This is a genomic window from Paraburkholderia sp. RCC_158 (genome assembly GCF_041355255.1).
GTDB lineage: Bacteria > Pseudomonadota > Gammaproteobacteria > Burkholderiales > Burkholderiaceae > Paraburkholderia > Paraburkholderia graminis.
Genome location: NZ_JBFUPM010000012.1, coordinates 1 through 115,343 on the forward strand (window position 1 = coordinate 1; position 115,343 = coordinate 115,343).

General features: G+C 60.5%; 88 protein-coding genes and 6 pseudogenes (1 of these 94 running past the window's edge). 73 read left to right on the plus strand and 21 right to left on the minus strand.

Going from position 1 to position 115,343, the window contains the following annotated elements:
- Positions 1-192: 192 nt before the first annotated feature.
- Together istA and istB are read left to right on the plus strand one after the other, a co-directional pair.
- The gene (gene istA, locus AB6809_RS22130; RefSeq protein ID WP_310035151.1) at positions 193-1,716 is read left to right on the plus strand and encodes an IS21 family transposase; all 1,524 of its coding nucleotides are present in this window, start codon (positions 193-195) and stop codon (positions 1,714-1,716) included.
- The gene (gene istB, locus AB6809_RS22135; RefSeq protein ID WP_035971031.1) at positions 1,709-2,509 is read left to right on the plus strand and encodes an IS21-like element helper ATPase IstB; all 801 of its coding nucleotides are present in this window, start codon (positions 1,709-1,711) and stop codon (positions 2,507-2,509) included. The genes istA and istB overlap by 8 nt, the downstream gene beginning before the upstream one ends.
- A gap of 652 nt (positions 2,510-3,161) precedes the next feature.
- Here istB and AB6809_RS22140 read toward each other — a convergent pair.
- Positions 3,162-3,464 (minus strand): annotated as a pseudogene (locus AB6809_RS22140) (nuclear transport factor 2 family protein); the annotation flags it as partial.
- Positions 3,465-3,716: 252 nt separating this feature from the next.
- Positions 3,717-4,532: a class I SAM-dependent methyltransferase gene (locus AB6809_RS22145; protein ID WP_307252046.1), complete on the minus strand. Its 816-nt coding sequence runs from the start codon at positions 4,530-4,532 to the stop codon at positions 3,717-3,719.
- 498 nt (positions 4,533-5,030) lie between these two features.
- Here AB6809_RS22145 and AB6809_RS22150 point away from each other — a divergent pair, with 498 nt between their 5' ends.
- Positions 5,031-5,462: a PleD family two-component system response regulator gene (locus tag AB6809_RS22150; RefSeq protein ID WP_307252048.1), complete on the plus strand. Its 432-nt coding sequence runs from the start codon at positions 5,031-5,033 to the stop codon at positions 5,460-5,462.
- 168 nt (positions 5,463-5,630) lie between these two features.
- Here the strand turns inward: AB6809_RS22150 and AB6809_RS22155 are convergent, their stop codons facing one another.
- The 4 genes from AB6809_RS22155 to AB6809_RS22170 all read right to left on the minus strand — a co-directional run bounded on the left by AB6809_RS22155 (position 5,631) and on the right by AB6809_RS22170 (position 7,916).
- The gene (locus AB6809_RS22155) at positions 5,631-5,948 is read right to left on the minus strand and encodes an H-NS histone family protein (protein WP_307252050.1); all 318 of its coding nucleotides are present in this window, start codon (positions 5,946-5,948) and stop codon (positions 5,631-5,633) included.
- 378 nt (positions 5,949-6,326) lie between these two features.
- Positions 6,327-6,902, minus strand: coding sequence for a hypothetical protein (locus AB6809_RS22160; protein WP_307252055.1), 576 nt, complete (start codon positions 6,900-6,902; stop codon positions 6,327-6,329).
- 381 nt (positions 6,903-7,283) lie between these two features.
- Positions 7,284-7,514: a hypothetical protein gene (locus AB6809_RS22165; RefSeq protein WP_307252057.1), complete on the minus strand. Its 231-nt coding sequence runs from the start codon at positions 7,512-7,514 to the stop codon at positions 7,284-7,286.
- A gap of 198 nt (positions 7,515-7,712) precedes the next feature.
- Positions 7,713-7,916 (minus strand): cold-shock protein, encoded by a 204-nt coding sequence (locus tag AB6809_RS22170; RefSeq protein ID WP_025527573.1) that lies wholly within the window; start codon positions 7,914-7,916, stop codon positions 7,713-7,715.
- 561 nt (positions 7,917-8,477) lie between these two features.
- Here AB6809_RS22170 and AB6809_RS22175 point away from each other — a divergent pair.
- The 8 genes and pseudogenes from AB6809_RS22175 to AB6809_RS22210 form a co-directional block, all read left to right on the plus strand.
- Positions 8,478-8,844 (plus strand): annotated as a pseudogene (locus AB6809_RS22175) (integrase); the annotation flags it as partial.
- A gap of 184 nt (positions 8,845-9,028) precedes the next feature.
- On the plus strand, positions 9,029-9,520 hold the full coding sequence (locus tag AB6809_RS22180; protein ID WP_371027175.1) for a hypothetical protein: 492 nt from the start codon (positions 9,029-9,031) through the stop codon (positions 9,518-9,520).
- A gap of 22 nt (positions 9,521-9,542) precedes the next feature.
- Positions 9,543-9,947, plus strand: coding sequence for an SET domain-containing protein (locus AB6809_RS22185; protein WP_371027177.1), 405 nt, complete (start codon positions 9,543-9,545; stop codon positions 9,945-9,947).
- Positions 9,948-10,681: 734 nt separating this feature from the next.
- A complete protein-coding gene (locus AB6809_RS22190; protein WP_371027178.1) occupies positions 10,682-13,192 on the plus strand; it encodes a type VI secretion system Vgr family protein in 2,511 nt (836 codons plus the stop codon).
- Positions 13,193-13,243: 51 nt separating this feature from the next.
- Positions 13,244-16,201, plus strand: a complete 2,958-nt coding sequence (locus AB6809_RS22195; RefSeq protein ID WP_371027179.1) for a lytic transglycosylase domain-containing protein — start codon at positions 13,244-13,246, stop codon at positions 16,199-16,201.
- Positions 16,202-16,661: 460 nt separating this feature from the next.
- Positions 16,662-16,913 (plus strand): PAAR domain-containing protein, encoded by a 252-nt coding sequence (locus AB6809_RS22200; RefSeq protein ID WP_035570526.1) that lies wholly within the window; start codon positions 16,662-16,664, stop codon positions 16,911-16,913.
- Positions 16,914-17,050: 137 nt separating this feature from the next.
- Positions 17,051-17,500 (plus strand): glutathione S-transferase N-terminal domain-containing protein, encoded by a 450-nt coding sequence (locus AB6809_RS22205; RefSeq protein WP_371027180.1) that lies wholly within the window; start codon positions 17,051-17,053, stop codon positions 17,498-17,500.
- Complete coding sequence (locus tag AB6809_RS22210; protein WP_371027181.1) at positions 17,497-17,691, plus strand: glutathione binding-like protein; 195 nt, start codon at positions 17,497-17,499, stop codon at positions 17,689-17,691. Before AB6809_RS22205 ends, AB6809_RS22210 begins: the two co-directional genes overlap by 4 nt.
- Positions 17,692-17,847: 156 nt before the next feature.
- Here AB6809_RS22210 and AB6809_RS22215 read toward each other — a convergent pair whose 3' ends face one another.
- Positions 17,848-18,159: an H-NS histone family protein gene (locus tag AB6809_RS22215; protein WP_029971016.1), complete on the minus strand. Its 312-nt coding sequence runs from the start codon at positions 18,157-18,159 to the stop codon at positions 17,848-17,850.
- 212 nt (positions 18,160-18,371) lie between these two features.
- Here AB6809_RS22215 and AB6809_RS22220 point away from each other — a divergent pair, with 212 nt between their 5' ends.
- Together AB6809_RS22220 and AB6809_RS22225 are read left to right on the plus strand one after the other, a co-directional pair.
- On the plus strand, positions 18,372-18,998 hold the full coding sequence (locus tag AB6809_RS22220) for a TetR/AcrR family transcriptional regulator (protein WP_371027182.1): 627 nt from the start codon (positions 18,372-18,374) through the stop codon (positions 18,996-18,998).
- A gap of 177 nt (positions 18,999-19,175) precedes the next feature.
- Positions 19,176-19,469: a response regulator gene (locus AB6809_RS22225; protein WP_370882120.1), complete on the plus strand. Its 294-nt coding sequence runs from the start codon at positions 19,176-19,178 to the stop codon at positions 19,467-19,469.
- A 228-nt stretch (positions 19,470-19,697) separates the two neighbouring features.
- Here AB6809_RS22225 and AB6809_RS22230 read toward each other — a convergent pair whose 3' ends face one another.
- On the minus strand, positions 19,698-22,730 hold the full coding sequence (locus AB6809_RS22230) for an autotransporter outer membrane beta-barrel domain-containing protein (RefSeq protein WP_371027183.1): 3,033 nt from the start codon (positions 22,728-22,730) through the stop codon (positions 19,698-19,700).
- A gap of 167 nt (positions 22,731-22,897) precedes the next feature.
- On the opposite strand from AB6809_RS22230, the pseudogene AB6809_RS22235 reads away from it, so the two are divergent.
- From AB6809_RS22235 to AB6809_RS22245, 3 genes and pseudogenes are all read left to right on the plus strand, one after another.
- Positions 22,898-23,134: pseudogene (locus AB6809_RS22235) on the plus strand (transposase); the annotation flags it as partial.
- A gap of 203 nt (positions 23,135-23,337) precedes the next feature.
- Positions 23,338-24,168 (plus strand): annotated as a pseudogene (locus AB6809_RS22240) (IS5 family transposase).
- A gap of 636 nt (positions 24,169-24,804) precedes the next feature.
- Entirely contained in the window at positions 24,805-27,732 is a 2,928-nt protein-coding gene (locus tag AB6809_RS22245; protein WP_371027184.1) for an EAL domain-containing protein, read from the plus strand.
- A 195-nt stretch (positions 27,733-27,927) separates the two neighbouring features.
- Here the strand turns inward: AB6809_RS22245 and AB6809_RS22250 are convergent, their stop codons facing one another.
- A complete protein-coding gene (locus AB6809_RS22250) occupies positions 27,928-28,347 on the minus strand; it encodes a helix-turn-helix domain-containing protein (protein WP_310034862.1) in 420 nt (139 codons plus the stop codon).
- Positions 28,348-28,513: 166 nt separating this feature from the next.
- Between AB6809_RS22250 and AB6809_RS22255 the strand changes: the two genes are divergently transcribed.
- From AB6809_RS22255 to glmS, 13 genes are all read left to right on the plus strand, one after another.
- A complete protein-coding gene (locus AB6809_RS22255; protein WP_371027185.1) occupies positions 28,514-29,386 on the plus strand; it encodes an NmrA family NAD(P)-binding protein in 873 nt (290 codons plus the stop codon).
- A gap of 78 nt (positions 29,387-29,464) precedes the next feature.
- Entirely contained in the window at positions 29,465-29,839 is a 375-nt protein-coding gene (locus tag AB6809_RS22260; protein WP_371027186.1) for a DoxX family protein, read from the plus strand.
- A gap of 179 nt (positions 29,840-30,018) precedes the next feature.
- Positions 30,019-31,122 (plus strand): IS5 family transposase, encoded by a 1,104-nt coding sequence (locus AB6809_RS22265; RefSeq protein WP_371027286.1) that lies wholly within the window; start codon positions 30,019-30,021, stop codon positions 31,120-31,122.
- 1,000 nt (positions 31,123-32,122) lie between these two features.
- A complete protein-coding gene (locus tag AB6809_RS22270; protein WP_371027187.1) occupies positions 32,123-35,026 on the plus strand; it encodes a sugar ABC transporter in 2,904 nt (967 codons plus the stop codon).
- Positions 35,016-39,017: a tetratricopeptide repeat protein gene (locus AB6809_RS22275; RefSeq protein ID WP_371027188.1), complete on the plus strand. Its 4,002-nt coding sequence runs from the start codon at positions 35,016-35,018 to the stop codon at positions 39,015-39,017. Before AB6809_RS22270 ends, AB6809_RS22275 begins: the two co-directional genes overlap by 11 nt.
- Before the next feature lie 73 nt (positions 39,018-39,090).
- Entirely contained in the window at positions 39,091-39,642 is a 552-nt protein-coding gene (locus tag AB6809_RS22280; protein WP_371027189.1) for a penicillin-binding protein activator LpoB, read from the plus strand.
- 64 nt (positions 39,643-39,706) lie between these two features.
- Positions 39,707-41,122: a PelD GGDEF domain-containing protein gene (locus AB6809_RS22285; RefSeq protein ID WP_371027190.1), complete on the plus strand. Its 1,416-nt coding sequence runs from the start codon at positions 39,707-39,709 to the stop codon at positions 41,120-41,122.
- Between the two features lie 4 nt (positions 41,123-41,126).
- A complete protein-coding gene (locus AB6809_RS22290) occupies positions 41,127-42,173 on the plus strand; it encodes a hypothetical protein (protein WP_371027191.1) in 1,047 nt (348 codons plus the stop codon).
- Entirely contained in the window at positions 42,170-43,801 is a 1,632-nt protein-coding gene (gene pelF, locus AB6809_RS22295) for a GT4 family glycosyltransferase PelF (protein ID WP_371027192.1), read from the plus strand. The genes AB6809_RS22290 and pelF overlap by 4 nt, the downstream gene beginning before the upstream one ends.
- Complete coding sequence (pelG, locus tag AB6809_RS22300; protein ID WP_371027193.1) at positions 43,801-45,168, plus strand: exopolysaccharide Pel transporter PelG; 1,368 nt, start codon at positions 43,801-43,803, stop codon at positions 45,166-45,168. Before pelF ends, pelG begins: the two co-directional genes overlap by 1 nt.
- A gap of 13 nt (positions 45,169-45,181) precedes the next feature.
- Complete coding sequence (locus AB6809_RS22305) at positions 45,182-46,114, plus strand: endo alpha-1,4 polygalactosaminidase (RefSeq protein WP_371027194.1); 933 nt, start codon at positions 45,182-45,184, stop codon at positions 46,112-46,114.
- A gap of 47 nt (positions 46,115-46,161) precedes the next feature.
- Complete coding sequence (gene galE, locus AB6809_RS22310) at positions 46,162-47,184, plus strand: UDP-glucose 4-epimerase GalE (RefSeq protein ID WP_371027195.1); 1,023 nt, start codon at positions 46,162-46,164, stop codon at positions 47,182-47,184.
- A 66-nt stretch (positions 47,185-47,250) separates the two neighbouring features.
- Positions 47,251-49,068, plus strand: coding sequence for a glutamine--fructose-6-phosphate transaminase (isomerizing) (gene glmS / locus AB6809_RS22315; protein ID WP_371027196.1), 1,818 nt, complete (start codon positions 47,251-47,253; stop codon positions 49,066-49,068).
- An 881-nt stretch (positions 49,069-49,949) separates the two neighbouring features.
- Here glmS and AB6809_RS22320 read toward each other — a convergent pair.
- A complete protein-coding gene (locus AB6809_RS22320) occupies positions 49,950-50,468 on the minus strand; it encodes an EAL domain-containing protein (protein WP_371027287.1) in 519 nt (172 codons plus the stop codon).
- A gap of 771 nt (positions 50,469-51,239) precedes the next feature.
- On the opposite strand from AB6809_RS22320, the gene AB6809_RS22325 reads away from it, so the two are divergent.
- The 14 genes from AB6809_RS22325 to AB6809_RS22390 all read left to right on the plus strand — a co-directional run bounded on the left by AB6809_RS22325 (position 51,240) and on the right by AB6809_RS22390 (position 64,502).
- Positions 51,240-51,701, plus strand: a complete 462-nt coding sequence (locus AB6809_RS22325; RefSeq protein ID WP_371027197.1) for a helix-turn-helix domain-containing protein — start codon at positions 51,240-51,242, stop codon at positions 51,699-51,701.
- Between the two features lie 651 nt (positions 51,702-52,352).
- Positions 52,353-52,529: a Flp family type IVb pilin gene (locus tag AB6809_RS22330; protein WP_371027198.1), complete on the plus strand. Its 177-nt coding sequence runs from the start codon at positions 52,353-52,355 to the stop codon at positions 52,527-52,529.
- Between the two features lie 75 nt (positions 52,530-52,604).
- The gene (locus AB6809_RS22335) at positions 52,605-53,114 is read left to right on the plus strand and encodes a prepilin peptidase (RefSeq protein ID WP_371027199.1); all 510 of its coding nucleotides are present in this window, start codon (positions 52,605-52,607) and stop codon (positions 53,112-53,114) included.
- 13 nt (positions 53,115-53,127) lie between these two features.
- On the plus strand, positions 53,128-54,075 hold the full coding sequence (cpaB, locus tag AB6809_RS22340; RefSeq protein ID WP_371027201.1) for a Flp pilus assembly protein CpaB: 948 nt from the start codon (positions 53,128-53,130) through the stop codon (positions 54,073-54,075).
- 71 nt (positions 54,076-54,146) lie between these two features.
- Positions 54,147-55,631 carry a type II and III secretion system protein family protein gene (locus tag AB6809_RS22345; RefSeq protein WP_371027202.1) on the plus strand — a complete coding sequence of 495 codons (1,485 nt, stop codon included), beginning with the start codon at positions 54,147-54,149 and terminating at the stop codon, positions 55,629-55,631.
- 10 nt (positions 55,632-55,641) lie between these two features.
- A complete protein-coding gene (locus AB6809_RS22350; RefSeq protein ID WP_371027203.1) occupies positions 55,642-56,016 on the plus strand; it encodes a CpaD family pilus assembly lipoprotein in 375 nt (124 codons plus the stop codon).
- 27 nt (positions 56,017-56,043) lie between these two features.
- Positions 56,044-57,264, plus strand: coding sequence for a CpaE family protein (locus tag AB6809_RS22355; RefSeq protein ID WP_371027204.1), 1,221 nt, complete (start codon positions 56,044-56,046; stop codon positions 57,262-57,264).
- Positions 57,264-58,655 carry a CpaF family protein gene (locus AB6809_RS22360; protein WP_371027205.1) on the plus strand — a complete coding sequence of 464 codons (1,392 nt, stop codon included), beginning with the start codon at positions 57,264-57,266 and terminating at the stop codon, positions 58,653-58,655. The genes AB6809_RS22355 and AB6809_RS22360 overlap by 1 nt, the downstream gene beginning before the upstream one ends.
- Positions 58,652-59,626: a type II secretion system F family protein gene (locus AB6809_RS22365; protein ID WP_371027206.1), complete on the plus strand. Its 975-nt coding sequence runs from the start codon at positions 58,652-58,654 to the stop codon at positions 59,624-59,626. Before AB6809_RS22360 ends, AB6809_RS22365 begins: the two co-directional genes overlap by 4 nt.
- Positions 59,623-60,585: a type II secretion system F family protein gene (locus AB6809_RS22370; protein WP_371027207.1), complete on the plus strand. Its 963-nt coding sequence runs from the start codon at positions 59,623-59,625 to the stop codon at positions 60,583-60,585. The genes AB6809_RS22365 and AB6809_RS22370 overlap by 4 nt, the downstream gene beginning before the upstream one ends.
- On the plus strand, positions 60,582-61,502 hold the full coding sequence (locus AB6809_RS22375) for a tetratricopeptide repeat protein (protein WP_371027208.1): 921 nt from the start codon (positions 60,582-60,584) through the stop codon (positions 61,500-61,502). The genes AB6809_RS22370 and AB6809_RS22375 overlap by 4 nt, the downstream gene beginning before the upstream one ends.
- Entirely contained in the window at positions 61,499-61,993 is a 495-nt protein-coding gene (locus AB6809_RS22380) for a TadE/TadG family type IV pilus assembly protein (protein ID WP_371027209.1), read from the plus strand. Before AB6809_RS22375 ends, AB6809_RS22380 begins: the two co-directional genes overlap by 4 nt.
- 65 nt (positions 61,994-62,058) lie before the next feature.
- Positions 62,059-62,700 (plus strand): TadE/TadG family type IV pilus assembly protein, encoded by a 642-nt coding sequence (locus AB6809_RS22385; protein WP_371027210.1) that lies wholly within the window; start codon positions 62,059-62,061, stop codon positions 62,698-62,700.
- Between the two features lie 26 nt (positions 62,701-62,726).
- The gene (locus tag AB6809_RS22390) at positions 62,727-64,502 is read left to right on the plus strand and encodes a VWA domain-containing protein (protein WP_371027211.1); all 1,776 of its coding nucleotides are present in this window, start codon (positions 62,727-62,729) and stop codon (positions 64,500-64,502) included.
- Between the two features lie 398 nt (positions 64,503-64,900).
- Here the strand turns inward: AB6809_RS22390 and AB6809_RS22395 are convergent.
- Positions 64,901-65,853 (minus strand): annotated as a pseudogene (locus AB6809_RS22395) (IS110 family transposase); the annotation flags it as partial.
- A 790-nt stretch (positions 65,854-66,643) separates the two neighbouring features.
- Here AB6809_RS22395 and groES point away from each other — a divergent pair.
- Positions 66,644-66,934, plus strand: coding sequence for a co-chaperone GroES (groES, locus tag AB6809_RS22400; protein ID WP_006047749.1), 291 nt, complete (start codon positions 66,644-66,646; stop codon positions 66,932-66,934).
- A gap of 52 nt (positions 66,935-66,986) precedes the next feature.
- Positions 66,987-68,627: a chaperonin GroEL gene (gene groL, locus AB6809_RS22405; protein WP_029971032.1), complete on the plus strand. Its 1,641-nt coding sequence runs from the start codon at positions 66,987-66,989 to the stop codon at positions 68,625-68,627.
- A gap of 1,242 nt (positions 68,628-69,869) precedes the next feature.
- Here the strand turns inward: groL and cysC are convergent.
- Complete coding sequence (cysC, locus tag AB6809_RS22410; protein WP_371027212.1) at positions 69,870-70,481, minus strand: adenylyl-sulfate kinase; 612 nt, start codon at positions 70,479-70,481, stop codon at positions 69,870-69,872.
- 210 nt (positions 70,482-70,691) lie between these two features.
- Positions 70,692-71,552, minus strand: coding sequence for a hydroxymethylpyrimidine/phosphomethylpyrimidine kinase (locus AB6809_RS22415; protein ID WP_371027213.1), 861 nt, complete (start codon positions 71,550-71,552; stop codon positions 70,692-70,694).
- A gap of 291 nt (positions 71,553-71,843) precedes the next feature.
- Here AB6809_RS22415 and AB6809_RS22420 point away from each other — a divergent pair, with 291 nt between their 5' ends.
- The 8 genes from AB6809_RS22420 to AB6809_RS22455 all read left to right on the plus strand — a co-directional run bounded on the left by AB6809_RS22420 (position 71,844) and on the right by AB6809_RS22455 (position 79,030).
- A complete protein-coding gene (locus AB6809_RS22420; RefSeq protein ID WP_006047743.1) occupies positions 71,844-72,014 on the plus strand; it encodes a rubredoxin in 171 nt (56 codons plus the stop codon).
- A gap of 270 nt (positions 72,015-72,284) precedes the next feature.
- On the plus strand, positions 72,285-73,694 hold the full coding sequence (locus AB6809_RS22425) for a hypothetical protein (RefSeq protein ID WP_371027214.1): 1,410 nt from the start codon (positions 72,285-72,287) through the stop codon (positions 73,692-73,694).
- Positions 73,695-74,039: 345 nt separating this feature from the next.
- Positions 74,040-74,618, plus strand: a complete 579-nt coding sequence (locus tag AB6809_RS22430; RefSeq protein ID WP_029971036.1) for a YqgE/AlgH family protein — start codon at positions 74,040-74,042, stop codon at positions 74,616-74,618.
- A 10-nt stretch (positions 74,619-74,628) separates the two neighbouring features.
- Complete coding sequence (gene ruvX, locus AB6809_RS22435; RefSeq protein WP_006048660.1) at positions 74,629-75,069, plus strand: Holliday junction resolvase RuvX; 441 nt, start codon at positions 74,629-74,631, stop codon at positions 75,067-75,069.
- Entirely contained in the window at positions 75,056-75,595 is a 540-nt protein-coding gene (pyrR, locus tag AB6809_RS22440) for a bifunctional pyr operon transcriptional regulator/uracil phosphoribosyltransferase PyrR (RefSeq protein ID WP_307252185.1), read from the plus strand. Before ruvX ends, pyrR begins: the two co-directional genes overlap by 14 nt.
- Before the next feature lie 74 nt (positions 75,596-75,669).
- On the plus strand, positions 75,670-76,695 hold the full coding sequence (locus AB6809_RS22445) for an aspartate carbamoyltransferase catalytic subunit (protein ID WP_371027216.1): 1,026 nt from the start codon (positions 75,670-75,672) through the stop codon (positions 76,693-76,695).
- A 97-nt stretch (positions 76,696-76,792) separates the two neighbouring features.
- Entirely contained in the window at positions 76,793-78,073 is a 1,281-nt protein-coding gene (locus AB6809_RS22450) for a dihydroorotase (RefSeq protein WP_371027217.1), read from the plus strand.
- 117 nt (positions 78,074-78,190) lie between these two features.
- Positions 78,191-79,030, plus strand: coding sequence for a lysophospholipid acyltransferase family protein (locus AB6809_RS22455; protein ID WP_371027218.1), 840 nt, complete (start codon positions 78,191-78,193; stop codon positions 79,028-79,030).
- 32 nt (positions 79,031-79,062) lie between these two features.
- Here the strand turns inward: AB6809_RS22455 and AB6809_RS22460 are convergent, their stop codons facing one another.
- A complete protein-coding gene (locus AB6809_RS22460; RefSeq protein WP_371027219.1) occupies positions 79,063-79,947 on the minus strand; it encodes a symmetrical bis(5'-nucleosyl)-tetraphosphatase in 885 nt (294 codons plus the stop codon).
- Between the two features lie 337 nt (positions 79,948-80,284).
- Between AB6809_RS22460 and AB6809_RS22465 the strand changes: the two genes are divergently transcribed.
- From AB6809_RS22465 to AB6809_RS22490, 6 genes are all read left to right on the plus strand, one after another.
- Positions 80,285-81,196 (plus strand): GDP-mannose 4,6-dehydratase, encoded by a 912-nt coding sequence (locus AB6809_RS22465; RefSeq protein WP_371027220.1) that lies wholly within the window; start codon positions 80,285-80,287, stop codon positions 81,194-81,196.
- Between the two features lie 430 nt (positions 81,197-81,626).
- The gene (rfbB, locus tag AB6809_RS22470; protein WP_371027221.1) at positions 81,627-82,688 is read left to right on the plus strand and encodes a dTDP-glucose 4,6-dehydratase; all 1,062 of its coding nucleotides are present in this window, start codon (positions 81,627-81,629) and stop codon (positions 82,686-82,688) included.
- Positions 82,689-82,698: 10 nt separating this feature from the next.
- Positions 82,699-83,592 carry a glucose-1-phosphate thymidylyltransferase RfbA gene (rfbA, locus tag AB6809_RS22475; protein WP_006048652.1) on the plus strand — a complete coding sequence of 298 codons (894 nt, stop codon included), beginning with the start codon at positions 82,699-82,701 and terminating at the stop codon, positions 83,590-83,592.
- On the plus strand, positions 83,577-84,128 hold the full coding sequence (gene rfbC, locus AB6809_RS22480; protein WP_371027222.1) for a dTDP-4-dehydrorhamnose 3,5-epimerase: 552 nt from the start codon (positions 83,577-83,579) through the stop codon (positions 84,126-84,128). Before rfbA ends, rfbC begins: the two co-directional genes overlap by 16 nt.
- Positions 84,129-84,142: 14 nt before the next feature.
- On the plus strand, positions 84,143-85,045 hold the full coding sequence (gene rfbD / locus AB6809_RS22485) for a dTDP-4-dehydrorhamnose reductase (protein ID WP_371027288.1): 903 nt from the start codon (positions 84,143-84,145) through the stop codon (positions 85,043-85,045).
- Positions 85,046-85,095: 50 nt separating this feature from the next.
- On the plus strand, positions 85,096-85,968 hold the full coding sequence (locus AB6809_RS22490) for a glycosyltransferase family 2 protein (protein WP_371027223.1): 873 nt from the start codon (positions 85,096-85,098) through the stop codon (positions 85,966-85,968).
- A 29-nt stretch (positions 85,969-85,997) separates the two neighbouring features.
- On the opposite strand, the gene AB6809_RS22495 is transcribed toward AB6809_RS22490, so the two are convergent.
- Positions 85,998-88,163: a glycosyltransferase gene (locus AB6809_RS22495; RefSeq protein WP_371027225.1), complete on the minus strand. Its 2,166-nt coding sequence runs from the start codon at positions 88,161-88,163 to the stop codon at positions 85,998-86,000.
- Between the two features lie 396 nt (positions 88,164-88,559).
- Here AB6809_RS22495 and AB6809_RS22500 point away from each other — a divergent pair, with 396 nt between their 5' ends.
- From AB6809_RS22500 to AB6809_RS22520, 5 genes are all read left to right on the plus strand, one after another.
- On the plus strand, positions 88,560-89,378 hold the full coding sequence (locus AB6809_RS22500) for an ABC transporter permease (protein ID WP_371027226.1): 819 nt from the start codon (positions 88,560-88,562) through the stop codon (positions 89,376-89,378).
- Between the two features lie 3 nt (positions 89,379-89,381).
- The gene (locus AB6809_RS22505; RefSeq protein WP_371027227.1) at positions 89,382-90,095 is read left to right on the plus strand and encodes an ABC transporter ATP-binding protein; all 714 of its coding nucleotides are present in this window, start codon (positions 89,382-89,384) and stop codon (positions 90,093-90,095) included.
- A gap of 147 nt (positions 90,096-90,242) precedes the next feature.
- Positions 90,243-92,438 carry a glycosyltransferase gene (locus tag AB6809_RS22510; RefSeq protein ID WP_371027228.1) on the plus strand — a complete coding sequence of 732 codons (2,196 nt, stop codon included), beginning with the start codon at positions 90,243-90,245 and terminating at the stop codon, positions 92,436-92,438.
- A gap of 2 nt (positions 92,439-92,440) precedes the next feature.
- The gene (locus AB6809_RS22515; protein ID WP_371027229.1) at positions 92,441-94,489 is read left to right on the plus strand and encodes a class I SAM-dependent methyltransferase; all 2,049 of its coding nucleotides are present in this window, start codon (positions 92,441-92,443) and stop codon (positions 94,487-94,489) included.
- Between the two features lie 13 nt (positions 94,490-94,502).
- Entirely contained in the window at positions 94,503-96,698 is a 2,196-nt protein-coding gene (locus AB6809_RS22520) for a glycosyltransferase (protein ID WP_371027230.1), read from the plus strand.
- Between the two features lie 155 nt (positions 96,699-96,853).
- On the opposite strand, the gene AB6809_RS22525 is transcribed toward AB6809_RS22520, so the two are convergent.
- Entirely contained in the window at positions 96,854-97,648 is a 795-nt protein-coding gene (locus tag AB6809_RS22525) for an acyltransferase family protein (RefSeq protein WP_371027231.1), read from the minus strand.
- Positions 97,629-98,069: an acyltransferase family protein gene (locus tag AB6809_RS22530; protein WP_371027232.1), complete on the minus strand. Its 441-nt coding sequence runs from the start codon at positions 98,067-98,069 to the stop codon at positions 97,629-97,631. Before AB6809_RS22530 ends, AB6809_RS22525 begins: the two co-directional genes overlap by 20 nt.
- Before the next feature lie 658 nt (positions 98,070-98,727).
- On the opposite strand from AB6809_RS22530, the pseudogene AB6809_RS22535 reads away from it, so the two are divergent.
- From AB6809_RS22535 to AB6809_RS22555, 5 genes and pseudogenes are all read left to right on the plus strand, one after another.
- A pseudogene (locus tag AB6809_RS22535) lies at positions 98,728-99,005 on the plus strand (glutamine--fructose-6-phosphate aminotransferase); the annotation flags it as partial.
- Between the two features lie 170 nt (positions 99,006-99,175).
- A complete protein-coding gene (locus tag AB6809_RS22540) occupies positions 99,176-100,024 on the plus strand; it encodes a glycosyltransferase family 2 protein (RefSeq protein WP_371027233.1) in 849 nt (282 codons plus the stop codon).
- The gene (locus AB6809_RS22545; protein WP_371027234.1) at positions 100,021-100,992 is read left to right on the plus strand and encodes a UDP-glucose 4-epimerase family protein; all 972 of its coding nucleotides are present in this window, start codon (positions 100,021-100,023) and stop codon (positions 100,990-100,992) included. Before AB6809_RS22540 ends, AB6809_RS22545 begins: the two co-directional genes overlap by 4 nt.
- On the plus strand, positions 100,986-102,008 hold the full coding sequence (locus AB6809_RS22550) for a glycosyltransferase family 4 protein (protein ID WP_371027235.1): 1,023 nt from the start codon (positions 100,986-100,988) through the stop codon (positions 102,006-102,008). Before AB6809_RS22545 ends, AB6809_RS22550 begins: the two co-directional genes overlap by 7 nt.
- Before the next feature lie 12 nt (positions 102,009-102,020).
- Positions 102,021-103,904, plus strand: coding sequence for a polysaccharide biosynthesis protein (locus tag AB6809_RS22555; protein ID WP_371027236.1), 1,884 nt, complete (start codon positions 102,021-102,023; stop codon positions 103,902-103,904).
- Positions 103,905-103,991: 87 nt separating this feature from the next.
- On the opposite strand, the gene AB6809_RS22560 is transcribed toward AB6809_RS22555, so the two are convergent.
- A complete protein-coding gene (locus AB6809_RS22560) occupies positions 103,992-104,462 on the minus strand; it encodes a hypothetical protein (RefSeq protein WP_371027237.1) in 471 nt (156 codons plus the stop codon).
- Between the two features lie 503 nt (positions 104,463-104,965).
- On the opposite strand from AB6809_RS22560, the gene AB6809_RS22565 reads away from it, so the two are divergent.
- Entirely contained in the window at positions 104,966-105,319 is a 354-nt protein-coding gene (locus AB6809_RS22565) for a hypothetical protein (protein ID WP_371027238.1), read from the plus strand.
- A gap of 615 nt (positions 105,320-105,934) precedes the next feature.
- Here the strand turns inward: AB6809_RS22565 and AB6809_RS22570 are convergent.
- Complete coding sequence (locus AB6809_RS22570) at positions 105,935-106,951, minus strand: PRTRC system protein D (protein WP_307252314.1); 1,017 nt, start codon at positions 106,949-106,951, stop codon at positions 105,935-105,937.
- Between the two features lie 1,150 nt (positions 106,952-108,101).
- Here AB6809_RS22570 and AB6809_RS22575 point away from each other — a divergent pair.
- Both AB6809_RS22575 and AB6809_RS22580 read left to right on the plus strand, forming a co-directional pair.
- On the plus strand, positions 108,102-109,070 hold the full coding sequence (locus AB6809_RS22575; RefSeq protein WP_307252317.1) for a hypothetical protein: 969 nt from the start codon (positions 108,102-108,104) through the stop codon (positions 109,068-109,070).
- A 1,258-nt stretch (positions 109,071-110,328) separates the two neighbouring features.
- A complete protein-coding gene (locus AB6809_RS22580) occupies positions 110,329-110,991 on the plus strand; it encodes a nuclease-related domain-containing protein (RefSeq protein WP_371027240.1) in 663 nt (220 codons plus the stop codon).
- Positions 110,992-111,654: 663 nt separating this feature from the next.
- On the opposite strand, the gene AB6809_RS22585 is transcribed toward AB6809_RS22580, so the two are convergent.
- Both AB6809_RS22585 and AB6809_RS22590 read right to left on the minus strand, forming a co-directional pair.
- Positions 111,655-112,023: a hypothetical protein gene (locus AB6809_RS22585; protein WP_371027242.1), complete on the minus strand. Its 369-nt coding sequence runs from the start codon at positions 112,021-112,023 to the stop codon at positions 111,655-111,657.
- 9 nt (positions 112,024-112,032) lie between these two features.
- Positions 112,033-113,130: an integrase domain-containing protein gene (locus tag AB6809_RS22590; protein WP_371027243.1), complete on the minus strand. Its 1,098-nt coding sequence runs from the start codon at positions 113,128-113,130 to the stop codon at positions 112,033-112,035.
- A 2,013-nt stretch (positions 113,131-115,143) separates the two neighbouring features.
- Here AB6809_RS22590 and AB6809_RS22595 point away from each other — a divergent pair.
- Positions 115,144-115,343 carry the start of a hypothetical protein gene (locus tag AB6809_RS22595; RefSeq protein WP_371027245.1) on the plus strand. The gene runs 424 nt beyond the window's last position, so the window shows 200 of its 624 coding nt (coding positions 1-200); its start codon is at positions 115,144-115,146; its stop codon lies off the right edge, out of view.

Here is a 115,343-nt window from a genome sequence, read left to right on the forward strand (position 1 = left end):
GTCGCCGTAGTAACCGTTGCTGATCGAGATGGCGCCCATCGCTTCGCAGAAGCCGTTGTTCGGCAGTGCGTTGAATTTGTTTACGCCGACCGAAAATTCAGCCACATGTAGGGATCGCGCCGACTGAAAACTGAGCCGGGCAATCAACCTATCCTGCTAGTTTTTCTGGCAGGGTGTTTGGGGATGATCCCGATGACGATGATTGGCAAGGTGCGGCGGATGTTCCACCGCCAGAACAAGTCGGTACGCGAGATAGCGCGTCTCACAAGCCTGTCGCGCAACACGATTAGTAAATATCTGAACATGGATGTTCAGGAGGAGCCGAAGTATCAGCGGCGCTCGCAGCCGACCCGGTTGACGCCGTTTCACGAGGTGCTGGTGCAGGCGCTCAGTGTCGACGCGCGGCGACCGAAGAAGGAACGCCGCACCGCCTGGATGCTGTTCCAGGAGATCAAGGCTGGCGGCTACGACGGTTGTTACTCGCGGGTGACCGATTTCATCCGGGCCTGGCGGCAAGGCGAAGGTAAGGCGGTTTCGAAGTCGGCGTTTGTGCCGTTGCGATTCGAACTGGGCGAGGCATTCCAGTTTGACTGGTCTGAAGAAGGACTGGTTGTCGGCGGCATTTACCGCAAGCTCCAGGTGTCGCACATGAAGCTATGTGCGTCGCGGGCGTTCTGGCTGGTTGCCTATCCGAGTCAGGGGCACGAGATGCTGTTCGATGCCCATACGCGCTCGTTCGCGGCTTTCGGCGGGGTGGCCCGCCGGGGCATTTATGACAATATGAAAACGGCCGTAGACAAGGTGCACAAAGGTAAGGGTCGCACGGTCAATCCGCGTTTCGCAGTGATGTGTTCGCACTATCTGTTCGATCCGGACTTCTGCAACGTCGCCAGTGGCTGGGAGAAAGGCGTCGTCGAGAAGAACGTGCAGGACAGCCGCCTGCGTATCTGGATTGAGGCGCGTGGGCAACGCTTCGGCAGTTTCGCCGAGCTGAATGCATGGCTGGCGACGCGGTGCCGGTCATTGTGGGATCAGGTGAAGCATCCTGACTATCGTGAGCTGAGTGTGGCCGACGTGTTCGAGCAGGAACGCGCCCATCTGATGCCGATGCCAACACCGTTTGACGGTTATGTTGAGCGTGCGGCACGAGTCTCGTCGACCTGCCTGGTGGTGATTGGCCGCAATCGCTACTCCGTGCCATGCGAATTCGCAGGCCAGATGCTCAGCACGCGACTCTATCCTGGCCGTGTTGTGGTGGTCGGCGACGATGCCGTGGTGGCCGAACACGATCGACTGGCCGACGAAGGACAGGTGCGATACCTGTGGCAGCACTACATCCCGCTGATCCAGCGCAAGCCAGGAGCCCTGCGCAACGGTGCGCCGTTCCAGGATATGCCCGAGCCGCTGCAACGGCTGCGTCGGGCGTTACTACGCGAGCCAGGTGGCGACCGGGTAATGGCTAAGGTTCTGGCGCTGGTCCCGGAAAGCGGTCTGGACGCCGTAGTGGTTGCCGTCGAACTTGCATTGGAGCAGGCGCCGCCCTCCGGGCGCGTGAGCGTCGAGCATGTGGTGAACGTGCTGTCGCGCATGCGCAGCGTGCAGATGCCGCCGAAGATCGATACTGCGCTACAACTGACGACACCGCCGCTGGCCGACACATCGCGCTACGACGGGCTGCGCCCGGCACTGCAACAGCCGGAGGCCGGTCATGCGTGATCTGATTGTCGAACTCAAACACTTGCGGCTGCACGGCATGGCTGCCGGCTGGACCGAACTGCTCGAACAGGTCAATGTCGAGGCGGCGTCTTCGCAATGGCTGCTCGAACGGCTGTTGCAGGCCGAGGTCGCGGATCGGGCCGTGCGTTCGGTCAGCCACCAGATGAACGCGGCGAAGTTCCCGGTGCATCGCGACATCGCGGGCTTCGACTTCGATGGCTCGCCGGTCGACCGCCAGCTCGTCACGCAACTGGCCGGCATGACGTTCACCGAGGGCGCGCACAACCTGGTTCTGGTCGGCGGCCCGGGCTCGGGCAAGACGCATCTGGCGACCGCCATCGGCGTGTCCGGCATCATGCACCACGGCAAGCGGGTGCGCTTCTACTCGACCGTGGATCTGGCCAACGCACTGGAGCAGGAGAAGGCGCAGGGACGCGCGGGGAGGATAGCGGCGAGCCTGCTTCGCCTCGACCTGGTCATTCTGGACGAACTCGGATATCTGCCCTTCAGCCAGGCCGGCGGGGCGTTGCTGTTCCACCTGCTGAGCCGCCTGTACGAGCACACGAGCGTTGCGGTGACGACGAATCTGGACTTCGCCGAATGGTCCAGTGTGTTCGGCGACGCGAAGATGACCACGGCATTGCTGGACAGGCTGACGCATCACTGCCACATCGTGGAAACCGGCAACGAAAGCTACCGTTTCCGCCATAGCAGCGCCAGTGCAAAGAAGCGTATCCGCTCGCGCGAAGCAGCGCGCAGAGCCGACGATGCGAGCGCGAACGAATCGGCCTGATCGTCGCTTGCCGCGCAGTGGAAGCCGCTACGGGCTACGCCCTTCGCAGCTTCCACTGCGCAATGCATCCTCATACGAAGGAGGACAACCACTCCGGAAACCCATACACTTATCCACAACCGGTCCTTCTTCAGGCCGGTCTCCACCCCGGCTCAAAGCTCGATCGGCGCGGTGGCTCAAAATTCATTCGGCGCGGACAGTTGAATTGACACGGGCAACCGTATGAGCAATTGCAGTTTATCAGTTCCGTGCCTTGGATTTCCCAGGGAGTCATGGTTGTGCTCCTTGTGTTCCGCGACGATTAGCGTGCTTCGAATCTAGTGTATGGCAGGGGGGAGGGAAGTCAAAGTTTGTGTTCACTGGGCGCACGGGCGATTATGATCGGCGTTACATATGATGCTTGGGCGCAGGAGCCAGCGGTCAGAACGGCCGCTACCTGATCCCAAATCTGCCATCGACCTTGAGTATGTCATCAGGCAACTACGGTCGCGTGCTGCCGACCGCCGAAGTTCCCAAGGCCCAGCGGTGTCTGCCGCGTGCATGAGGCAGTGCCCCGGCAGAACGAGTCGTCGTTAGTCGGCGAGTGGCGCGGCGACATCGGCGCGAGCCGCGCGTCTCGCGCACAGGCTTAGCGCGCGTGCAGGCGCCCTCACTATCGATGCGCCGCCGCTTCCGCCGCGGTATCGTGGTACTCAGTAAACTTCGTGATCTTTCCGTTTTCGATCGTGAATACGTGCGCCCACTGGTCCTCGTACGTGCTCCTGATCGAAAGGACATGCCAGCGCTGCGTGCCGAGTACCACGACCCTATCGCCGCTGGCGATGAACACGAGCGGCTCAAACCGTTCCGCGGTCTGCGTCGACGCAAGGGTCCCAAAGAACGCCGCTACCTCCTGCGGCCCATGTCTGCTGCCGACGAACGGAATGATGTCCGTCGGCCCCGGTATGAACCAGTCGACGTTTTCGGAGAGCGTCTACAGGACGCCGTCGATATCGGGCCTGCCGAACGCCGCGTACGCCTGCTGCACGAGTTGCACGTTGCTTTGCTCGCTCATCGCCCCGTCCCGTCATCGCCGGTTCGCGGCCTTGCGCTGCGGAGTTCGGGCCGCAGACAATTCATCATAGTCGAACCGCCGTGCCACACACGTTAGACTCGCGGGCAATCGAGCGATCTATCAACGTTGATTCGATATGAGCAATCCGAGACTCTACGATCTTGCCGCCACGATCACATGCGCCTGAATTTTGCCAGCCACCGGCCCTTCGCCATAGCGGTTGGCAATCGCCTCCGTCGCTCTGTCCGTAGCGAGCTGAAGCAAGCCGGCGTCGCGCGCCTCGATTTCGTTGCGCAGCGGCGTTCCCAGGCAATAAGCGGTGGCGGCGTCGCGTGCCGAGGCCGCGCAACTCACCTTCTCGCGTGTCTCGATCTCGATGTCGGCGAACCCTGCACGGTTCAACTCCTCTCGGATCAGTGCGATATCGTGATAGCCATGCGGCGTGCGGGCGAGGAATCTCGGCGGGTCGAGCGGAAACACCGTGGCGACGGCGTTGGTGACCTCGTCGGCAAAGGCGTTCTCTTCCATGCGGTCCCAGACATTGAATACAAAGCGGCCGCCCGGCCTCAGCATGCGATGCGCCTCGACGTAGCCGACGACCCGGTTGGGGAAAAACATCGCGCCGAACTGGCAGCAAACGACGTCGAACGAGGCATCTTCGAACGGCAGATCCAGCGCGTCTGCCTGCTTCCATTCGATACGGTTGTCGGCCCCCTGCCTGGTGGCGGCATAGTCGAGCATGAGCTGATTGAGGTCGGTCACCACGTAGCGCGCGCCAGCGCAGAGCTTTGGAGCAAGGGCCCGCGTGACTACGCCGCTGCCGGCCGCCGTTTCAAGCACCGAACGGGGCGAGGAGGCCGCGATAAGCTCCGCCAGATCGGCGGCATAGGCCTCGAAGATGAGCGGGACCATCAGCGTGTCATAGAACTTCGGGATTGAGCCCGCAAACGCCTTGTCGCACTCAGTCATGATATCCCCCTGAAAGCTCATAATGGCGCCCGTGACGATCCATTCCAGAGCGCACCAAGCCCCAGCCTGATCGCGCATTGGTGACCATCTGCCATGGTGGCCGCGCATGCCTGCCTCGTCAACGTCGTCCGGCGATCTTTTCCAACATGCTTGCCTTTTCTTGGCATCGCTCTCGCGGTGATGCTGCGAATGGCGGCTAGTGGGCGAGAAATCTCAGACGCCGTACGGCCGATATGGGTCAGCTACGGTCCGCTGCACGGTGCATTGCTTGGAACTAGGCCGTCGGCGGCATCGGGCACCGTTCGGCCATCTGCTGTCCTTCCACGGGCCGCGCAAGCGAACGCTCAGACGTCAAATCTTCACTGAACTTCGGACGGTTACAGATTGGACACTTTGAGGCACGCGACATCGCATTGGACCCCCGACGCACCCCCAGACTAGCCTGTTATGCTCCAGGTATGCTGCATGCGGCGCGTGCCTGTCCATGCGAGAGCAGTCATGCAAAACATTCCATTTTCTGAACCGCCTGTACTTTTCAGAAAGCGACAACTTACGCTGAACGGAAATTCTGCGCGCGTCCTTGCGGTTGACGATAGCCGGGCGAACGCTGAGGCATTGGCAGCATCCCTGGCGATTGACGGACTGGAGACGCGCTTTGCATTGAGTGGGGTTGACGCGATCCAGATGCTAAATTTCTGGCAACCGCACGTGTTCGTTCTAGACATCAGCATGCCGGAACATAATGGCTTCGCGGTAGCAAGAGTGCTGCGGAACATGCCTGCCAGCCGCGATGCAGGCATCATTGCGTTTACCGCGTTGGGGAAAGCTGAGTTTGTCGCGACCGGTCCCATCGTTGACTTCGACGGCTACTGCCGGAAAGGAGGATCGCACGCGCCGCTTTTGAAGATGATCAATGGGATGCTTATATAGCCGCCTCGCCGAAGCTGAGGCCTCAGGATTAAGCGGTCGCATTCGGAATGCGTAACCGACAGTGCGGTAAGCAAACCAGCGCGTACCGAGTCAATCTGCGAAGCGGGAGCGATAGCAAGAGCTAAGAAAATGCACGGCTCAGGTAACCGACAGGCAGGCAGGGTCTGACTAACGGGGGCTCGGCCGCGCGAGTGGACTGCCTGCGAATGGGTCGTTCGTCCAGTCTGCGCCTGTCTGCGAGGGCGGCTTGATCACTGACCCCGACGATAGCTCGAAGTGCCCGATGGATTGCCCGGCACTAATCGCCTGCTTCAGCCATTGAGGCGTAGCCCCTTCGCCGCTCCAGCTATCGCCATTCGCGCTGCGGTAGCGGTCAGCTTCCGGTACGGCCGCGAGTGCGGTGGCGAGATCGTCCGGGCTGATGCCGAAGTCCTCCATGCGGTGCCGGAGATAGGCAATCATGCTGTCTCGCTTGCGTTCGTCCATGAACCTATTTCCCTTTCAATCGTGTCCGATGCTTGTCTTGACGACAAAAACGGCAAAGCTCGCCAAGTAAGTACGCTCTTCGCATTTTTTGCGGCGCCAACTAGTCGTCGGGACCAAGGATGACGTCGATTGACGCCTGACCAGCGACCTCCGCGACGAAGTAAGCCCAACGGCGCGAAAACGGTCCGCCGGGAACCTTGATACGCAGGCCTAGCGCCGCTACTCCCGGGATGGGCGTCGGTCCCTGTATGCGAAACCACGCGTCAAACATGTCTTCGGAAGTCGGCACGAGGTCAACATCAATCTCAAACCCGCGATACTTCACCGTTCTCGGCATACTGCTCCTTCACATTCCACAATACAGCTCAGTCTGCTGCTTCACAGGCTCTGCACCGCACCCACGTAGCTCTTCGTCGCGTCTTTCAGTTGCTGTGCCGCGGCCTGCACAGGCGTTGGCAACTCGCTCAGCGCAAGTTGGGTGACAACACCATCCAGCCTCCTGCGAAGCTCTATCACGAGATCCATGACACTGGCGTCGCCGACACGGCGACGGTTGCTCTGCCGGGAGCCCACCAGCGAGCAATCGACAAGACGGTCGACCTTGCGAAAGTAGGCTTGGGCTGCCAGACGGTGCCTTGCATGGAGCGATGCGATGTTCGACTTTGAGAGGCAATCTCTCACGACATCGACATTCATGCCGAAATGAATCTGCAAAGCGTCCGATGCATCCGCCCGGTGAAAACATGCCACCTGGTCGAACAGCGTCTCGCCATCTCCGTCGATCAGATCAATCCAGACCTCACCGTCTTCGAGAGCGTGTCCCGAGGGATGAATCACCCGTTCGTCCTCATTGGCGGCAGCGAGCATCCGGTGGCCGTCGACATCATCAACCGGCATTTCGAAAATCTCGACCAGTTCCCCGCTTACCGCGACCTGCATGATCAATAACGCCATATCTGCTCCTAGTGATGCGATTGACGGGAATAGCGTTGTGTCGATCAGGCGACCGGATCCCGTGATCCGATTGAGTGACGTTCTGGCGGGCGCAAGCTTAAGCAGCTTTGAGGCGCTTCATTGCGACGTTGTGTGAGCAGTATGATCGGCGCTGATGTGACAGGCGTGATGGGCTTTCTCGCATCATGCGGTGGGGATCCTGCGCGCCCATCTCCATCGGCCTACTGGCGAGGGGCCAAGCGGTGTCGCCGCAATGCAATCAGTTCATGCAGGCAGAGGTGCTCTTGCTGTGTATCGTTGTGATCTGACGGGGTCCGCACCCGTGGCTCGTCGATTCTGGACGCCGTCCATCTTGCCGCTACTATGCAAGTGTATTGCCGACTATCCGCGACTGTCGACCCAGTCGCGTGCCCAACTGGTAGCGTGTCCCAGAGCCTGCGTCTCGTTATCGAAATAGTCGAGCGCGTGGAACTTGTAGCAAACCGGATCAGCCTCAAGGGCATCACCCCTGGCGAGCAGAAGGTTGGCGGCAAACCAGCCGTCCGGCAACCGATGTGCAGAAGGGGAGACTGAATAACCGTTGTAGTGGTGAAGATGTTTATTATTTTGCATAAGCAATAACCGCGCGACGCCCGTACGACATCTATATCGTACAAGGGGCTTAAATTGAAAATGAAGCGAGACGGATCGTGTCGAAAGACAAATGACGCGCACGGACGAACGCGGCGATCAGATCGGGAGCGCACGGCTCCGCGAGGATACTAGTCAGGCAGACATGCAAAGGGCCGGTAGACCGGCCCTTGAAATACGTTACTGCGGCGAGATGTTCGCGGCCTGCATACCCTTCGGGCCGCGCTTTGTCTCGTAGCTCACCTTCTGGTTTTCTGCGAGCGTCTTGAAACCGTCGCCGCGAACTTCCGAGAAGTGAGCGAAGAGATCGTCGCCGCCTGCGTCAGGGGTGATGAAGCCAAAGCCTTTGCTATCGTTGAACCACTTAACAGTACCGGTATCCATGAGAATTCCTTGAGATAAAAACAACAGCTCCATTGCGGAACGACATAAACTTCAAGGAAGAGGAGAGGATAGCGAGTACCGCGCAGAAGGGGCGGAAAATGATGATCAGCAATCGAACTTCTTGAATATTTCGAGGGTCACAATACCTCGGCGAGCAGAGGCTGTCAACGCATATCGTGAAGCGAGCTCGCGATCAAGCATCGCGTCGGTGACTTGATCATTACCGGAAATTTTATTGGCCCAAGGAATGCTCCGTGGGCGCTCGTTTGTTAAGCAGAAACGACTGCCGCCTAGGACCTCTGGCTGCGGATAACTATAGCTGCGCAGATTGTGCGTCCGTGCAAGCCTTCGAACACTTGTCGCAAGGTCGGTTCGGTAAGGTTGTGATTACGATCGGTAACGTGTGCGTGCTGCGTCCAGCGTTGGCGTAAATTCATCGGCCGGACCTTACCAGTTAGCGGCCATCCATAGTGAAATGCAATGAATGACCGTAACGGGTCGGGCTCCGTCTGTTGCTGGTCGGTGCAGAGCGATTCTCCTTCCGTCGAAAGGAGAATTGTCATGGAAGCCATTGATGTAGGCAGCGCGCGGCGAGTGCCATGGAACAAGGGAAAGCTGACAGGCCAAAAGCCACCACTCAAGCTTATGGAGATTTGGGCGATCCGTATTCGCTTACAGCTCGCCACACGGACGCGAGACCTGGCACTGTTCAACCTTGCGATCGACAGCAAGCTACGCGCGTGCGATCTCACGCGATTTCGAATATCGGACATACGCCTCAGCTCGCGCGGCGCGGGCGACGATCATGCAGCAGAAGACGAGACGGCCGGTGCAGTTCGAGATCACCGAGCAGACACATACGAGTGTAGAGGCGTGGATGCGAGCCGCAGCGCTTTCGGGCAGCGAGTATCTGTTTCGGAGTCGCATCCGCCGAATCTTGGCCAATATGCTCACGGTTATCACTCCGTTCTCCTGCTTGGCGTCCAAGCAGGCAGTTGAACATGTGGGTCAATTTTCGATGCAAATTTCTAGCGGAAGTGAGGCAGTTTTATACGCGTGTCAACAGGCGGATCGCTTCCCGGACATCGTTGCAGTTTCGTAAATGGATTACGATGGCGGATTCAAACGGCGTCAAGCTGATCTTGCCCCGCTCTATGCCTCAAAATCGCCGTAAACGGCTCTCTGCAAACGGGGCACCCCGGAAGCCGCTGAGCAAAACCATGCTGTTGCCACATACAGCAGCCTACGTCCGGGAAGTCGTCCTGCGCAACCATCTCGCTCTCGCTGCTTTCCGATGTGGTCAGGGTAATGGCGAACTGCTGGCAGAACTAGTCAAGGCGCTCTATGTTACCTGGTACCTTCAGGAGACCGGGTACGGAGCACTCGACCATGCGCTTTACCTCGAGGCAGAGCGCATCCTGGACCTCGCCGCCAGAAGCGCGAGCAGGCGCATATGGCTCATCGAGGAGAAGGACTGCGCGCCGATTACCCGGCTTCTCGATCTGCGCGAACAGCAGTTGCTCTCTGCCCCGGTGCACGCGGTCAACGAAGCTCGGGCGCGCATGGTTCATTTCGGCAGGAGCGACAGGCGATCACCCTGGTAGCGAAGGCAACGGCTTTGCGGAGGTGACCGTCGCCCAGGCAGTGCCAGGCCGGCTCAATGCACAGGTGCGTATGCTCGAGTACACCGGCACCGTAATGAGCTGGAAGCGCGCGAAAAGTCGCCATCGGCGATTCGGAGAGGAGGGGCATACGTTCCTCTTCGGCCTTTCGAACGGGGGCGTCATCGACGGTTCGCTTGGCGGCAACAGCGCGCGCTGGCTGAACCACGCCTGTGTCGCCAACTGCGAGGCCGTCGAGGATGATGGACGGGTCTACATTCAGGCTGTATCGGATATTGAGCCGGGTGAGGAACTGTTCATCGCCTACGGTTTGACGACAGACGGTCGCTCCTCAGCTGCGGTGCGGGCGCAGTATGCCTGCCGCTGCGGTCACCGCCGGTGCCGCGGAACGATGCTCGCAGGTGCTTAGACAGCGTATGGCAACGTCCCCGCGTCAGGTTGAGAAGCGCTGGTAACGCTACGGGATCGGCTGGCGGGAACGCGACCGCTGGGGCGCACGTGATCTGCATCGCAGACCATCTCTACTGTAAGCGTTGCCTCATCATCGTCTGTTCATAGGTGCGCGGAGTCGGCAATCCAGTTCCACCAGTTCAAGTCGGAATCGGGACGGCGGAAACGAAGGCTCCAGGTCGGCGAGCCGGGCCTAGGAGTAAGCGCGCATTGGACGGCGAGGCGGGAGAGGATTTGTGTCTGGGGCGTCGCAGTTCTCATTCCGACAGATTGCTAGCGTCGGGCGAGGGGAGGGCCGGCCATCAACCGGTGGCAAGTTACAGCATGCGTTCTATGTGACCGAATCTATCCGAAAAAATGACGTTTATGTATGCGTCGTTATGGAGTTGATCGCATTCATCGATTTGACAGGATTTGACGCAACGTCAATATGGCGCCGGCTATTGATTCGGGTAAAATCGCGCGCATGGTTAATCTGGTAATAATGGCAGCATATTTTCAGGTTTATGCGACGTGGGTAATCGGAGCGATGCTGACATGAGGATTCAGGCTTGCCTTTTTCTGTTTCGGTCGGTTTTGTCGGCATTTCCTATACCAACAGGCTCCATTTTCTATAGACAGGCACTCTCGAAGTAAACAGGCTGCCCCGGTTTGAGCGGCGGCCGTAAGCGTTTTCCATACACGGGGTTCAGCATGGCTTACGAACAGCTGCAGGGGGCGCTGCGCGCCGGCTACGCGCAGCGGGGGCGTCTTAACAAACTCGATACGCCGCTTGGCGAGGACTGGCTCGTACCACTGTACGTGAAAGGTTCGGCCCGTCTTGGAGGCAATTTCGAATTCACTGTTGATGCCGTGTCGGCACACGGTGAAAAAATCAGGCTCGGCGCGCTCGTGCTGAAACCGGTGACGCTGTGGATTCAGCAGAATGATGGCAGCTATATGCCGATTCACGGTTACGTGCAGCATGCCCGCCGCTTGGGAAGCGATGGGCCGATGACGTATTACCAGATCCAGTTCTCGTCATGGCTAAGCTTCCTCAAGCTCAGCAGTGACTGCCGCGACTGGCAGGAAGCCGACGGCAGGCAGATCCTGTCCGATGTGTTCGCCAAGACCCCGCAGGCGCAGGGTCAGTATCGCTTCGATCTGCGCGCGCCCATCCGCTCGTATTCGCAGCGGGTGCAGTGGGAGGACGACTGGAACTTCGTCTACCGCAGCATGGAAGAGGTCGGCATTTTCCCGCGCTTCGAATTCGCGAAAGACGGCAAGTCCCACACCGTCGTCATCATGGACGATCTGTACTTCGTTCCGCCGTTGCCGGAGCAGGTGGTGAAATTCAGCCGTTCGGATATGAGCGCGGAATTCGACGGACTGACGCAGTGGAGCGAGCAGCAGGATACGCAAAGCGAAGCGATTACGACGAACACCTTCGACTACATGCGACCGGACCTGCCAAAGGAGATCAGTTCCCCCGCGTTCAATCAGGACGAACTGCCCGCGCAGGGTGAGAAGTACATCTATACCGGCGGGTACTCGTGGTCGGACAGCGAGATGGGCGAAGCGCAGGCACGCATTCGCGCGGAGGAAATGGCGAGCCGCGCGAAACGCTATTTCGGCGTCGGCAGCCTGCGGTGCGCACTACCCGGCTACTGGTACAGGCTCGATGGCCACCCCGTTCACGACAGCGAACCAGCAGACGAACGTGAGATGGCGATCATCGCCGTCGACTGGCTGATCCAGAACAACGTGCCGGGTATTGAAGCCCTCGCGCGGTTCCCGCGCAGCCTGCGCGCCGAAGTCGAACAGGCGCGCGCGGCGGGTGCCGGATCGACTGTTCGTCACACGGACGGCAGTGCGGGATTCTTTCAGGTAGAGATCGAAGCGCAGCGACGGCGCGTGCCGTTCCGCAGCCCGCTCACACATCAGAAACCCGAGATGCATCTGCAGACGGGTATCGTCGGCACGCCGGAGAACGAAGAGATTTTTACCGACTCCCTGAACCGCTCAAAGGTCTGGCTTTCGTGGAGCCGCAAGGGGCGCAACGAACGTGCGTCGGCTTGGATTCGCGCGGCGATGCCGGATGCGGGAAGTCAACGCGGCGGCCACTTCGCCTTGAGGAAGGGCGACGAAGTGCTTGTCGGTTTCGTGAACGGCGACTGCGACAGGCCTGTGATCATTTCGAGGCTGCATGGGGGCGCGACAAAACCGGTGTTCCACTCGCATGGCCTGTTTTCCGGTCACCGTTCGAAGGAGTACGGTGGCGATGGTTTTAACGAAATCCTGATGGATGATGCCAGCGGGCAGAATCGGTTGAGTCTGTACTCAACGAGTTACAGCACCGGCCTTCACATGGGGTATCTGATCCAGCATACGGACAATACGCGCGGGCCGTTCATCGGCACCGGTTTCGATCTGAGCTCGGGAGCGTATGGCGCGTTGCGCGCGGCGCAGGGCATGGTCATTTCGACGCAACCCGTCTCCACACAGCCGCTGAATGTCGCGGCAGCCACCGGGCAACTGGCGGGCGCGGAGGCGGTCCTCGAAACCGTCTCGAAGGCGAGCGAGACCAACCGCGGCGAGAGCCTGCAGGATGGTCACGATGCGCTCAAGACGTTCACCGACGCGACGGAACACAGCGTGGCGGGCTCGGTTGGCAAGGGTGGCCGTACGGCGGGCGGCGGCACGGGCAACGCGAACGGCTTCTCGAAGCCGGTCATGGTGCTGTCCAGTCCTGAAGGCATTGCGGCGAGCACGCAGCAGTCGGTCCACCTGGCGGCCGACGAGCACGTCAACACCGTCGCGCGAAAGAACATCATCTTCGCCGCAGGCAAGTCGTTGCTTGCGAGTGTGATGGACGGCATCAGCCTGTTCGCGCAGAACCTTGGCATCAAGCTTATCGCGGGGAAAGGAAAGATTGACGTTCAGGCGCTCAGCGACGCGATGAACCTGCTTGCGCAACTGGATGTGAAAGTGGAGAGCGCAACGGGCCGTCTGATCCTCACGGCCAAAGAGGAAGTGTGGCTTGGCGCGGGTGGTTCGTACATCAGCATCAAGGGCGCGGGAATCGAGAACGTCACCACCGGGCACATTCTTGAACGCTGCGCATCGTGGGACAAGCCTGGCGCGGCAAGTGCGACGAACCTCGACCCGTTGCAGGCAACACCCGTCGCGACGAAAGGCGGACGGGGTCTGTCGTTTTCCGGCTGACCTCGGCCACCGTAGAACATCTGTCATGAATCACAACGGGAACTGAGTCCCATGAGCAATTCGCACAATGGCGCGCATCACGCCCATCCCGCGCACGCGCAGCAGGCCGCGGCGACTCCCGCCACGCCTGCCGCACCGCCCTACAAGGCGCTGAATTTCAGCTTTCCATTTGCACCTACGGGGAAAGACGACGCTGGCGACCCGATGACCTACATGAAGGCGCTCGGCAATGCGCAGAACGGCTTCTACCCGCTCGGCGCAAATGGCCTGTGGCACGGCGGCATACACTTCGACGGAAAAACCGGCAACGCACTGAAGCAGGACGTTGGCATCCGTGCGATTGCGGATGGCGAAGTGGTTGCGTACCGGCTCGATTCGAAATACCCCGAACTCGAATATCAGGACAAGCGCTCGGCGCTGTATTCGACGGGCTTCGTGTTAATCCGTCACAAGCTGCAGCTTCCGCCGCCGCAACCGAAACCGGATGCGGCCTCACCGAACGCCGCCAGTGCGCCGGGCGCATCCAGCACGCCCGCGGCCTCAGCTTCTGCGGCCAGCACGGCGAGCGCCCCAGCTGCAGCGAGCACTCCAGGCGCCCCTGCGCAGCCCCCGAAAGCTCCCGCCGCCGACACGCTGGTGTTTTTCAGCCTGTACATGCATCTGCTGGACTGGGTCGGATACCAGATCGCGATGGAAGCGGCGAAGGAGGCTCCCGTTGACCCGAAGGCGCCGCAAATCCAGCCGATGCCGTTCTGGGAGGGTGACCGGTATTACCGGGTCGGCGCGAAGGCAAAGGACAAACAGGAGGTACCGACGCCGAAGCCCCCTGCGTCCCCCGCGGCCCTGACACAACAGACAGGCAGCGAGGATAGCGATCCGATTGCAGCCCTCATCCGGAATGATTTCAAACTACCCTCGGCAGCCGCAGGCGACGCCAGTGATGCCAGCGATGGCACGCCACTGCCGCCGTCGCCCGTGTCGGGCATCCGTGTGCGCGATTCAGCAAACGGAAAGATTATCGGACTGCTGCCGACAGGCTCTGAACTGATTGTCTCCACGACGGAAAAGTCGGACAAGCCCGGTTGGGCGAAGATCGCGACGATCAGGAGCGGCACGCCGGTTGGGGCGGTAGCGGGTCAACCGGCGTCGCCACACGTGCCGTATGGCTGGGTGTATGTGAATGAACTGGATGTCGTGATCGAGCCGAAGCCGCTCGATCAGGTGGTGGTGCTCAAGACCCCGTTCGCCGTGACGGCGGGAACGGTGATCGGCTATCTTGGCCAGTATCAGGACTACAGCGATTCAAGCTCCCTGCCGCCGGGACGCACGCATCCCATGCTGCATCTGGAAACGTTTGCCGGACCGGACCTGCAGGACTTCATCAGCAGGAGCCGGGAACGGGCCAGGCAGTTGCCGGAGTCGAAAGCGTTCCTTGAAATTTCGCCGGGTGCACTGCTGGTGACGGATGTTCCCGAACCCGACCAGACGCTGACGCAGACTGGCCTGCATCTGGTGCCGCTCGCTGATGTGCAAGGCTCACGGTGGATCAAGGTGCAGCCGAAGATCGCTCCCCCAGCAACGCCAAGCACATCGGCTCAGGCCCCGCACGGTCATGCCGGCGGCCATCATGGGCACCATCCAGCGCCACCGCTCCAGAACACCGGAGCGCCGCTATGGGTCGATGCGAGCCTGGCGAACCAGACGACGACAGGGGTCGTCAAAGGCTGGAAAGACTTCCCTTTGAAGGTCGCGAACGCGAAGGGGCCGGGTGCGGATTTCCGTGACGTGTTCCGCCGTGTCGATCTCGACAGGCTTGGTGCACAGAACGTTGCGAAGGACGACAAAGGCCAGCGCTGGTGGAACATCACGATCGGCACGAAGGACGGCGCGACCTGCCAGGGATGGGTGTGTGAGAAGGACCATCCGCTTACCCGCATGTGTGGTCCGTGGGACTGGCCCGGTTTTGAGCTGATCGATCACAGCAGTATCAAGCCGGTCGACATGCTCAAGCGTTACCTGCATGTCACACAGCAATTAATCGAAGGCGAGGACAAGTCGGAATTCGAATCGAGCGCGTCGCTCGTGAACGGTGGTGAACTCATCACGAAGCTGGAAAAGGCAGTCGATACGAATCACGACGGCAAGGTAACGGCGCAGGAATTGAGTCAGGCCCAGCAGACGCCGTGGCTCGCTGAAGCGCTTTCGCATCTGGTAGTGCGTTGCGAGAGCGAATGGGGTGGCGGACCGGGCAAGTGGGAAACCCTATCGCCACTGATGAAGAAACTGCTTTGGCTCTGGAAAAGCGAGCTTGAGCGGATCAACAGGCTGCAATGGTGGGAACAGGTGTCAGGCGTTGAGGGCTTCCCGAAGGAGCCCACGCCGTGGCACTTCCATCCGATTGGACTGATTGGGAATTTCAATCATGCGACGAGCGGACTAGACGAGCTTATCAAGAAAATAGGCGACGCCATCTCCGGCGGCGAGGGTGGTTACGAATCGTACAATACGGGAACCAAGAACGTTCCGGGGGGAGGCGTTGGCCATTCATATATGCATCCTCCAGCAGGAACGGTTACCTCAAAAACAATCGATGAAATCTTGGCGACAGACCCACTCTCGGGTACTGATCCTAACCGGATGTTTGCGACAGGGAAATATCAAACAACTTTAAGCACACTTAGGTCTGGCAAGGCGGCTTTGGGGTTGACCGGGAGTGAAAAATACGATGCAGATATGCAAGAACGTTTCTTCAGGGAGTTTCTCTTCAAGAAGGCCGGTGGCGGCGTATTGGCTGATTTTGTAAAAAACGGGAAGGGAACTGTAAATCAGGCCCAGTATGCAGCGGCGCAGGAGTGGGCTTCGATCTCCGTCCCTCAAGGTCTTCCCATTCAAGACGGTAGAATATCGAACGGCCACATGTCGTATTACCAAGGCGCGGCCAACACGAATAACGACGGCTCTACTGGGAAATTGGTAGATGTCCTCAATCAGATCCAAGGGATGAGGTGATTGGCGTGAGGCTGAAACTGTCTTTTAGATGTTACGTTTGTGCGTTGCTGTTCATTTTTTCCGGTGGCGTGCTTGCAGAGTCGGGCGTTGACGGACTGAACGTTCCAGCCATCAAAACCGAGACACCCTACGGCAAGGTTCGTGAAATCATGTTGGAGCATGGATGGAGACCGTATCACGGTGCCAACGCCTTGCCTTGTGCTCCCGAAGACGAAAGATGCAAAGGGCGACCCGAGATGCAGGTGTGCTCGGACGTTGGGCTTGGCCAATGTTCCTGGTTATGGAAAAAGAACGGGAAGATCGTTGTTATAAAGACGCAAGATGATGACTTGTTTTATGGCGTCACCCGGTATTATGGCCGTTAACATGACGATTGGTATTCAGATCGTTAGTTAAGCGCAATAACACAGTTGGTCTGCTATCGATTCCTATAGTCGATGGTGTCTTAGCACATCACTTCATGATGAACCTTATTCGCGTTGAAGACGATACCGACCACGGCGGCAAAGTGCTGACCGGCTCCTCGACGATGCGTTACGACGGCCGCTTCGTCGCCCGCAAGGGTGATCGTGTTTCATGCCCGCGTCACCCTGACGTGTCGCCGAACGTGATCGAGGAAGGGGACGCCTCAATGACCGATGACGGCATCCCGATCGCGCGACACGGCCATCGTGCCACATGTGGCTGCCACCTTATTTCGAGCTTGACCTGACTGCGATTAATCGGGGACGTCCAGATCGACGACGATCAGCGCCCTCGTACGGAGTGGCACGTTGAATTGAAGGCCACTGTTCTTCGTTAAAGCAAACCATCGTGTTCGCGCTGTCATGGGCGACTGGGGGCGATCCTATGTCGGCAACTGAAGTGGTGAAACTATACGGAGCCGCATGGAGCGTGTACGTGCGGATCGCTCAGCTTCCTCCGGAAGAGAAGCAGGTCAGCTACGGCCTGGTTGAGGTAGACGTGTTCGCCAAGACTGGCGTTCCGCAGGAACATTTGAAGCGCCAGCCGTTCGGTCGTATTCCGGCATTCGAGCACGACGGCTTCCACCTTTACGAGACAAACGCGATCGTACGTTATATTGACGACGCTTTTCCGGGATGCAAGTTGCAGTCCACTGATCCAAAAGCTCGCGCCAAGGTAAATCAGATCGTTGGGATACTGGATGCTTATGCTACCGAACGCTCGTTTGGGACATCTACGTTGAACGCGTGGTTTCAGCTCGCGAAGGCCGGTTGGCCGACGAGCGGAAGATCGCCGCAGCGCTACCGCGTGCCGCTGTATGTCTATCCGAATTGAACCGGCTGTCTGACGACCGGGAGTTTCTCATCGGCGGCGGCGTGACCTTTGCAGATCTATACGCCGCGCCAATGTTCGCATGCTTCATGCAGGCATCTGACGCCGTTTCATTAACGGAAGGGCACGAAAAACTGATCTCCTGGTGGCAACGATTCGCCACCCGCGACAGCATCTCCCGGACGCAGCCGTGATCCGCCGCGTGAGGCACGCAACGGCCAGGAGCAGCCTTTCGCTGACATCCGTGGACGGCCATTCGACGGACCGCTCAACTTTGATAAGGGACATCGACCCAGCCGCAGCTTGGGCGACGTCAACCAGTCACTCGGCTAGCTTGAATGTGAACACATCTAGTCCGATTCCCCGGCGTCGGACTGCTTGACCAGAAAGTCGTTGTAGCTTCGGTTCCGGATCCACGACGGCGCGCGTCCACGGCCGCTCCAGGTTGCACCGGTGACGGGATCCTGATATCTCATCTGAAGCGGTTTGGTGTTGTAGGTGCCTCGCCGGTCAATGCGTAACTGATTAGGCACAAGGTTGAAGAAGTTCATGACCTGGCGGACGTGTTCGAGAGCAGCTCTCTGTTCCTGCTGCCAGGCTACAGATATCCGCTTATCGAGTTGTGCGAGTTGCTGCTTCAACATCTCTACCCTGCTACTCATGTGCTCGTTCCGTGATACATGATCAAGTTGGCGCATCGCTTCCAGTCTTTGCGGCGGATCCCTCGACGAGCTTCTCAGCCACCCCATTCAGCCCCGCATGGAGCTCTCAAAGGCAGAGTCCATGCATACGCTTTACATATCAAGTGAAATATGAAATGCGATCGTAATAATATCCAGTTGAATTCCAAATATCAACTGATATCCTTTGCGTCATGAAAACGGTGACCCCCCCCCGGCGGCAGAGCCGCGAAGAAAGTCAATCGCAGACCCGGGCACATTTGCTAGCTGCGGCGACGCGGCTGTTTGTCGAGCGAGGTTTCAGCGGTACGTCTCTCAGGGATATTGCGGCCGAGGCAGGCTATACGCAGGGTGCTTTCTATTCGAACTTTGCGAGCAAGGAAGAGCTGTTCGTGGAACTGATGCGCGAGCGGTCGAGGACGCAAGTAAGCGACATCGGCCGGACGCTGAGCGATCCGTCTGCGTCTGCGGACGACATATTGAGCGCGTTGGAGCTCTGGGCGAAGACACTTGACGCAGAGCCCGAATGGTCTGTGCTGGGCGTTGAATTCAAGCTTCAGGGACGCCGCAATCCCGCTTTTGCAACGGCCTCACAGGCGTTGCTGGACGCTCATCGTGATGGCCTTGCCTACTGTATCGGGCAGATTTTCGCCAGGTTGGAAAGAGTGCCGCCCGAATCGCCGACCATACTGGCTGCGGCCTTCATGGGTCTCTCGCAAGGCCTTGCGCTGCAGCGCTCGATGCTGGCCGAGGTGCCCATTGGACATATGATCATGGTGTTCTTGCGCAGCTTGTTAGCGGCAGCGCCCCCTGTGCGCTGATCTCCAGGGGTTGAGGACGATAGTGGCGCGGGGCGGCTCGGCGATGCCGCGCCCTCAAGCGATTGTTTCACTCCGTCGAGGTACAGGCAGAGACTTTTTCCAGTGGCGAAGCATTTCTGGACTCGCTGTCGTCGGCGATTTTGTTCCTGCCTGTGTGCGTGATTGCAGATTTTCCAGATGCCAGGGATAGACGGGTTGGAACTGCAGCGCCGCATGGTGCGGACTGGCGTGCCGATCATCTTCATTACCGGAAACGACGATCCCGCCGTTCGCGAGAAGGCTCTCGCGCAAGGTGCCGCCGGCTGTCTGACCAAACCATTGGACGGCGCTGTATTGATCAGCGCTGCGCAAATAACGCTAGGCTCCCCTAACTTGCAGGGCGACTTACCGGGCAACCGCTCAATGCCCGTTCGAAACTTGAACCGATCCTCCTTAGACCAGGATGGGCAACAGGAACAATGCTTGGCGTAGCCTGGCTTTCATTGCGTGGACGATCGTTCTGCTGGTTCCTCCGGCTTGGCCGCAGCCGATAGCGCTTGCGCAAACTGCAGGCGCTGCCCGAACCTGGAAAAGACCCGTCGCTGCCGCTCCTGTCCGACGGCGGGCGCATCTCCGTCGGGTTCATACCGTTCGCGCATACGCGTCCCGAAGGCGGCCGGCCACGGCCCCGCCCAGAACCATCTGGCGAAGAGAAGGCCGTTACCAGCTCAACCGGTACCCCACCTGTCCAAAGACGTTCCGTCGGTATTCTCCACCTATGCTGTGTTCGTATTTCACGTTCGCATACAGCTCTGACCTCTTGCCGAGCTCGCCCGTGAGCCCGATGCCGATGTCGTACCAGGTCTTGCCGAGCTGATTGTCGAGCGTGGTGCCGCCGACCGCGACATGCCCCGGTGAGAAGAAGTCATGCAGCACGTCTGCGGTGAAGTAAGGCGTCACGCTCGAGGTTCTGGTGTCATTGCCCAGATTGGCCGTGAACGCCCTGAACCCGACACGCCCGCGCAATCCGTTAGTCGTGCTGGAACTGACTGGCGAGACACCATCATTAAAACGGTTCAGGTGCATGTATTGATAGAGCAGTTGCGCCTGAGGCTCGATTGCCACCCCCGTCGACCCAAGCGCGAACGGCTTGCCGATCTCGCCGGAAACGCCCGCGCCAAAACCGTGCTGGCTTGCGCTTTCGCCGAAGATATCGCCGTAACGGTTCTGGTAGTGCGTCAGCTGTCCGACGCCATCGAAGTAGCTGCCGTCAGGCAGGTACCTCGTCCAGTAGCCTCCGATCGACTGCGCCTGAGTTTCAACGATGCCGGTCGACTCCCCCAGCCCGGCTATGCTTCGCGCACTGTCGCTGAAAGAAGCAGAGGTCGAGCCGAAGGTCAATGTCGCGCCAGCATGCGTGGTTCCACGGTTGGCAGCGCGCGAAAGCGTCCAGTCCTTGCCGAACTGTGCGAAGAACGTGCGCTCGTCCGCCGAGAAGCGGTGGCCGGCATCGGCATCAAGGTTCTGCCCGCCAATACGCCCCCACATGCCGTTGCTGTGCGCAGGCTGCACCGCCTGACTGCTCGCAACGTCGCCTACCCGTTCGTGCAGGCGCCCAAGAAGAGTGAAGCCGTAATCGGCATTGAGCAGCGGCGTAAGGGAATAGCCGACCACCGCCGGCCGATAGGCGACAGGTCCCGGTGCGGCAGGAGCGGTGCTGGCCGGCGGCGACGTTGCGGGGCCTGAGGAAGCGGGCGGTGTCGCGGGATCGCCGGCATCTGCAGGCGCGGTCGGCGCCACGAACTGCGAGCGCAGGTACCAGTCGCTCGTGTCGGTGGCCCCGCCCTGGAACAGCATGTATTGGTAGGCGCCTGCCTGGACCGGTCCCGCAAGATGGAAACTGTTCGCCGCCGACGTTCCGTTGACCTGAACGACCTGAATGCCGTCGCCAGTGGTCAGTGCGCCCGTGCCCGACTGGTTGACCTTGATCGCCGTCGTGCCACTGGCATTTCCCCCGACGACGAGCCGGTCCGACTGCGATGCTGCGCCGCCTTCGTTGAGTAACGTGTTAAGGACGACCTGTCCGTTCGTCCCGGTGTAGTTGCCACCGACGCTCAGCACATTGCCAATCCTCCCGGAGGCAGCCGCGAGATTGACGATGCCGGCATTAGTCAGCTCGCCGCCGATCCGGAACGTGCCGGTGTTGCCTGAGGCGAACGATGCGAGGGCGTTCGCGGCGGCCACGGTGCCGCTGTTGTTCACCGAACCGGACACGGTGCCGTAGCCGCCGAGCGATGCACCGGCAGCCACACTCGTCAGGCCTGCGCCGGCAGATGCACCGGCGTGAGTCTCATCGCCGACCGCGAGCGTGCCTGCCATAACGTTCGTGGCACCCGTATAGCTGTTCGCGGCCGTCAGGACAGTCGTGCCTGTGCCCACCTGATTGACCGAGCCGGTCCCGCTGACCACACCATCGAACCTGAACGAATCGCTGCGATCGAAGGCGAGCGTGCCGTCATTCGTCACGTCGCCGACGATGCTGCCGCTCGTTCCGCCGTTGCCAATTTGCAGTGTGCCTTGCTGGATTGACCACGGCGTGGCAGTCGTGCCCGTGCCAGTCAGAGCCCAGGTGCTCGCGCCGGTTTTCTCGAAGATATTGAAATTCTGGTATTGCGCGGTCGCGCCGATCGCTGAGATGTCGAAGACATCGTTTGCCGTGCCGCCAAGGCGCAGCGTATTACCCGTCGACGCAGCGTTTGCAACAACGTTGCCCACAATCAGGGATCCCGCCCGGAGCTCAAGCGTAGCCGTACCGGTGTTGCCAGTGGCGAACTGCAGCGCGTTAGCCTGGCTGCTACCGGCCCGGATGGTGCCACTGTTCATCAGGCTGATGTTCCCGCTGTTCGCCTGGATCGCGGCGGCCCCGTTTCCACCGGCGATGGTGCCAGTGTTGACGACGGGTAGCGCTCCAGTTCGGGTAATGAGCGCGACGGCTCCGACATTGGCGCCCGTCAGGTCGGTACCACCGCGAATCGTACCGTTGTTGATCAGCGTCGTAGCGGCGCCGAGTCCGCCCACGTCGACGGCAACTCCAGCTCCTGCGCCTGCGCCGTTGGCGTTCCCTCCCTGGATAGTGCCGTTGTTCGTCAGCGTGGCGCCGTTCCTGAGCTGCACTGCGCTTCCTGAAATTCCGCCAGCAAGCGCGTCGCCACCGGCGATCGTGCCGCTGTTGACGAACAAACCGCCAGTCAGCCCCGCGCCTATGCCTCCACGCCCGCCCGCCCCACTACTCGCGCCACCGACAATCGTCCCCGCCAGTGTCAGCGTTGCAGTGCTGCCCGACCATCGGGTGTTACCGCCGCCACTGGTGCCAGAGAGCGTGAAGCCCCGGGTATCGACCGTCAAGGCCTTGGCGGGCGCGGGCAGCGCGGTGTTCCCGACCTGAAAACTGCTCCCCAGCAAGATGGTCGAGCTCGCGTCTATGGACGCATTGGCCTGGCCGATTGCCGCGCGCAATTCCGCCTCGCTGTTAACGGTGATGTCGAGAGCCCACGCTTGCTGCGGAAGCGTGCCGCCGACTGCAAGCGCCAGGGTAGAGAGGGCAAACAACGCGCGCCCCGTCGAATGACAACTGACCCTGCAGTTCAGGGGGCCGCCGTTCTTGCAGGAACGACGCGCGGCGCTCGTTCTCGCTGTAGCAACCACCGCACTCCGAAGCTTCCTGAAGTCAATCTCTTGCGCCTGGTATTTCATTTTCGTTCTTCGAGGTGTCCAGTACCGCGCACACTACCAGAGGTACTTCGCAAGATCTTAAACAAATGTCAACTATGGCGTGTGTACGACAAATCCAACGGGGCAGAGAAAATTCCTTTGGAGTTAACGGGCACATCCTGATGGAGAACCGCTCGGGGCTGGTGGTCGGCGCAAGCGCAATCGACGGTCGCACTTCGCGGCATGCGGGCTACCGGATCAGCCAGATCATCCGCAAACGAATCGAAGAGCATTTCGGCTGGGATAAAACGGTCGGTCGGATCCGGCAGACGGTCTATCACGGTATCAAGCGCGTCGACCAGCACTTCAAGCTGACGATGGTTGCGAGCAATCTGACCCGCATGGCCCGAATGCCAGGGGTGGTGCCGCAAGGAGCGGCGCGATGAGCCGTCACGGCGTGAAGACTGCGCGCCAGCAGGGCTGCATACGTGCGCATGCCCCGCGCGGATCGCGCGGCACACCGGTAATTCAGCGGGAAATTGCACGCGCAAGTCTCCTGAACGTAGCTTCGGTCGTCATGACGGGGCGCTTTTCAGCAGCCTGCTAGAGGGTGTTAGGCACTTTTCGCCAGACCTGGTACCCTGGCGGAGTGACAGAACGCAAGCCATACGTCACAGATGTCTCGGATGAAGAGTGGAGCTTTGCGGCCCCCTATCTAACGTTGATGAATGAAGATGCGCCACAGCGGCGGTATGAACTGCGCGAGATGTTCAATGCGTTGGGCTGGATGGCGCGCGCGGGTGCGTCGTGGCGTATGTTGCCGACCAATTTTCCGCCATGGGAGTTGGTCTACCAGCAAATGCAACGCTGGTTGAACGCGGGCTGCTTCGAGGCAATGGTCAGTGATGTGCGACCCGTCATTCGGGTCACGCAGGAGCGTCCGGGTCAGCCCAGTGCGGTGATCCTGGATGGGCGCACCCTGCAGTCCACCTGCGAGCGCGGACCGCGCGCGGGTTACGACGGTCACAAGCGCAAGGGAGGCGGCAAAGTCCATACGGCTGTCGACACGTTAGGTCTGCTGCTGGCGGTGCACATCACGCCGGCCAACGAGCAGGAGCGCGCACAGGCAGCCGAGCTTGCACGTCAGGTTCAGCAGGCAACTGCTCAGGCGGTAAAGCTTGCATTCGTTGACCAGGGCTATACCGGTGACACAACCCGACAGGCTGCGCATGACGAAGGCATCGAACTGCAGATCATCAAACTGCCAGAGGCGAAGAAGGGCTTCGTGCTGCTGCCGCGCCGATGGATTGTCGAACGTAGTTTCGGCTGATTCAACCGGTTCCGACGACTGGCGCGAGACTACGAGCGCCTACCTGAAACGTTAGCAGGCCTGCACTTCGTTGTCTTCGCCATGCTCATGCTTGTACATGTTGCGCCGACTGTCCAAGTGCCTAACACCCTCTGGGCTCAAAAGCGATGACGACAGCCCGGGGCTGGCTGGGCCAGCGCGTGTCGCGGCAAAAGCGCACGGGAGCCCTTCGATGTTGCTTCACGTTTATCCACCGCGTCTTGGGTTCTTTGACCGAATGCGAGGTCCGCGTCGATGGTGCCTGTTGCGCTGCTAGTCGTGAAGGACAACGAGAGCGGAGCCCTTGCCGTGGCCGCGTAGCTGCCCCTCCCGGCTATCTATCGGGTCCGGCGCCGTTCCGGGCGCGGGATGGCGCCGAAAGAGCAGAACTCCAAGCCATCGCTGAGATGACGATGGCAGAATGGGAGGAACTGGTTCGCCACTCCGACACACGTGCAAAGTCTGACTACGGCCGCGTCGAGGAAGCCGAATCGCTTAACACATTGATTCGGACAGCGGAGTTGTGTAACGGCCAGATGTCCTTCGCACAGTTAGCCGCACCCGCCGCGGAAGTCATCGCGATTAGCGGGCTCCTCTGAGAGCTTGCCGCAGACCGCTGCCCACATGGAAATGATGTCGCCATAAAGGAAAACCCGCCAGTTGCCGTTAAGCGAGTGTCGGCAGGCAAATTCTAAACAGCTCCGACGACACCATAGAGATCGTTACTGGATGTGGAGGCATGCAAGACCAATATTGCATGGAGCGTCGATGAATATCGTTTCCGGGGACCATCGCGGCTTGACAGGAGTGAAGGACGACAATCCGACGACAGTTGCCGGAAGTCCAGTGATACACCTGACTGCGTCGACAGAGGCGACAGCATCGATCGATAACCTCCTTCGAGCGTCGGGCGACCTTCTTCGCGGAAGAGAATGGGCATGGTATCGCGCGGGACAAAAACTACATCTGGCGGCGCATGCCCGCGCTCACCGGGTATGGCCGGAAGTTCTGGCCAATAATAAACTCAACGAGTTTTGCGAGGCGGAAGCTCTGCATTGCTGGCCGGCAGGACCCAGCGACCGCGCTTTCGGATGGCTCCTTGCACCGCCTGCGCAGCCGCATGAGGAGGCCCTTGCCGCATTCGCGAATGCGCTGGGAGTGCAACTGCTTGCGGACGCGCTCGCGCGCGCGCAGAAGACGCAGCAGGTACTGTACGAAATCGCCTACATAGCCAGCACTGTCCGAGAGCGCTCGGCTTTCCTGCTCGCCGTGCACCGACAGCTCGCGACGATAATCGACGCGGAAAACTTCTATCTCGCGCTGTATGAACAGGCAAGCGGACGCATCACCTATCCGTATTACGTCGATGTTATCGACGTTGAGGCGCTCGAGCCGGAAAGCTACGACGTCGTCGACCCGGACCGCCTGTCATTGACGGGCCATGTGCTGACCAGTGGACAACCGTTGCTGATCGACGCTGCGGGCATTATCGAGGCTGAAAAGCAGGGACGTTTCTATTGCGTTGGCGACCGCCCGGAATTCTGGATGGGCGCCCCGCTAAAAAATGCATCGGATGAAGTATTCGGGATGCTTGCCATGCAGGTGTACGACGTGTCGCGCAGTTATAGCGCCGAAGACCGCGCGTTGTTCCTGGTAGTCGCGGGTCACGTTGCAATGGCATTGGACCGAATTCTTCATCGCGCCAATCTGGAAGAGACCGTCACCCGGCGAACATCCGAACTGTCAGAAGTCAACACTGCGTTGCGTCAGGAGGTGGCGGAGCGCAAACGCGCGGAACATTTGCAAGGTGCGCTTTTCAAAATCGCGGAACTGTCTAGCGCGCCGGGAGACATGGTCGGGTTTTTCCGCGATCTCCATGGCATCCTCGGAGAACTGCTCGACGCGCATAACTTCTACATCGCGCTTTACGATGAGAATACCGAAACGGTTTCGTTTCCTTACTACGCCGATGAACTCGTTCACCATCAGCCGGCCCCGCGACGTCGCAAACGAGGTTTCACGGAATACGTGATCTCGCTGCGTCGGCCGTGTCTACTGAATCGCGCCGATGCAGAGTGCCTCATTCGCGAAGGAAAAGTGGAACTTGACCACGATCAGCTCAATCTACGTTCCTGGCTCGGCATCCCGCTTTTCGAAGGCGGCAACGTGCGGGGCATGCTTGCAGTGCAAAGCTACTCCCCGGACGTTCACTACACGCCGCGCGATCAGGAACTGCTGACCTTTGTTTCACGTCACATCGACACCGCGTTATCACGACGCAGCGCCGCCGATGCACTACATGCTGCCAACGTCGAGCTGGAAGCACGCGTCCAGGAACGCACGCGGGAGCTCGACGAGGCAAACGCGCAACTGTGGCACGAGAACTTTCATGATGCACTAACCGGCCTGCCTAATCGCCGCTATTTGCTCGAGCGGCTTGGTGCGGAATGGACGAGGCACCGCGACGCCGGGCAGCAACTGGTAGTAATGTTCCTCGACCTCGATCGCTTCAAAGTCGTGAACGACAGTCTGGGTCACCATTTCGGCGATCAACTCCTGGTGTCGGCGGCCACGCGGCTGCGTGATTGTCTCGCGGATAAATGCATGCTTGCGCGCCTCGGCGGAGATGAATTCGCGATCCTCTCCGCCGAGGCTTCCGTCGAAGACGCGATCGAGCTCGCCGAGCGGATACTGTCAGCATTCGACGTGCCGTTTTCTATCGGCGATCACGTGGTTTTTTCGTCATGCAGTATCGGCATTGTGTCCGCTGACGATGACTTTCACGGCGAACCGGCGGACCTGCTGCGCGATGCCGATACGGCGATGTACCGGGCGAAAAACGGCGGGCGTGACAGTTACGTGGTGTTCAATCAGGAATTGCGACGCCAGGTTTCGGATCAGATGCAACAGGAAGGCAGCTTGCGCGCTGCGCTCAAAAAAGACGATGAACTCGTGCCTTTTTTTCAGCCGATCGTCTGTACCGCCACCGGCCGCTTGACTGCGCTCGAAGCCCTGATTCGCTGGCGCCAGCCAGACGGCCGCGTGCTCACCCCTGGAGAATTCCTGCCTGCGATGGAAGGACTCCGGGTAATGGGTCGGCTCGATCTATACATGCTCAATCGTATCGCAGTGATACTCGCCCAGCCGGGGCTCGCCGGCTGGCCGCCCGTACATGTGAACTGTTCGAGTTACAGCATGACTCGCGAGGATTTTGCGGACGATGTCTTCGCGCTCCTCCAGCAGCACGGAGTCGCGCCGTCGCGCATCTGCCTGGAATTAACAGAGGGCGCGCTGATTGCGGAGCCAGAGATAGCACGACGTACGATGCAGCGTTTGGCCGATAACGGCGTGTCCGTGGTACTGGACGATTTCGGGACGGGTTTTTCGTCGCTCAGCTATGTCCACGAGTATCGCTTTAGCGGCCTCAAGGTCGACAAGTCGTTCACCTTCGGCCTATCGTCGAATCCGCGCACGCGGGCTATTGTCCGCGCGATCGTGCGCATGGCGGAATCGCTTGACCTGCGTGTAGTCGCGGAAGGTGTCGAAGATGCGATGACGCTCGCTGCGCTGCGCGAAATCGGCGCCGGGCAAGCCCAAGGCTATTACATCGCTAAGCCTATGCCGCTCGCCGCGCTGGTGGAAGCCCTTGATTCGGGCAAGGCGACGCAATGGGTCGCGCCGTCAGAGAAAATGTGATGGCCTCTGCGGTATAACCGCGTCGGCGCCAACTCGCTTCCCCGCGCGCCTGCTACGCGTTCTCAATGCGGTTTTCGCCTCGGCGTCCCAAGTCGAGTACTAAACGAGAGATGTGTCCTTCCGCGCCATCTGCGAAGCCCAACATAAGCTGACCGCTTCAGGCTTTCACCATCACGCTCACATTAGGCCAGGCATCTAGCGCGGGACATCACCGGGTGCGTCGTCAAAGCGGACGCGCGCGGCATGGATCTCCGGATAACGACGATCGGCCCAATCGATGAGCGCCGCCATCGGTTCCAACAGGGATTGGCCTAGTGCGGCCAAACGATATTCGACGGTCGGCGGCCTCGTTGAAAAAACATGGCGAGTGACGAGTCCGTCGCGCTCGAGATCGCGCAGTGTCTGGGTCAGCATGCGCTTGGAAATGTCCGGGATGGCCCGGTGAAGCTCACTGAAGCGCTGCGATCGCGTCGCGAGTTCCATGACCATGAGCATGCTCCATTTGTCGCCGATGCGGTCGAGCACGTCGCGAACCGCGCAGTGTGCCGGCTGGGCGTCGGCCAATTGACGCTGATATCGGCTGAATCTGTCGATCGCACTCTGGGACGTGCTCATTCGGGTTCCCTTTGACTCTTCTGGTAACAAAAAACTGCCTCCTTACGGCGCGGGGCAGAGGTCTCTATGATAGACCTGCCCTCAGACAAAGACCGTTCCTCACTCCGGCGGACCTCTAGACCGGGCGTTTGGTGGAGTCGCAGGATACTAATTTCAGGAGAAGTACATGTTTCTGGTTATGGGAATCACGGGACGCGTAGGCGGCGCAACGGCGCAACATCTTTTGGCGCAAGGCAGGAAAGTCCGGGCGCTGGTCCGCAATCGCGAGAAGGCGGCGAATTGGGCGGATCAAGGTGTGGAACTGGTCGACGGCGACTGGAATGATGCGGCCGCCGTAGAGAGGGCGCTCGAAGGAGTCGAAGGTGCATTTGTCATGCTGCCGGCGGTCTGGGCACCGTCGCCGGATTTCAGGGAAGCAAAGAGCGTGATCGCGAACTATGTCGAAGCGCTGGCCAGGGCAGTGCCGCCGCGGGTGGTTGTGCTGTCGTCGATGGGTGCGAACAGAACCAGCGGGCTGGGAATGATCACGGCGCTGTCGCTTCTCGAGGAGGGACTGCGCCACCTGACATTGCCGATCGCCTATGTGCGAGCCGGCGGCTTCTTCGAAAACTTCCTTTACGGCTTGCACGTTGCCCAGGACGGCACGCTACCCGTCTACTACGACCCGACGAGCCGAAAGTCGACCATGGTCGCAACCGACGATATCGGCGCCGAGGTGGCAACGCTGCTGACCGGGCCAGCGTGGTCGGGGCATCGCGTCGTCGAGCTTGGCTCGATGGTCAGCGCGGATGAAGTCGCCGCCCAACTGGGCGAAGTCTTGCAGCGCGACGTCAAGGCCTTTGCCATCCCGCGGGCCGGGTGGGCGGCATCGTTCGAACAGTTCGGCATTCCGAAGGGCCACACCGGACCGGCCGAAGCGATGTTCGATGCGGTCAACGCGGGCTGGATGGACCTCGGCGTCGCGGGCACGGAGCACGTCGCGGGCACGACATCGCCTCGCGATGTCTTTGCGGCGGCCTACAAGGCCACCACGGCATGAACAAAGTAGTTCGTATCGGCTCGTCGACCAGGCGGCCACACTGGTCTCGCGGCGCCCTCATTGCAGAAGGTAGAACGAATGTCCAAGATCTCCTGGCGCCAGATATTATTGCCTTTGGTTCTCGCGGCTTTTTTCGTCGTGGGATCACTCAGCAACATCGTCGCCCCGCGATCCATCTTCGAGGAATACCTGAAGTGGGGATATCCGCACTGGTTCCATTTCGTGACCGGTTCGCTGGAGCTCATGACCGCTGTTCTGCTGGCGCGAGCACGGACGCGGCTGTGGGGCTCGGCGCTCGGCTGCACCGTGATGTTGGCCGCGCTGGCAACCGTGACAGTGCACGGCGAATACGGACATGGGGTGGCGCCGCTTGTCGTCGCAACACTATCGATTGTTGTCGGATGGATTGCCTGGCGTAAACGGCTCGCTGCCGATTCAAAGGCTTTGGCCTAAACCTTGCGCGGTCTTCAAGAGCTTAAAAGCACGCGGGGAGTGCTCCTACCAACCAGTCAGTTTCAAATCCCAGTTAAAACGAAGGTTGACCTAACAGGCTGCGGAAATACCGACGACGGCAAGTCAGCGGATGAGTCGCATGAAACGTTATGCTGAGGAAGCCACTACCCTGAGAAATGATGCGCGGCGCCGACATCTTCACCGAGAGTTTGTTCACGATTCGTAAGCTGGAAGACTTTGTTCCAGCTGACCATCCGCTGCGCGCGATTCGCAAGATGGCCAACGCCGCGTTGTCGAAGATGAACGGCTTGTTTGCCGGCATGTATGAAGCTGACTTCAAAGGCGGCCGGCCGAGCGTAGCGCCGGAGAAATTGCTGCGGGCGATGTTGTTGCAGGTGCTGTACAGCGTGCGCTCCGAGCGGCAGTTGATGGAGCAGGTCCAATATAACCTGCTGTTGCGCTGGTTCATTGGGCTGTCGATGGACGATAGCGTGTGGGTGCCAACTGTGTTCACCAAGAACCGGGAACGGCTGATTAAACATGACGCGGTCATCGAGTTCTTCAATGAGGTGCTGGCCATTGCACAGCAGAAAGACTTGCTATCAGGCGAGCACTTCAGCGTTGACGGTACGCTGATCCAGGCCTGGGCCGGCCATAAGAGCTTTGTGCGCCGTGACGATGACGACCAGGCCAACGGCGATGGGGGCAACTTCAAAGGCGAGAAGCGTAGCAACGACACCCATGAGTCGAAGACCGATGCTGATGCACGGCTCTATCGTAAAGGCGGCACGGCCAGTGAATTGCGCTACATGGGTCGTACCTTGAGCGACAACCGCCACGGTCTGGTGGCCAATGCCGTGGTGACGATCGCTGATGGTTATGCCGAGCGCGAAGCCGCCAGGGCCATGATTAACGATGCCAGACAGGCGCTCGATGACCCGACGCGTGAGATTACGCTCGGAGCTGATAAGGGCTATGACGCCCAGGAGTTCGTGGAAGCCTGTGTGGACATGAAGGTCACGCCGCATGTGGCGCAGAACAAGTCGGGACGCCATTCGGCGGTGCCGGATGCGATTGCCCAAAGCGAGGGCTACGCCGTCTCACAGCAAAAGCGCAAGCTGATCGAGCAGGGATTCGGCTGGGCCAAGACCGTTGGGGGCATGCGTCAGGTGATGGTGCGCGGCCTGAAGAAAGTGGATCAGATGTTTGTGCTGACGATGGCGGCGTACAACCTGGTTCGTATGCGCACCTTGGGACAAATCCGTACTCAGGTGGCGCAATAAGCTAAATCGGGGCTAAAAACGGCATCGACTAGCCACCAGAGACGGGAATCGGGCAATCAATTCCCGGATGGTGGAAAAAGCGACTCCAGCTTCCCCGTCGGGAGGAAAGTCGCTCGTGATTGCTTCGGGTATTTCCGCAGCCTGCTAGGGGTGAATTACGATGAGCGCATGGGGGATTTGCTACGGGTCACCCTTGTTATTAGCGAGCCTTCGCAGCGGCGATTGACCGGCGCTCAACTGGCCAGCAATTCGACAGCAGCATCGGACGGGGGGCAGAATCAGGAAGCGGCGATGACTGCTGTGGTTAGCAAGTGATGGTGCTCTGTCTGGGCGCGGCGTGATCGCCATAGTGATACGGGGACGCTTCGTGAAAGTACGTTGACACCGAGATACAGCGGCGTGAACAGCGTGTAGCGCGCGCAGTTGACTTTCTACGCCGTCCGATATTTACTTTTTCCCTTATGACAATTTGATTTCGGCACGCGGCTGTGCGGCATTCGGCGCGGTGATTGGTCGCGCGCGGGTTCGGATAATTCGCGTTTCGCGAGTTTTTCCGCGCGATACCCGACTTCCCGTAAGAGTCAGCTGCCGTTGCATATTTTCAACAAATAGACCTTTTGGCTTCGCGAATCGTTAATTATTTTCAAACGAATGTGGCTTGCTGGCGATCTTCCGAGGCAGTAAAACGTTTGCGCAAACGTATTGCGATTCCATACGTCGTCTGTTTTATGATGTTCGGCCCACTTTGAATACGCGAAGCGAGTTTTCGGCGAAAAAATATACGTGCGCTTACACAAGAGTGCGACTAGAATGCGCAGCCTGGACGAGGGCTGATGATAAATCCGGTCCAATGAAATGGTGGCCGTAATAGTGCAGCTATCCGAGTTAGTCTGGGAAATCGTTTAAAACGCGGTGTGTCGCGTCGGGGTGTCGGGTGAAAGCCAGGAAAATGCTGCCTTAATCGTCGGTCAGAGAAAGACCAAAAAAGCGAACAAAAAATATGACACCGGGGTTTCAAACGATAATCGAGGGGCAATCGCCGCTTCGCGACGTGCCACATGGGCTGTCGAGGCGGCAGCGCAAACTGTGCAGACGGGTTTATCCGCAACTGGCGATGCGTGCTTTGCAGTGCGCCGTTGTGGCGGCGCTTGCTACGATTTCCATCGGCGGAAACGCTCAGCCCGCGAAAGTGCAAGGCGCACCCCTGCCAGCACAGGCACAGAAAAAAGCGCAAGGCGCACCGCGCGAGGCGCCATCGGTCAATGTCGCATTTTTCGACGGCGCCAACATGCCGGTCTATCTTCTACAGGCTTTCGACGCAGTGGTCGTCGATCCCGCCTACGATTTCAATCCCCCGGAACATGTGCTGCGCCATACCGCATGGCTTGCGCGAACGCATCCCGATGCAAATGCCGGCACAGCCGATGCGTTCGTTGCCCGCCAGATCGAGCCGCTGTGGCAACGCGGTTATCGCGGCTTTCTGCTGGATACACCGGATGCTATTGCCTCCGTCGACGCAATCCACGCTGCGCATCCAGGCGCGCTCCTAATCGCTGGCGGCGCCGACGCGCTGAAGCTCGCCGCGCCGCATGCCAAAGCGCTGTATGCGGTCGTCGGTGCTTCGCTCATTCGCGGCGTGAGCGCCAACGGCGACGGAGACGCCGTCGTCTCGGCGAACGATAGCGCCGCGCGCATTGTCGCCGCTCAAGCGTTCATGCAGCAGACGGGGGTGCCTGTGCTGTCGGTCGAATACTGCGCCGCGGACGACCGTGCATGTGCGCGCAAGACGGCCGCGCAGGTGGTGGCAACGGGCGTGACGCCGTACGTGACCAACGTCAGGCGCAACGTGGTGGGTATCGGCGCAATCGAAGTTCTGCCGCGCAAAGTGCTGATCCTGCAGGACACCGGCGACGACCTGTTGCTCGATGAAACGCCCGGCGTGCGCGATCTGGCGACGCCGCTGAACTATCTCGGCTACGACGTCGAGTACGCGAACGTGAAGGACCCGCTGCCCGATGGCATCACGCTGGACCGTTACGCCGGCGTCGTTGCGTGGCTGCAGGGCACCGGCACGCAGGACAGCGCGGCGTGGCGCAACTGGGTGGATGCTCGCATCGCCTCCCACGTGCCCGTTGCGTTTCTCGGCCAGTTCGGTTTCGATGCGGCCGCCGACGAAGGACCCGCGCTCGACCTGCAAGCGGTGTCAGGTCCATTCACCGACAAGGTGGATGTGGTCTCGCGCGATCGGATGATCGGCTTCGAAGTTGATCCGAAGCTGGGTCCGCGGGATCTGACCGGCGTGCGCGTCGGTGCCGCGAGCCGGCCACTGCTGCGGGTGCAAAGCGGGGATGCTATCGTCGACCCGGTCGCGATCACCCCATGGGGCGGCTTCGCGATGAGCCCATACACGGTCGTGTCGCTCAACGGCATCGACCAGGAACGCTGGGCGATTCAGCCCATTTCGTTTCTCACCGCCGCATTGCGTCTCACGCAGATGCCGTCGCCGAGTGTGACGACGGAAAACGGACGGCGACTTTTCATGTCGCACGTGGACGGCGACGGTTTTGCGTCGCGCGCCGAATTCCCCGGCGCCGACTACTCAGGCGACGCGCTCTATCAGCAGATTTTCACGCGCTACAAAGTGCCCATGACGCTCTCCGTCATCGAGGGGGAAGTCGGCCCCACGGGCCTCTACCCCAAGATTTCGCCGCGTCTGGAGGAGATCGCGCGCAAGATGTTCGCGCTGCCTTATGTCGCGATCGGCACGCATACCTATTCGCATCCGTTTGACTGGGGCAGTGTGGATGCCACGACCGGCCAGCGGGTAGACCGCGGCGGCGGCGATACCGCATTCTCCCTGAACATTCCGAATTACACGTTCGACATCGATCGCGAGGTGACCGGCTCGATCGATTACATCAACACGCGCCTCGCGCCGCCCGGCAAGAAGACGACCATCCTGCAATGGCCGGGCAACTGCAAGCCGCCCGCAATCGTGATTCGCAAGGTGTACGCGGCGGGCGTCGCCAACGTGAACGGCGGCGATACCGTCATTACGAAGAGCGCGAGTAGCTGGACCAACATCGCGCCCATCGGCGTGGATAAGGGGCCGGGCGCCTACCAGGTCTACGCGCCGAATCAGGACGAAAACGTCTATACGAACGACTGGCTCGGCCCGTTCTACGGCTTCACGCGCGTGCTCGAAACCTTCGACATGACGGACAAGCCGTTGCGCTTCAAGCCGATCGATCTGTACTACCACATGTATAGCGGCACGAAAATCGCCTCGCTGCGCGCGCTGGACCAGATATTCACGGCGGTGCTCAAACAGCCCGTGCTGCCGGTGCAGATGACCGACTACACGGAAAAGGTGCTCGACTGGCGTTCATTCGCCGTCGCGCGCGCCGTGCATGGCGACACCGATGCGCGTGCCGGTGCGGGCAACCGCGCGGGCGACGACTGGATCGTGCGCGGCAACGGCGAAGTGCGCGAGCTGCATTGGCCTTCGACGAGCACGCCGGATCTGCGCGCCTCCACCGGCGTCACCGGGTACTCGGCGGGACCGGACGGCATCTACATTCACATCGCGGACGGCGCCGCACGTGTGTCGTTCAACCCCTCGGCTGGCCGCGAAGCGGTTCCGACGTCGGGTGCATGGCCCTACATCACCGAAGCTAATGGTTTCGTGCGCAACTTCAGGCGCGAGCCGAACGGCATGTCCTTCGAATTCGGCGGCTATTACCAGCCGTTCGTCCGCCTGGCCGGTGCGCAGAGCTGCAGCGTCAGCGTGGCCGGACGCCGGGTCGCCACGCGCCGCGAAGGGGATACGGTGCGCTTCGATACGCCGGCGGCCGCAAGTCTGCAGGTGAACTATCAGCCCGTCGAGATTTCCTGTGAGCGCTAAACGTCTTCGTATCGCACCGGCCTGGCTCGTCTATCTGCTGGCGGGCGTCGTTCTGCTCGCGCTGTACGGCGTGTCGCCGCGCGGCGGCTTGCGCCAGCGCGTCGCCTCGGTAGGCGCGCCCAACGAACTGAGCGTCGCCTACCTGGAAGCATGGTCGCGAGTGCGGCCCGACAACGAGGAATTCCTCGCGCTGCTCGGCGCGCAATATTCGTATCTTGGCCGCACCGCCGATACCGAGCGGATCGCCGCGCGCATGGACGCGCTTGGCACCGACGACATGCGGCGCAGCGCTACGATGCTGCGTCTTTCGACGGCGGAACAGCGCACCTTTGCGACTACCGAGGACGATCCGCACCGCGCGGTCGAACTGGCCGGCTTCCGCGCGAAGCTGAAAGCGGCGGCGCACCTGCAATGGGCGCCGAAGGACGTCGAATGGCTTGCGCAGCGCTCGGCTGCCGCCGGCCTGCCCGACCTTGCGATGCAACTCTACGCACGGCTCTCGGCGAACGATCGCGAGGGACGCACGAAATGGGACACGCAAATCACGCGCTATGCGCTTCAGGTCGGCGATTATCGCGCGGCCGCGGACGCATGGTTCCGTCAGCAGGCGGCAGCGCATACGGTCGATGAACAACGCCATTGTTTCGTGGCCGGCATACGCGCGTTGCAAGCGGGCAATCTGCTCGACGATGCGCTCGCCGCGGCGGACGCGCACGCAGGCAAGCTCGTCGACGATCCGGGCACGCTCGTCGTATTGCTGAGCGTTGCGCGCGCAGCGAACCGGCCGGCGGCGGTTGACCGTTACGCGAAAATGTTGGCGCGCTATGCGTCGATAGCACCGCACGACGAGTCGCCGCAAGCGCTGCCTGCTCACACCGCAAGCTACGCGTACATGGACGGCCCCGTCGCGGTGAATAGCGGTTTCCTGCGCGCGAGCCGGCGCGCGGCAGGCGGCGGCGTCGAAGGGCAGGGCGCGGTGCGGGTCGTCCGGGTCTCGACCGCATCGGCCGGATCGGCTGCAACTGCTGCAACTGCTGCAACTGCTGCAACTGCGACGAAAGCCGCGAGCACACCGGCAGCGGCAGCGCCGTCAGCCGCAGCGCTTTCATCCGCAAGGTCCGCTGGTGGCGCGGGCATAGCGGACACCGTGTTCCAGGCGTTCGTCGAATCAGGCGACTTGCCGAACGCACAGAAGATTGCCGCGCAAGAGGTGCAGCGCGACCCGCGCTCAGCGCTGTGGGTCAAGCGGCTCGCCCAGGTGGCCGAATGGAACAGGCACCCGCCGCTCGCGCTCAAGTCCTGGCTCGAATATGCGCAGGTGTCGAACGACCCCGTCGGCTGGCAGAACGTGCTGCGAATCGCACCCATGCTCAACGACGACGAAGCGTATCTGGTCGCGCTGGTTCATCAGGCTCACGCCACACCCGGCGACATGAAGCTGGTGGACAGCGTGATTGCCACCTACGAGCGGCTTGGCCGCCCTGACGACGGTCTGTCCTTCCTCCGCTCGTTGCCGCGCGGCGCAAACGGCGACGCAATCGATCAGCGCATCGGCACGCTTGCCGAACGCGCCGGCCACGACGACCAGGCGCTCGCCATCTACCGGGCAGTCCAGGCGCGCCATCCGGACGACGCGACGGCGGCTCTGCGCACCGCGAGCGTTCTGTATCGGCAAGGCGACTATCGCGCCTCGCTGGCCGCGTTGAAGTCGGCACGCGCGGGCGCAAAAGCCGGTGACGAAATCTTCTGGCGCAACTATGCGGAACTGGCGCGGTTGCTGCAACGCGATGACGACGCCAACGAAGCGTATCGCCGTCTGCTCGCCAACGGTACCGCGACGTCGGAAGATCTGGGCGAAATGACGGACTTCTACGATCCCTATCCGATCGACGCGGGCCGCGTTGCTGAATTGCGTTTTCGGCGCGAGCACACGGCGCGCGCCTTGCGCGACGCGATCTACTACTACCTGGACGCACAGGCGCTGGACCGTATCGCCACACTGCTGGACGGCCTCACGCCGCAGGAGCGTGTGACAGCGGAGTCGTCGCCCGCGCTGCTCGGCGTGCGCGCCGAATACTACCGGCTCGTGGGGCAGCCGCAAAACGCACTCGCCGATCTTAAGCGGGCGGTCGATCTTCCGGGCGCGGGCTCCGACGTGAGCGCGGCGTATCTATGGACGCTGGTCGACTACGGCAGCGACGCCGATCTGCGGGCGGCGCTGAAGCGCTGGCGCGGCAGCGCCGCTCAGAGTTCCGCGTTGTGGGGACCGTTCGCCGCAGCCGAAATGCGCCTGAATCGTCCCGTCGCGGCGCTTGAGTATCTGCGCCGTCAAACCGGCGTGATGTCACGCGATCCACTGTGGCTGCTTACCTATGCCGACGCGCAGGAACAGTCGGGCCATGCGGGACTTGCGTGGACGATCCGCAAGAAAGTGTGGCTGCAACTTCAGGACGAACAGGCCAAGCTCGCGACGCCGCGCAATGCCCAACGCGCGTCGATGCGCGGGCGCACGTTGCAGGACGCAGAAACAGTGGCCGATCTGCGTGGCCGGCGCGTCACGTTGTCCACCGAGTTCGCAACGGGCGACACGTCGGCTGCGCTGCTCGACGGGCTGATGTCGAATCATGCGACGCCCGCCGACACGGCACAAACGCGGCGCACGCTGATCGGCGCGGTGAAGGGCCTGCCTGGCGGCGCGCCGATGCAGGGCGCGGATTTGCCGCAAAACGCACGCGTGCGGGGCGCGGTCGCAAAAGACGTGGCGATTGCGTGGGCACTGTCGCACGAAAGCAATCCGCTGGCGAAGCGCTGGCTCGCGCAGCAATACGCCGAGCGCCTGTCGCGGCCCGCCGACGCGCGTCTGACAATCGCCCTCGCCGAAAACGACGTGCCCGAGATGACGCGCCTGCTCGACGAGGAGCGTTCGCGACTGCCCGTCTACGACCGCATCGATGCAACGATTGCCGTGGACAAGCCGGACCGCGCCCAAGAGCTGGCATTCGACGCGCTTGGCGGCGCGCCGGAAGATACCGAACTGCATACCCGCGTGACCGAGACGGCGCTCGACTGGCCGCAATCGATAGACGCGAGCGTCACCAACTACGTCGAACATCCGCTCGACTATGTGGAGACGACGCTTGCCGGCAGCCGCAAGATCGCCGAGCGATATCTCGTCGGCGTGACGGCGGTCCAGCATTTCCAGCATTCGACCGACATCACGCAACTGGTCAACGTCCCCTCGGTTGACCGCTGGCTCAACATCTATGGCGAGCGGCGCACGCGTGACACGTCGCTCACGGTCACGGGCGGCCGGCGCATTGCATCCACCTCGTTTTACACGCTCGATCTGGCAGGCGAACTGGGCCGCAATTCGCCCCTCACGCTCGGCCTGCGCGCCGGCCGCAATCAGGTCGCGGACGAAACGCAATCGCTGCTGGTGGGCGGGATGAAGGACAACGTGATCGGCGATTTCACCTATCGCATGACGCAGCACATAACGTTCTCGGGCAGCGTGGAGGCGGATCGTTTCTATAGCCAGGCCCGCACGTATCTGGGCAGCGGGGTGCTGTCGACGGGCGAGGTCAGTTACCGGATCCGCACGCAATATCCGGACTACACGCTGCGCGCGCTGATTACGCACGGCGGCTACGGCGCGAGCGGGCAGGCCGACCCGCTGATCTCGCGGCTGTTGCCCGTGGCATTGCAACCGGCGACTCCGCGCGACTTCATGCCGGACACCTACACGCAATACGGTTTCTTTTTCGGCGCGGGCAACGATCTGCTCGAACAGTACACGCACCGCTGGCGTCCTTTCTTCGACGTCGGTCTGCTGCACGATTCGATTCAGGGCTGGGGGCCGCAATTCAGCGCGGGCATTGCAGGGACGGTGTTGGGCAACGACCATCTCGCCGTGTTTCTGCAACACCAGCGCGTGTCGAAAATCGGCACGCCGGTCACGGTACTGGGCGCGCGCTACAGCTGGTACTACTGATTACTGATCCGTTCTACCGATACTGCGGGCTAGCGCGCCCGCGACAAAAACAACCTTACTGAGGAGTGGTTCGATGAACAGCATGAATAGAGGGTTCGGCCTCGTCAAATGGTCCGCGCTGGTCGCGGTGTCGGCGCTGTTGCTGGGCGCCTGCGGTTCGATCCGTCAAAGCGGATCGCCGGCGCTTGCCGCTAAGGACCCGGTGGCGATCGTGTCGATGGCGAACTTCACCGAGACGCCCGCGGCCGGCAGCAGCGCCGCGGCGATCGCGGCGAATACGCTGCGGGCCAACGGTCTGACCGACGTGCGGATCGCGCCGGTCGATCCTTCCGCGAACGTGATGTTCGATACCGCGCAGCGCGATCTGGGCGAGAAAAAGCTCGCATGGGCCCGCGAGCAGCACGTGAAATACGTGCTGACCGGCGCAGTGGAAGAGTGGCGCTACAAGGTCGGCGTGGACGGCGAGCCGGTGGCGGGCGTCACGTTCGAGTTGATCGACGTCGCGTCGGGCCAGGTCGTGTGGAGCGCCACGGGGTCGAAAAGCGGCTGGACGCGTTCGAGCCTGTCGAGCGTTGCATCGTCGCTGATCGGCAGCCTGTTGTCGCCGCTGCGCGTACGCGGTTGATGGTCGCGCCGCCTGGCGCACGCATGCTGTCATCTGTATCCCGACACATCATGAGGAGTCGGCTGTGAATACCGTCACCGCGCAATCCGCCACCAGTGCGGCGAAGCCGCGTCACTCGAATCCGTTCGGAAATCTGGGCGCGCTGCGGCGCTTCGTTGCACCCGCGGTGACGCGGCCGTTTTCCGTTGTCGAGACGATCGTCTTCGTCGCGGTCATCGGCGCGCTGTGCTGGACATTCGACCGCAACGATCCGTTTCTGCTGCACGCGGGTTTTCCGTGGCTGTGGTTCGCGCCGCTGATCGTCGCGCTGCGCTATGGCACGCTGCTCGGCCTGCTGGCCTGTGCGATGCTGATCGGCGCATGGCAGGTACTGATGCACGGCAGCGCCGAAGCCTGGCCGACGCTGTTTTTCACCGGCGGCCTGTTGCAAACGATCGTCGCGGGGCATTTCGGCGATACGTGGGGCAACCGCGCGCAACGCGCGAACACGTTGAACGACTATCTCAATGACCGGCTCGTCGCCATCACGAATAGCCATTACCTGATGCGCCTGTCGCACGAGCGGCTCGAGAAGGATCTGCTGTCGAGACCCACGACGCTGCGCGATTCGATTACGGAACTGCGCCGTCTGTCGGTCGTGCACGGCCTGGATCAGGCGCCGGCCGCGCCGGATCAAAGCGACCAGGCAGGCATGCCAGGCGCGCATGCGCTGCTCGAATTCGTCGCCCAGGCATGTCAGATCGAAGTGGCCGGGCTCTATCCGGTGCACGGCGGCAAGATTGCAGGGCAAGCGCTCGCTCGTATCGGCGACGCGTTCGATCTCGATCCGCACGACGAACTCGTCGCACGCGCGCTCGACACCCACGCGGTCGCCCATCTGAGGAGCGACGGGCAGCCCGTCACCAGCTCGGCTTTGCTGGTGTGCGCGCCGGTGATTTCGGCGGATGGCCGGCTACTCGCCGTGCTGGCGATCAGGCGGATGCCGTTCCTGTCGCTGAATTTCGACAATCTGCAACTGCTGCTCGTATTGCTCGGCTATTACGCGGACGGCGTCGAGCATTCTGAGCAGGTGCAAAAAATCCTGCGTTCGGTGCCAGACTGTCCATACGAATTCGCGCTCGACGTCAGCCGCCTCACGCGCCTCGAACGGGCGGCAGGCGTTACATCGTCGCTGGTCGCGCTGGTATTCCCGCACGACGATGAAGGCGATTCGTTCTTCGAACACGTGATGCGCCGCCGCCGCGCGCTCGATCTGATGTGGCCGGTCAAGTCAGCGGGGCAGTCGGTGCTGATCAACCTGATGCCCGTGACGGATGCCACGGGCGTGGACGGTTACCTCGCGCGGATCGAAAGCAGCCTGCGCGCGCAGTTCAATCTCGATCTGGAAGGCGCGCGCATCGGCGTGCATACGCTGCATCTTGGCGGCGACCCCGGCCCGGCGCTCAAGCGTCTTCTCGTGCGTAGCGGCATCGAGGTCTGACGCCATGTCCGTAAAGACCAACCGCCGCGCCTCGTCCACGCATCGTGCTATCGCAGCAGCGGCCGCCGCTGTCGGCCTCGTGCTCGGGGGCATCGTGCAGTACGCGCTGATCTGGCGCATCGCGGGGACACAGACAGGTTTCGATCCGCTGTTGCCGGTCGTCGCCATCAATCTGGTCGGCGCGGCCTTGCAGGCGCTGTTTTGCCGCGCGCTTCTGCCGTTGCACTATCGTGAGCCGCGCGGCTGGAGTTTGCTGCTGTTGTGGCTGGCATGCACGTTCGTGCCGCTCTTCGGCGCGCTTGTCGTGCTCGCGAGCTGTCTGTGGGCCGCGTGGTCGCCGCGTGCGAATAGCGGCGACCCAATGGACGACGTCCCGGCGCCCGAGTTCGTTACTTATCTGATGTCGCGTGTGTCGCATGGCGGCGGCGCACGTTTGCAGGCGCGTATCGTCAACACGCAGGTCAACGCGACCGACCGGCTGTCCGCACTCGTCGCCATTCAGTCCATGCCGACGCGCACCACGGGCACTCTGCTGCGCGAACTGCTTGCAGACCCCGTGGAAGACGTGCGGCTGATCGCTTACGGAACGCTCGATCAGGCGGAGAACGAAGTCACGCAGCGCATCCTGCAGAGCGAGCAAAGCCTCGAGACGGCCACGACCGATGCGCAACGTCGCGCGATCAATCGTCAGCTAGCCGAGCTGTATTCCGAATTGATCTATCAGAACCTCGTGCAGGGCGCGGTCTACCGGCATACGCTCGAGCAGGCCGACCGCCATGCCTGCGCCGCGCTCGAAATCGACGACGGCGACGCCGCCCTGTGGATGATCCGCGGCCGGCTTTCGCTTGCCAACGGCGCGGCGGACGAAGCCGCCGCACACATGGCGCGTGCGCAGGCGCTCGGCTTTCCTCGCGAGCGTCTCGTCCCATGGCTTGCCGAAGTTGAATATCTGCGCGGCGATTTTGCGCGCGTGTCCGAACTGCTGGCGTCGCTCGGCAATGCCGCGACGCTGCCCATGCTCAAACCTGTCGCGCGTTACTGGTCAACATGAAACCTTCACTGCTGCGCCGCGCCGCGCAAGCCGATGTCTGCCTGCTGCTGGAAGGCACGTTCCCGTATGTGCGCGGCGGCGTGTCAAGCTGGGTCAACGAAATGATCCGCTCTTATCCCGAACTGCAGTTCTCCATCGTATTCGTGGGTAGCCGCGAAGATGATTACGAAGGCGCCGCGTATGCGCTGCCGGATAACGTCGTGCATTTCGAGGCGCACTATCTGTACGAGGCCGCGCCTGCGGATGCGCAGCTGGCGCGTGAGATTCCGGGCGACGCGGAAGCGTTCGCCCGCTCCGCGGCCTTGCACGACGCATGGCGCAATCGTGGCGCCGCGGACGCGGGTGTGCTGATGGCCGACATGGTGCAACTGATCGGCGACAACGCGCCGCTGAGCGAGGAGCAGTTCCTGTCGAGCCGTGCCGCATGGGACTTTATCGTCGACCAGTACAACCGGTATTGCACGGACCCGTCGTTTACCGATTACTTCTGGACCGTGCGGATCATGCACAAGCCGCTGTGGCAACTGGCGCGCGTGGCGCAGCAGTTGCCGCCGGCGAGGGTCTATCACACAGTGTCCACCGGTTATGCGGGCTTTCTCGGCGCACTCGCCCACTACCGGACGGGGCGGCCGCTGCTCGTGTCCGAACACGGCATCTATACCAAGGAACGCAAGATCGATCTGCTGCAAAGCCAGTGGATTCGCGACAACCGCGGTGCGTTCGAGCGCGACATTTCCCGGATCAGCTATTTCCGCGAGCTGTGGGTGCGCTTCTTTGAAGCGCTGGGCAAGCTCGCGTACGACGCCGCTGACGACATCGTCGCGCTGTACGAGACCAATCGCCAGCGGCAGATCGCCGACGGCGCACAGGCATCGCGCACGCGCAACATTCCGAACGGCGTCGACGTCGATGCGTTCGCGCCGCTCATCGAAAAGCGCGCCGTGCGTGCGCGCAACGTGGTCGCGCTGATTGGCCGCGTGGTGCCGATCAAGGACATCAAGACTTTCATCCGGGCGCTGTTCATCGCGTCGCGAAGCATGCCGGACATCGAGGGCTGGATTGTCGGTCCGGAGGAGGAAGACCCGTCGTACGCACTGGAATGTCATGCACTCGTGCAAAGCCTCGGGCTTGCGAAAAACGTGAAGTTTCTCGGCTTCCGGCGCGTCGATGAGATCTTGCCGCAAGTGGATGTGATAGCGCTGAGTTCGATCAGCGAGGCATTGCCGCTCGTCGTACTCGAAGGCTTCGCAGCGGGCGTGCCCGCGATCACGACCGACGTCGGCTCATGCCGCCAGCTGATTGAAGGCTCCGGCGACGAAGACGCCGCGCTGGGTTTCGCGGGCAGTGTCGTGCCGATCGCCAATCCGGCCGCGTTCGCGCAGGCCGTGCTCGAACTGCTCGGCGACGAGCCGCGCTGGCTAGCCGCGCAGCAAGCCGGCATTGCACGCGTGCGCCGCTTCTATACGAAGAAACAGATGATTGAACAATACCGCGTGCTGTACCAGCGCCTGACGGCGGCGCCCACCCGGGCTGGCGATGCCGACGGCCAGGCCGCGGCCCGCGGCGGCTGTCCGGTGCACCATGGCGCCGTTGCAGGCACGCCGGCTCAATCGCAAGGAGTGAACTGATGGCGGGCATCGGTTTCGAGCTTCGCAAGATACTGAAACACCAGACGCTGACCGGCGTTGCGCGCGCCTATGCGTACGCCGGACTCATCAGCTCGGGCCCGCTTATCCTGTCGATATTCGGTATCCTGATCATTGGTCTTTTGAGCCTGGCGTTTGTGATACCCAAGTATGCGATCGTGCAGTTCCAGGTCTCGGTGACGTATCTGATCGCATGCAGCCTGATCCTGACCGGGCCTTTGCAACTATCGTTCACGCGGTTTATTTCAGACCGTCTGTTCGAAAAGCGCGACGACCTCGTGCTTTCCAACTATAACGGCGTCGTCCTGGTATCCACGTCGGTCGCCGGCCTGCTCGGCGTGATCGCGGTCACGTTCGGTTTTCGCGGCGAGCCGCTGATCTACCGGCTTCTGATGGTGGCGGGCCTCGTCGTTGTCAGCAATATCTGGATCGCGGTGATTTTCCTGTCGAGCGTGAAGCAGTACCGGCAAATCCTGTATGTATTTGCGCTTGGCTACGGTTGCACGGTGGCGTTCGCACTCATGCTCAATCGTCATGGACTGTCTGGTCTGCTCGGTGGTTTCGTCGCGGGGCATGTCGTGCTGCTCGCTGGTCTGTCCGGGCTTATCTACCGCAACTACCGCAGCGCGCGCTTTATTTCGTTCGAGGTGATGGAAAAACGCTTTGCGTATCCGAGCCTCGCGCTGGTGGGATTGCTGTTCAACCTGGGTGTGTGGATCGACAAGTTCATGTTCTGGTATGCGCCAGAGACGGGCGCGCAGGTGATCGGACGGCTGCATGCGTCGGTGATCTACGACATTCCCGTGTTCATTGCATACGTATGCGTGATGCCCGGCATGGCGACCTTTCTCGTACGTATCGAGGCGGACTTCGTCGAATACTATGACCGTTTCTACGATGCGGTGCGCAGCGGCGCCACCCTGCGCCACATCAACGACATGCGCGACATGATGGTCAGCAGCGTCCGGGCAGGGCTGTACGAGATCGTGAAGATCCAGGCGGTCGTGCTGCTGATGATTCTCGCCTTCGGGCATCTCGTGCTCGAAGCACTGGGCATCTCGACCTTGTACATGCCGCTTCTGATCGTGGACGTGATCTCGGCCAGCCTGCAAGTGCTACTGCTAGGTTTGCTGAACGTGTTTTTCTATCTGGACGGGCGACGCTCCGTGCTCAAGCTCACGGCTGGCTTCGTCGTGCTCAACGGTCTGTTCACCGCCATCACGCTTAAACTCGGCCCGGATCTTTATGGCTACGGATTCGCGCTGGCGCTGCTGGTCGTGGTGGTGATCTCCGTTATCACGCTCGACCGGAAATTCAATTCGCTAGAATACGAAACTTACATGCTGTGAGAATGAGTCGCGGGTGAGCACCAGCAAGATGAAAGAGCAATCGGGTTTGATCGGGCAGGTTCAGGACTGGCGTGTTGCGCTTCGCGCGCTGCTGCGTCTCATCGGCAGATTTGCGCGCATGATGACGCTGGGCGCGATGGCCTCGGTCTGCCATGCGCAGGGAGCGGCCGAGGGGCCCCGGGGGCCTTCGGTTGCGCTTTACTATGGGGTGAATCCTCCCGTCGAAGATCTGGCCTCGTTCGACGTGGTGGTGCTGGATGCCGATGCGCAGTTCAATCCGCGGGCGCACGCGAAGCAGCATGCCGCCTGGTTCGCCTATGTCAGCGTGGGCGAGGTGAATGCCGAGCGCGCCTATTACAGCCAGATACCGCCCGCCTGGATGCGCGGCGTCAACGAGGCATGGGCTTCGCAGGTGATCGATCAGACGGTGACCGAATGGCCCGCATTTTTCGTGGATGAAGTCATCACGCCGCTGTGGAAAAAGGGCTACCGGGGCTTTTTCCTCGACACGCTCGATTCCTATCAACTCATTGCCAGAACGCCCGAGGCGCGTGCGGCCCAGGAAGCGGGGCTCGTCCGGGTCATACGCGCGATCAAGGCCCGTTATCCGAAAGCCAGGCTGATCTTCAACCGGGGTTTCGAAGTGCTGCCGCAGGTTCATGAGCTCGCCTACATGGTCGCCTTCGAATCCTTGTATCGCGGTTGGGACGCGGGCAAGCAGCGTTATGTCGAAGTGCCGCAAAGCGACCGTGACTGGCTGCTCAACCAGGCGGCGTTGATCCGCGACAGGTACAGACTGCCGGTGCTCGCAATCGACTATTGCGATCCCGCCGACGAAGCCTGTCGAACCGGCGCCGCTTCACGCATCGGCCAGGCCGGGATCGTGCCGTACGTCACCGATGGCGCGCTTGCGGGCGTGGGCCTCGGGTCGGCACGCCAACATTGAGCGAGTCCCACGACTTACACTGCACAAACAGGAAAAAGGATTGACGAATGACGATAAGAGGCACAATCCTGGTCACCGGCGGTGCCGGTTTTATTGGCTCGCACACCTGCGTCGAGTTGTTGAATTACGGCTACGACGTCGTCGTGGTCGACAATCTGGTCAACAGTAACCGCGCGTCGCTAACGCGCGTCGATCAGATCACCGGCAGGCGCGTGATGTTTTACGAAGCCGATTCGCGCGATGAGCGCGCGTTGCGACGCGTCTTCGACTGGCATCCCATTACAGGAGCGATTCACTTTGCCGCGTTGAAGGCGGTGGGGGAATCGGTCACAAGGCCGATCGAGTACTACGACAACAACATCGGCAGTCTGCTCGCGCTGCTCTCGGTCATGCGCGAGCGCAGTGTAAAACAGTTGGTGTTTAGTTCGTCCGCGACGGTCTACGGCGTGCCGAAGACGTCGCCGATCGACGAATCGTTTCCCCTGTCGGCAACCAACCCCTATGGCCAGACCAAGCTGATCGCCGAGCAGGTGCTGCGCGACCTGGAAGCATCCGATCCGTCATGGCGCATTGCCACCTTGCGTTACTTTAATCCGGTCGGTGCGCACGAAAGCGGTTTGATCGGCGAAGACCCGGGCGGTATTCCCAGCAACCTGATGCCGTACGTAGCCCAGGTGGCGATCGGAAAGCTCGAAAAACTGCGCGTATTCGGCGGCGACTATGACACGCCGGACGGCACCGGTGTGCGTGATTACATTCATGTGGTCGATCTCGCGCGCGGACATCTCGCTGCGCTTGACGCGCTCGCGCGGCGCGATACGGGCTTCGTCGTGAATCTCGGTACTGGACGAGGTTATGGTGTGCTGGATGTTGTGCGCGCATTCGAAAAGGCATCGGGCAAGCGGGTCCCTTATGAAATCGTGGGGCGCCGTCCTGGCGACGTCGCGTGCTGCTTTGCGAACCCTGCCGCGGCGGACAGGCTTCTCGGCTGGCGCGCCCAATACGGCATTGAACGCATGTGCGCAGATCACTGGCGCTGGCAGTCGGGCAATCCGACTGGTTACGCGTGACGGACAGTCCGAACCCGAAGGCACGCTGGCCTCTACGGACACATTATCTATTAGGAAAGCAAAATTATGTGCGGCATAGTCGGCGCGGTTGCGCAACGTAACATCGTCCCCGTTCTTTTGGAAGGACTGCGTCGCCTGGAATATCGGGGCTACGATTCGTGCGGCGTCGCCCTGCTGACTCCCGCGGGTTTGCGCCGGGCGCGTAGCACGGCGCGCGTCTCCGATCTCGATGCGCAGGTCCGCGATACACACGTCGAGGGGCGTACCGGCATCGCGCATACACGGTGGGCCACGCACGGCGCGCCGGTGACGGACAACGCGCATCCAATCTTTTCCAGGGACGAGTTAGCGCTGGTGCACAACGGCATCATCGAAAACTATGAGTCACTGCGCGAGATGCTGCGTGATAAGGGCTATGTTTTCGTCTCGCAAACCGACACGGAAGTGGTCGCGCACCTCGTGCATAGCCTCTATCGCGGCGACCTCTTCGCGGCAGTCCGTGAAGCTGTGGGGCAACTGGACGGCGCGTATGCGATCGCGGTTGAACACAAGGACCATCCAAATTCAGTGGTGGGTGCGCGGCAAGGTTCACCACTGGTCGTCGGCCTGGGAGAGGGCGAGAATTTCCTTGCATCCGATGCGCTCGCGTTGGCCGGAGAAACGGAGCGCTTCATTTTCCTGGAAGAGGGCGACGTGTGCGAGTTGACACTTGAGCGGGTGCGGGTCGTCGGCCGCGACGGCGCAGACGTGCAGCGCGAGATACGCACCGTGGCCGCGTACGGAGGCGGCGCCGAACTTGGGCCGTATCGACACTTCATGCACAAGGAAATCTTCGAGCAGCCGCAGGCGATTGGCGATACGGTGCCACACGGCGAAACGCTCGATGCTTCCCTTTTCGGCGAAGAGGCTGCCGCGGTGTTTGCGGACATCGACAGCGTGCTGGTACTGGCTTGCGGCACGAGCTACTACTCAGGGCTGACAGCCAGGTATTGGCTCGAATCCGTCGCAAAGATTCCGACGCAAGTGGAAATTGCCAGCGAGTACCGCTACCGCGACTCAGTGCCAAATCCAAGGACACTGGTGGTTGTGATCTCGCAGTCCGGCGAAACTGCCGATACGCTCGCCGCGCTCAAGCACGCGCAGGCGCAGGGGCATCAGCACACACTGTCTATCTGCAACGTCGCGACAAGTGCGATGGTGCGGTTGACCTCACTCTCGTTTCATACGCATGCGGGCCGTGAAATTGGCGTTGCGTCGACCAAGGCATTTACCACGCAACTGGTCGGGCTGTTTATCCTCGCCGTCACTTTGGGGGCGGTTCGTGGGGTACTGGATGCAACCCGACAGGCTGGCTACTTGCGCGAGCTGCGTCATTTGCCGGCGGCGTTGAACGCGGTTCTTGCGCTGGAGCCGCAAATTATCGCTTTGTCCGAGAGGTTCTCCGGGAAACACAGCGCATTGTTTCTTGGGCGAGGCTCGCACTATCCGATTGCACTCGAGGGCGCGCTAAAGCTGAAGGAGATCTCGTATATTCATGCAGAAGCGTATCCGGCCGGCGAGCTTAAGCACGGACCATTGGCGCTAGTGACAGATGCAATGCCGGTCGTCACCGTTGCACCCAACGATGCACTGCTCGAGAAGCTCAAGTCGAATCTTCAGGAGGTGAAAGCAAGGGGTGGTGAACTGTATGTATTCGCCGACGCGGACACCCGCATCGATAGCGAACCAGGCATTCATGTTATCCGCATGCCGGAGCACTATGGCGTGTTGTCGCCCATCTTGCATGTGGTGCCGCTTCAGTTGCTCGCATATCACACCGCATTGGCACGGGGAACCGATGTCGATAAGCCTCGCAATCTCGCCAAATCGGTTACGGTGGAATGAAGCCCGGCGTGCAGCAGGACGCGGGAAAGGTCAGGGGCCAGTTCAGGTGCTGTTGCCGGCAATTTGTGACTGTCTACATGCTCGCGGTGGCTGTCGTGTTCATGCACGTCTTTCAGAAATTCACGAATCTCCGATTATAATTCTCGGTGCCGGTCAGCAAACACGGCCGCGTTGATGGACAAAAAAATAACCACGCACGACAAAGGGGCGGCCCTATTGGGTCAGCACTAAGCGCTATGGACGCATCCAAAAAATCATACGGGGAAGCGGTTCGGGAATTCGAAAGCGGAAAGCGTCGCGACGAGATCTGGGGTAGTGCGTTCGTCCGCGCTGGCGGCAACACACAAGAAGCCTCCGCGATCTATGTGGAACTACTCGCGGAGCATCTATGCCACGGGAGTTTAGAAAGAGGCTCAACAAACCGCAGCGGTAGGGGGTGGACGGCGCTTGAAATATTTCTATGGCTCGCGACATCCTTCTCATGCGGCGGCGCATGTACCGCAATTACGCGAATTTTTCTGCTGGGAAGTGGCAGCAGCGCCCTCATGGAGGCCATGTTGTCACTTGGAGTGTTCTGGACTTCTTTCGCCGTCTGTGCGGTTATTACATGGCGGCGAACTAATGCGAAACGCTGACAGCACGGTTAGTCCTAAATTTTCGCTTACGCGCGCGAGAATACCCTCGCGTTGCGGACTACCGTTGAGATCTCCATTTTTCCGCAAGTGACGGTCTTGATCCGTGTTAGAACGATGTTGGCTCTTGTTGGCTGCGGGCATTGTGAGCCGGGCCGGCGTTGGTCACGGCGGCTCGAATATGCCCGCGACAGCGGTTCCTGCGGGGAGCGCACATCAGATTCGATCGCCGGGATCAGTTCATTTATGTCAGCCGCCGGCACAGGTCGGCCGTAAAGGTAGCCTTGAATCTCGTCGCAACCTTTGATTCAAGCGGAAATCGCGTTTGCCAAGAGTCTCGACGCCTTCAGCCTCGACTTTCATCGCAAGAGTATGTCGACGCCCGAGGATCCCCTTTGCTATCGCTTCCTCCTCCGTGGAATGGCCGATACCACGGATGAAGGATATCTCGATTTTCAGCGTATTCGCCGTGAAACGGCGGAAGTAGGCGAGGCTCGAATTGCCGACGCCGAAATCGTCAATAGCCACAGCGATGCGCAGTGCGCGAATACCATGAAGGAACGGGAGCGTTGTCTGTTCCATGAGCCCGCTCTCCGCGATCGCTATTCCCAGCAGCCAGCGAGATAGCCCGGTATGCTTGACCGACCGCGCTATGATGGCCGGCGACTCGGTGCGTGAAAACCGCACTGGCGAAACGTTCAGCGAGACACAGATATCGGGCCACACAGGGGAGATCCGGCGGGCGTCCATGCAAGCTTGGTCAATAATCTACTCACCGATCGGCACAATGAGACCGCTCTCTTCGACCTGGCGAATGAACTCCGGCGTCGTAGTCACCGCGACCAATGCGAACCTCAGAAAGAAGAGACCCATAAAGTGATCAGTGCCGTCACTCCTGATGCGGAGATCCTCCAGCCGTATCAGGCGTGATGATTTTGTGCGCCGGTTCATGCGACTGCGAGCGGACGAAATGCTCTACCTCGTACCACGTCAACCTTTTCATAAAACACCCGGGCCCAAGCGGTCAATCGCAATGCTTCAGAACTGTATTCTATAGACCAGACGAACAATCAATGACAGTTTAAAGGGGGCCGCCCGGCTAATCTGCGAGTCAACTGGTCGCGATTGAGGCGTGGCAAAGCGGTTCCGTCCCAAACGTAGTGAACTGCCGGCCAGCAGAGTGAGGAAGCGCACTGGCCGCTGCGGCGAATTCGAGTATAGGGGAGAGTCATGAGGGAGAAAACGTCTTTTGTTTCCCGGCTGGAGATCTCGGCAGCCTAAGCGGACAATACTCGACGGCGACGCGTCCATCGCCAACAATCAATTGCAGTTCACGAAAGTAGGCAGCGTCAGTAGCCGATGGACTGGATCAACGTAGAGCGAGCGTGATCGAGAGACGAATGGCGATGATTGGCCCTGAACGCTGCCTTGACACGCATCCAGCGTGACTTTGGCGAATCGTCGGGACAACGCGTTGCAAAGTGACTGTCGATCGTCTCACGCGCAGCGCTCGATTTCGTCCGCAGTAGATCTGGCACCTTGCCCGCCGACAATATTCGCCTCGCCGCACGCTGGCTGCGCGACGTTTGTCATCGCCGGATTACCGCTGGTGATGCGGCCGCCGCCGCGGCAATGAGCGGCAGCAGTTTCTCTCGCGAGTTTCCGCAGGAAATGGGCGTCTTGCCGTTGGACTATCTTGTTGACCTTCGTCTGCAAACTGCCTGCCGTCTGCTTCTCGAGACTGATTCGCCGATCGATCAGGTTGCGCGTCGCGCCGGTATGAGCAGCGGAGCTCATCTCGCCAGAAATTTCCGAACGCGCTTGAAACTGCTACCGTCTGAATACCGTGCCTATCATCGCGACGGTCCATCCAGACGTAGCCGCATGATTTCTGCTCCTGCCTTGGTGCTGCGGATCGACCTACATTCAGATCGGTTGGACCGACAGCTGTATTGGAAAGTGCGCCTGATTAGCTACGCCGACGACGACGGAGGCGGCTAGGGGATGCTGATATCAACGATGCCGTGGAGCGTCACCGACCTTTGAGCGAACGCAGGTTGCCCAGCGACTGCCTGGAGCGCGCCGCCGACGGCGCTCGCAATAGTTTTACTGACCGGGAATCTCCGTGCGCTCGTTCACCGACCGAACTGCGATGGATGGTCGGCGCCCTGCGGCCCTAGCGCTTGCGCAAGGATACTTCGGCCAAACTAAACGGACGCTGAGATTTTGCGATCATGTCCTGCGATCGCGGCGGTGTTGGGCAATTGCTAGCGCCAAACCGCGAGTGCCTGAAATTTCGAAACAAAGCATGTGGCAGCAAGCGAAACACCATTCTTACCCATCTTCCATTGGCCGCCGCAACTGAGCTCAATTGCCTGAAGTTGCGCGATCTTTCGCGGCAAAGCAGTAACGCAAACGTTTGCCAGAATTGATACCATTCAAAATATTTCCGTACAAAAGGCACCGGGCAAACAAATTCGCGATGGATCATTAAAGTTCACGTTTCCCGCGCCGTTAGCACAGTTACCGGCCGTCCCGGCTTGATGTCCGCCCCGGTTTTTCTCCGGACAGAGGGGGCAAGGGATGTGGCTGGCCATACCGGGCTTCAAAGCATTTCCGGGCGAGTCCATCTAACTGTTTTCGGGGAATTAAATGAATAAGCTTCTTAAAGCATTCGTTCGTGATGAGCGTGGCGTTAGCGCTATGGAATACGCGATTCTGGCAGGCATTATCGTCGTCGCATTGACGGCGATCAGCACGACATTCAGCAGCAGCATCAGCAGCATCTTCACCAACCTGTTTACCAAGGTTACCAACGCAGCGGGTTAATCGTTTGCCTTCGGGGTCCGGGCGCAACTGCCAGGACCTCTACCCGCCCTAAGCCGATTCCCGACCAAGCCCATCGTGCACGCACTGTCTCTCGTCATTCGTCTTGCCGTACTGGGTGCACTGCTCTGGCTCGCTGTCACCGACGTTCGTTCGCGGCGACTGCCGACCCGCGTAGTGCTGGCAATCGGTGCCCTGTTTCTCGTCGACGCGGCCCTGCTTCGCATGAGCATCGATCAGGTGATCGGGCATCTCGCGCTGGCGTTGGGCGTCTTTGCTGTTTGTGCCGCGTTGTTCGCGGCAAGAATGATAGGCGGCGGCGATGCCAAGCTCGCCTCGGTCATTTTTCTGTGGGTTGGCCTGAGTCTCGCACTGCCGGCCCTGACTCTGATTTCTGTGATCGGGACGGTAGTGTCCCTGATCAGTCTTGCCACGCGAAACATGAATTCCGACCAGCGTTCCCGGCCGTTGCGAGCGCTCGCGATGTTCTCAGGTGCACGCGGCGTGCCCTACGGCGTGGCCCTCGCGTTTGGCGGCGGTCTGACAATCGTGCTTCCGGCCTTGCTGCCGCTGATCCTCAAGCGATAGGACGTCGTCCCTCATGTCAAATGTCATCAAGTTCGCCGTGCTCATCGTTGGGGCGGTGCTTATTGCGCTGATCGTGCGCGTGGTGCTTGCGAGCGCCTCGCATCCGTCGAAGTCGGTAGTCAACACGCAAAAGGTGCGCGTTAGCGCCGCCGACCTGCCGCAAGGTCTGCTGCTGCGCGACGAGGATCTCGGCTGGAAAGCCGTGCCGACGGCGGATGTGCCGAGCGGCGCAATCGTCGCCGGAGCGAGCGACGCTCCGGAACTCAAGGGCGCGCTGCTGCGCCATGCAGCCGCGAGCGGCACGATTCTGGTAGCCGACGACGTGATCCTGCCAAGCGCGCCCGGCTTTCTCGCAGCAACCCTGAAGCCCGAGATGCGCGCCGTGTCGGTGGCGGTCGACGACGTCTCTGGCAACGCTGGCCTGATCCAGCCGGGCGATTACGTCGACCTTCTGCTCACGCAGCAGATGGATCGCCGGACCGATTCGCCCGAGCTCGCCGTGTCGAGCGAAACGGTGGTGGAACACGTCCGGGTGCTTGCAGTCGGCTCGGAAATCAAGCGGCCCAAGAACGGCGACACGCCTGATGTGCTGAGCAACCGCGCCCGCACCGTGACGCTTGAAGTCACGCCGCGCATGGGCGAAGTGGTGTCGGTCGCAGCGCGTCTCGGGAGCCTGTCGCTCGCGCTGCGCAGCTTCGCCACCGCGTCGCGCGATCCGGCGACAGCGGCATCGGCTGCCGCCGCTCAGCCTGCGCCCGTGTGGGCCGGTGACATCTCGCGCGCCGTGCGCGAATTGCCGCGCTCGCGTCAGGCCCAAGTCGTGGCCACCGCGGCGCCGCCGCTCGCGATGGCGCGGCCGGTCACGATCTATCGAGGCTCCGAGAAAGCCGAAACGTCGTCTGGCACGGCGGCATCCAGCGACGGCACCCCGCCGCTGCCCTCCATTCCTGCGGGGCGTTGATGAGGTCGCGTGCCATTCGCGCCGGTTTTACATCGCTTGCCCGATCCACTCGCCAGCACAGAGAAGCTCACATGCAGTTCAGTTCAATTCGCAAAGCAGCATCGGTGACGGCTTTCGCGGTGTTCGGCACCGCGCCGTCTCTCGCGGCTTCTCCCATGGCGACGCAGGTTCCGGCGGCCGGACCGTCCCCAACGGTCATGCACGGCGATGTCGCGGCGCGCGCCGCTGCGCTGGACGCAACGTCCGCGTCGTTGAACGTCAGCGCGGGCAAGGGCACGCTGATCCGTCTGGACCAGGCCGCCACTTCCGTATTCGTCGCGGACCCGGCCGTCGCCGATGTTCACGTGCCCTCGCCGACTGCCGTGTTCGTGCTCGGCAAGAAAGCCGGCACGACCACACTGTACGTGCTCGGCGCCAACAACAAGACACTGGTGGAGCGCACGATCATGGTCGGCCGCAACATGGACAGCGTGCGCGCGACGATCGCCGCACGCTTTCCGAGCATGGACGTGCAGCTGAGCACGAGCCAGGGCTCGCTGCAGATCTCGGGCAAGGCGCCAAACCCAGCCGATGCCGAGGCTGTCGTCGAAGCCGTCACGCCGTATCTGGCGGAAAAGGAAGTGCTGATCAACCGCATGACCATCGACCGGCCTCTGCAGGTTCAATTGCGCGTGCGGATCACCGAGGTGGACCGCAACGTCACGCAGCAACTCGGCATCAACTGGCAGTCGATGGGCAACGCGGTCGGCAACTTCTACGGCGGAATCTTCAGCGGCCGCTCGATCTACAACCTGTCGCAACCGATCGTCAACTCCAACGGCCACACGAGTTACCCGGTCAACCTGGCGACCAACAACGCGTTTTCGCTGTTCGGCGCGTTCAAGACCAACAACGTCGATATCCGGGCGCTTGTCGATGCGCTGAATCAGGAAGGCCTGCTCACCGTGCTCGCCGAGCCGAACCTGGTGGCTCTGTCCGGGCAGACCGCGAGCTTCCTCGCAGGTGGCGAATTCCCGATTCCCGTTTCTCAGACCAACGGCGCGATCTCGGTGGATTTCAAGCAGTTCGGCGTGAAGCTCGATTTCACGCCGACCGTGCTCAACTCCCGCCGCATCAGCCTGAAGGTGCGTCCGGAAGTCAGCCAGATCGACACGTCGGTGAGCGTCACGACCGGCGGCATCACGGTGCCGGGCTTGAGCGTGCGGCGCGCGGACACGACCGTCGAACTGGCTAGCGGCCAGAGTTTCGCCATCGCCGGGCTGTTGCAGAGCAATACCACCGACATCATTTCGCAGGTCCCCGGCATGGGCTCGATTCCGATTCTCGGCAAGCTGTTTTCATCGACGAACTATCAAAACAACAAAACCGAGCTCGTGATCATGGTCACGCCGTATCTGGTCGAACCGACCGATCCGTCGAAACTGCGCACGCCGCTGGATTCACTGCTGTCGCCGAGCAGCGACGTCGAATACAGCTACCGCCGTCAATCCGGCGACGCCGCCGCTGCCACGTCCGGTCAACCGCGTCTCGTCGGCGCGGCCGGCTACGTCTATTGAGCACGACATCATGAAAACGCTCCGCCTTCTTACGCTTCTCGCCGCCTGCGCCGTCGCGGCGAGCGCCAGCGGCTGCTTCAAGCCGCCGCGTGGCATGCCGGACGCGTCGACGATCGGCTTCGACGGTCGCGCCGCCGTGCTGCCCGATTGCGCGAGCCTCGCGCGCCCGTCTCTATTGACCGACGCGGGTTGGCGCCGGCCGAGCATGCAATGGGGCTGCGCGACCTACACCAACCTCGCCGCGCAGGTCGCCGATCCGCAAGACCTCGTGCAGCCGCAGCCGCTCGGCCCAGCCGATGCCGCGGTCGCGGCAAGCGCCGTGCATCGCTACGAGACAGGCCATGTGATTCCGCTGGACACCGCCACGTCACGCAATACGAAATGACGCGCGCCACTCTTACCGGACAACCTCATGGCCACAACTGACTTCAGCTTCACGAAGAGCAACAGCGGACCCCGGCTTGCCGAGTTCATCGCGTTCGTCGGCGATCGCAAGACTGAGCAGGTACTCAAGAGCTTCGTGCTCGAACAGGCGATGCCGCATACGCACGTCGCGATTGGCGGCGTCAACGAGGCGATCGCGCATTTGTCGAAGGTCGAACGCTCGCCGCAATTTTTGCTGATCGACCTGCACGATTCAGTGATGCCGCTGTCGGACCTCGGACGGCTTGCCGAAGTATGCGAGCCGTCCGTGCAAGTCGTTGCACTCGGCGGACGTAACGACGTTGGGCTGTTCCGAAGCCTGCTCAAAATAGGCGTACGTGACTATCTGGTCAAGCCGCTCACGGTGGAACTGCTCAAGCGCACCGTGAACGTGGCCGAAGGCAAAGTCAGTCCAGTGATGCTGGCGCGTTCCGGCAAGACCATCGCGTTCGCCGGCACGCGCGGCGGCGTCGGCACCACGACGATCGCGCTCAACGTGGCACGCCATCTGGCCGAAGACACGCACCGCCGGGTCGCCTACGTGGACCTGGACCTGTACGGCGGCGCGGCGAACAGTATGCTCGCGATTAAAAGCAACAACGGCTTGAATGACGTGCTGCAGAACGTGCACCGACTGGATCCGCAGTACGTGGAGCGCACGCTAGTGGCGAAAGGCGCGCGACTCTTCATGCTGTCCGCCGAACTCGACTACGGCACCGCGGGGGCTTTCAAACCAGGGGCGCTCGGGCGTGTGCTCGAACTGCTCTGCGACAGCTTTCACTACGTGATTCTCGACGTCGGCAGCATCACCGACCCGCTCGCGGCCGACGCCTTCGATTTCGCGTCGCGCGCGTATCTGATCGCCGAACGCTCGGTGCACTCGACCCGCGAAACGATCCGCCGCCTGCGCTACATCGAGGACCGCGACAACAACCCGCCGACCTCACTGCTGCTGAACAACCCTAACGCGGCGAGCGCCGGCAAGGTCGACCTGTCCGACTTCACGTCGGCGGTCGGACGCCCGCCTCTATACGAGATTCCATTCGAGTCGAAGGCCATCTCGATTGCCGAAAATCTCGGCGAAGCGCCGCACGAGAAGTCGTCGAACGGCTTCAATTACAGCATCACGCGAATCGGTCATGACCTGACCGGTCAGCCCTCGGTCGCGGAGCGCAACTTCCTCCAGAAATTCAAGTTCAGGAGAGGCTGATGTTCGGGCAAAAGCAGGCGCGCACCGTCGAGCCGACGGACGATGTTGCCGTCGCGGAGAACATCGCGCCGCCAGAACCAGTGGTGCCGCCCATCACGCCGGCTGCGAATGGCCCTGAAGGCAACGGAACGCTGGTTCGGTCGGATCTGTTCAAGACCATTCGCACTGGCGTGTTCGGGCTGATGAACGCGTCAGCGGCGGTGGGCCGCACGCGCGAGCAGATGAAAGTTGGCGTGGAACAGCTCGTGACGGAGATCGCCGAACGCGAGCATTTGAACATCACGCTCGCAGAGCAGGTACAGATCGTCGGTGAACTGCTAAACGACATGTTCGGTCTCGGCCCCATTGAACCGCTGCTCGCCGATGAATCGGTCACCGACGTGCTCGTCAACGGCCCCGACCAGGTGTACGTCGAACGGCACGGCCGGCTCGAACTCACGCCGTTCAAGTTCCGCGACAACGCGCATGTGGTCAACGTCGCGCAACGGATCGCGGCCGGTGTGGGCCGGCGTGTCGACGAAAGCAGCCCAATGGTCGATGCGCGTCTCGGCGACGGCAGCCGGGTCAACGTGGTGTTGCCGCCGCTTGCGATTCACGGCGCGACGATCTCGATCCGGAAGTTTTCGAAGCGCAACATCACGCTTCACCGGATGGCGCAGCAAGGCAACATGTCGCAGCAGATGGCGAACCTGCTGAAGGTCGCGAGCATCTGCCGGCTGAACGTCATCGTGTCGGGCGGCACGGGTTCGGGCAAGACGACGCTGCTCAACGCGCTGTCGCATTTCATCGGACTCGGCGAGCGGACCATAACGATCGAAGACGCCGCGGAACTGCAACTCGTGCAGCCGCATGTCGTGAGTCTGGAGACGCGGCCCGAGAATGCCGAAGGGCTTGGCGGCGTCACGCAGCGCGACCTTGTGCGCAATGCGCTGCGAATGCGCCCGGACCGCATCATTCTCGGTGAGACGCGCGGCCCCGAAGCCTTCGACGTTTTGCAGGCGATGAACACGGGCCACGACGGCTCGATGACCACGATCCACGCGAACACGCCGCGCGACGGCATCACCCGGCTTGAAAGCATGGTGATGATGGCCAACGGCAACCTGCCCTTGCTGTCGATTCGCCGGCAGATCGCGAGCGCTGTGCATCTGATCGTACAAATCGAACGGATGCGCGACGGCATGCGCCGCGTAACGCGGATTACGGAACTTGTCGGCATGGAAGGCGACGTCATCATCACGCAGGATCTGTTCACGTTCCGCTACGACGCCACGGCTTACAACGAAGAAGTCAAAGGCGCCTACGAATCCGCGCAGGTGCGCCCCGCGTTCGCCGCGCGCGCCGCGTATTACGGACTCGAAGAAGCGCTGCTCGAGGCGATGCGGCCATGAACCGGATCGATCTGCTCACAGCCTGTTCGTTCATCATCGTGCTGATGCTGGGCGTGATGTGGCTGACCGTGCAGGACATACAGAAGAAGCAGCCTCGCGCGCGCATCAAGGCGCGCATGGAGGGCACGTTCTCCTCCGAGCGATCCCGCACGAGGAACGCGAAGGCACATACGACGGATCTGTTCACCATCAGCCGGCGCGAGAACGCGTTCAGCCGCTGGTATGGCCCGAAAGCGGCGCGGCTTCGCACCGTCGCCGGTAGTAAAGGCATTCGCATCGTGTTCGCCGCCGGCGCCGCGGGCGCGCTGCTCGCCTTTCTGATGACGCACTTCATGCCGCTACCCGGCATCGCGAAGCCGCTCATCATGATTGGTCTGCCGGTGTTCGCGGTCAGGCGTGCCTACGGTTTTCTAGTGCAGCGCTTCAGGCGGCGCTTTCTCGACGGTTTTCCCGATGTAATCGACCTGATCGTGCGCGCGGTCCGCGCGGGGGTGCCCGTCACGCAAGTCATTACGACCGTTTCGGGCGAGTGCAGGGAACCCATTCGCGACGAGTTCAAGCTGATGAGCGATTCGCTGCAGGTCGGTCTTGATCTGGAAGAAGTGTTGAACGTCGCCGTCAAACGGATTGAAATCGCGGACTTCTCGTTCTTTTGCGTCTGCCTGTTGCTACAGCGCGAAACGGGTGGCCAACTCGGCGAAACGCTCGAGGGCCTTTCCGGCATCGTGCGAACCCGGCGCGAGATTCGACAGAAAACCAGGGCGCTGACCGGTGAAGCGCGCATCACAACAAAGATCATGGCCGCCATCCCGGCTGTGATCATGCTTGCTATGTACGTTCTCAACCGCACCTATCTGTATGTTCTGTTCAAGACCGAGCCTGGCCAGAAACTGCTGACTTTCGGCGCGATCTCGCTCGTGCTCGGGCTGGTCGTGATCAACAAGATTTCCAGGCTGGATACTTCGCGATGAGTCCGGGCAACGTCCAAACACTGATCAACCTGCTGATGCTGTTTGCGCTGTTCGCCGCGCTTGCGATCTGGTGGGTGACCAAACACGGCGGTCGCCGCGGACGGATCGCCGAGCGCACGCGTCACGCCGCGCTGAGCGTGCGCGCCGATGGTCGCGAACCCGAGGAGTTGGAACAAGGCAGCAGCTTGCGTCAGCGAATGATCCGGCGCCTGACGATCATCGGCGACCGCTTGCCTTTATTCGACGCGAAGTATCGTCAGAAGCTGCATAAGCAGATGCTGCAAGGCGGCTACCGCAGCCGCTCCGCTGTCTCGATCCTGCTTGCAATCAAATTCGCGACGGGCCTGGTGTGCGCGGCGCTTACGGTCATGCTGGGATCGCATATTCCGGTGATCGGCGCATTCCCGGCGGTGCGCGGAATGATGATGCTGTTCGTGTTCATCGTCGGGATGATCATTCCCGAATATATCGTCGCCTTCCGGGCGTCGCGGCGCCGCAAGGAGATGGCTGCATGCCTGCCCGATGCGCTCGATCTGCTCGTGATCTGTACTAACGCCGGTAACAGTCTCGGCGTGAGCATCCGCCGCGTGGCCGACGAACTCGCGACCATCTGTCCGCCGCTGTCCGGAGAATTCGCGCTGACCGCCGACGAACTGAAACTTTCCGGCGACAGCACGCGAGCGCTCCAGGAACTGGCCGAACGCATCAACCTGCCGTCGATCCGCGCGCTGATCGCCACGCTTACCCAGTCGATGCGATACGGCACGCCCATCACCCAGGCCTTGCGCACGCTGTCGCGCACAGAACGTCTTGCGCACATCGTCTCGCTCGAAGAGAAGGCCGCCAAGCTCGCGCCGAAGATGGTCGTGCCGATGATGCTCTTCATCCTGCCCGCAGTCGTCGCAGTCGCGGCCGGGCCGGCTGTCATTCAACTGATGGACGCCCTCGCCAAGCAATGAAAACCGCTCACACCACCGTCGCCTTACACACCCTGCGCACACGCGGTGCGAAGCTCGTGCATTCGGCTCCGCGCGCCGCGCTGCTTGCCTGTGGTCTATCGCTGCTAATGCTGGGCGCGGCCTGCACCACGACCCAGCGCGTGACCGAAGCGCGCCCCGTGATGCGCAACGCCACGCCGAGCAACATGAGTGAGATGCACATCGCGGAAACGGCGCTCGACTCGGGCAATCTCGAACTCGCGACGTCGCTGTACGAGAGAATCGTAAAGACCAATCCGCGTTCCGTCGAAGGGTTGACCGGTTTGGGCAACACGCTGTATGCGGTCGGCGACTATACGCGTGCCGGCGTCTATTACGATCACGCGAGCGCGGTTGATGCAAACGCGCCCGCGCCGCTGATCGGGCATGCCCGCGTGGCGATTCACCAGCGCCGTTTCGAGGAGGCGATCGCCACCTATCGCCGCGTGCTCACCCTGACGCCGAGCGACACGCTCGCGTTGGCGGGCTTGGGCGCGGCGATTGATCTGTCGGGCGATCACGCGGGCGCGCAGGCCGTTTTGCGTGAAGGCCTCAGCAAGAATCCCGGCGACCCGATGCTCAGCGTGAACCTCGGGCTGTCGCTGATTCTCGGTGGCAATCCGCGCGAAGGGGCGAATGTGCTGCTCGACGTCACGCGCTATCCGGCCGCGCCGACGCAGGCTCGCCAGGATCTCGCGCTCGCTTACGGCTTACTCGGCAACACGGACGCTGCCGCCGAAATCCTCGGGCACGATCTGCCCAAAGCCTCGGTGCAGGACAATCTGCGCTTCTATCAGATCCAGCGGGAGCGTCTTGGATTGCATTCGAGTGCGGATGCGGGCGCAGCACAAGCTGCCGCCGTGCCGGGCGTTCCCGTGCAAGCCGCGAGCCTCCGATGACAGCGGCGGCCCAGTTACGAGGGCGCGGACTCGAGCTCGCGCTGGCCGACGACAGCGGCGTGTCGGCGATCGAATTCGCGCTGCTATCGCCGGTGGTGTTCTTTCTCGTACTAGGCACCGTGGAACTCGCGCTCGACATGATCGTCGACGCTTCCGTTCAGATCGCGGCCCAATCCGCTTCCCGCACGGGCTTGACCACCACGGTCCCGACCGGCAGCACACGCGCCGACCAGGCCGCGAGCATCGTGATGAACACGCTTGGCGGATGGAAAAAGATTGGCGGCACCGTCGCCATCAAGACGCTTAACTACGGCACCTACAACAACGTGGGGACGACGAGTTATCAGTCAAACATGGGCGAGTTCGGTGATGTGGTGTCTTACCAGATCACCGTCACGTTGCCGAAAGGGTTCACGGGTTTGCCGAAGTATTTCGGCGTGCCGCTGCCGCTGACATTCCAACGCAACTACCTCGTGCAGAACGAAAAATGACACGCATCGCCGACAGATTGCCGCCGCTCCCGCGCCGCCGATTGCGCATCGGACGGCGCACGCTTATGCCGCTTCTGCGCTCGGATCGCGGCAGCGTCGCCATCGAGTTCGTGGTCCTCGTGCCGCTGATGCTGCTCGTCATGCTCGGCTTCAGCGAGATCTATCTGTACATGCGCGCGGTGAGCCTCGTCGAACACACCGCGTTCACGCTGGCTGATTCGTTGGGACAGATGTCGTCGGTTGTCAACGACTCGGGCACGACGTCGTCGAACAGCCTGGGTTCTATCTGGAATGCCGCCGCGATGATCGCCGCGCCCAATAGCCTGAAAACGCAAGGCGGCGTGTATGTGTCGTCGATCTGCGATCAGACGATCAAGCTGTGCTCGGCGAGCAGTCCGAGCAACATCGTCAATTCGCCGTCCGCACCGACGATGGCCTCAGGCACCCCGCTGCTGTTCTGGCAGCGCAGCGCGCCGTGGACCTCGTCAGGCATGAAGTCGAAAGAGAGCACCGGCAGTCTGCTGCCGACCACCTGGCCGTTCCGCAACGGAGATTCTGCGATCGTGGTGGAGGTGTTCTATTCGTACAAGCCGTTTTCGATGACGCTGCCCTTCTGGGCAAACGCGCCCGGCACGCAGCTCATCTACGAGCGCATCTATGTGCGGCCGCGCTCGGGCAGTGCGCTTTCTCTGGTGGCGGCGTCGTGAGGCGCGTTCCGGCCAGGCGCCGCACGATGACGTCGGAACCGCGCACGCTATCAGCGCTGCTCCAGGGCGACGAGGGCGCGATTACCGTCGTCTTCGCGTTCTGCGCGACGCTGATGATCGGCTCCATGTGCACCGCCATCGACACGATCCACTATCAAATGACGCAGACGCGCGTGCAGATGGCACTCGACGTCGCAACGCTGTCATCGGGCATCAATCTTCTGCATTACAGCACGACGACCGGCAGCAACCTCACGCAATGGCAGGCCGACGCGCGCGCTTATTACAACGCGAACATGCCGTCGGGCTACATGGAATTTTCGATGCCGGACGCGCAGTTCTCGGCGAGTGTGACCGGCCAGCCGTCCACCGGCCAAACTATCAAGCTTGCCGCCACGGGCTCTGTGGGGTTGCTCGCGCCAATCATCTTCGGCAGGAGCACATCGAGCGGCAATTCCGGCTCGGGTTCGGGCTCAGACAGTTCGTCTCCCGATAAGGTGACGATTAGCGCGTCGAATGCCGCGCTGCGCATGCCGCAAAGCCAGCTCGAACTCGTGCTGGTGCTCGACAACACCGGGTCGATGGCGGACTACGCGAGCAGTAGCAAATCGCAGGGCACGAAGATCCAGGGGCTACGCACTGCCGCGACCGATCTGGTGAACGACATCCTCGGCGTTCAGGGCAACAATTCCTACATCGGACTGGTGCCCTTTACCACGATGGTGAACCTCGGCGGTTCGCTGCTATCGAGCGGCAGCTGGATCTCGCCGACGTTTGCGTACAACCCTAAGAACGTCTACATGACGCCTCAAACGGGCATCACAGGATCGGGATGGGGCGGCTGTCCCGTCGAGCCGCGCGACGCGGGCCTGAATCTCTACCCGAAAGCCTATGCGCCCAAGGACGCTCCGGGCTTTACGCCGTTTTACTACAACGTGCCCAAAGCGGGATTCACGGTCACGACCTACAAGAGCACCAGCAGCGGCAGTAGTGACAATTGCGTCGTGCAAAGTAGCAAAACTGTCGCCGGCGTTCCGCTGACATTGCAGAGCAACGGTTCCGCGACGACCTGCCGCATCGGCAGTGGTACCGGCATCGTGGCGGCGTGGGGCCAGGCGAGCCAAACGAATCCGGGGACGAAGTTCTACGACCAGAACGGCAACGTCAACGGCTCAGGCAGTCCCTGTTCGATTGCTCCGGTTAAATTCCTCAGCAAGGACGCAACCACGCTGAAGACCGCCATCGGCAACATGCAGGCGGCAGGCTCCACGATGATCCCGACTGGGTTGCTATGGGGCTGGCGCATGTTGTCATCGACCTGGTCGAACAGCGTGTCGAATGGCAATGGCTGGGCGTCGACAGACAGCACGTTGCCGCGTGTAGAGACCACTCAGGGCTTGCAGCGCGTCGCCATTGTGCTGACCGACGGCGAAAACGATCCGGGCAGCGCAAACGGGATCATGCCCGCGCCGTCGTTCAACGGTTTGACGGGTGTGGGAAGCAGCGCGTTGAAAGCGCCGACTGTAACGCGCACCGACGGCTCGTCTCTTTCGAACGGATCGACTACCTCGGTGACCGACATCAACGCTTTTCAGCTTGCCGTTTGCAACGCGATGAAGGACGACGGCATCATCATCTATGCGATCACGTTCGGCAGCGACGCATCCAGTTCGGTCGCACAGACAACGATGCGAAACTGCGCGTCGCCAGGCAACTACTTTCACGCGCCGACCAATGCGACGCTCGATGCGATCTTCCAGCAGATCGCGGGCAACCTCGGTGTGCTGCGTCTCACGCAGTGACCGTGAGTCGAGTTGATGCACAGCCTCATGGGAGGATGATTCGAGTCTGTGGTCTCTGGGAAGGATGCCGCTGCGGGCCGCGTCTGGCGCAATTGTCGAGCCAGGCAGCGACAGGAGCAATTCACGGCTTCCGCGGGATTTTTTACTTCCATCGTTCTTTATATAGACGCCTCGGGTTTGCCAAGGACTTGTTGCGTCGTCGAACAGATACAGGCTGCAGTTTTATATTTTGCCCGTGTAGATCGACGCCCGCCGGCCCCATGGAATCCGCTGATTCAATCCTCATTTTTGCCACGGACTGTCTTGTCCGGAGGACGATGCAGGTTTGATGAGTCCCAGTCTTACCTGTTTGCCATTGCAACATCACGTTGCGCAACCTTGAACGATAGAGTTGAGAATCAGAACGACGTGGTACGGTGGCAGGTCAAGTCACCGCGACGGGGGGGGGGGTAGCTAGCGCTGTATGAGCGACCGTGGGCCAACGGAGCCCATATAGTTCGGGCAATCTTGTTTGCCATCGCAACGACTACGACATGGAGCGGACGGCGCATACTTACTTGCACAGCTCATGAACTTGGGTCTTTGACATGTTCCATGACGGAGCGGGCACCGTGAATCACAAGAGTACGCAGATATCGGTCTCCTCTCTTGCTGATACCAAGCAGGCGGACCTTGCCACCAGTTCCTAACTTCGCGGGGGCACGCCCAAGCCACACGCGAATTCCGCCCGGAACGGAGGGCGTTGGGGTCGCTCATGCAGGCGGCAGCGGCAGTAACAGAGAGGAATCCCGCGCCCAGGATGTCTGCGATTGTCGTGCAGGCCGGGTTCTCACGTAACCATGCACGTAGTCGCTGTTCGATGACAGCAATCTGTTTGTCGATATCGACTAGGCGCTGCCATTGCTCTCAAAGAGAATCTATCGATATCCGTCGCAGGCGTGAATCGAGGTGCAGCAGGACGTCTGGCACGGCCCGGTTCATTGCCGCACGCCCAACGCTCGTTACTTCTGCGTACTGCCCCAGCAAACCGCTCAGGCAGTTGGACTGGGAGCGTCGGAATGTAACAAGCTGCTGCCACATTCGAGGCAACGCAAGAACGGCCTGCTGGCTTGAGTCTTAACCGGCACGGCCCTTACGCCCGGGTGTTTTGCCGGTGTCCAGATGGCACGCGTCTCGGCTACGTCATTCTTGTTCCCTGTGACGAACGCCTTGACCAGCCTGACAGGCGTCAACTTGACCTCGTGCCCGAGCTCAACAAGACGACGCGCCCCGTGCTGTGAACCTCCGCAAGCCTCCATCCCGACAAAGGCATCGTTCGCGATTAAAAGTGCTCCAGGAACTCGGTGCGACGAGCTGTCTGTACGATTCGCCGGTGCGTGCATCTCAATCTCGCGGATGCGAAACTTGCCGTAGATCGCTGTCTTGCGTCAACCGAGGCGATAGTCAACACGGAGGACGTGGCATCGGCGAAGCGACACATGCTTGCACTAGCGGAGATTCGCTTCCTTGCGACGGCATCTGCAGCGAGCGGATCAGGGCTATTTCCCGCCGGACGAATGACCGTTAAGGATGAGACTGAAGGACCGTTCTGGGGTCGAGATCAGTCCGGAAGCTCAGATTCCGCGCTCAACTCGCCCGTTAACTTGAACGTGAAACGGCTGCGTCCGTCTCGGGAGACGCCGGGCCGCTAGACCTGCGCGCCCGGCATATCCGCGGCGCAGCGTAACTTGCCGGAATTCGCCATCGGCTTCGATCAGCTACTTCTGACGGCGAGCTGCTTGCTGGCTAAGCTCCTGAAGGTCGGCGTTAAGGGTATTTACCGACCTTGTGTGGGTTTCCTGGGACATCGAATCTGGCGGGTCGGACATAAAGGTTGCCGCGTCAGATTGCGGCGATTCGTGACCGTAAGCCTTTGTATGACAAGGGTAATTTGTCCTGCTGAGCACACTCGCGGTTCAAGCTGAAGTAAACCGGGTTCAAAGTTGGACGAACCTCGCCAACGATCCCTCCCTTCTTGAATTTGTCACCACCTGTCCATATAATTAGCACTCGTCGCACGAGAGTGCTAACAACTTCGCCGGTTGGCTCGGCCAGCCGGGTTTTCCAAGCGTTCTTCAGTCTCAATCAAGAGAGGAGTATGTATGAACCTTCGTCCTTTGCATGATCGCGTGATCGTCAAGCGTCTGGATCAAGAAACCAAGACCGCGTCGGGCATCGTGATCCCCGAAGCCGCAGCAGAAAAGCCGGATCAGGGCGAAATCCTGGCCGTCGGCCCGGGCAAGCGTGACGATAAGGGCGCGCAAATCGCCCTCGACGTGAAGGTTGGCGACCGCGTTCTGTTCGGCAAGTACGCAGGCCAGACCGTCAAGGTCGACGGCAACGAACTGCTGGTCATGCGCGAAGAAGACATCATGGCCGTGGTGAACAAGTAAGCGCAAAGCGCTACTTACACGGTTATATCCAGAGAATTCAAGGAGTTAGAAGATGGCAGCTAAAGACGTCGTATTCGGTGATTCCGCCCGTGCCAAGATGGTCGAAGGCGTGAACATCCTCGCGAATGCTGTGAAGGTCACGCTGGGTCCGAAGGGCCGCAACGTTGTCCTGGAACGCAGCTTCGGCGGCCCGACGGTCACCAAGGACGGTGTGTCGGTCGCAAAAGAGATCGAACTGAAAGACAAGCTCCAGAACATGGGCGCGCAAATGGTCAAGGAAGTGGCTTCCAAGACCAGCGACAACGCAGGTGACGGCACCACGACCGCAACGGTCCTGGCTCAGTCGATCGTCCGCGAAGGCATGAAGTACGTTGCATCGGGCATGAACCCGATGGACCTGAAGCGCGGTATTGACAAGGCTGTTACGGCTGCAATCGAAGAACTGCGCAAGATCAGCAAGCCGTGCACGACCAACAAGGAAATCGCTCAAGTTGGCGCGATTTCGGCAAACAGCGACTCGTCGATCGGCGACCGCATTGCTGAAGCAATGGACAAGGTCGGCAAGGAAGGCGTGATCACCGTCGAAGACGGCAAGTCGCTGCAAGACGAGTTGGACGTCGTCGAAGGTATGCAATTCGACCGCGGCTACCTGTCGCCGTACTTCATCAACAACCCGGACAAGCAAGTTGCCGTGCTCGAGAACCCGTTCGTGCTGCTGCACGACAAGAAGGTCTCGAACATCCGTGATCTGCTGCCGGTTCTGGAACAGGTCGCCAAGGCTGGCCGTCCGCTGCTGATCATTGCGGAAGACGTCGAAGGCGAAGCACTGGCAACGCTGGTGGTGAACAACATCCGCGGCATTCTGAAGACGGTTGCTGTGAAGGCTCCGGGCTTCGGCGATCGCCGTAAGGCCATGCTGGAAGACATCGCGATCCTGACCGGCGGCCAGGTCATCGCTGAAGAAACCGGCCTGACGCTCGAAAAGGCAACGCTGGCAGAACTGGGCCAGGCGAAGCGTATCGAAGTGGGCAAGGAAAACACGACGATCATCGACGGCGCTGGCGAAGGTGCGAACATCGAAGCGCGCGTCAAGCAAGTGCGCAAGCAGATCGAAGAAGCAACGTCGGACTACGACCGTGAAAAGCTGCAAGAGCGCGTTGCCAAGCTGGCAGGCGGCGTTGCAGTGATCAAGGTCGGCGCTGCGACCGAAGTCGAAATGAAGGAAAAGAAGGCACGTGTCGAAGACGCACTGCACGCAACGCGCGCAGCTGTGGAAGAAGGCATCGTTGCTGGCGGCGGCGTTGCGCTGATCCGCGCACGTACCGCGATCGCCGGCCTGAAGGGCGCTAACCCCGATCAGGACGCAGGTATCAAGATCGTTCTGCGCGCAATGGAAGAGCCGCTGCGCCAGATCGTCACGAACGGCGGCGAAGAAGCCAGCGTCGTGGTGGCTGCAGTTGCTGCTGGCCAGGGCAACTACGGCTACAACGCAGCGACCGGCGAGTATGTCGACCTGGTCGACGCCGGTGTCGTGGACCCGACGAAGGTCACGCGCACGGCACTGCAAAACGCAGCATCGGTAGCAGGTCTCCTGCTGACGACCGACGCAGCGGTTTGCGAACTGCCGAAGGAAGACTCACCGATGCCTGGCGGCATGCCTGGCGGCATGGGCGGCATGGGCATGGACATGTAATTTCGTGTCCGCTCCCCGGTTGGGCCCTGGTCTACAGGCTCAGTCGGGAGCACATGCGAAAGCGCACCGCGAGGTGCGCCTTGCCAAAGAAAAACCCGCATTTCTGCGGGTTTTTCTTTGGTATGGAGCTTTGCTGGACTTGGTTGCCGGTTACCCCTGATCAGCCTCCGAGTTGACGCGCTCAACCGACAGGCTAAGACGGCGGTTCGACTGCTTTGCAGGCCACGGCGTCGAGGATCGGAGGCTGAACCGGTTCAGACAGTTTTCGTCGACAAAGTTTGCGTGGGTTACCGCTTCGGTTCAATTGCGGTACGGCTCAGAACCCTGGCGATGAGCGTGACCACACTGCGAACAGTCGTGTCGACTGTTGGCAGAAGTGCAGCCGCCATGGGGGACCGGCAAATCGGAGGTTCCGGAGATAGGAAAAGGTAACAAAAAGGCCACCCTCGAAGGTGCAGCCTTTGACCAATATCGATCGGAGACCAAACCCTGGAAATCTATTCAGCGCGGAACACGAGGATACCGACGTTCACGATCGTGCTTACGGCCCCGATGTGTCATGTAACCACCATAGACTAGGATCGGCGCCAGCAGCAGAAGGACGAACAATCCTAGGTTCATTGTCGGTCTCCGTTCAGGGAATTCATGCCGACGGGAAGGTTACCACGACTATCGGCACCGCTACACTTGGAACCTCGCGAGTGGACCACGTCTGTGTGGCATGAGAGACGCCTGCCGCATCTGCCAACGACACGATCGTAAGCAAGTGGCACAGCCGCCAACTGCTTGCGCTGAGCTTGAGTCCGGTCGGGTTCAAACGGCCATTGAAAAACTATTGGTTGTTGTGCCGCGCGGCGCTTTCGCGCCTCGCGCGGAGTCAAGTGCGAAGTTCCCGTCAACTTCAACGTTGACGCGAACCTGCGCCTCGTCAAGCAGTACCTTGTTGGTTGAAGTTGCTTCACTTCGACGAGTCGCTGGAGCAGCGGTAACGGCTTTTGAAGGGCTGCATCAGACCGCGATCTCAGGTAAGCAGGTGGCAGATTCGAGAGGACCATGCTGGATGGAGGCTCTATCAAAGGTCGACGATTCGCACCAGGCCCCGGCCGTCGCTCGCTGTCCAGACCCCCGCAAGTTGCGCGAGCCGGTGAGCATCGCGTCGTATTCCTCTCCGCACGACAACTGGTGGAGACCAACTGCATTGTCGCCACCTCCCGACGTATTAGAGCGGCGATGCCCGTTCGCCTATGCAGCGAGGGCGAGAAAGTGCTCGCGCAAGTATCCGAAGATGCCGGCGACGCTTTCGCTCGGCGTCAGGGTAGCAGTATCGATAGCGAGCTCCGGATCCAGCGGCGTTTCATACGGCGCCGAAATGCCGGTGAACGCGGGAATCTCGCCGGCCAGCGCCTTCGCGTACAGCCCTTTCGGATCGCGGCCTGCGCAAGTGGCGACCGATGCGGACAAGTACGTCTCGATGAAACTGCCGGCGCCGATGATGTCGCGAGCCATGGCCCGGTCGGCGTGCATCGGCGAAATAAGCGCTGCAACAACGATGAGGCCCGCGTCGTTCATCAGTTGCGCGACATGCGCGACGCGGCGGATGTTTTCGTGGCGGTCGCGCTGGTCGAAGCCCAGATCGCTGCCGAGGCCGTGGCGAACGTTGTCGCCGTCGAGTACATAGCAGGCGTGGCCTTGCGCGACCAGTTGCCGTTCGAGTTCGAATGCGATGGTCGACTTGCCCGCTCCCGACAGGCCGGTGAGCCAGATCGTGACCGGTTTCTGGCGGTGAGTCCGCATCCTGTCTTGTAGCGTTATGGTGCCGTGAGAGCGTCGCACCGGACTTTGGGAGTCTTCCATTCTCGTGTTCCTGAATGGCGGCGTGCGGTTTTTGCACGCATTGCAACCTCTGATTACAGCGGGAGTTAAGCCGACGTTGCTAATCGAGGCAATCTGGCGAGAGTCTACGGCGCGGGACCGTATCCCATCAAGCGGCTGGCTGACGCGCGGCTGCGTCAGCGGCATGCACCGCGCGCCAAACTCGCAAAATGCAGTAAGGCGACGCGCGCGTCAGTGTCTTGCTTCGCCGGGCGCCGCGTCCTTGCCCGTGGCTGGCGGCGTTTCGTCGTCGCTGCCGCGGGCCCAGAAGAAGCGGTCCGGCATATAGGCGCCCATGCCCGGCCGGAACGCGCTGCGTATCGCCTGATACAGATACTCCTGCGCTTCGCGAACCGCCTCCGCAGGTTCCTGACCGTTGGCGAGCAGCGCCGCGATCGCCGAGCCAAGCGTGTCGGTTATGCCCATGATCCGGTTGCTGCCGCGGTCCCACATGTCCTGACGCAACTGGCCGTCTTCGCTGAAAAGCGTGTTGACGAGCCGGTGTGTGCCCGTTTCCGTCGACAGAATATATTCGCAGCCATGCGACAGCAGATGCGAGATCGCCGCGTCGAGGCTCGGCGCTTCGGCGTCGCCGTCCGGTTGGGCAAGGGCGAGCAGCGTGGCGGAATCGGCGACCAGCAAGGTGGTTTGCGGCGCGAGCAGGTCGGCGATGGCCTCGCGCAGTTCGTCGGCGGCGAGCACGTGCTCGTCGTCGAGCGCGAAGTCCGGGGCGAGAATCAGCGGAATGTCGTCGTAATCCGCCACCACCTCGGCGATCGCGCTCACGACTTCGGCGCGCGTGCAGGCGCCGACCTTGAACGCCGCGATCGGCATGTCTTCGAGAAGCATGCGCGCCTGCGTGGCGACCACTTCGGGATCGAGTCCGTTTACCTCGTCGCAGGTAGCGGAATCGCGCACGGTGTAGCCGGTAAGCACCGAGACGCCATGACAGCCCATGCTGGCAAGGGTCATCAGGTCGGCTTGCAGTCCTGAGCCGCCGGTGGGATCGGAAAGACCGAAGGTGAGGACGATCGGAGGCGTGTCGCTGGGCATGAAGATTTAGGAGGAGCAGTATTTTCGGTGCACTGGGTGCGCAATTCGCTCAATTATGCGTCCTAAACCGGCGCAGGGGCGTTTTTTCGCATCGGGCCGCTCCCTGTCGCTTCGTGCCGCAACCGCGCCCGCCGTGTGGCGCGACGCCGCATGTTGCGCCGCGTGATCCGTCCAGCGCTGCCCGCGGCCGTGGACCGCCTGCATCGGGCGTTTGCCATTGCTAGGCATTGGGGCGGCAACACGGTACCATCATGGCTCCCGTTTCCCCGGACTTCACGACGCGACACAAGAATGGAATATCAAAGCTGGATGTGCCTCATTTGCGGCTGGATTTACGACGAAGAAGCCGGTTTGCCGGACGAAGGCATTGCGCCGGGCACGCGCTGGGAAGACGTCCCCATCAACTGGACGTGCCCGGAATGCGGCGCGCGCAAGGAAGACTTCGAGATGGTCCAGATCTGACATCGAAGTCGGCCGGCGGCGCTCGGCCGGAGTGTGGCGTCGCGCCGGAACGTCGCCGTGCCGGCGGTGTCGCAATCACAGGCTGGCATCGCCTCGTATTGCAGGGGGCATTGGCTCTTCAGTATTCGTCACTGGGCACGCATCGCCGCGCATTGTGGTTGCGCGTTTGTCATTGCGCATTTGTCATTGTTCAGTCGCCGGTTCGCGCGTTAGGCGCTCAGTCTGCGCGCAGCGCCAAGCGGCGGCCCGCCGACTTTCCGTCGCCAACTCATGACTCTTCGATCCGCAGCTCCCGTTTCCTTCGACGCATTGCCCAACCCGCGCGGCGGTGCCGTACGCCCCGCGGAGCTGGCGCTGGCTGAAGCGCTGCTTGCGTTCGAGCAGCACACCGGTTGCACGACTGTACTGGTGCGGGTCTCGCACGCGTTGCGCAGCGCCGGCTGGCTGAGCGCCACCCGTTTTGCCGATGTGCTGGTGCGCCTTTCGCCGCTTGCGGCCGGCGATCCGGCCGAGGCCGAGAGCGTGCGCCCGGGCTTCGGCACGGCGCTGCGCGATTTCCGGGCGGCGCTCGAGCGTCACAATCTGCGCGAACTCGCCTGTTCGCCGACGCTCTTCGATCACTACCGCACGCTGTGCGCCGGTCTTGGTGAGCACAGCGCCGCGTCACCCGTTGCGTTCGAAGATCTCGCGTTGACCGCACGCCCCGTGCCGCCGGTGTCGTTTCACGCGCAGCCGGCCGAGCAGTTGGCCCATCTGCGGGCGCGCTATGAACGCGCGCTGTTGCCGGTGCTGCGCTCGCAGCCGGACACGGGCAGCGCGGCGGCGCGCGCAGCGACACAAGCGGCACTGGACGAACTCGACGCCGTATTCACCGAGCTGGCCGGTCCCGATCCGTACGACTTCTGGCGCCTCGCCAAGGCGTGCGCGCGCGCGTTGCGCGTGAGCGGACGCGCGGCCGGCGAGCCCGACGCGCGGCGCTTCTATGCGCGCTGCAACCTCGCGCTCGCCGACCACGCGCGCGGCATCGAACGCGCGCAGCGCTCGCTCGTGCGGGCCACGCTCGCGCTGCTGTGGCGCGACTACGCGCTGTTCGGCGCCGCCGCCGAAGACGCCGATCAGGTCGAGGTGCTGCACGATTACGGCTTGACGGTCGACTGGCACGTCGCGGGCACGCAGGCATCCGAAATGCTTTGGGAAGCCGGCGCGGTCGAGGCGCAATCGTTCAGCGCGCAAACGTCAATGACGCGCGACCTCGGCGTGCTGAGCGTCAATGCCCATGCTTACGAGGACTTTTTGCAGACGGCGGACGCCGCCATCTCCGCGCTCGCCGAACACGCGCGCGCCGCGGACCAGCCGGAAAAGGCCGATCCCAGCGAAGCGCTGCAAGCCGGCGACGCCGCGTACCGGCTCGGGTCCGCCGCTTGCGCACTGGGCCTCGGCCACGTCGCGCTGCTCGCGGATGCACTTGGGCTCGCATGGCGCCGTCGTGCGCACGCCGGGGTTTCGACGCCAGCCGTGCGCGCGCATGTGATCGTCGACGCGCCCGCGGCGAGTGCGCTCGAAAACGCCGCCGAGGCGTTGCGCGCGACGCTGCACAAGGTGGCCGCAGGCGTGGCGCCGCCGGCCAGCAGCGCTGCGCTCGCTGCGTTGACGCGGGCGATCGAGCAGGGCGGCGCGTGATCGAGGCGTGAGCGCCACGCAAGTGGGCAAGGCGGCGCGCAGTTCGCGCGAGCGGCACGTAACCTGAACAGGGCGGCGCGTGATTCAAGCGCGAGGGGCAAGCAACTCCGGCAAGGCGCCGCGCTGCTCCCGCAGGCCGCATGAGAACCACGCGGCCAAGCCACGCCAACACCGCGCCGCGCAAGCGCCGCGCACCTCGAATCGGCACCGTGGCAACGCGCGCGTGCGTGATAGAGTGCGACATGAATCGCCGTCGATGGCTCGCGGCACGCCGCATCACTCCGGCCGCCGCTCCACGCTGCTCAAAGCCCGCCATCCTGCACCGTCTTTGCTAAAATCCGAACTATGTCCAAGAGTACCGATCGCATCAATCTGACTAACCAGTTCCTGATCGCCATGCCGAACATGGCCGATCCGACGTTTTCCGGAACGGTGGTCTACCTTTGCGATCACAGTGAGCGCGGCGCGCTCGGCCTCGTGATCAACCGGCCGACCGACATCGACCTGGAAGCGCTCTTCAGTCGCATCGACCTCAAGCTCGAAATCGAGCCTCTTCTTCACGTTCCCGTGTACTTCGGCGGCCCGGTGCAAACCGAGCGCGGCTTCGTGCTGCACGATCCGAAAGACGGCAATACCTACACGTCGTCCATGTCGGTGCCGGGCGGTCTCGAGATGACCACGTCGAAAGATGTGCTCGAGGCGGTCGCGAGCGGCACTGGTCCCGAGCGTTTTCTGCTCACGCTCGGCCACGCCGGCTGGGGCGCGGGCCAACTCGAAGAAGAGATTTCGAAGAACGGTTGGCTCACCGTCGAGGCCGATCCGAAAATCGTCTTCGACGTGCCCGCCGAAGAGCGCTTCGAAGCCGCGCTCGCGCTGCTCGGCGTCTCGCTGTCCATGCTGTCGGGCGAGGCCGGGCACGCATGAGAGGCGCCGCATGAGCCTGCCGGGCGGACGCGAGGCGACGCTGCTCGCGTTCGATTACGGGGAAAAGCGCATCGGCGTCGCGGTCGGCAATTCGCTTACCCGAAGCGCGCGGCCGCTCGTCATCGTGCAGAATCGCAGCCGCGAATATCGTTTTGCCGAAGTCGGCAAGCTGATTGCCGAGTGGAAGCCGGACGCGCTCGTTGTGGGCTTGCCGATGCATCCGGACGGCACGCCGCATGAAATGACGCAGCTCGCAAAGCGCTTCGGCAATCAGTTGAACGGCCGCTTCAATTTGCCGGTGACGTGGGTCGACGAGCGCTATTCGTCGGTCGAGGCGGAGGCGACCACGCGCGCCAACAAGGGCCGCGCCGATATGCTCGACGCCGAAGCCGCCAGCATCATCCTTCAGCAATATCTTGACGGACTTTCCGACACCCATGAGTTCCATTGACGCTGAAGCGCTATACCGCGCGCTGCTCGACCAGATTCGCGCCGCCTACGGCGACAAGCTCGGTGCGCACGACGGCGCCGAGGGCGCCGTACTGGCCGGCATTTACAGCGGCGGCGCGTGGCTCGCCGAACGGCTCGCGCGCGATCTGAATCTGCCGAGCTTCGGCGTCGTCAATGTCGCGCTGCATCGCGACGACTACGCGAAGAAAGGTTTGCACTCGCAGGCGAGCCCGACGTCGCTGCCTTTTTCCGTCGACGGCCGCCGCATCGTGCTGGTCGACGACGTGCTGTACACCGGCCGCACGATTCGCGCGGCGCTCAATGAACTGTACGACTATGGCCGTCCGGCAGCGGTCGAACTGGCCGTGCTCGCCGATCGCGGCGGGCGCGAGTTGCCGGTGGCGGCACGCTTTGTCGGCGGCGTGGTGGTTGTGCCCGCTGACGCCACGCTCGTGCTCGCGCGCGACGAAAGCAGCAGCGCCGGTCAGCCGCGTTTCACGTTTCACACTGAAGCACGCGTCGATTGAGTGCGGCTGCAAGTGCGACTGCGAGCGCCGCATCGCACCAACACGTTGAAGCACGTATTTCAAGCAGGTAAATCATGAACACCGCCACCCAGGCTCCGCAGGATTCCGCCGATCGCGCCACCGAGCGCTTCCGTTATGGCTTCCTGAAGGGCAACCCGCAGCTCACGAAAAACGGCGAGCTCAAGCATCTGTTGTCGATCGAAGGTTTGCCGAAGGCGATCGTCAATCACATTCTCGACACCGCGAGCCAGTTCGTCAGCGTGACGGATCGCGAGGTGAAAAAAGTGCCGCTGTTGCGCGGCAAGTCGGTGTTCAATCTGTTCTTCGAGAACTCCACGCGCACGCGCACCACGTTCGAGATCGCGGCCACGCGTTTGTCGGCGGACGTGCTGAATCTGAACATCAATGCATCGTCGACGAGCAAGGGCGAATCGCTGCTCGACACGATCAACAATCTGTCGGCGATGCACGCCGACATGTTCGTCGTGCGTCACGCTTCGAGCGGCGCGCCGTATCTGATCGCCCAGCACTGCGCGCCGCACGTGCATGTGATCAATGCGGGCGACGGCCGTCACGCGCACCCCACGCAGGGTCTGCTCGACATGTACACGATCCGCCACTACAAGAAGGACTTCACGAAGCTGCGGGTGGCGATTGTCGGCGACATTCTGCATTCGCGGGTCGCACGCTCCGACATTCATGCATTGACCACGCTCGGCGTGCCGGAAGTGCGTGCCATCGGTCCGCGCACGTTGCTGCCGGGCGGCCTCGAACAGATGGGCGTGCGCGTGTTCCACAACCTCGACGAAGGGCTGAAGGACGTCGACGTGATCATCATGCTGCGTCTGCAGAACGAGCGGATGAGCGGCGCGCTGTTGCCGTCGGCGCAGGAGTACTTCAAGAGCTGGGGCTTGACGCCCGAGCGGCTCGCGCTCGCGAAGCCGGATGCCATCGTGATGCACCCGGGCCCGATGAACCGCGGCGTCGAGATCGACTCGCAGGTCGCGGACGGGCCGCAATCGGTGATCCTGAATCAGGTGACGTTTGGCATCGCGGTGCGCATGGCGGTGATGGGGATTGTCGCGGGCAATAACGATTGATTCGCGGCTTGTCCCAACGCGCGTACGTCGAACGACGCACTCGCGGCAAACGACGCAAAACCTTCGCCGAACCAGGCTGAAACAACTAAGGCAGCGCATGACGATTCACATTCAAGGCGGCACGCTGATCGACCCGAGAGCGGGCACCGAACAGCAGCAGGACATTTTCATCGCGGACGGCAAGATCGTCGCGCTCGGCAACGCGCCCGCCGATTTCGAGGCGACGCAAATCATCGACGCGCGCGGCTTGCACATCGCGCCCGGTCTGGTCGATTTGTCGGCGCGTCTGCGCGAGCCTGGCTTCGAGCACAAGGCAACGCTCGAATCGGAAATGGCCGCGGCGCTCGCGGGCGGCGTGACGAGTCTCGTGTGCCCGCCGGACACCGATCCCACGCTCGACGAACCCGGCCTCGTCGAAATGCTGAAGTTCCGTGCGCGCAATCTCGATCAGGCGCACGTGTATCCGCTCGGCGCGTTGACCGTCGGCCTCAAAGGCCAGGTCATCACCGAAATGGTGGAGTTGACCGAGGCGGGTTGCATCGGCTTTTCGCAGGCCGACGCGCCGGTGGTGGATACGCAGGTGCTGATGCGCGCGCTGCAATACGCAAAGACGTACGGCTTCACCGTGTGGCTGCGTCCTGTGGACGCCTATCTCGGCAAGGGCGGCGTGGCCGCGAGCGGCGCGCTGGCGTCGCGGCTCGGCCTCTCCGGCGTGCCCGTCGCGGCGGAAACCATCGCGCTGCACACGATTTTCGAACTCGTGCGCGTGACGGGCGCACGGGTGCATCTGTCGCATGTGTCGTCGGCAGCGGGCATTGCGCTGATGCGCGAGGCCAAGGCCGAGGGCTTGCCCGTTTCGTGCGACGTCACCGTGAATCACGTCCATCTGATCGATCTCGACATCGGTTACTTTGACGCGCAGTTCCGCCTCGATCCGCCGCTGCGTCAGCAGCGCGATCGCGAAGCGATTCGCGCGGGTCTCGTCGACGGTACGATCGACGCGATCTGCTCGGACCACACGCCCGTCGATGACGACGAAAAACTGCTGCCGTTCGGCGAAGCCACACCGGGCGCAACGGGCCTCGAGCTGTTCCTCTCGCTGACGGTGAAATGGGCCGACGAAGCCGGCGTGCCGCTCGCGAAGGCGCTCAACCGCATCACGGCCGCGCCGGCTCAAGTGCTCGATCTCGAAGCAGCTGGCCGCGTCGCGGTGGGCAGCGTGGCGGACCTGTGCGTGTTCGACCGTCACGCGCATTGGCGCGTCGAGCCGCGCGCGCTGAAGAGCCAGGGGCATAACACGCCGTTCCTCGGTTACGAACTGCCGGCTTGCGTGCGCGCGACCATCGTGTCGGGGCGTGTCGCGTTCGAACAGCGCTGATGTTGCGTTGATGTTGTGCGGAGATTCGCAGCGTGACTCAGGCATCGATACGTACTGACCTCGATTGACCGCATAAACCGCAGCCACCGCATCGACTCGCCAGGAAAAGCTCCGACCATGAAGCTCGCGTTACGCAAGGCCCGTCTCATCGCGCATCTGCTGCACGGCATGTGGATCGTCGCCACGCGTTTTCCGAAAGCCGATGCCGACCGGCGTCACGCGCTCAATCGCGCATGGTCGCTGAAGATGCTGCGGCTGTGCGGCATGCGCCTCGTCGTCCATAACGATGGCGCGCGGCTCGATCGCGGCGCGCTGGTGGTCGCCAATCACATCTCGTGGATCGACATCTACGTGATCAATGCATGGCGGCCGACGCCGTTCGTGTCGAAAGCGGAAATCCGGCATTGGCCGTTGGTCGGCTGGCTCGCGCAGCAACTCGACACGGTGTTCATCCAGCGCGAGAAGCGTAGCGACGCGAAGCGGATCATGCACGAGTTGTCCGACCGTTTGAGCGCCGGCGAATTGATGTGCGTGTTCCCGGAGGGCACGACGTCGAATGGTCTCGAGTTGCTGCCGTTTCACGCGAACCTGTTTCAGGCGGCGGTGTCGGCGTCCGTGCCGGTGCAGCCGCTGTGCATCATGTATGAGGACGCGCATGGCCGGCAGTCGACGGCGCCTGCCTATATCGACGACCTTTCGCTCGCCGACTCGCTCAATCTGCTGCTGCGCGGCGGCCCGTTGACCGCGCATGTCTACGTGTGCGAGCCGCTTGCGCCGGGCGCCGACCGCCGTGCGTTGGCGGCGCAAGCGCAGCGCGCCGTTGAGGCGGCGTTGGGGGAAATGCAGGGCGGCGCCGCAACGAGCGGCGCACTGGTTGTCGAGCGGATGGAATCGTCAGCGAGCAACGAGACGCTGATTGAACCGGTCGACCAGTCCAGCCGCTCGCCCAGCGTCTAAGCCTCTCAGCGTCTTTTGGGCGCGAGCGCTGTCTAGTTGGCGCCGCGCGCGCGGCAGTTCTCGCATTCCACCTGAGTCAGCGTGCGCTCCGCGGGATTCGCCGCGAGCCGCACCGCCGACAGTTTTTCGCCCCACACGCAGCCCGAATCGAGCCCGATCAGGTTGTCGCGCAACGTCAGCCCAAGCGCGGCCCAATGGCCGAATACGACGGTGACGTCCGCGGTCTTGCGCCACGGCACGTCGAACCACGGCATGCAGCCAGGCGGCGCGGCGTTCAGGCCGCCGCTGCTGCTGAAGTCCATTGCGCCTTCGGCATTGCAGAAGCGCACGCGCGTCAACGCGCTGCAGGTCACGCGCAACCGCTCGATACCCTTCAATTGCGGCGTCCATAAACTCGGCTCGTTGCCATACAGACCGGCGAGCGTTCCCTTCCAGTTCGGCGCGCGCAGCGCGCGCTGCAGTTCGTCGGCGAGTTCGAGCGTGAGGTTCACGTCCCATTGCGGCACGACGCCCGCATGCACCATCAGCATGCCGTTCTCGTAGTGGGCGATCGGGCGATGGCGAACCCATTCGAGCAGATCGGCGGCATCGGGCGCCGAGAGAATGTCGTCGATGGTGTCGCCTTTTTTCGACTTGCGAATACCCGCCGATACCGATAGCAAATGCAGATCGTGATTACCCAGCACCGGCACCGCGCGATCGCCGAGCGCGATGATGTCGCGCAGCGTCGCAAGCGATTCGGCGCCGCGGTTGATCAGGTCGCCCGCGAACCACAGCGGCGTGCCGGCGGGAGGCGCGGCCTTCGCGAGCAGTCGCTGGAACGGCGTGCGGCAGCCTTGCAGATCCCCGAAAGCCAGAGGCACGGGCTGCTGCTGCGAGATTGGCAAAGCGGGTGAAGGCGCGGTTGACGGTGTCATCGACGAAATGTTGGCGGTTCGATACGCGCGGCGATGCAGGAGGCGTGCCGCGTTGGGGCGGTGCAGCAAAAGAGCGTGACATAATAGCCCGTTTGCAGCGTCGGCATCGCGCGGTGCGGCGGCCGTGACGCGTGTAGAGAGCGGTTGAAGCGCGACCGCGCGGCCATAGGCGGCCACTGCGCGACCACTACGCGACCACTACGCGACCACTACGCGACCACTACGCGACCACTACGCGACCACTACGCGGCAACCTGGCGGCAGTTCGCATCCGCTGCAGTGAACGACCGGCGCAATATTGCATCACAACAGCACGACCCTCGTGAACGGAGAAAGCATGTCGTCTTCCCATGCGAAGCAACCCGTCCGCACGCTCGTCACTGGAGCGAGCGGCTTTACTGGCCGCTATCTGGTCGAGAACCTCGCCGGTCGCGGCCATACCGTGATCGAAACTTTCGCCGGGCATGACGAGCCCGAAACGGCCACGCGCCTGAGGCTCGACATCACGTCGCCGGAAAACTGCCGGCACGTGATGGAAACCGTGCGGCCGGACTACATCGTGCATCTTGCGGCGATCAGCTTCGTCGGCCATGAGGATCCGCTCGACTTCTACCGCGTCAACGTGATCGGCACGCTGAACCTGCTCGAGGCATGCGCCGCGACCGGCCACACGCCGCGCAAGGTGTTGATCGCGAGCAGCGCCAACGTGTATGGCAACGTGACGAGCGATGCGATCGACGAAAGCTTCCCGCTCACGCCCGTCAACCACTATGCCGCGAGCAAGGCGGCGATGGAAACGATGGTGCACACGTGGTTCGAGCGGCTGCCTATCCTGGTCGCGCGGCCGTTCAACTACACCGGGCGCGGCCAGGCGTCCAATTTCCTCGTGCCGAAGATCGTCGAGCATTTCGCGCGGCGCGAGCCGTCGATTGAACTGGGCAATCTCGACGTCGCGCGCGATTTCTCCGACGTGCGCTATGTGGCGCGTGCTTACGAAGCGTTGCTGACGTCCGATGCGGCAGGCGAAACGGTGAACGTCTGCACCGGCACGCCTTATACGCTGCGCGAGATTCTGTCCGCGGCCAGCGATATGACCGGACATAAGCTGCAAGTGCATGTCAATCCCGCGTTCGTCCGCCAAACGGATGTGAAGGTCCTCGCCGGTTCGCCAGCGAAGCTGCGCTCGCTGGTTCCCGAGGTGCAAGCGATTCCGTTTATGGATACGCTGCGCTGGATGCTTGCCGCCTGAAGCGCCTGCAGCTCATGGACGGGCGCTCGCCCGTCCTGCAAATGCCGCCGGCGGCACAATGACGCGGTCCGCGGCATGTCCCTTCGATGCTTTTCGATTCCTTTCGCGCCGCGCCGCGATTTGCCTTTCGGCCTGAGCATCTGACCGCGCGTTAATCTTTTGCATAAGCGCCACCGACCCGGCAAGCATCAACGCCCCTATGCGACTTCGCAAACCGCACCCGAAACCAGACTTGTCAAGCTGTTTCAAGTTGTTAGGGTTCTAGTTTTTGCTCGGCGCGGCTTTATAATCTGGGCCTCATAAGATTGGCGTCGAAGCGCCTGCGTGCCGTGCAAGGCCGCGGGCGCCGCAATAATCGAACACCACAACGCGTGGCGAGCGGCCGGCTCATCAGTGTCGGGCCGTCGCTGATATCTGGAAGGGAAATTTCATGGTCCTGGTTACGGGCGGTGCCGGCTTTATCGGCGCCAATTTCGTGCTCGACTGGCTGAATACGTCGGACGAAGCGGTGCTGAACGTCGATAAGCTGACCTATGCCGGCAATCTCGGCACGCTCAAGTCGCAACAAGGCAATCCGAAGCACGTCTTCGTGCGCGCGGACATTTGCGACCGCGCCGCCATGGACGGGCTCTTCGCCGAACACAAGCCGCGCGCGGTGCTGCACTTTGCCGCGGAAAGCCATGTTGACCGCTCGATCCACGGCCCGGCCGATTTCGTGCAAACCAACGTTGTCGGTACGTTCACGCTGCTCGAAGCCGCGCGAAGCTACTGGAACACGCTGGACGAAGCCGCGAAGGAAGCCTTCCGCTTCCTGCACGTCTCGACCGACGAAGTCTTCGGTTCCCTGTCCGCGACTGATCCGCAGTTCTCCGAAACCACGCCGTACGCGCCCAATAGCCCGTATTCGGCGACCAAGGCGGGCTCGGACCATCTGGTGCGCGCGTACCATCACACGTACGGCCTGCCGGTGCTGACCACGAACTGCTCGAACAACTACGGCCCGTACCAGTTCCCCGAAAAGCTGATTCCGTTGATGATCGCCAACGCGCTCGGCGGCAAGCCGCTGCCGGTGTACGGCGACGGTCAGAACGTGCGCGACTGGCTGTATGTCGGCGACCATTGCAGCGCGATTCGCGAAGTGCTCGCGCGCGGCGTGCCGGGCGAAACGTACAACGTCGGCGGCTGGAACGAGAAGAAGAACCTCGAGGTCGTGCACACGCTGTGCGATCTGCTCGACACGCTTCGTCCGAAAACGGCCGGTTCGTACCGCGACCAGATCACTTACGTGAAGGACCGTCCGGGCCACGATCGCCGTTACGCAATCGACGCCCGCAAGCTCGAGCGCGAACTCGGCTGGAAGCCCGCCGAAACGTTCGAAACGGGTCTGGCAAAAACGGTTCAGTGGTATCTCGACAATCAGGCATGGTCTGACGAAGTCGCTTCGGGCGAGTACCGCAAGTGGGTTGAGACCAACTACGCGCAACGCGCGTAAAGGCACGGTCATGGCGCGCAAAGGCATTATTCTCGCGGGCGGATCCGGCACACGGCTCTATCCGATCACACACGTCGTTTCGAAGCAGCTGCTGCCGGTCTACGACAAGCCGATGATCTACTACCCGCTCTCCACGCTGATGGTGGCGGGCATTCGCGACGTGCTGATCATCTCCACGCCGCAGGACACGCCGCGCTTCGAAGCCATGCTCGGCGACGGCAGCCAATGGGGCATGAACATTCAGTATGCCGTTCAGCCTTCGCCGGACGGCCTCGCGCAAGCGTTCATCATCGGGCGTGAGTTCGTCGGCAACGATCCGTCCGCGCTGATTCTCGGCGACAACATTTTCTACGGTCACGATCTCGCGAAGCAGCTCGAGCGTGCGAACGATCAGGCCGACGGCGCGACCGTGTTCGCCTACCACGTGCACGATCCGGAGCGCTATGGCGTAGTCGAGTTCGACAAGCAGTTCCGCGCATTGTCCATCGAGGAAAAGCCCGCGAAGCCGCGCTCGAATTACGCCGTCACGGGTCTGTATTTCTACGACAAGCAGGTCTGCGACATCGCGGCGGACATCAAGCCGTCGCCGCGCGGCGAGCTTGAAATTACCGACGTCAACTCGCGTTACCTCGCCAACGCCGCGCTCAATGTCGAGATCATGGGTCGCGGCTACGCGTGGCTCGACACGGGCACGCATGATTCGCTGATCGAAGCGGCCACGTTCATTGCGACGTTGCAGAAGCGCCAGGGCCTCGTGGTCGCATGTCCCGAGGAAATCGCGTATCGCCAGCAGTGGATCGGCGCGGAGCAGTTGCTCGCGCTCGCCGCGCCGCTCGCGAAGAACGCCTACGGGCAGTATCTGCAAAACATTCTTACGGACCAAGTTGCATGGCCATCCAAGTAACCGCTACGGCGCTGCCCGAAGTCAAGATCATCGAGCCGAAGGTGTTCGGCGATGCGCGCGGCTATTTCTACGAGAGCTTTAATGCCGTGGAATTCGCGGAGCATGTCGAGGCCGGCGTGACGTTCGTGCAGGACAATCATTCGCGTTCCGCGAAAGGCGTGCTGCGCGGGTTGCACTATCAGATTCAACATGCGCAGGGCAAGCTCGTGCGTGTCGTGGAAGGCGAAGTGTTCGACGTCGCGGTGGATATTCGCAAGAGTTCGCCGAACTTCGGCAAGTGGGTTGGCGTGACGTTGTCGATGGAGAACCATCGGCAATTGTGGGTGCCACCTGGCTTCGCGCATGGTTTCGTCGTGCTGTCGGAGTCCGCGCAGTTCCTCTACAAGACGACCGACTACTGGTTCCCCGAGCATGAGCGCAGCATTCTCTGGAACGATCCCACCTTCGGTATCGAATGGCCCGTTGATTTTGAGCCGCTGCTCGCGGCGAAAGATGCCGCGGGCAAGCATCTAGAGGAAGCGGAGGTGTTCGCTTGAACGGCACGACCGCTATGAGCGTTTATAAGCAACGCACCGTCCTTCTTACGGGCGTTAGTGGGCAGGTGGGCTTCGAATTGCGGCGAACGTTGCAGGGGCTCGGACGCATCGTGGCCGCCGACCGTGCCGCGCTGAATCTCACCGATCGGGCAAGCATACGCAGATACGTTCGGTCGCTGCGGCCTGACATCATTGTGAATCCTGCCGCTTATACTGCGGTGGACCAAGCCGAGAGTGATGTGGCGACCGCGCGGGCTATAAATGCCGAGGCACCTGCGGTGTTTGCAGAAGAGGCGAGGCGGCTAGGCGCGTTGCTTATTCACTATTCGACCGACTACGTGTTCGATGGCACTGAAACGCAAACGAGCTACGGCGAAGACGACGCGACGAATCCACAGAACGTCTATGGCCTGACCAAGCTTGAAGGCGAGCAGGCAATCACGGCGTCCGGCGTATCGCACTTGATTTTTAGGACAAGCTGGGTGTTCGGGCGCCGCGGGCGCAACTTTCTTGCCTCAATGTTGACACTCGCACGTGAGCGCGATGAGCTGCGTATTGTTTCCGATCAGGTTGGCGCGCCGACTTGGACATCGACCATCGCTATGCTTACGGCGTGCATCCTCGCGCAAGGCGTTTCCAGCAACGGAGGATTAATCGACTGGGCGCGCGAGAAGTCTGGAATTTATCACCTCACTTCGAGTGGGGCGACATCTTGGGCCGGTTTTGCTGAAGCAATTTTCGCGGAAGCGAGGCTCGAGAGTGCTCCGCGCGTGATTCCGATTCCGTCGACCGAATATCTGACAGCGGCCCGCCGTCCGTTGAACTCGCGGCTGGACGTGTCGAAGTTGACTCGCGAGTTCGGGCTTGTGCCGCCTAACTGGCGGGAGGCGCTCGAACTGTGCCTTGCGTCGACTTGAAAGTGCGGCAGCCTATTTTTAAAGCGCGGCTTTGTAGGCTGGGCGCTGTCGTGGTTTTCTACCACCCGGACTTACACTGCATCGACAGGGCCAACCGGCTCGCAACTTGGTGCCGATGCATCGTCGTCGACAACACCCCTGACCGGGAGACGCGCGAACGGACTGAGGCTCTGCTTGATGACTCAGTGGTATATCTGCCTAATTGCGCTAATGCCGGTATTGCGACGGCGCTCAACCAAGGCATTGAGCGACTGATTGGAGACGGGTTCGAGTTCGCCGTGCTGTTCGACCAAGACAGCGAATCGACGCTTGAACTCGTCAGCGGACTGGCGGCTGCAGCACAAGAGTGCATCGCGCGTCGCGAACGTGTGGCGCTCGTCGGGCCGGCTTATGAGGACTCGCGATTGCGCGGGGTCGCACCTTTCGTGCGTTTTGGATATTTCCGGCTTCGCCGTATCATTCCGACCGGAGACGCACCTGTCGAAGTTGACTTTCTCATCAGCTCTGGTTCTTGCTTGAATCTCGCCTGCTGGCAGGAGATCGGCCCGATGGATGACACCCTTTTTATTGATCTCGTCGATACGGAATGGTGCATGCGCGCAAAGTCTCGCGGCTTTAGTGTCCTCGGCTTACCGTGGATCAGCATGTCACACGAACTCGGTGAAGAGCCGATCGAAGTGTTCGGGCGCAAGTATCCGATGCATAGCGCCATTCGTCATTACTACCTCTTCAGGAACACTATTTGTTTACTAAAACGTCGGTACGTGCCTTGGACATGGAAGTCGACGGAAGTCATCAAACTGCCGGCGCGGCTAATCATCTACGCCTGCTTTGCACCGGAAGGCTGGGCTCACGTAAAAATGGCGTTGCGCGGGGTTTGGCATGGGCTGACAGGACGCATGGATGTGCCGCCTCGTGGCTAGACCAAACGAGCATCGGTGCAGCTTTCGCCTCAGTCGAATTGACCGATGCGCGGTTCGTCTGCCAGCGCGAAGGGCTGCTTTGACGTGTCGAGCGAGAGATTCGGGTTGTAAGCGGGATCGTGAAACAGTATTTCGGCCCAGCGACTTTCCATTAGTCGTACTTCTCTCTGAAAGCGCTGAAACTTTTCGGGTGCCATGTCGGAGCCGCGCGTCGCCGATTCGTGATGATAAAGCTCGGCATGCGGAGTCCATACATTTCGGTACCCCGCTTGTCGGACGCGAAGGCAGAAGTCGACGTCGTTGAATGCTACAGCGAATTCCTCGTCCAGCCCGCCGACTTCAACGTAGACCGACCTACGGACCACAAGGCAGGCGGCTGTCACGGCGGAAACGTTCTGCGTGGCTACCGCGCGCCCGAAGTAGCCCAACGTGCCGCGGCGGATCTTGTAATGCATATGGCCCGCGACACCGCCAAGGCCAAGCACTACACCACCGTGCTGCAAAGTTTCGTTTGGATACCATAGGCATGCTCCGACCGCGCCATTTCGCGGCTGTGCTGCGAGCGATACCATTTCATCGAGCCAATCGGGAGAAATGACCTCTATGTCGTTATTGAGCAAGCAGATGAATTCACCGTCAGCGAGCTCCACGGCCGCGTTGTTGAGCGCCGAAAAATTGAATGACCGGTCGTCACGTAGGACACGCACATTAGGTCGCGATTTAAGGCTGTCCAAATAGGCGAGCGTCTCCGTCTTCACGCTACCATTATCGATCACGATGATCTCGAAAGTTTCGTAGGTAGTTTTTGCGAAGATGCTTTCAATGCACTGGCGCAAGAGGTCGACGCCATCACGTGTGGGAATGACGATGGAGACAAGCGGCGCAGGTGACGGTAGCGCGTAACGCACGCGCAAGATACCTATGTCGCTCGCGGACTGCTGGACGGTCCCGCCAACGCCAGAGCGCGCGAGGTGCTCCTGGACCGCGCGTATTGAAGCCGTCAGCGCGTATGGTTTCTCGCTCGCGGCGCCCGCGGTACTACCCGGCACGATTCGCCAGTGGTACAGCACATGAGGAATGTGTTGGACTGCATCGTGCCCCGCTCTTTCCACGCAGCGCAGCGCCAGATCGTGGTCCTGACTGCCTTCAAACCCCTTGCGGAAGCCGCCCACTTCTCGCACGAGCGCCGTTTCGTAGACGCCAAGATGAGAGAACAGGTTTTGCACAAGGAACAGTTCTGGGTTCCAGTCGCTCTTGAAATATGGAGTGCAGCGCTGGCCCTCCGGCGTCAGCTTATCTTCGTCGCTATAAAAGAGACGCGCACTCGGATGCGCGTTAATCGCGGCCGCTACCAGAAGCAGTGCATGCTCCGGCAATATGTCATCGTGATCAAGCAAGGCGACGAATTCGCCCGTCGCGATAGCGAGCGCAGTGTTGCTGGCATCCGAAATGTGGCCATTCTGCTCGCGCAACGCGACTTTGACGCGCGAATCTCGCATAGCGTACTCACGCAGCGTTTGTGCGATCTCAGGGCGGGACGATGCGTCGTCCGCGATGCAAAGCTCCCAGTGAGGATAGACCTGCGCTCGGACCGATTCAATCATGTTCCGCAGAAGCGCGAGGTCCGTGTTATATGTAGGGACGACAACAGAAATGAGGGGACGCCGCAGCAGCGTACCGGCCCGTGTATGTAACGCTGTCCGCTTCACGTCGTCGATCGTGTCGTGCTGCGCGATCCAACGCGCGTACGCCTGTGGGCTGTCCTCGATCTGTTCGCTTACCAAGATGCGGCGGCCGCGACGCACTAGTCCGTCGATGCCTTCACGGCGCCAAATCTCGTAGTAATGTACTAGCGCTGTGTGCAGTCCGCCGCGCATTCGGATAGCACGCGCCACCGATCCCAGTGTCCGCCTCGCCCGGGTGGCCTGCATGGATGTGGAGCGCAACGGCGAAGTTATGCGCCAAGACATTGAGGTACGCAACGCGGTCAGTTCCGCCTCGAGCAGCGCAATAGTCTTGCGGTAGTCCTCGCTAGCCCGCATTGGGCGCTCGGATAACGCCAATTTCTGCTGGAGTTCGGCGACTGTCGCTTCGAGTGCCGCGATACGCGTGGCATCAGTTGTCGGAGCGTGCGTCTCGGAGGAGTCAGTTTTGTGCGGCGACAGGGGGCTATCGCCCGGGGTCTGTAGAGTCATTCAAAGTGCCAGCGGTCTGCGGCTGCGCAACGTAGTTGTCCGCTTCGGACGGGTCATACATTATATCCAATGCCCGTAGGCATCGGGCGTCGCGATCAATCGAAAGTGACTTGCAAGCAACGGAACCGCACCGGCGAGACGGTGGTAAATACGTTCAGCTAAGCGTAATCACTGGCCGTGCGGTCGGCATCGAGGTCTTTCGGTGGAAGTTCGGGGTATCACCTATTACAATACGGCCTCGACATTCTGGCCGTCCATCGTCCCAGCGGCTCTGTCCGATACCATGGGCAGAGGCTAGTTGTCCTGCAGGCATCGTCCGTGCCATCGCCGGGGAACTCTTGGCTAGCCCCGGTCCCTTAGGAATTGCCATCCGGATAGAAAGGGTAACAGTACACAATGCAAAGACAATATACGGTACGGGGTGGCGAGACGAAAGCCGCCCTCGCGTCGCGCGACGTAATCGACGGTATACGTGCGTATCCGATTTGGTCAACGCTCGCATGGCAGGATATTCGTCAGCGGTATCGTCGCTCAGTACTCGGGCCGTTTTGGATCACTCTTACCATGGTCGTGACGATCGCCGGCATGGGCCCGCTATACGGCGCCCTGCTTAACATCAGCACGAAAGAATTCGTTCCTTATCTTGCACTGGGTATCATCACTTGGGGCTTTATTTCAACGCTTATTCTTGATGGATGCACGGTGTTTATCGGCTCTGACAGCGTTATAAGATCGGTGCGCTTGCCAATAACTTTGCATGTCTTGCGCACTGTCTATCGCAGCGTACTTTTCTTCCTGCATAACATTTTGGCGTATTTGCCAGTCATGCTTTATCTCGGTTTGGCGCCGCGCCTTGAATGGCTGGTAGCGGTCCCGGGGCTTTTGATTATTTTACTCGCTGCCGTACCGCTGAATATTATCCTCGGCATCTTTTGCGCGCGCTTTCGCGATATGCAGCCGATCGTCGGCAGCGTTGTGCAGCTAGCATTCTTTCTGACGCCCATCTTCTGGAAGCCGTCGGCACTGGGGCATCGCGCATATGTTGTCGATTACAACCCTCTCTTTATGTTTGTGGAACTAGTGCGCGCGCCGATGTATGGTGCTGGACTAAACCCGAAAATCTACGTCGGCGCGGGCATCACCACACTCGTTTTATACGCGATAGCGGTTCCGCTTCTCGTCCGCTTCCGTTCCCGCATCGCGTTCTGGATCTAGGCCATGGCATTCCTTCAACTCGAAAATTGCAGCTTGAACCTACCGGTTTACGGTGCAGGAAATCGTTCGCTCAAGCAGATGGTTCTCTCAGCTGCAACAGGGGGGCGCATCGCCGCCGATAGCCGCAAACTCACCGTAGTCGAAGCTTTGCGTGAGGTGAGCCTTGAGTTCACGGCGGGCGACCGTGTGGGGCTGGTTGGGCATAACGGAGCTGGAAAGACGACACTCCTGCGCTTGCTGGCGGGAATTTACGAACCAAGCGCCGGGTCGTTTTTCTCAGAAGGGCGCGTGACGAGCCTCCTCGACCTGACGCTCGGCTTGGACTATGAAGCTACTGGCTATGAGAACATCGTCCTGCGCGGCCTCATTCTCGGTGCATCAAAGGCTGATATGACGCGGCTCACCCCGTCCATCGCGGACTTCTCAGAGCTCGGTGACTATCTGAGCATGCCAGTGCGGACCTATTCGAGCGGCATGGTACTGCGCCTCGCTTTTGCGATTGTTACAAGCGTCCATGCCGATATTTTGCTCATGGACGAATGGCTGAGCGTTGGCGATGCGTCATTCGTCAAAAAGGCTGAAACGCGTATGCATGAGTTCGTTGGAAAAGCTGACATTCTGGTGCTTGCGTCGCATAACGTAGACATCATAAAGGACCTGTGTAACGTGATTGTTGAGTTAGAACATGGCACGGTGAAGAATGTCGAGAGGATTTGAGTGCGACGCCAAGCGGCGTGCAAGCGCCCGGTCCTGTTGCGCCAAGCCTGACGTGGCTGTCCATCAATGGCGGATTCAATCGCTCGACGCTGGGCGCCTGGTCGCACCAAGCCAATACTTAAAATGCAGTGCGAAGGTAGGTCGGATATGACAGGCCTCGTTGTATTTGTTACGCGCGAGCTTTTCCCGTTCACGGGTGGCGGCATTGGTCGCGTCATCGCGAACATCCTTGACCTTCCTGAGTTTTCTTCCAATGTTTCTAATGCGGACAGACAGTGCGCTGCCGTCGTGTTCCTTGGCGATGGACTGGATCCCTCGGTCTTTCACAGCCGTTTTCCCGCCGCTTTGTTCGTCGATGCATCGACGAACACGTACGTGGAAATCGACGAGAACCGTTTTAGATATCCGCCAGCTTCGCAGTATACGACGCATGCTTTGCACGGTGAATCAGTGCGCGCAATGCAGGCGCTTAAAAGGCTCGAACGGGACCGTGGCCCCCTGAGGTACGTGGAGTTCCCCGACTGGGGCGCGACTGCATTCGCATCAGTTCAGGAGAAGCGATTAGGACTGGCATTTGATGAAACCATCCTTGCCATCCGCCTTCACACTTCGGACAGCATGTTGAATGCGACGGAGCAGCGGGCAGTAGACCACTCGTCCCTAGTCTTATACGACCTTGAGCGCAAGTCGCTAGCAGATTGCGATCTAGTGATTGGCCAGGTGCCTGCGAGCGCGCGAGCAATGCAGTCATTTTTCGACTTCGGGAATGCCGAATGGATTCCGCGCCTAGTTATAAATCCGCCGCCCGTGAAGCTGGACCACGTGAGAAGCGCAGAAGTGTCGATAGTTCCACAGTCGGACACGCCGATCGTCTTTTCGTCGAAGGTTCAGAGAATCAAACGCCCTGACGTTTTTGTCCGGGGAGCCTCAGATTTTTTGCGCGGTAACCCGGGCTATACGGGTACGGTAAGGGTGGTTGCCGCAGCACCGGACAAAGAATACTTGAGGGAGATTCAACGTCTCGTGCCCGAGGATCTCGCAAATCGCTTCGAGTTCCTAAATGAGTCCACACCAGAGTCCCGGGCGCAACTTATCAGCAGGTCCGTGTGCGTTTTTCCAGGGACATTTGAATCATTCTGTCTCGCAGCCTATGAAGCGTCGAGGTCAGGAGCGTTCTGCCTGTTGAATGAGACCAATCCAGCATACTCGGCCGGGTCGCCTTGGAAAGACGGCGTCAACTGTGCCAAGTTCGACGGTACATCATCCGGACTCGTTCGCGCGCTGTCGGACGTTTTCCGGCGAGGGCACTCGGTGGAAATCGTCACGGTGCACTCTGATATTGCGCCGTGGCGTATTCTACGCCCCATCGGTCGTGCGGAAGCGAGCTCCCCTCAGGATTGGCCGCTTGTTAGCGTTCTGATTCCCCATTTCAACCTCGGTAGTTACATAGAGAGGACCATCGAAAGCGCGCTTGCGTCGGACTACCCCAACGTCGAAGTTATTGTGGTTGACGACGCGTCTACCGACGCAGCGAGTGTTGCGACGATCCGAGAGTTGATGTCGCGAAAAGACGCGCGTATCAGAGTCGTCGCTCAGTCTTCGAATCGCGGACTAGCCGCAACGCGGAACATCGCCGTACAGCATGCGCGGGGGGAATTTTCGCTGACATTGGACGCGGACGACCTGATTGACGCACGTTTCATCGGCATCGCTGCGCTCGCGCTCAGTCGAGACCCCAAACTGTCTTTTGTCGTGCCACAGACCGCGTATTTTGACTCGCTCGCTGACCCAATGAGCCAACACTGCTCCGGGCTGCGCTGTATGACGTTTGTTGGCGAGGCGCGCGCTTCAGGTATTTTTCAAAACAAATTCGCGACAGCCACCATCATGGCACGAACTAGCGAACTCCGTGCCCTGCGCTACGACGAGTCCTTGAGCGCCTATGAAGACTGGGATATGTATATGCGGGCAACTATGTCCGGTAGACGGTTCGTTGTCACAAATGCGCTTCACTTCTATTATCGCCATCGGCGGGACTCGATGATTCACGGCGAGGAGGCCGCAGCGAAGATTAGTCTCTTCTATCACGACCTGATGCGGACGAAATACTTCGTGGTGGGCCAGAATCGCCTTCCGATGTACGCCCTCGAAGGCGCGGCCGTTGCGCAGTATGGCGAGTCTCTTGATCATCTCCGTGCGCGTATCGCCGCATATGAAAATAGTTTGTTCGTCGCTGCAGCGCTGTCCGTGCGTAGGGGCGTGGACAGGCTCCCGACGTGGGTTCGTAACCTGATAAGATGGCTCGCTGGCGCCGCACGGCGACGGAATCGCAGAAGGACGTGAGAATGGCGAAGACAAACGAGAACTACTGGTTGCAGCAAGCTGGCGCCAGTTATGAACAACAGCAGATTTGGCGAAGTGCACGCGGGAATACGAATTACCGCGTGCAAGAAGCTTGGCTCGCTTCGCATCTCGAGCGGCTCGCCACCCAACTCGGTCGTCCCGTCCGAGTGCTTGATTTTGGCTGCGGTTTCGGAAGAATGGCGCATGTGCTGGCGCCGCTATCTTTTGTGAAGTACTACGCATACGACTTCTCATTGTCGATGGCTGAGAAGCTTTTGAACGATCCGCCTCCGGGCGCCCGACCGGTCTCAGAACGTGTGCGCGTTGCGCCAAGTGTGGTCGCAGCTTACCCGGATGTACGTTTCGACGTAGTGTTTACGGTATCAGTCCTGATTCATAACAACAGAGATGATGCTGCGCAAACTCTTTCAGACATATTGTCAAGGCTTGACCCAACGGGATATGCGCTCCTTGTCGAAAACCAACTCGTGCCCTTCGGACTTAAAGAAGGTAACTGGCACGGCGGATGTTGGGTTCACGATTACGTTGGAGACATAGCAAGAAGCTACGATACAACGGTCGTACGGGGTGTTCTCCCCGATCACGACGTCTATCTCATAAGGCCAGTCTCCAGCGCGCAGAGACAGGTGTTGATTATTGACGGTGATTCTGAACCACGGGCTTTGGACGACGACGAGCGTCTCCGCCTAGGCATACCACGCCTGATGATCGCGCAAAGAGCTCTTCAGGACGAAATTCAGGCTTCTGACCTGGCAACATTGCAGGCGAGGCTCCACGACCTCGCGGAAGCAAATGACAATCTTTCACGTATCGTCGCTGAACGCGATAGTGCACTCCAACAGCAACAAAGAGCCTTAGAAAAACTGCAGGTCGAGCACAGAAATTTGCGGCAGGTTCAGGACTTGCGCAAGGCGCTTCATCGGGTCGTAGCCGAAGCCCATTTTGAGACCCCGCCCCTTCATATAGTGCCGAATGCCACGAGCGAGGGTTCCGGGATCGTACGGACCGTGGATCCCGAAGACAGCGTGGCTCGGTGGCAGTCAGTACAAGACACCAAGTATGCCAACTTCGACGACCGCTTCAGCGGTGTTTGCCATATCTTCCACAACGACTGGATGGGCATTCGTTCTGCTGTCGGGGCGCTGCCCGGCTGGAAATACTCAATTTCTTCGACTAGAAATCTCCCGCTTCAGGAAGTAGAACTCTTCATATCGCGGCTGAGCCAACATTCGATCCAGAAGATCGTCTTCCACGGCATTTCTGATCCGATGTACGGCTTATCGCGTGCCTTGGCCAAGGTCGGATTTGATCTGCAATACCTCGTCTGGCACGGCACGACTGCGCAGTGGGTTTGGGACGATGAACGGCGGTATGCACAGAAAGCCATTCAAATGGCACGCGAGGGGAAAATTAGGCGTTTCAGTGCAATCCGACGCGGACTAGGTCCCGTTGTCGGTGACCGCAATTTCGCGCCTCAACTGGTCAACATGCCTCCGCGCATTGAAGAACGGCTGATACAACGGCAGCCGTCATCGCACGAGTGCAACTTGCTTGCACCATCGTGGAACGACTTGCGCAAGAACCTCGCTACGAACGTCTTGGCGGCCCAGAGCGTTCAACGGGTGAAGAAGGTGTATGTCATCGCAAAAGACTTCAGCATGCCCAACTGGCTCGCATCAAAACTAGAGAAAATCCCGTATCGTAGCCACACGAGCATGCTTGAACTGATGGCGACTATGGACTTGGTGCTGAATGTGACAACCATAGATTGCCACCCGATGGTTGACCTCGAGGCGATGTCTGTCGGCACGCCGAGCATCCGAGGACCGCTTTTTCTTGATGGGCTGGAAGATCATCCATACGCACGCATGACGACGGTCGAAAACCCGATGAATGTGGAAGACGCTGCGCACTGCATAGAGCGGACCCTCAAGACCGATCCGCGCGAAGTTCGCGAGATGATGAACGATTACAAGCTGAGACTGCTCGAGCTTTCTCGTCAGCGTTACATGGAATTTTTGGAAATCTGAGGATCAGCAACTCATGAGAGTGTTCGTAACCACGGAGTTATACCCGTTCACGCACGGTGGAATTGGCCGGGCAATCGGCAATATGCTTGCAACCTCAACCGCAGGTGACCTCGCGGAGACGGCTGTCGTTTGGGCTGGTGACGAACTCGATGTTGCGCGATTTTCAGCTGTCTACCCCCAAGTGAAACTGGTCCTAGCTTCGCGCCTAAATTATGAGCTCGTTGACGAAGACGGCATTAGCTATCCGCCCGAGTGGGCTTTCACGAACACCGAATGGCACTGGCGGTCGGTTTCGGCAATGCAGGGACTGAAACGCCTCGCACGGGAAGCCGGAGAGCCTCGATACGTGGAGTTCCCTGACTGGGGCGGTCTTGGCTTCGCTAGCGTTCAAGAGAAACTTCTTGGGCGTGCATTCAGCAATTCTGTTCTCGCAGTTCGCTTGCACACGACCGACAGTTTGCTTGCAACCGTCGATAGCCGTCCTGTCGATAAACATCTGCTCGCAATCCATGATCTCGAACGCAAAACTCTGGCGGATTGCGACCGTATCGTCATGCAACTGCCGGCGGTGGGGGAAGCAGTGCGTCGCTTTTTTGGTTTCTCCGAAGCCGACTGGCGCGGGCGAGCCTGCTTGCATGCACCTCCGGTTCTGCTCGACTCGGGTGACACTGCATTGCGGTCGGTGCAAGCGGACTCGGACACCGCAATAATTTTTCCGTCGAAAATACAGCATCTGAAACGCCCCGAACTTTTTGTCCGCGGAGCATGTGGATTCTTGCGAGGCAACACGCAATACCGGGGCTCAATTGTATTCGCCGCACATTCCACGGAAATCTATGAGACGCGCATTCAGCGGATGATTCCCCCGGACCTCTCCGATCGCTTTATCTTTTTGAGGAATGCTAGTCCTGTCGAAAGACAGGCCCTGATTTCTCGCTCGATCTGCGTGACGACGTCGCTTTTCGAATCATTCTGCCTCTCGGCCTATGAAGCCTCCCTTGCTGGAGGCATCTGTGTGTTAAACAGTGAGAATCCAGCGTTTGGCGAACAATCCCCGTGGGTGGATGGCGTCAATTGCTACAAATTCGACGGCCGTGCCGAGGGGCTTGCACAAGCGCTCACCCGGGCTTTTGCTGGTCCGGCATTGTCCGTCGTGCAAGTGCCTCAGGATCCCGCGCCATGGACCCTCCCTGCGACGGCCGTAGCGACGACTGCAACCAATGAGGACACTGAGCGACCTCTCGTCTCCGTCGTGGTGCCTCATTATAATCTCGGCGATTACTTGCCGCGCACATTGGATTCCATTCTCGCTTCGACATATGAGAATCTTGAGATCCTCGTTGTCGACGACTGTTCCACTGACAAGATTAGCCGTTTGGCGGTTAGTCGTCTTGAATCAATCGGCGAGCGACTGCGGATAGTACGCAACGCAATGAACGTCGGGCTGGCAGCGACCCGAAACGTTGCGGTTACGAACGCACGAGGGGAATTCGTTCTTACCCTGGATGCCGACGATTTAATCAGCCCGTCGTTTATCGAACTCGCGGTCAAGGCACTGCAGCGAAATCCGACCCACGATTTTGTCGTCCCTCAGGCCGGTTTCTTCTTCGACGCAGATGAAGCACAAATAGGCACTCGGATTAGCTTCAGAGACTACGCTATATTTTATGGAGAGGCGCGAGCGCTCGGGTGGCACGATAACCGCTTTTCCACCGCAACATGTCTGGCCCGCACGTCTGTACTGCGGCAGTTCGGCTATCGCGAGGAACTTGACGCATACGAGGACTGGGATCTCTATCAGCGGGCGGTCGCTGCAGGCAAGCGCTTCATCGTGACGAATGGCGTCCACTTTTTCTATCGCCGCAGATCAGAATCGATGTATCACTCACCTGAGCGTGCATCAAGGCATCGATCGCTGTATCACGATCTCCTTAGGGACAAAGCGCTCAACTGTTCATCGCTGACGCTACCGATGTACGTATTAGAAGGTGCTTTGGTTGATCCGGCACTAGTACAGAAGGCCAGTGAAGAAGTTATGCGACTCAACGAGCAACTGGACTTCTATCGAAAGAGCCGGGTGGTGTTTGCGGCGCTGAGAACCGTCCATTACCTCGACAACAAGGCACCGTTCCTTGCCAAGTTCGGCAGAAAGATGGCAGTGGGCGCTTGGCGCATTCGAAGGCGTCTTCACTCGCGCATAGCGCGATAAAGCGACAGCTTTCGGAGCCTAGCTTAGCCTGTCACTTGTGCTTTGGCTCCGTCGAGTCTGCTAGCGAGAGATCAGACTAATTTTCCTGAGCGCCGATCGGCCTAAGGGCTCGAAAGCATACCCATAGGCCAGTCGAAGAGTGCGATAGTGAGATACTAACGGTGCACCGACGTTTGAGCAGGCTGAGCTCCTCTCTGGAGGTCGTTGCATGGGAGCTCTTTCGCATCTTCTCCCGGGCGCTCTGTCAGCCGTCGGCCGACTTTGCGAAGGGGCGCCTCAATGCAGCGAAAATTAAACTCAGCGAAGACGACGATTAGCAATCCGGCCAGCCAAAAACAAACGGCCCGATATTCGATTCCCCAGCCGACCAGATATGGACCAGTGCGGAACCAAAGCTCGCGTACAAGAAAGTAAGCAATTCCGTGGACAATATATATTGCGTAGGAGCGCGAGCCGATCCACATGAAAGCAGAACGCGCGAAACGACCCGGCATAATGTAGTGACGGTCAAACGTTGCCGCGAAAACTAGGATGGTGCAAAAGATGGTTGTTAATCCTTGAGAGATAGGTGCCACATTGAGCGCGCCCACTCCGGCTATTAACAGCGTCATCAACAGCAAGAAGAACATCTTCTTTACCGCTGTTCCCGCGAGGAATCGAGGTTCAAATATCGTGTATAGCGGCGAATTCCGCCAAACGGCTAATAGGACGCCCATAATGACCGGATCAATGCGGAAATACCAGCCAAAACCTGGCCAACTGCGCGGTATTAGGATCAGAGAGACCGCGGTGACTAGGAGTATCCGCGAGAAAGTTTTGGGGAATGCAAATAAGAGAAAGGGGAGTGCGAGATAAAATTGCTCTTCCAGTGAAAGGGACCAGAAGACATCGAGTGTTGGTGCGGCGCCACGCAAGCCAGCATTGTTGGCGTCAAGGTTCCAGTAATGCAAGTTGGCTACCTGCAACGGCGGACAGGACAGACGCAAAATTCGCCCGGAAAGAACCAAAGACTCCTGATCGATTAAAGAACACGGTGAATAGCAGAATCGCCGCTAACCAGAACCATGCTGTAGGCCAAATCCTAAACACTCGCCTGACCCAGAACTTTCCTACTTCTGACCAGTAGGAAACTGCCGAACCCGTCTGCGGCAAGCGCTTTAAGATGTCGGTAGTGATCACGAACCCAGAGATGACAAAAAAAAGGTCGACACCTGTACCAAGCGAGAAATAGCTGTGCAACGTGATGAGCCAAGTGGCCGGCCCCCAAGTGACTAGCCAGAAGAGATGAGTTCCCACCGTCATCAGCACTGCTACACCGCGCAAGATCTGAATGTCTTCGATCAGACTGTGCGCGCCCGGAGGATTTGTCATATGGACGCCCAAATGCAAATTCGGCGATATTATCAGGAACTCAGCTCGTTGGAGAGCGCGTGCCCCCCGGCTCTATCCTAGGACCATCAGAGTCATTGGCTGTCCGGATCACAGCGAGCACGACGTCCATGAATACTATGAAGTTGCCGTTAAGGGTCCTTCGATTGCGCGCGTCGCGATGCACAAATGCTTTCCCTCCAGTTATACTGGCGTTCTTGTGAGGTGACGAGCCGACTTACCATTGCGCGCTTCTGCGTGCAGCGGCTCGGCCTGTCGTCCTTCAAGCACCGGCGAAATGAGATTCTCGGTCGGTCCCACGGCTTTCCTGGGGCCAAGTACGTCCGTGTTCTCGAGCATCCACTGATGAAACGGTCCGCGGCCTCAATTTCGGCGTCGCAATCGGAGTTGGCCCCTGAGAAACTGTCTCTGAGCGACTCTGAATACGGATATCCGTCCTCGACGGGGGCGTAAGGGTTGATGCGACGGTCGATCCAATCTCGCCTGTAAGGGAATAATTGTGAGGTAAGCAGGCTTCAGAATGGGCGGCGCACTGGAGTCCAGTACCCGAAGCTAAATACAACGACGGTACTTGTCCGGCGGTATTGAAAGCTCGTCGACCGATCGGCGCACAGTGAACTGACCAGTGAGAAAAAAGTCCATGTGCGGAATTGTCGGCGCGGTTGCTCAACGCAACATCGTGCCGGTGCGCGCCGAAGGTCGGCAACGGCTTGAATATCGCGGGTGTGGCGCGTGCGGGTTGGCGGTAGTGCGAGGCGGTGAGTTGCGCCGGGCGCACGGCGTTGCGCGCGTGAATCGAACCTCCTCGGTATGACGGGCATCGCTCATACGAGATGCCCGCCGCACGGCGGGTGCGTTACAAATTGCGAGCACACGATCTTTTCGCGCGATAGGGGGGCGCTCGTGCATAGAGGGATCACTAAAATCACTTGTCGCTGCATCGAATGTGCTGGACGACGCCCTGCGTTCCGCGTTGGCATGTCGAACCATTTGTTGCGGCAAGCGGGGACTTTGATTCAAAATCGACGAGCCGTACTACTTCCTCTTGAGCGCTTGGTGCACACGGTGCCGAATGGTCGCTTTCCGAGATGACATTGACCTCAGTATCTAGCGTGGATCACGGCGCGGTGACCGTGTCGGTGGTGGTTTTTTATCCTGACCTGCACCTCTTCACGCGAACGCTCGCGAGCCTTGCGCGAGCCGGTGGCGCGCTGTTGCGCGTCGCACCGGGAAAGTCGCTCCACTTGTACCTGATCGACAATGGTGGCATGCCCGAGATAGGCGAAAGTCTCGCGGCGTTGGCCGAGGCTGGCATCGGCTGTACGGTGCTAGCTGGACACGGTAATGTTGGTTATGGACGCGGCCATAACCTCGCCATCGAGCGGGCGCAGAGCGATCTTCATGTGATCCTAAACCCGGACGTCGACTTGGATGACGAGTCGCTCATTGCCGGTTGCCGATTCTTCGACGCCCATCCTGAAGTCGGTTTACTTGCGCCGTGGATCGGCGACGATTCGGGCCGTCAGCAGTATCTTTGTCGTCGATATCCGACGTTGCTCGATCTGTTCGCTCGAGGTTTCGTGCCACCAGTTCTACGCGACGTGCTGTTTGCAACGCGCCTCGTCCGATATGAGATGCGCGACCTCATCGATGGGACGGCCGTCGTGTGGGATCCGCCGATCGTTAGCGGCTGTTTCATGCTGTTCCGCACGTCCGTGCTGAAACAGTTGCAAGGCTTCGACTCTCGCTACTTTCTTTATTTCGAGGATTACGACCTAAGCCTCCGCGCGCACGCGGTAACGCGTGTCGTATACGTGCCCTTTGTGCGTGTACTTCATCACGGCGGAGGGGCATCGCGCAAAGGGTCAGCGCATATCCGTATGTTCATATCCTCAGCGTACAAGTTCTTCAACCGCTTCGGCTGGAAGTGGCTATGAGCCAGGTACTCGTCACAGGAGCCAACGGGTTTGTCGGTCGGGCGCTGTGCCGCGTATTAAGCGGCGCGGGGTTCACAGTGACTGGTCTGGTCCGGCACGAGGGGCTCCTTGAGTCGGGCGTGGAAGAGTGGATTGAGCCCAGCGTGGATTTCGCAGGGATCGAAGACCAATGGCCTGCGGCGCTCGCTGCCCATTGCGTCGTTCATTTGGCGGCACGCGTGCACGTAATGCGCGAAGTTTCGGTTGATCCGGAAGCCCAGTTTCGTTCGACGAATGTGGAAGGTGCGCTTCGCGTTGCGCGGGCTGCGTGGAATCACGGCGTTCAGCGGTTCGTGTTTGTGAGCAGCATAAAGGCGATTGCGGAAGCGGATAATGGGCGCGCGTTGCGTGAAGACGATGCTCCGGCTCCCGAAGATGCTTACGGCCGCTCTAAACTTGCCGCAGAAGAGGCGTTGCTCCGTTATGGTCGTGAGTCAGGGCTTGAGGTAGTTATTGTCCGCCCGCCGCTGGTCTATGGGCCAGAGGTACGCGCCAACTTTCTGCGTCTAATGGACGGCATATGGCGTGGGGTGCCATTGCCGCTCGGCGCCGCCAGCGGACGACGCAGTCTCGTGTATGTCGGGAATCTCGCTGACGCGCTGATGCGCTGTGCAATCGATCCGCGAGCCGTGGCGCAACGTTTTCACGTCGCGGACTCGGACGCGCCTACAGTCGCCGAGCTATGTCGGGCTCTTGGCCGTCATTTAGGGAGGCCAGCGCGGCTGCTCCCCATACCTGAGAGCATGCTGCGTCTCGCAGGCAGGGTGACAGGGCGCTCCGCCCAAATTGACCGCCTGGTCGGAGCTTTGCAGGTCGATACGAGTCGGATTCGGACGGTGTTGGGCTGGCATCCTCCCTATTCCTGCGACGAAGGCTTAGCGGCGACCGCACGCTGGTATCGCAGCACGCGAAGGGGCGGCGAGTGCTGAAATACCTTGCCTCGTTACCCGCCTGGTCGGCGGCGGCCCTGATTGCGCTCGCAGCCGCTTGCACTTGCGCCGCCATTCTTTGGACGTTGCTGCGAACCGGACTTGCCTGGCGTCTCGCCACCGATGTGCCCAATGCCCGTTCGCTTCACAACGCGCCGACGCCGCGAGTCGGCGGCTGGGGCATTGTCCCCGTCGTCATCATTGCGATCTTGCTGTCGGCACCGGGGCTCTGGTGCGCTGCTGTCGGCACGGTGTTTCTGGCGGCTGTTTCCCAGATGGACGACCGCCGCGGTCTGCCAGCGCGCGTGCGGTTCGCGGCCCACCTGGCGGCTGTCGTCGGTCTTGTCGTGGCGTTCCCGGCCAGCGTGCCCTGGTGGGCGCTGGGAGTCCTGGCCTTCCTGATGTTGTGGCTGGTCAACCTCTACAATTTCATGGACGGCGCGGACGGGCTCGCGGGCGGAATGGCCTTGTTCGGCTTCGCCGGCTATGCCGTCGCCGCGCTGCTCAGTGAGCGTCCCTTGCCGGAACTGGCGTGGTCGTCCGTCGCGGTGTCCGGTGCTGCTCTGGGTTTTCTGGTTTTCAACTTTCACCCGGCGCGCATTTTTCTCGGCGACGCAGGATCGATATCGCTCGGCTTTCTCGCCGGCGCCTTCGGTTATTGGGGCTGGCGCGGCGGCGTCTGGCCGGTCTGGTTTCCGGTGATGGTGTTCGCGCCTTTCATCGCCGACGCGTCGGTCACGCTCGCTCGCCGCCTGCTGCGCGGAGAAAAATTTTGGGAAGCGCACCGCGAGCACTACTATCAGCGTATGGTGCGTAGTGGGATTGGGCACGCGAGGACAGCCCTCGCATGGTATGCGCTCATGGTCACTGGCACAACGCTTGCTACAATTACCCTTGGCCGCGCTACCGTTTTTCAGTGGTGTATCGTCGCCGCATGGGTGATAGTTCTCTTTCTAGCAGGCGTGGTCATCGACATGCGCTGGCGTCATTTCCAATCAACACGGTCAGACAAGTAAGGGATGCCGCTGATGTTACGAAACAAGGCCGCTTGGCTGTCTTTCAGCGCTTTCCTGTTCGATCTTTCCGCAGTTGCCGGATCGTGGCTTATCGCGTATCTCCTTCGCTTTAACGGCTCGATTCCCTACGACTTCCGCGTCGGCGCTCTGCGGTCGCTGCTTTGGGTCCTGCCGGTCTACGGCTTGATGTTCCGCATCTTCGGCCTGTATCGCGGCATGTGGGTGTTCGCGAGCCTGCCCGACCTCGTTCGGATTTCGAAAGCCGTGATCGCGGGGGCGCTTGTCGCGATGGTTGTTTCCGTACTGGTGCAGCCCTCGCCGATCGTGCCGCGTTCGGTGCTCGTCGTCTCGCCGCTCTTCCTGTTCCTCGCCATGGGCGGATCGCGGGCGCTTTACCGTGCGACCAAAGAGTTCTATCTATACGGCGGCCTCGTCGCCCAAGGCAAGCCCGTGGTCGTGCTCGGCGCCGGCAACGCGGGCGCGAGCCTCGCCCGTGAGTTGTCGCGCTCGAGCGAATGGCGTCTCGTCGGACTGCTTGACGACGACGTTTCCAAGCACGGTCGCGAAATTTACGGCTACAAGGTGCTCGGGCCGATCAGCGAATTGCCGCGGATGGCCGAGGAGTTGAAAACCGAGTACGCTATCATCGCCATCCCTTCGGCGTCGGTAGACGTCCAACGCCGCGTCGCAACGCTTTGCGTGCGAGCCGGCGTCCGCGCGCTCGTGCTGCCGGCGTTGACCGCAGTCACGCAAGGCCAGGCCTTTCTGTCGCGCGTCCGCCAGATCGATCTCGAAGACCTGCTTGGCCGCGATCCGGTCATGATCGACACCGACGACGTCGAGGCATTGCTGAAGAACCGCGTCGTCATGGTGACGGGCGCGGGCGGCTCGATCGGCTCCGAACTGTGCCGGCAGATTCTGCGCTTCGGCCCGGTGCAACTGGTCGCGTTCGACGTCTCCGAGTTCTCCATCTATCGCCTCAATGAGGAGCTCTCGGACAAATATCCGAAAGTGTCGGTGGTGCCGATCATCGGCGACGTGAAGGACTCGTTGCTGCTCGATCAGGTGATGGCGCGCTACAGCCCGCATATCGTTTTCCACGCCGCGGCCTACAAGCATGTCCCGCTGATGGAGGAGGTCAACGCGTGGCAGGCCGTGCGCAACAACGTGCTCGGCACCTATCGCGTCGCGCGCGCGGCGATCCGTCACGACGTCGCGCGCTTCGTGCTGATTTCCACCGACAAGGCCGTCAATCCGACCAACGTGATGGGCGCGAGCAAGCGCCTCGCGGAGATGGTGTGTTCGTCGCTGCAACAGCAGGGCGCGCGGCGCACGCAGTTCGAGACCGTGCGCTTCGGCAATGTGCTCGGCAGCGCGGGCAGCGTGATTCCGAAGTTCCAGGAGCAGATTGCGCGCGGCGGTCCTGTCACGGTCACGCATCCGGAAATCACGCGTTTCTTCATGACGATTCCCGAAGCGTCGCAGCTCGTGCTGCAAGCGTCCAGCATGGGGCACGGCGGCGAGATCTTCATTCTCGACATGGGTAAGCCAGTGCGCATCGCGGACCTGGCACGCGATCTGATTCGGCTGTATGGCTTCACTGAAGAGCAGATCCGCGTCATCTACACGGGCCTGCGCCCGGGCGAAAAGCTCTACGAAGAACTGCTCGCCGACGACGAAACCACCACGCGCACGCCGCACCCCAAGCTGCGTATCGCGCGGGCGCGCGAAGTGCCGGACAGCCTGATCGACAACCTGCTGCCGTGGCTGATGCAGCACCGCGTGCCGACCGACGACGAAGTTCGCCGCGATCTGCGCCGTTGGGTGGCCGAATATCAGCCGGCGACATCGACCACGTTGCGCAGTGTGCAGCCAGCGGGTATCCGAGCCTCGTAAGCATCGAGCTGCGGTGTGCAAAGGAGATCTCTGGCCGCCAAAATCGCTCGGCGAGGGGCTGCTGCTCGAGCGTCGGGCGTCCGCCCGTCAGCAAGAAGCGGTCGGCCTGTCACGATTCCCGCAAACCCATTGGGGGCGCTTCGCTATCGGGGAGCCAGAAACGACGACGACTTTTCCCGAGTGCCGCCCGCCGCTCAGACCTGCATCCGTAAGCAAGAGACATGCAGCCGGCAACTCTGCGAACGGATTACCCAGCGTGAAGAGCAGTTTTGTCTCGCGCAGAGGAGGCGCTTTCCTCTGAGCAGGGATAAGTTCAAGGATCGCGTCTTCGTCGAGGCCGAACATATCACCGGCACCGAACCCGACGACGTTGACGCTGGCGCCCGTGACAAGGCATGCGTACTGGCCCTGATGCGGGGCTGCCAATAACGACACCATGCTCCATCTTTTCTCTGGAGATCGCGAAATGGTGAATGACCGCACGGCGAGCTTATGCTGGATTGATATGCGCGACACCGGTTCGTCTATCAGTATCCCCTCGGCGATGACTGGCATCATGGCTTTTACGTGAAAGAGGTCACTCAAACGGATCGCGAGCCATACAGCGAAGCGTTATGAAACGTGGTCAGGCGATGACTTTGATGCCCCAACTGCTTGACCGAGGGGCCGCCAACCCGATGCTGATGGGCATGGCGTTGAGCAGCTGGGCCAAAATTAGACAAACCTGAAGCCCTGCTCTCCAAAACATCTCACTATCCAGTGTGGTTTAAAGAGCGCTTACGACTCTGCGAGGGTGTGCAAGCCACAGCAGTGCCGCAATGGCGTGTCCTGTTGTCCGCGGTAGCCCGTCGGCGTCTACCATCCTACGTGCCTGGAGTGGCGCGCCACCTTTTTCCAATGCGTCTCTAACCGCTTACGCAGTCGGGGGCTCCGCTGCGCTCTTGGTGGGACCCCGGCACACCACGATCCGGACACTCCTCGCCGCACTCTCACCTTGGTACTGCCTTGACTTTTCAATGACGTCGACAAGATGGAATCACATCAGCCGATCTCATTGAAACATGGACCGTTCCACGAAGCGTTATCCCAAACCCAATACAAATCAAGAACTACAGAGGAACGGCGCATCAGCAACTGCTTGTCGCAAACTACCCGCGATGCTCGCCGACTCAGAAATCGCTCATCTGGAAACCGTCGCATCGTACTTGTTGAACACTGAATATCGAGAGCTGCCCGGCTATCTGGGACCTGCATATTGGATTACTCGCGCCGTATCGATCGGCGAACAGTTCGAGCTTGTTTTACCTCAGCGGCGACGGCTAACCGCGTTGCTCGCGATGTTCATGAGCCTGGCGCAATCGAGTCGGTGTGCGCCTGAAGAAGTGCCGCAGCGTGCGGTCAATGATGCTCGCTGACCGGGATTGCGTCATTTGAACCTGTCAGATCCTTCGCACTAGGCGGCATCGCATGTCTTGCGCAAAGCATAATCGTGGCCGCGTTTTTGCGCCGGTTTTCCCAGCGGTGCGAGATCTGTAATGCTGCGACGAAACCGAGTTTTTGCTTTCGCCTGACGGTCGCCAGATATGCAAGGTTTCTTTTTCCTTCGCTTAATCCTTCATCGTCAGCTCGACATCTGTTACACCCAGTGAGCTATGCCTAGGCGGCGGGGTAGCCACGGGGCCTTGTCGTTTGTTGAATTAGGCTGATTCGACGCGGCGGAAGACGCGACGCAGTTAACGGTGAAGCGTTGGGGCTCTGCGTTCCTACGTCGTGACCGCGTACTTGGCGACGCCGGCGCGGTGAAGGCGGACGTTGCTAAGCAGCAGCTGTCTTCACCGAAAAAAAATACCGAAGTGCAATAAGTACTCCAAAATAACCTTCATCCCGTGAGGCAACACGGGTGGACATCTCAATTGACAATCTGTGCCGCTCGCCAAACAGTCACGCGAAGGGCCAACAACTCCTCTTTCGTGCTCCTCGAAGCAACGCGCTGCAGTTGTTGGTCCAGGATGCCACGTCGTTTCGTGAGTTCATGCAGACATTGGCACAATTCCCCTTCCAGCGAGCACCGCCTCACCAATCAGAACGAAGCCCTTCGCATTTGCGTGTGAGGGCGTGTCTAGGACGTCGATGCGTGTCCGGGGGAAGGCGGCGCGAACCGCTGTCTCGTAGAGGCTTGCTCCGCCTCCTGTCAATACGACCGACCTCAGCCTGGAGGGATAGTGGATGCGATCACGGATTTTTGCCACTGCAGCGTTCACGACGGCTTGTAACCTTTCAAGAAACGAAGCGAGGTCGATGTCCTTACCGTAGTGCAGAAGTGGCCTCTTGTCGCCAAGGCATCGGCCAATGCGTTCCATATTGTCTACAGGGCGGCGTTCCTGGTTCGCGATCAACGATCCAATGGTTCTATAGACCTGCCATGCACCGCCCCGGACGCTGCCCGAACAGTGGTCATCTACCCTGTGGTCATGGTACAGCAGCCAGTTAGTCTCGGAGTAGCCTACATCGATGAGGAGATGGTCGTGCTCGGGATCAAAGCGGGCATCGCCAGAATCAGAGAAGATTCTGAGCGATCCGAGCAGCGGGGGAACGACCTTTGCCGAGCGGACGTGGATCGAACCTTGGCCGAAATCGAGGGCGCCTGTAAATGCATCGCGAAGATATCGAGAGTATTTCCAGCTTAAGTGGGCCGGCAGGCCAAGCACCATGCATTCGATGTCGGTTACACCGGCGGAGTGCAGTGCTCCGCCGAGCAGCGCCGCGAACATGGGCGTCAAACAGAAACTGTCGAACAACGTTCGCGTTATGCGTGAACAAACTGACAACGACTCTACTCCGGGGCCGACTGCATAATGAGAGCCTTGCACCTCCATCAAAACAACGCTCGACTCGTTGCCCACGCGTTTTCTGATTGGCGGTAACTCAAGTTCGGATACAAGAGGCGCGAGCGATGGAAAGCTCACAGTAGAGATATCGGTTCCTGTGCGGAACGCTCCTTTGGTGTGGCCGTAGCCGATGTCGACGCCAAATGCTGAAACCTTCATTAACGCTCTCCGTTTCGGTGAAACCCTGCTGATTTCGGAGGCTGACGGTGCACACGATGCTCCTCGGCCCGTTCTCGCGCTACCGTTGCCTACCGTTTGTCGAAGTCAACCGCCTGTGTTCAACCAACTGTATCTGGTCGGTCAGCCTGCCGTGCAGGCAAATGGCGACATATTCAGCGTAGCTTTCGCTGGAAGCAGGGCGTTTAAAATGGACGCGCCTCCCTGTTTTGTTCCTTCAGTGAAGACTGACCAACGGTATCAAATCGACGGCGCTCTTTCGTTGTCTTCCATCTGCGTACGCTGCAAGCCTGTCCAACGTTGCCTTGACATCGCACTGACATGGCCCTCTGAGTCGCAGCAGCTTTTTTGTCAGCGACGTTTTGCCGTTTCCGCAAATCGAGGCGTCAAGGAGTTTCGCCGCCGCCAGGGGAATCCGGCAGTAGGAACGCTGACGCTTCTGCCGAATGCCTTGTGCAGTCAATCGAAGGAGGACATATGGATGGATGCCGTGCAAAGCAACGGAGCGCGACCCGTCGGTCGTGATCCAGTCGAGCTTGAGGCGGCATTTGCCCTGCGGGCCAAAAAAGCATGCTGTTGCGAACAGCGGCAGGCAACAGTGCGGCGAACACGATTGTCGCGGCGGGGTAGCACGATTCCGTGCTAGGTGCGGCATGGTCCGCTCCCCAATTTGTGAAACCTTGCGCCGTTGATCAAACGATCGAGATTTCGCAAATCAGTCAATTTCATCAATTAAAACAGAACGATGCGGTGGTGGGGCGCTGTCGCCCCGACCGTGAGCCGATTCGTGGGGGGCCTAGCCGTTTCTAACTCTGACGTCGACAGCGGGGCACGCAGAGTCCAGATGCCGTCCGCTCCGAAAGAGCACCGTCTTGCTAAGGTCATCTGGCGGCCCGGAAGATGGATCTCAGCAGGCGTGCCTCTTTCGCACCTAAACTGGCAGCGTGGTCCAGCGTCCCTACGCATGTGGCGCCTCCAATGGCACGTGACTGCCCGACGTTTCAACCAGTCGTCGTCCTTAAAAGAGGGTGTTTTTGACACGCCATTCGGTCGCCATTTAACCGGCAAGTCGCGTATCGTAATGTTCTGCCGGCACAGGACCGCAACACCGAATCAAGCGTGAGATAGAACCATGACCCGTAATGGACTCCTTCGAACATTCAAAAGGCGCAATTGCTTCATTATTTCTGCTTGTTATGAAGACGGACTGGCCAAAGGGAAATGGACTACCCAGAAGGGCGCACTTGACGCGCTGGGCGTCAGTAAGGCGGAACTGTCGCTGGCGCTTAAGCTGCATGCACTGCCGCCGGGGATAATAGACTTGTTCGAGTCGCCCACCGAGCTAACGCCTTATTCGGTGCGGGTGATACGCGACGTTATTGCGCGGGACGGCCTTCAGACTGTGGTTCAGCGGATCGGACAGCAGCTGGGAGCTGGCAGGAAGCTTCCGGCGCGAGCGGTGCTTGCAGCGATAAAGGGGCGAGTGTCTGGGCCTAGGCGCGCGCTTGGCCGGCCCCGCAACGCTGAAAACAAGGTTCTGAAAACGACGCCCGACTCACCGAGAAACATCTCCAGCCGATATCACGGCGGTGTGAGCAGAGGGGAATGGACCAGCTACAGCGCCTGCGCCCGTGCGCTTGACATTCCCCGAAAGAACGTCCGCGATGCGGTGTATATCAAGGCACTTTGCGATAGCTTGCCAGTTCGCTTCAGCGATGCCCAACTGACTTTTGCTGTTGGACGGAAACTTCTCGCATTAGACAAGGAGTTCGGCCGACAAGCGCTATTGAACCGTGTGATAAGTCTGAATCTTGGAATGGAAGGGGTGACGGCCGAAACTGTTCTTCGGGAGTTGAACGGCGAGAACGTTCAGCGATCAGACCTTTCTCGCATTCGCATTAGGAAGGGTAGGGGACCAACGCGGCTCATTATCGAGTGCAACAACGCAAGCCTCCTTTTCGGGTACCGACGCGAACTGGAGCGTGCAATGCGGAAAGCGCTGAAAAACGTTTCTGTTAGTCCGCAGCCCATCTCAAACGATCCACACATCAAGAAGGAGGTCCTGGCGACGTTAGAAAGCGTTTACGCCCGGGTCGGTTAGGCACACTATGCCGATGCCGTTCGTGAACCGCTCGCGAAAACAATGGGAAACTGATTGACCCCTGCCGCCAGGTGACCGGTGGGATCTTCAATCCCTTTCGAAGCGGACGCTGCTGCCACTGCGCGGCCTCGGTCAGCACTTCCCCGGTGCCGGTCGAAATCCGCTCGGGGCGACACTTGGAGTCCATACAACCCCAGCAAATGTCCCTGAATCTCGCGCACACACATTCGGCGTACTTCCATCCGAGTGACGTGGTCGGCGAGGCCTGGCTGCCTGTGCTGAGATTTGCGCACTAGCTGCGGCTAGAACGTCGCCTGGCGGTCGCCCGGAATGTCCGGATTCAGCTCGCCACTGGGCGTGATGACTGCTTTTTGGGCTGCCCGCATTATGACAATTGCCAACTCTGCTTTGCTCCGCTTCACTGGCCAGGTCGCGAGTCAGTCCGGTCGCCAGCATGCGCCCGCCCGCTGCTTTTTTAGCCCGGCCAATCCTCAACTCGCCGGGGATCAACCCGCCGTCCTTGCGCGGTATCTGAGCCGGCAGTCGATCGATCAGTTTGTCGGAGCACAACTTCGCCGCCTTACGGTTCGAGATCTTCCTGGCCGCTGTTGCTTCGATCACCGAATGGTATTTCCCCTGTCGTCTCATAGCCTTGACGGACCGAGAATATGACAGGTTCATGTGGCGGGCGATGTTCATCGCCTAACTAAGGCACCCTGAAATGCAAGCTTCATCGTGCGTATCAGCGCATCACAGCGGCTGAAAAGCCACAACAGATCACGAATGCACTGCGGCCTCGGGGCCGGCGTGGTTCGCAGCCGTGCGCCACCGCTCGCAAGCAATGCTCATGGCGACATCGTCCCGTCGTCCTCCGTCGTCGACGGCGTGGCGCTCCTGGTGGAGCCAGTAGCCTGTTTGTGCCTCGCATTCCCGTCTTCTTTGTGGACCCCACGCCGCTCTCCTTTCGTTGGGCTCATCCGTGACTTCCGCTTGCAAGTTATACGGCAAGCACTAACGGCCCCTGTCTGGGCAGCGGGTGATAAGGCCCATGACCGACGCGCTCCAGTTGCGTCTTTTCTGGAAGCGTTGCCTTGACTTCGCACTGCAGGTGCCAAGCTGGAGTTATCGGCACTCCTTCTGATCCGCGACGCGACCAGCATGCCAAATTGATGGTGAATTAATGGTTGTGCTTGCCGGCCGTCGAGGTCGTGAGTGAGCTGCTCTCCGATGACCCGTTCAGTCCACGAAAGGAGAAGAAATGAAGCAGGCCAAGACGTTGTTCTGTGTCGCGAATAAAGGTGCACACTGTGCTGTCGCATGCTCCCACGAACTAGTTCCGGATTTCACGCGACTGGCTGGCGATCGCGACGGCTGGATGGCGCATCGACGGCGTTTGTCTCTTCCGTTGTCAAAAACCCTTGCAGCGCTACTGCGGACAATGTCCGACCGCGCATTCGTCGTACGCCGAGGTGTGATGCTTGAGCACGCGCCCGGAACGCGCAATCCGGTGACGTGGGTGGATTGTCTTGCTGTGACTGAGTTCGGAGCGTTTGTCATTGACCAATACGACTGGACGGGCACCGTGAAGCGTTCTTTAAACGATGACGAACTGCTTGTCCATGACAAGGTCGGCGTCGTTTCCGTCCAGACGTCTCCATTGCGCAGGGCAAAGCCCGCTCTCCGACACCTGCGTGCGATACTCGCCGAATATGACTGCCCGGTTGAGTCCGTTGCAATTTTCGCCCCCTCGCATTGCGCGCTCGATCCTGCCCTGCCCGAAGCGATGCTGTATCCGTCTGAACTTCTCCATTTCATGCGCACGAGATTGAACCGCTTCCGCGCCAGCCATTTTCAGCATCTCGATCCCGTGAGACTCGCCGCCCATTTGGAAGTGCGATGTGTGGAGTGGGGTAAGAGCTGACGCGTGCAGAGAGTGGATCAGCAAGCCGTCGTAAAAAGGAAGTGATACACGGTCCTCCGATGTGGCGCCGCAATCGCAGTCGTCAACAGAGAACCAGCTGGGCCTGCATTGATGGACGTCCTCTGTAGCAAGCGCATATAGTGAAATCGCAGCCGTTGTCTGGATCTTAAGGTCCGAAAGTTTGCCCGCGTTTCATCGCTTTTAGGAGCTTCTCCCCGCAAAGCGGTTCCGACTTGGAGGCCGTGTAGGCGTGGCGGGGCGCCAAGTCGATTCCCGTATGAGCATTCGATTTCTACTATGGAATTAAGGATAACTAAGGTATATGATCGCTCGATGGAAACATCTGGTTAGACGACGAAGCGCCCTCTGTGGCTCACTGGTCAACGCCATCGAGCTTATCGCGTCCGCGCGGCACAACGCGCACAGTGCCAGGAGTAACGAGGGCTGCATGGTGACGAAACGCGTAGCCATCAGAAACGCTGGTGTGGATTTTTCTGCTTGAGGCAACTGACTTTAACTGCCACCGCGCCACTACCGGCACAGCGGCCCTGCTCCCTCACAGCCGTTGTCCGCGCAGCAGGCGCCCAAGGCGTTAAGATTCAGTTGCAGCAACGCGCTGGGATGTGCAAAGTCATCTGCGGCTCGCAGTTAATGGCTTAGAGGTCAGGGACAAAGCGTTTTCCCGAACCGATATTTACCGTTTTCGTCATTTGCAAGCCGTTCCCGTTTTATTCGCACGCTAAGGGCTGCCAACTGGTTGTTAAGGAAGCCGGATTCCAACAGCACCATCCTGATGCAGGTGATTTCCAGCAGAAGTAGCTCGACGTCAACGCATCGCTTGGAGCGCACTTCGATAAAGCCTGCAAGCGAAGCCACATCCAGGTCGTGCAGCCGAATTGGCCGTGGCGAATGCGGAACCATCGTCTGCTCAACTTCGAACCAGACATTAACCATGATGGCGCACATCATCTCGTTGCATCCTATCTTGTCGGCGCAACGCTTGACTTGTTCGAGGAGTGGGGAATCGGACATGGTGGTCTTTCAGGCTTTGAAAGGATGTTCTTGCCCTGGCGTGTCGTCTGCTGAACACGCTACGTCATGCGCCGCATCGATCCGGCCAATGGGGTAGCCGCTTAACTCGCTATGTCGACGTTTGGCCGCAAGGCGCGCTGTCGCCCGCGGGAGTTTGCTCGGCGGCCGGTGACGATCGGATTCAATGTTGTGAAGCGATATATGTCCCTCGAACCTCTCCCGGATCGACTGGCAGTAGTGCCCAAGGATCATCTGGATCCGCGTGGGGCCGTGTCCGAGCGATTCGCTGAGTTCCACGAGGACTTCATAGGGCGCCATTCCTCCGTCCAGCATTTCCAGTGCGCTCTTGAGCGCATAGGTGTAACGAAGCGAATGAAAACTGATTGGACCAACCATACCCGCGCGACGCAGCAGGGCTCTGAGTCGGTTCATGGCGGATTTGAGGGTCCTGCCAGTGCCAGTAATCAATTCGAGATTGTGTTCGCGAGCGTACGCGAGTGCGCAACGGATGGCTTCGATGGTTTGCGAGCGCTCGCTTTCGATGATCCGTACCTGCCTCGGCCTCGCGTTTTTTGAGCCCCGCATCAGCGCAAGCGTGGAGTCGCCGCGCACAAGTGCGTCAAGCCACATCTGCAGATCCGGCGCGCACATCAGCGCTTCCTTGCGTCGGAGTCCGAGATGCAGGGCGAGCGATATCATGTGCGTTAGCCCCTGATCTATTCGTTTCGCTCTCTCGATTAACTGGTCAATTTCCATCGGGTTCATAGCCCGTTTTGCTCCTCTTCGTACTCTTCGAGCCAGTTGGAGTTCCGTGTTGTTGCAGACATGATCGATGTCCCGGCCGGCATGGCGCGATGTGACACGAACCGCCGAGAATACGTTCGCGAGAGTGCCAGCCGTTTTGCCCTGCGCAATGCAGTATTGGGCATACGCATGGATCACCCACGGCGCAATTTCACCGACCGATGCCCGCAACTCTCCGAGCTGTCTGGCAAAGCGCAAAAGACCTGTTGTGTCGAACCGCCTGTTCTGCTGTGTCGCAAAACTGCCGCCTGCTTTTTTGCTGCTTACTGCGCAACTGTGTACGGCTTTTGACATCATGCTCATGAGCTATCTCCCGGCTGTGACCCGCAGCTTTACTCATGTTCGCCTGCGGGAAGGCGAACACGGCCCCGGTCACGATGAGCTCGTGACATATCGCAAATACGTTGGATGTCGGCAAGGACCGCTGGCCCGGGGCGGGGGCAGCGTGTACGTAAGCAATTGAATTCGGGGGAGGGCCGGGCACTGCGTTGAGCTATGGGATCCGGTTACGGATGGGCCCTGGTGAAGCAGGTTCTGGAGGGGAAAATGGGAGCCCCGCAAGGAAGAATCGCGTCGATGCGGGAGCGGCGAGCGGCGGGTGCCAGACAAGCACCGGCCTGCACCCTGCAAGGGAACAGGGCCGCCATTGGAGCGCTTGCGGTCTTCATCCGAAGATGAACGGACTGCAAGGCCTATTTGGATGGATGCTGCGCTGTGTATCGCAAAAGGGAAGATGCTTCCCCGCCCTCAGATTGCATTAAAGGCATGGAGGCACCGTGAACACGGCCCGCATTTGCGGCGTGGGCGTCAGGGGCAAGTCCCTGGTGCGTTCAAAAAGCTCGCCTGCACGTAACTTCCGTTGGCAGACGATCACTTGCTGCAGAAGAGGTGACTGGCTGCTACGCGATACCGACTCGCGTACTGGGCTGAAAGAGGGAGATAGGCCTCATGCGAAGCACGCAGTGGGAACTTCTGGGCCTTGGGAAAGACTCTGGCTCTGATCGGGCGGCAGGCGCTCGATTCATGTCGATGTTGCTAACAGGAACCGCGCGAAGTGCTTTGCTTGACTGTTCGGCTGAGCAAAGGATCTATAGAAATTGGGCGAAAAGGCCCCCAAACCCCCAACAACGAGGTGTAATGGTCGATGCTCGTGACGTGAGCGAACGGTACTGCAATTATTAGAACATAGCTGCAGGGATTGCAAAAGGGGGCGCGTGGCTTTCGCACAAAAAGCGGGTTGTCGCCTGGACGTTCAATGGCTTCGGCCGACGCGCGACACAGGACACGTGGTGCCCTTGAATCGTCCGCCTGTTGAGCGGGTCGTACTCGGTCGATGACAGCCGAATTGTCTGGGCCCGGTATATCGAGGGGGCAAGATCGCCGCCATGATCGGCGCAGACAGCATGCCTGCGTCCGGCAGGCGCTCCAACGAGGCAATGGCCCGGTACGGTGCTCTGAGAGTTCGTCCCGCCCGCGCGAGCCGAAGGCGCACACTCCCGTACACGCGTCAGTGAGTCGTGCTCAGACAGGTGGCTGCCTGAAATCCCGCGATGCTCGGCCCGACCAGTCGACCGTCGGCGCATGCTGCCGTGCGAAGTCCCTGTCGCCGATGATATGGCCGCAATGTGGGCAGTGCAGTTCTGCCGGGTGCGAAGCGACGGCGTGCGGTGGCTGTTCTTTCTGGCGCGAAGCTACGGCCGATGCGCGTCGCGCGATGAGTCGCTGCCTTTGCTGACGCGTACCGCGTCGCATCGACCAACCTAGTCCTGCAATGATTACATTGATTCCAAGTAACGGCCACACGATATCCATGTTGGTTCCCCGCTGTTTGGCTGTGGACCAGCATAGCATGCGTTCCACCAGTCGCGGGCTTGCCAGCTTCGGGAGCGTCGGAGTATATTCATGCTGCGTCCACGACGCATCGATCTTGAACTGACATAGCCACCCGTATTTCTTCCGGTTAGCCTGTTGGTATATCCGTTCGGCCGTACGCCTCCGCTTTCTTGGCGTCAAGGTGCAGTTTGGCACAGCGACTGCCAGTGTCGTTCGTTCGGCTACGCTTCCTCTCTTCTTCTTCTTTGCGCACTTCCGACCACTGCCCCCTCTTTAGGTGGCGTTTAGCGGCGGCTGCTCCAATCTCACGTCTGACTGCGTCTCGATGGCGGCTCGCCATCGTCTGCGCATTTTCCTTTCCTGTGGCGCGCGCGGCCCGATAAACAGCGCACTCAAACAGCAGTGCGCTCGTCGCGCCGCTGAACGCGGGTCGGTGCCTCTGTCGCACCACCAGGTCACGGATGCAAACAAAGGAAAACAGACATGTACGTTCTTTACGACTACCGGTACGTGATTGCCTGCAGCAGGCTGCCCTATGGATTCAGGCGGGAATTTCGCAGGCTCGCCAGAGGCCGGGTCACGTCGACATACGATTGGCGCACTCGCGCCAAGGATGCTGTGCCGGCCGAAACGCAATGTCGGCGCGTGGCGGAGGTGTTGATGGGCTTTGAAGCGCTGCGCGC

Coding starts and splice junctions, on each gene's coding strand:
- istA (WP_310035151.1), top strand. CDS start 193: ATGACGATGATTGGCAAGGTGCGGCGGATGTTCCACCGCCAGAACAAG.
- istB (WP_035971031.1), top strand. CDS start 1,709: ATGCGTGATCTGATTGTCGAACTCAAACACTTGCGGCTGCACGGCATG.
- AB6809_RS22145 (WP_307252046.1), bottom strand. CDS start 4,532: ATGACTGAGTGCGACAAGGCGTTTGCGGGCTCAATCCCGAAGTTCTAT.
- AB6809_RS22150 (WP_307252048.1), top strand. CDS start 5,031: ATGCAAAACATTCCATTTTCTGAACCGCCTGTACTTTTCAGAAAGCGA.
- AB6809_RS22155 (WP_307252050.1), bottom strand. CDS start 5,948: ATGGACGAACGCAAGCGAGACAGCATGATTGCCTATCTCCGGCACCGC.
- AB6809_RS22160 (WP_307252055.1), bottom strand. CDS start 6,902: ATGGCGTTATTGATCATGCAGGTCGCGGTAAGCGGGGAACTGGTCGAG.
- AB6809_RS22165 (WP_307252057.1), bottom strand. CDS start 7,514: ATGCAAAATAATAAACATCTTCACCACTACAACGGTTATTCAGTCTCC.
- AB6809_RS22170 (WP_025527573.1), bottom strand. CDS start 7,916: ATGGATACCGGTACTGTTAAGTGGTTCAACGATAGCAAAGGCTTTGGC.
- AB6809_RS22180 (WP_371027175.1), top strand. CDS start 9,029: ATGGCGGATTCAAACGGCGTCAAGCTGATCTTGCCCCGCTCTATGCCT.
- AB6809_RS22190 (WP_371027178.1), top strand. CDS start 10,682: ATGGCTTACGAACAGCTGCAGGGGGCGCTGCGCGCCGGCTACGCGCAG.
- AB6809_RS22195 (WP_371027179.1), top strand. CDS start 13,244: ATGAGCAATTCGCACAATGGCGCGCATCACGCCCATCCCGCGCACGCG.
- AB6809_RS22200 (WP_035570526.1), top strand. CDS start 16,662: ATGATGAACCTTATTCGCGTTGAAGACGATACCGACCACGGCGGCAAA.
- AB6809_RS22205 (WP_371027180.1), top strand. CDS start 17,051: ATGTCGGCAACTGAAGTGGTGAAACTATACGGAGCCGCATGGAGCGTG.
- AB6809_RS22215 (WP_029971016.1), bottom strand. CDS start 18,159: ATGAGTAGCAGGGTAGAGATGTTGAAGCAGCAACTCGCACAACTCGAT.
- AB6809_RS22220 (WP_371027182.1), top strand. CDS start 18,372: ATGAAAACGGTGACCCCCCCCCGGCGGCAGAGCCGCGAAGAAAGTCAA.
- AB6809_RS22225 (WP_370882120.1), top strand. CDS start 19,176: ATGCCAGGGATAGACGGGTTGGAACTGCAGCGCCGCATGGTGCGGACT.
- AB6809_RS22230 (WP_371027183.1), bottom strand. CDS start 22,730: ATGAAATACCAGGCGCAAGAGATTGACTTCAGGAAGCTTCGGAGTGCG.
- AB6809_RS22245 (WP_371027184.1), top strand. CDS start 24,805: ATGAATATCGTTTCCGGGGACCATCGCGGCTTGACAGGAGTGAAGGAC.
- AB6809_RS22250 (WP_310034862.1), bottom strand. CDS start 28,347: ATGAGCACGTCCCAGAGTGCGATCGACAGATTCAGCCGATATCAGCGT.
- AB6809_RS22255 (WP_371027185.1), top strand. CDS start 28,514: ATGTTTCTGGTTATGGGAATCACGGGACGCGTAGGCGGCGCAACGGCG.
- AB6809_RS22260 (WP_371027186.1), top strand. CDS start 29,465: ATGTCCAAGATCTCCTGGCGCCAGATATTATTGCCTTTGGTTCTCGCG.
- AB6809_RS22265 (WP_371027286.1), top strand. CDS start 30,019: ATGCGCGGCGCCGACATCTTCACCGAGAGTTTGTTCACGATTCGTAAG.
- AB6809_RS22270 (WP_371027187.1), top strand. CDS start 32,123: ATGACACCGGGGTTTCAAACGATAATCGAGGGGCAATCGCCGCTTCGC.
- AB6809_RS22280 (WP_371027189.1), top strand. CDS start 39,091: ATGAACAGCATGAATAGAGGGTTCGGCCTCGTCAAATGGTCCGCGCTG.
- AB6809_RS22290 (WP_371027191.1), top strand. CDS start 41,127: ATGTCCGTAAAGACCAACCGCCGCGCCTCGTCCACGCATCGTGCTATC.
- pelF (WP_371027192.1), top strand. CDS start 42,170: ATGAAACCTTCACTGCTGCGCCGCGCCGCGCAAGCCGATGTCTGCCTG.
- pelG (WP_371027193.1), top strand. CDS start 43,801: ATGGCGGGCATCGGTTTCGAGCTTCGCAAGATACTGAAACACCAGACG.
- galE (WP_371027195.1), top strand. CDS start 46,162: ATGACGATAAGAGGCACAATCCTGGTCACCGGCGGTGCCGGTTTTATT.
- glmS (WP_371027196.1), top strand. CDS start 47,251: ATGTGCGGCATAGTCGGCGCGGTTGCGCAACGTAACATCGTCCCCGTT.
- AB6809_RS22330 (WP_371027198.1), top strand. CDS start 52,353: ATGAATAAGCTTCTTAAAGCATTCGTTCGTGATGAGCGTGGCGTTAGC.
- cpaB (WP_371027201.1), top strand. CDS start 53,128: ATGTCAAATGTCATCAAGTTCGCCGTGCTCATCGTTGGGGCGGTGCTT.
- AB6809_RS22345 (WP_371027202.1), top strand. CDS start 54,147: ATGCAGTTCAGTTCAATTCGCAAAGCAGCATCGGTGACGGCTTTCGCG.
- AB6809_RS22350 (WP_371027203.1), top strand. CDS start 55,642: ATGAAAACGCTCCGCCTTCTTACGCTTCTCGCCGCCTGCGCCGTCGCG.
- AB6809_RS22355 (WP_371027204.1), top strand. CDS start 56,044: ATGGCCACAACTGACTTCAGCTTCACGAAGAGCAACAGCGGACCCCGG.
- AB6809_RS22360 (WP_371027205.1), top strand. CDS start 57,264: ATGTTCGGGCAAAAGCAGGCGCGCACCGTCGAGCCGACGGACGATGTT.
- AB6809_RS22365 (WP_371027206.1), top strand. CDS start 58,652: ATGAACCGGATCGATCTGCTCACAGCCTGTTCGTTCATCATCGTGCTG.
- AB6809_RS22370 (WP_371027207.1), top strand. CDS start 59,623: ATGAGTCCGGGCAACGTCCAAACACTGATCAACCTGCTGATGCTGTTT.
- AB6809_RS22375 (WP_371027208.1), top strand. CDS start 60,582: ATGAAAACCGCTCACACCACCGTCGCCTTACACACCCTGCGCACACGC.
- AB6809_RS22380 (WP_371027209.1), top strand. CDS start 61,499: ATGACAGCGGCGGCCCAGTTACGAGGGCGCGGACTCGAGCTCGCGCTG.
- AB6809_RS22385 (WP_371027210.1), top strand. CDS start 62,059: ATGCCGCTTCTGCGCTCGGATCGCGGCAGCGTCGCCATCGAGTTCGTG.
- AB6809_RS22390 (WP_371027211.1), top strand. CDS start 62,727: ATGACGTCGGAACCGCGCACGCTATCAGCGCTGCTCCAGGGCGACGAG.
- groES (WP_006047749.1), top strand. CDS start 66,644: ATGAACCTTCGTCCTTTGCATGATCGCGTGATCGTCAAGCGTCTGGAT.
- groL (WP_029971032.1), top strand. CDS start 66,987: ATGGCAGCTAAAGACGTCGTATTCGGTGATTCCGCCCGTGCCAAGATG.
- cysC (WP_371027212.1), bottom strand. CDS start 70,481: ATGGAAGACTCCCAAAGTCCGGTGCGACGCTCTCACGGCACCATAACG.
- AB6809_RS22415 (WP_371027213.1), bottom strand. CDS start 71,552: ATGCCCAGCGACACGCCTCCGATCGTCCTCACCTTCGGTCTTTCCGAT.
- AB6809_RS22420 (WP_006047743.1), top strand. CDS start 71,844: ATGGAATATCAAAGCTGGATGTGCCTCATTTGCGGCTGGATTTACGAC.
- AB6809_RS22425 (WP_371027214.1), top strand. CDS start 72,285: ATGACTCTTCGATCCGCAGCTCCCGTTTCCTTCGACGCATTGCCCAAC.
- AB6809_RS22430 (WP_029971036.1), top strand. CDS start 74,040: ATGTCCAAGAGTACCGATCGCATCAATCTGACTAACCAGTTCCTGATC.
- ruvX (WP_006048660.1), top strand. CDS start 74,629: ATGAGCCTGCCGGGCGGACGCGAGGCGACGCTGCTCGCGTTCGATTAC.
- pyrR (WP_307252185.1), top strand. CDS start 75,056: ATGAGTTCCATTGACGCTGAAGCGCTATACCGCGCGCTGCTCGACCAG.
- AB6809_RS22445 (WP_371027216.1), top strand. CDS start 75,670: ATGAACACCGCCACCCAGGCTCCGCAGGATTCCGCCGATCGCGCCACC.
- AB6809_RS22450 (WP_371027217.1), top strand. CDS start 76,793: ATGACGATTCACATTCAAGGCGGCACGCTGATCGACCCGAGAGCGGGC.
- AB6809_RS22455 (WP_371027218.1), top strand. CDS start 78,191: ATGAAGCTCGCGTTACGCAAGGCCCGTCTCATCGCGCATCTGCTGCAC.
- AB6809_RS22460 (WP_371027219.1), bottom strand. CDS start 79,947: ATGACACCGTCAACCGCGCCTTCACCCGCTTTGCCAATCTCGCAGCAG.
- AB6809_RS22465 (WP_371027220.1), top strand. CDS start 80,285: ATGTCGTCTTCCCATGCGAAGCAACCCGTCCGCACGCTCGTCACTGGA.
- rfbB (WP_371027221.1), top strand. CDS start 81,627: ATGGTCCTGGTTACGGGCGGTGCCGGCTTTATCGGCGCCAATTTCGTG.
- rfbA (WP_006048652.1), top strand. CDS start 82,699: ATGGCGCGCAAAGGCATTATTCTCGCGGGCGGATCCGGCACACGGCTC.
- rfbC (WP_371027222.1), top strand. CDS start 83,577: ATGGCCATCCAAGTAACCGCTACGGCGCTGCCCGAAGTCAAGATCATC.
- rfbD (WP_371027288.1), top strand. CDS start 84,143: ATGAGCGTTTATAAGCAACGCACCGTCCTTCTTACGGGCGTTAGTGGG.
- AB6809_RS22495 (WP_371027225.1), bottom strand. CDS start 88,163: ATGACTCTACAGACCCCGGGCGATAGCCCCCTGTCGCCGCACAAAACT.
- AB6809_RS22500 (WP_371027226.1), top strand. CDS start 88,560: ATGCAAAGACAATATACGGTACGGGGTGGCGAGACGAAAGCCGCCCTC.
- AB6809_RS22505 (WP_371027227.1), top strand. CDS start 89,382: ATGGCATTCCTTCAACTCGAAAATTGCAGCTTGAACCTACCGGTTTAC.
- AB6809_RS22510 (WP_371027228.1), top strand. CDS start 90,243: ATGACAGGCCTCGTTGTATTTGTTACGCGCGAGCTTTTCCCGTTCACG.
- AB6809_RS22515 (WP_371027229.1), top strand. CDS start 92,441: ATGGCGAAGACAAACGAGAACTACTGGTTGCAGCAAGCTGGCGCCAGT.
- AB6809_RS22520 (WP_371027230.1), top strand. CDS start 94,503: ATGAGAGTGTTCGTAACCACGGAGTTATACCCGTTCACGCACGGTGGA.
- AB6809_RS22530 (WP_371027232.1), bottom strand. CDS start 98,069: ATGACAAATCCTCCGGGCGCGCACAGTCTGATCGAAGACATTCAGATC.
- AB6809_RS22540 (WP_371027233.1), top strand. CDS start 99,176: ATGACATTGACCTCAGTATCTAGCGTGGATCACGGCGCGGTGACCGTG.
- AB6809_RS22545 (WP_371027234.1), top strand. CDS start 100,021: ATGAGCCAGGTACTCGTCACAGGAGCCAACGGGTTTGTCGGTCGGGCG.
- AB6809_RS22555 (WP_371027236.1), top strand. CDS start 102,021: ATGTTACGAAACAAGGCCGCTTGGCTGTCTTTCAGCGCTTTCCTGTTC.
- AB6809_RS22560 (WP_371027237.1), bottom strand. CDS start 104,462: ATGATGCCAGTCATCGCCGAGGGGATACTGATAGACGAACCGGTGTCG.
- AB6809_RS22565 (WP_371027238.1), top strand. CDS start 104,966: ATGGACCGTTCCACGAAGCGTTATCCCAAACCCAATACAAATCAAGAA.
- AB6809_RS22570 (WP_307252314.1), bottom strand. CDS start 106,951: ATGAAGGTTTCAGCATTTGGCGTCGACATCGGCTACGGCCACACCAAA.
- AB6809_RS22575 (WP_307252317.1), top strand. CDS start 108,102: ATGACCCGTAATGGACTCCTTCGAACATTCAAAAGGCGCAATTGCTTC.
- AB6809_RS22580 (WP_371027240.1), top strand. CDS start 110,329: ATGAAGCAGGCCAAGACGTTGTTCTGTGTCGCGAATAAAGGTGCACAC.
- AB6809_RS22585 (WP_371027242.1), bottom strand. CDS start 112,023: ATGTCCGATTCCCCACTCCTCGAACAAGTCAAGCGTTGCGCCGACAAG.
- AB6809_RS22590 (WP_371027243.1), bottom strand. CDS start 113,130: ATGAGCATGATGTCAAAAGCCGTACACAGTTGCGCAGTAAGCAGCAAA.